This is a genomic window from Flavobacterium xylosi (assembly GCF_042787345.1).
Classification (GTDB): Bacteria; Bacteroidota; Bacteroidia; order Flavobacteriales; family Flavobacteriaceae; genus Flavobacterium; species Flavobacterium xylosi.
This window is the reverse complement of the sequence record NZ_JBHZPZ010000010.1, coordinates 1-115,343: the sequence shown is the minus strand read 5'-3', so window position 1 is coordinate 115,343 and position 115,343 is coordinate 1. Positions and strand designations below refer to the sequence as shown.

The window sequence follows — 115,343 nt, the reverse complement described above, 5'->3', positions numbered from 1 at the left end:
TTTAATTTTAACTTTATCAGAATAGTGCAAAATCAAATTAGAAAACAACAAGGAGTTGTTGTCGTTTTTAATGTTTTTGACAATTGTCTGAATAATTAAACTGTAATTATCAATACTTTTTATGTTTTCAATGACAGAATTTAAGATCAAAATAGCGTTGTTCTCGTCTTTTTCCTTCACATATTTATTGATTTCCTTTTGAGTATTCATCAATAAATTTTCTTCTTTCTTGCCTTTTTCTTCCCATGCATCTTTCAATCCAACGGTTTTATTAAAGACAATTTTGCCTTCAGTTGTATCTTTATCAACATTGAAATAACCCAAACGTTGAAACTGAAATTTCTCATCTGGTTTTACTTCAGCTAAGCTTGGTTCTACAAATCCTTTTACAATTTGCAGTGAATTCGGATTCATAAATTCCAAGAAGTTCTTCTCTTTATGACTGTCCGGCGCTTCATCAATAAACAGACGATCGTACAAACGAACTTCGGCCTCTAAAGCATGTTTGATAGAAACCCAATGCAAGGTTCCGGCCACTTTTCTCTGGCTTGCTTCACTCCCACTTCCGCTTCGGCTGTCTTCATCATAGGTCACATGAATTTCAGTAATATTTCCTGCAGCATCTTTTACAACACTTTCTCCTTTAATGATATAAGCATTTTTAAGTCGTACTTCTCTGCCTATACTTAATCGGAAAAATTTAGCTGGCGCTTCTTCAAGAAAGTCTTCTCTCTCGATGTATAACTCTCTTGAAAAAGGAACTTTTCTAAATCCAGCACTTTCATCTTCCTGATTATTTTCGGCTTCAAGCCATTCTTCTCCCGAGCCGTCGGGATCCGAAGGATAATTAGTGATAATCAATTTTATCGGATCTAAAACAGCCATAACTCTTGGAGCTGTTTTGTTTAAATCTTCGCGTAAACAAAATTCCAAAAGTGAAAAGTCAATAATATTCTCTCTTTTGGCAACACCAATTATTTCACAAAATTTACGAATAGAAGCTGCAGTATATCCACGTCTTCTTAAACCTGAAATGGTAGGCATTCTTGGATCATCCCAACCATTTACTATATTTTCCTGAACCAGTTGTAATAATTTACGTTTGCTCATTACGGTGTAATTCAAGTTCAAACGAGCAAATTCATATTGATGTGGTCTTACTTTTGAGTCATCATAAATTTGGTCTAAAAACCAATCATATAATTCACGGTGCATCACAAATTCAAGTGTACAAATAGAATGCGAAATTTGCTCTATATAATCACTTTCTCCGTGTGCATAATCATACATTGGATAAATATTCCAATCATTTCCTGTTCTATGATGATGACGGTGCAAAATACGGTACATTAATGGATCACGCATCAACATATTGGTAGATTTCATATCAATTTTGGCACGCAAAACATGACTTCCTTCCGGAAAATCACCATTTTTCATTCCTCCGAATAACGTAAGATTTTCTTCAATGGAACGGTTTCTATAAGGTCCATCAACTCCAGGTTGTGTTGGCGTTCCTTTTTGAATAGCCATATTTTCCGAAGATTGACTGTCAACATAGGCTTTACCGTTTTTAATCATCGCAACCGCCCATTCATATAACTGCTGAAAATAATCAGAAGAGTACAATTCTTCGGTCCAATTAAAACCCAACCATTTCAAATCTTCCTTGATAGCGTCTACATATTCCTGTTCTTCTTTGGCTGGATTGGTATCATCAAAACGCAAATTAACTGGCGCATTGTACTTTAATCCTAAACCAAAATTTAAGCAAATAGATTTGGCATGACCAATGTGTAAATACCCATTAGGTTCGGGCGGAAAACGAAAACGTAATTTATCTTGAGGAAAACCGCTTGCTAAACTGTCTTCAATAATTTGTTCTATAAAATGGAGTGATTTTTCTTCGGTTGACATTTTGTAATTTAATTTTAGCAAAGATATAAAAGTTTATAGTTCTTGGTTTATGGTTTGTAGTTAGATTCGCCATTAAGAACACACTATAAACAAAAATTTGTATTTTTGTATAAATATCAAACGTTATGCGACAATTAACAGTTACAATTCCAGACGATTTTTACGAAACTTTTATTAGTTTTTTCAAACATATTCCTGACGTTTCTATAAATGACAACACAGCGAACGAAGTTCCGTTATGGCAACAAGAAATGGTTTTAGAACGAATGAAAAATGCTAAACCAGGGGATTATATTCCTTTAGAAGACGCTTTGAAAGAATTAGACAAAAAATGGCTTTAAAAGAAAATTATAAAATCACTATTCTTCTTAGAGCAAAACAAGAAGTTAATGAAGCAGCCGAATATTATGAATCTATACGAAAAGGATTGGGTAAATTATTTTATAAAGAGTTCAAAAATTATGCTTTAACTTTAAATAATATTCCATTTTTTGAGGTAAAATATAACGAAATCACAATATTGCATTTAAAAAAATTCCCCTATACAATCCATTTTACAGTTGATGAATTAGAGAAAATTGTTTCGATTCAAGCTGTAACCTCCAATTACCAAGATCTAAACACCACAAGATTAAAATTATAAAAATGGGCTTCATAAAATTAAAAAATATCAGAACTTTCTCTTATCACGGTTGCTTAGTTGAAGAGAGTAAAATAGGATCTGATTACAGAGTAGATTTAAAAATAAAAACAGATTTAGGACAGTCGTCACTATCGGATGAATTGAAGGATACCGTTGATTATGTGCATTTAAATCGAATTGTAGAAGAAGAAATGGCTATTCGATCCAACTTATTGGAACATGTGGCACAACGCATAATTACTAGGACATTCAGAGAAATTCCTTCTATTTCCAAGGTAATTTTAGAAGTTTCAAAATTAAATCCTCCCATTGGAGGTGATGTTGAAGCAGTTACTATAGAAATGGATAAAACTAGAAATTAAGTTAATTACCAATCAAGAATTAGTATTTAAGAATTTTTAAAACTTTGTGGTAATTGGCTTTCCTTTTTTAACTTTTTTACTATATTTGCAAACCAATAAATAATTGGCGTCGTGGCCGAGTGGCTAGGCTGGGCTCTGCAAAAGCTCCTACTCCGGTTCGAATCCGGACGATGCCTCTAAAACCTTCAAAGCAATTTGGAGGTTTTTTTCTGTCTAATTTTTAAGAAAAATTAAATAAAGTTATGGTTCGAATCCGGACGATGCCTCTAAAACCTTCAAAGCAATTTGGAGGTTTTTTTCTGTCTAATTTTTAAGAAAAATTAAATAAAGTTATAGTTCGAATCCGGACGATGCCTCTAAAACCTTCAAAGCAATTTGGAGGTTTTTTTATGTCTAATTTTTAAGAAAAATTAAATAAAGTTATAGTTCGAATCCAGACCATGCCTCTAAAACCTTCAAAGCAATTTGGAGGTTTTTTTATGTCTAATTTTTAAGAAAAATTAAATAAAGTTATAGTTCGAATCCGGAAGAAAAGATTATATCTTCAAAGCAATTTGGAGGTTTTTTTATGTGCAATTTTTAGAAAAAATTAAATAGTTATAGCTCGAATCCAGACGATGCCTCTAAAACCTTCAAAGCAATTTGGAGGTTTTTTTATGTCTAATTTTTAAGAAAAATTAAATAAAGTTATAGTTCGAATCCGGACAATACTCAAGAATCATCAAAGAAATTTAGCAGTTTTTTTATGTCTAATTTTAAGAAAAATTAATTAAAGATAAGTTCGAATCCGTCCAGAAGCTTTGGGAGATGATTCTAAAACCTACAAAGCAATTTGGAGGTTTTTTTATGTCTAATTTTAAGGAAAATTAAATATCTTCTATCATTTAAACCATTAAGATATTTAGAAAATTAAGTTTTAAAGTATTTCGCAATGATGCTTAATATCTTAATGGTTTAAAAAATTAAAATATTCATAATATCTTGAAGAAACTCTAAAGATAATAGCAATCAAACATAGAATTTATTACAATGCTTTTTTTAAACTTATATGCCTTATATGGTTTAAAATTCTAAACATATAAGGCATATAAGAAGTAGTGAATATCTGTCATTCCGACGAAGGAGGAATCTCACTTTGTATTAGTTCTCTACTTCTTCGAAATGATAATTTTCAAGATAAAAAGAAGCCTAAATCTGAATATTTATATCCGATTTAGACTTTCTGTATTTTTGAAAGAAAACCTTTTTACTTATTCTCTATTTTTTCAAATGCTTTTTTAACCATTGCTTTTTCTTTTGGAAACCAACCTTGAGTGATTAGAACAACACCGAAAATCATTAAAACAATGCTGATTCCTTTTTTGATTTTAAGAATATTACTAGGTGTCAATTTATTTTTTAACTGTTTGGCTAAGATAATTTTAATGCAATCTATAAATAAATAAGATAAAATTACTGTTGCAAAAAAGGTAATCATTCTGGAAGTTTGCATTTCCAATTTTGGACCCACAGAAATAATAATTGCCAGCCAAAAACCAAGAACACCAATGTTAATGATATTTAAAAAAAATCCTTTTACAAAAAGACTTCCGTAATTCTTCTTTATAATCTCCTTGTCAATTATATCGGTATTTACTTTTTCTTCTTTTTTTAATTGCAAAAAAGAAATAATACCGTAAGCCAACATCAATATTCCACCAAAAATAAAAAGAGCCGGTTTGTCTTTTAAACTTTGAATCAGTCTATAACTGCCTAAATAAGCAATTCCTATAAAAACAATATCACCTAAAATTACACCTAAATCAAAAACTAATGCCGCTCTAAATCCTTTTATAATGCTTGTTTCCAGTAAAATAAAAAAAACAGGACCTATCATAAAACTTAAAAAAATTCCCCACGGAATACCGGATAAAATATCGTTAACCATTAAAATTTAAAATTTATCAAATAAAATTGCAAAACTATTATTTTTCCATGATAGTTCCACCAATGAAAACTTCTTTATTAATTTGCTTCGGTTTTCCGTATATAAAAATAGAACCTCCGGCTTTAACTTTTGCATCAACCAATGTGGTAGCATAGATTTCAGCTTTTCCTCCTGCAGAAACGCTTATTGAAGTTTGTGAAGTGTGTAAATCACTTGCTTTTAGAATTCCGCCCGACGTAATGATAACATCTTGGTTTAAAGCTTTTCCTGATAATTCAATTATTCCTCCGGCATTCGCCTTCACATTCACTTTATCAACATTCACATCAACATTAATTTCAGCACCTGACATTGAATTTAAATTCAATATGGTTTGTTTGAATTCAGCTTCACTTGAGATATAACTTCCCTCACTTGCACTGATACTTTCAATATTTTTGAAATACAATTTTACTACGATGTTATTTCCTGCTAATAATTTTGGAAATGGCATCCTGATTTTTAAATCCCCATTTTTATTAACCGTTTCCACTTCATCAGCTCTGTCCCCGGTAATAATTACTTTATTCTCCGTGGATGAAATTAGTTTGACGTTGATCTTGTCAAATACTCTTACTTCATCAAAATCTCCTAAATTTCTACTTATTTGAGCGTTTGTTAATTGACTTAATAATACAAATGCAATAATGACTAATTTTTTCATTTTTTATTTTATTGGTTCTTCAATTCTTCTTAAAAAATTAAAATCCAGTTGTTTTTTAACCAAATCGGCATTTTTTACTTTAACGTAAATTTCATCTCCTAATTGTAATAATTTTCCAGAAGTTGCGCCGGTTAATGCATATTGCTTTTCGTCGAAAGTGTAATAATCGTCTTTTATATCTCGAATTCTACACATTCCTTCACATTTGTTTTCTATAATTTCAACATAAATTCCCCACTCCGTCACACCAGAAATTACACCCAAAAATTCTTGGTCCTGATGATCTTGCATGTATTTTACCTGCATGTATTTGATAGAATCCCGTTCTGCATTGGTTGCCAAACCTTCCATCGTGGATGAATGCACACATTTGGTTTCATAGGTTTCTTCATCTGCTGATTTTCCTCCATCCAGATAATGCTGTAATAATCGATGCACCATTACATCAGGATAACGACGAATTGGTGATGTAAAATGAGAATAATATTCAAAAGCTAAACCGTAATGTCCTATGTTATCTGTAGAATATTTCGCTTTGCTCATACTTCTAATAGCAAGAGTATCAATTAAATTTTGTTCTTTTTTACCATTCACTTCTTCCATCAAAGCATTCAATGATTTTGAAATATCTCCTTTGTTTCTAAAATCAATTTTATAACCAAACTTTGCAATTAAAGTTTGCATGGCAATCAATTTATCTTCATTTGGTTCATCGTGAATCCTATAAATGAACGTTTTCTTTTGTTTTCCAATGTATTCTGCTACTTTTCTATTGGCCAAAAGCATAAATTCTTCAATCAGATGATTCGCATCTTTTGATACTTTAAAATAAACACCTTGAGGTTCACCGTCAGCATCTAAATTGAATTTTACTTCTACTTTATCAAAAGAAATAGCTCCATCAGCCATTCTTCTTTTTCTGAAAATTTTAGCGAGTTCATCCATTTTTAGCGTCGCAGCGACAATTGCTGATGAAACTTTATACGAACTTCCCGTTATAGAAATTTCTTCCGGAATCACGTCATCTTTTGTCTCTATGATATACTGTGCCTCTTCGTAAGCAAAACGCTGATCCGAATAAATTACAGTTCTACCAAACCATTGATTAACGACTTGCGTTGTTTCTGTTATTTCGAAAATAGAGGAGAATGTATATTTTTCTTCATTTGGTCGTAACGAACAAGCAAAATTTGATAATACTTCTGGTAACATTGGGACTACTCTATCTACTAAATAAACCGAAGTTGCTCTTTGATACGCTTCATCATCAAGGATTGTTCCTTCCTGAAGATAATGCGAAACATCGGCAATATGAATCCCTATTTCATAGTTGCCATTTTCTAATTTTTTGAACGATAAAGCATCATCAAAATCTTTGGCATCTTTTGGATCAATGGTCAAAGTCAACGTGTCGCGCATATCACGACGTTTCGCAATTTCATCTGCTTCTATCGATGTGTCTATTTTTTGTGCAAACGTTTCTACTTCTATAGGAAATTCTGATGGCAATCCGTATTCAGCAAGAATGGCATGAATCTCGGTATCGTGTTCTCCTGGTTTCCCTAATACTTTTATAACTTTTCCAAAAGGACTATCTGCTCTGGCTGGCCAATCTTCGATGTGAACTAAAACCACATCGCCTTGCTCCGCCTCTCCGATTTTATCTTTTGGAATAAAAATATCGGTGTACATTTTTGGATTGGCAGTTGAAACAAAAGAGAAATTTTTTTGAATATCAATAACCCCAACAAAGTCAGTTTTATTTCTTTCAACAACTTCAATAACCTCACCTTCCGGCTTTTTACCTTTTCTTTTATTGTAAACGTATACTTTTACAATGTCTTTGTCTAAAGCGTGATTCAAATTGTTTGTTGGAATAAAAACGTCTTCTTCCAGTTCAGAACAAACAAAATAAGCTGTCTTACGACCAGTCATATCAATTTTACCTTCGTAATAATCTTTACTTACTGCTTTAACTAAATATTTTCCGGGTTCTGATTCTATGATTTTATCTTGGGAGGCCAGAATTTTCAAATCTTTAATAATTTGATTTCGGCTTTGGGTATCGTCAAGTTCTAGCTTTGCTCCTATTTGTTTGTAATTGAATGCTTTATTAGCACTTTGCGATAATATTTTTAAAATTTTATCAGAGAAATCTTTCTCTTTTTTTATCGGCTTTCTTAATCTTTTACTCATACATCTTTTCTTATAAGCTATAAAATTACGAAATAGTTGATGGTTATCAATAAATGGTTAACAATTTAAAGAAAATATAACTTTACAGAATAGTTGTATCTTTATAAAAACGATTCAAATGGAAGACTTTCAAACCATTGCTATTTTCAATTATTCTCATGAAATTATTGTTCTAAAACATATTTTAGATCAAGAGGAAATTCATTATTTTTTTGAAAATGAATCTACACTAGCTGTTGCTCCTTTTTATTCTGCAGCTTTGGGTGGAATTAAACTCAAAGTACATCCAAACGATTTTCAAGCGGTACAAGATATCTTAGACGATCTGAATAACAATCTTAGAATTGTTTAATTAATCATAGCGTTTACATTTATAAAACTTGAATTTAAATTTTTTAAAACTTAAATGTTATCAACATATATTAATATAAACAAAAAGAAAAATTAAATTTAAATTATTTTTTGGTTGTTATTATAGCTTGTTAATAATGGCAATAAATATATTTTAAAATGTATTGAAATGAAGTTTTAGGATGTTATATAGAGTTATCAACATACTTATTTTATAGTAAAGGTTTAGTTTTAAAGAGGTTTTAAATTTTAATTAACAATGGTTAATAATGTAAAATGAATAGTTTTTGTAAATAAGTATTTTTTAAATTTTTGTTAATAAACCACTTTTTTATAATGATAACTATTCTAAAAACTCACCAAACAAAATTTGGATTTCTGATGTGGGTTTTGGATTACTTATTTTTTGGTTACAACCCAAAAAAACTTCTAATATTCTATCTAAAGTTATGAACATGTTATGTTAATTTAAAGTTAACTGAATATCAACCGTTTGCGTTTTGCTATTAACAATGTAAAAAATTAACAATTTTATTATATATTTTATATTGATTTACAATCATTTATAGATTTAATAGAATTGTTAATAAGTGCTAATTTATTAATAGTCGGGTAGTTATATAAGCAAAAATATACTATAGTTTTAATGGTTAATTTGGACTGGATTACTGTATTAAAGAAAGCGAAAATTAAATTCAACAAAACTAAATTTCTTTATTTAAATTTGCAGCACACAACTTAATATAGTAAAAATGAAAATCTCCATCGGAAACGATCACGCTGGTCCAGAATACAAAAAGGCAATTGTAGATATGCTTAAAGCAAAAGGACATGAAGTAACTAATTACGGAACTGATTCTGTAGATAGTGTAGATTATCCTGATTTTGCGCATGCTGTTGCAAATGATATTTCGGAAGCAAAAGCTGATTTTGGAATTATTATTTGCGGAAGCGGAAACGGAATCGCTATGGCAGCCAATAAACACGAGAAAGTTCGTGCCGCTTTATGTTGGATGAAAGAAATCGCAACTTTGGCTCGCCAACACAATAATGCTAATATAATAAGTATTCCGGCTCGTTATACTTCGATTCCACAGGCAGTTGAAATGGTAGATACTTTCTTAAATACTGAATTTGAAGGAGGAAGGCACCAAAATAGAGTGGATAAAATTTCTTGTTAAAAATTTTTTATTGACTGAATTAATGTAAATTCAGTCAGTACGTTGATTGAATTTACATTAATTCAGTCAACGTACTGACTGAATTACTATTTTTTGATTATATTTGGTTTAGATTTTTAAATCAAATAGAATGGAAAATTATTTTAAAAGAGCACTATTTCAAGATTTTGGTAAAAAAGTACTTCCTAACAAAGTATTGATTTTACTGGGCGCTCGTCGTGTCGGGAAAACCGAACTAATAAAATATTACCTTCAAACAATTCCTGACGGAGGTTATTTACAACTGAACGGAGAAGATATCAATGACGCTAATTTACTCAAAGAGCGTTCCGTAGCGAATTACAAACGATTATTACACAATATTGATTTACTGGTTATAGACGAAGCACAAACGATTCCGGATATTGGTTTGATTTTAAAACTAATTGTGGATTCTATTGAGGGAATCAAAATAATTGCCACAGGTTCTTCTGTATTTGATTTAAACAATCATCTTGGCGAACCATTAGTAGGACGAAAAAACACTTTATATCTTTTTCCGTTGGCACAAATGGAATATTCGGCACAAGAAAATTACAAACAAACGACAGAAAATTTAGAACAAAGATTATTGTTTGGTGGTTATCCGGAGCTAATTCAATATCCAGAATGGGAAGATAAAAAAGAGTATTTATTTGAAATTATAAATTCGTATCTACTCAAAGATATTTTAGTATTTGAAGGAATAAAACACGCCGATAAAATTTATGATTTGCTGCGTTTGATAGCGTATCAATTAGGGAAAGAAGTTTCGTTACAGGAATTAGCAAATCAGTTGCAAATGTCTAAAAATACAGTTGCAAATTATTTAGATTTACTTTCTAAAGTGTTTATTATTTTTAAAATAGAAGGATTCAGCCGTAATCTTCGAAAGGAAATTGTGAAATCCAGTCGTTGGTATTTTTACGATAATGGCATTAGAAACGGTATCATCAATAATTTCAATCGATTGGATTCCAGAACAGATGTGGGCGATTTATGGGAAAATTACTTGGCAGTAGAACGTATTAAAAAGCAAAATTACCTAAAAATAAAAACCAATAATTATTTCTGGCGAACCTATGATCAGCAAGAACTGGATTGGCTTGAAGAAAAAGGCGATCAACTGGCCGGATTTGAGTTTAAATGGAATGAAAATAAAAAAACAAAAATTCCAACAGCTTTCGCAAAAGCGTATCCGGAAGCTACTTTTGAAGTAATTAGTAAAAGTAATTATTTAGATTTTATAATGTAATTTTCATTTAAAACACCAAAATAAAACAGGGCTCCAATAATTAAAATTTGGATAAATACAATTCTGTAAAACTTAAAAAGATAGTATTTTTTAGAAGTTTTATGACGGAAAATATACATGGCTAATGCCGAACCAATTGTGCCGCCAACAGCCGCAAATGTTAAAAGGGTTTCTTCGGAAATCCTTTTTTTATTCACAATAGCCAATCGTTTATCATAAGCTGTAATTATAAAAGCTAAAATATTCAAGGTCAAAAAACTATATAATAAAGTCATAATTGATATAAATTTGAAGTGAAAAGCTATTATTTTAGCTGAAAATTAATTAGACAATATCATTTTTTCTAATTAAAACTTTTTCAGATTATTACATTTAAAATTATCTAATTACAGGATGACCAATATACAATTTATAGCTAAATATGTTTCGACGGAAGCAATTAATATTCAAAACACGGTTCAATTATTAAAAGAGGATTGTACGATTCCGTTTATTTCCCGCTATCGAAAAGATACAACCGGAAATTTGGATGAAGTTTTTATTGAACAAATTGCCAAATTCCAAAAGGATTACGAGGTGATTGTAAAAAGAAAAGAGGCAATTTTAAAGTCTATTCAGGAACAAAATGCGCTTAGCCCGGAATTAGAAAAAATAATCCAAAATAGTTTCGACTTACAGGAATTGGAAGATTTTTATCTGCCTTATAAAAAGAAGAAAAAAACCAAAGCCGATGTTGCTCGTGAAAACGGATTAGAACCGTTGGCTAAAATCATTATGGCTCAAAATAATGACGATGTTGATTTTATTTCTACCAAATATTTGAATGAAACTGTAATCAATGAAGATGCGGCGCTGCAAGGTGCGCGCGATATTATTGCGGAATGGATTAATGAAAATATTTATGTTCGAAAACAACTACGACGATTGTACGAACGCAAAGCAACCATTACCACCAAAGTAGTTAAAACGAAGAAAGACGATGAAGCAGCACAAAAATTCAGTCAATATTTCGATTGGGCGGAACCGTTGACTAAGGCGCCATCGCACAGATTACTGGCGATACTGCGAGCTGAAAATGAAGGTTTTATTAAGTTTAAAGTAGAAGTAGATATTGATGAAGCCTATGATATTATTGATGCTTTAATTTTAAAAAGTCAAAATAAAACCACACCACACGTTCAATTAGCGATTGAAGACAGTTACAAACGATTGTTGAATCCGGCGATTTCCAATGAAGCTTTGCAGGAAGCCAAGGTTAAGGCTGATGCCAATTCGATTCAGGTTTTTGCGAATAATTTAGGGCAGTTATTATTGGCGCCGCCTTTGGGTGAAAAAAGAATTCTGGCGATTGATCCAGGATTTAGAAGCGGTTGTAAAATCGTTTGTCTGGATGAAAAAGGCGACTTATTGTACAATGAAACGATTTATCCTCATGCACCTCAAAAAGAGGAAGCGATGGCGATGAAAAAAATTCGTTCGATGGTGAATTCGTATAAAATTGACGCGATTTCCATAGGAAACGGTACCGCTTCGCGTGAGACTGAATTTTTTATTAAGAAAATAGCTTTCGATAAACCGGTTCAGGTTTTCATCGTTTCCGAGGCAGGCGCATCAGTGTATTCCGCATCGAAAATTGCAAGAGAGGAATTTCCTAATTATGATGTAACGGTTCGTGGCTCGATTTCTATCGGGAGACGACTTTCTGATCCTTTGGCAGAATTGGTGAAAATTGACCCGAAAGCCATTGGCGTAGGCCAATACCAGCATGATGTGGATCAAAATAAGTTAAAAGAAGAATTAGATAATACTGTCATTCGTTGCGTGAATTCTGTTGGGATAAATATCAACACGGCGAGTAAACATTTGTTGAGTTATGTGAGTGGAATAGGAGAGAAGCTGGCCGAAAATATTGTTCAATATCGTTCTGAAAACGGTCCTTTCACCGATAGAAAGCAACTTAAAAAAGTGCCAAGATTAGGTGAAAAAGCGTACCAACAAGGAGTTGCTTTTATCCGAATTTCGAATGCCAAAAATCCTTTGGATAATTCAGCGGTGCATCCGGAAGCCTACGGAATTGTGGAAAAAATGGCTAAGGATTTGAAATTGACGGTCAATGATTTGATTGGCAACAAAGAAAAAACGACTTTAATAAAGCCAGAAAATTACATCACGCCTGAGATTGGTTTGTTGGGATTGAAAGACATTATCAAAGAATTGGAGAAGCCAGGATTAGATCCAAGAAAATCAGCTAAAGTATTTGAATTTGATCCGAATGTAAAAACCATAAAAGACGTAAAAACTGGAATGATTTTACCCGGAATTGTCAATAACATTACCAATTTTGGTTGTTTTGTGGATATTGGAATAAAAGAAAGCGGCTTGGTTCACATCTCACAACTCAAAGCGGGTTTTGTGAGCGATGTAAACGAAGTGGTGAAACTGCACCAACACGTTGAGGTAAAAGTCACCGAAGTCGATGAAGACAGAAAACGAATTCAGTTGACGATGGTTATTTAAACATTTAAATTATTATAAATCAGAATTTTATAAAAACAAAAATGATGACAATTGAAAATTTTGAAAATCAAATAGAATCTACAATACTAAAAAGAGGGAAAGAATATTTTCTAAAAGGAAATGTTGAATTCTTTGAAGAAATCAAAAAAAATAATTGGGCTGCAGGTGTTGTTGGTACAGATGATTATCAGATAGAAATTCAATTAGGAAGCAAAGGAGAAATAAAATCCTATGAATGTACTTGTCCTTATGATTATAGTGCAGAATGCAAACATATTGTAGCAGTCTTGTATACTATTCTGAAACAAAAAACCACGGAAGTGATACTTGAAAAAATAGTAGAAAAACCATCGAAAGATAAAAAAATGTCTTTTGAGGCATTGCTTGAAAAAATTAGCCTAAAAGAATATCAAGATTTTATAAAACAGTATTCAAAAAAAGATAGAAATTTCAAGGACACATTTGAACTTCATTTTGCAGAAAAAGACAACACTTTTAATTTTGAAAAAAAATATACTGATTTGATTAAAAAAGCTATCAAAAGTCATACCTCAAGAGGGTTTATTGATTATTATGCTTCTAATAAATTAGGCAAAGAGTTGGGCAAATATGGTGCTACTATCCAACAATACCTTACCAACAAAAACTACCGTGATGCTTTTGTGTTATGTAAAGTGCTCGTTCGCGAAGTATGTCCTGTTTTTGAATATTGTGACGACAGTAATGGTTACGTTGCAGGATGTGCAGAAGAAACTTTTACGTTATTGTCGCAACTTATCGAGGCTACGGTTTCACTGGAATTTAAAGAACAGATAGCCCATTTTGTCAAAGAAGAACTGCAGAATCCCATTTATTTCGATTATGGAGATTTTGGCTATACATTAATTGATATGTATGCGGATCTTTCTATAAATATCTACAAGCCAAATGATTTTATAGAATTTATCGATGCCAAAATCCACAAGGCTAAAAGTTATGATTATGATAGAAACTTTTTCATTAAACAGAAAGTACAATTTTTAAGTAAAATTGGTAGAGAAAACGAATTGCAAGAGTTGATCCATCAAAACATTGAAATTTCAGAAATAAGAGCCATTGAAATCAATAATTGTATAGAAGAGGGAGAATATGATAAAGCCAAACAGCTTTTGTCAGAAGGCATAAAAATTGCCGAGAAAAAGCAACATTCTGGAACAGTATATCAATGGGAAAAAGAATTATTGAAGATTGCTGTCTTGCAGAAAGACCTTCCGATGATTTGCTATTTTTCTAGAAAATTCGCATTTGATGGAGGCTTGAATACCACATATTACAACCAATGGAAAAACACCTTTCATAAAGAAAAATGGAAAAAAGTTATCGAAAAAGAGATAGCAACCATTATTAATAAAGTGAATGAAGCAAGTAAAAAGAGTGTTTTGTGTGATGTTCAGCGACTTAATTCTGCTAAGTTGTATCATCTAGCTCCCATTTATATTCAGGAAAATTATTTTGACCGACTATTTGAATTGGTTCAAATAGAGCAAAATTTAGACAATGTGTTAACCTATTATCCTTACTTGAAAAACCAATATTCAACTGAAATGGTTGAAGTTTTGGTTCCTGCACTCGAAAAAGAAGGAGAGCATTCTGAAGGAAGAAGCCAATATAAAAATTTAGTCAAAAAGATGCAATTTCTCATCAAAGATTTTCCAGAATCGAAACAAAAAATACTTGAAGTGGCAAAAAAACTTAAGGTTAAATATCCACGTCGTCCGGCAATGCTCGAAGAACTTAACAAGTTGTTTTAGGGCTGGATGATATTGTAATGAATTCAGGTAAAAGTAACGGAAGTCGATGAAGACAGAAAACGAATTCAGTTGACGATGGTTATTTAAACCATAAAAAAAGGCTTTTCAAATTATGAAAAGCTTTTTTTTTATTTTGTTTCTTCTTCTTTTTTTACTGCGGGTTGTTCGTCTTTAGCAGCGTTTTTGAATTCTTTTATTCCGCTTCCTAGACCTTTCATTAGTTCCGGAATTTTTTTACCTCCGAAAAGTAATAAAACAACTGCCAATATAATAAGGATTTCTGTAACACCTATACTACTCATAATACGATAATTTATGCCGAAGCAAATTTGTAATAAATCTTAGGGCAAAGGTATATAGAATAAATTAATAGGAACTCATTTAAGGCAATTATTTGGTTACAACAACGTTAAAAAATTATTAAAATATATTTACAATTTCGTAATAGGGGTTGAAAGCATTCAAATACTATCAATAACATTAATTGTTTATATTTGTTCAATAATCAAATTAGATGTCCAAGAAAAGACAAAAGCGTAAAATAATTAAGGAAAATCTATTCAATAAAAGACGTTTAATAATTCTAAACGAAGATACTTTTGAAGAGACATTTTCTTTAAAACTCACATTGATGAATGTTTTTGTATTTGTAACTTTGAGTACGATTATTATTATTACGGTTACCACTTTTATCATTGCTTTTACACCTTTGCGTGAATTTATCCCGGGGTATTCCTCTTCGAAACTAAAAAAAGACGCCACCCAATTGGCTATAAAAGCAGATTCTTTGTCATTTGCATTAAAAAAAAATGAAGCTTATATCAAATCGATTCAGAAAGTACTAACCGGTGAATTAGAATATGCCAAATTCAATAAAGATTCGATACTTGCCGCAACCGAAGAAGCTCTATCTCGCGTTAATCTATCCGCTTCAAAAAAGGAAATGGAATTAAGAGCGCAAGTGGCGAAAGAGGAGAAAAACACAAATCCCCTCCCTGCCTCCCCGAAAGGGAGGAGTCGAAACTCAAAACAGTAAAATCAGTTTTTCAGTTGACAACAAAAAATTCGTGCCTTTGCGTCTTCGCGGCAAAAAATCATTAAACCACCAGTAAAAAATGTCAATAAAATCAATCGCTGCAAAATTATTTGCAAAGAAAATATATAAAGAAACACAGGCTTGGGCCAAAAATCCTGTTGCAACCCAAAACAAAGTTTTACAAAAATTAATCAAAGAAGCTAAGGGAACCCAATTTGGCATTGACCATCATTTTGATACAATAAAATCCAGTGCCGATTTTGCAAAAAATGTTCCGGTTCGGGATTATGAAGGGTTGAAAACGTATGTTGACAGAGTAGTTAAAGGCGAGGAAAATGTACTTTGGAAAGGGAAACCGCTTTATTTTGCCAAAACATCGGGAACGACTTCCGGAGCAAAATATATTCCGCTGACCAAGGAATCGATGCCGTATCATATTGAAGCGGCACGAAATGCGATTTTGCATTATATCCATCAAACGGGAAAAGCAGATTTTATTGACGGGAAAATGATTTTCCTTCAGGGAAGCCCAATTCTAGAGGAAAAGTATGGTATAAAACTTGGTAGATTATCTGGAATTGTTGCCCATTTTGTTCCAAAATATCTGCAAAAAAACAGAATGCCTTCTTGGGAAACGAATTGCATCGAAGATTGGGAAACTAAAGTAAATGCGATTGTTGAAGAAACATTCAAAGAAAATATGACGGTGATTTCCGGGATTCCATCTTGGGTGCAAATGTATTTTGAAAAACTGCAGCAAAAAGGAGGGAAGCCAGTAGGTGAAATCTTCAAAAACTTCAATTTATTTATTTACGGCGGTGTTAATTATGAACCGTATCGCGCTAAATTCGAAAATTTAATAGGTCGGAAAGTGGACAGCATTGAACTTTTCCCTGCTTCGGAAGGATTTTTTGCGTACCAGGATTCTCAAAAAGAAAAGGGAATGCTGTTGCTGTTAAATTCGGGAATTTTTTATGAATTTATAAAAAGTGACGAATTTTATAAGGATAAGCCAAGACGTTATACCATTGGCGAAGTGGAATTGCATGTAAACTATGTTTTGATTATTTCCACTAATGCGGGACTTTGGGGATATAATATCGGTGATACCGTCCAGTTTACCAGTTTAAAACCATATCGAATTATAGTATCCGGAAGAATCAAACATTATATTTCGGCTTTTGGCGAACACGTGATTGGCAAGGAAGTAGAAAGCGCCTTACAGGAAGCAATAATTGGGACCACTGTTCGGATTAACGAATTCACTGTTGCGCCTCAAATTACTCCAACGGAAGGACTGCCTTATCATGAATGGTTCATCGAATTTGAAAACGAACCGGAAGACATTACAGCTTTTGCGGAAGCGATAGACAATGCCATGAGAAAACAGAATATGTATTATGACGATTTGATTGTGGGGAATGTATTGCGAAAAGTGGTTGTAACCAAAGTGGCAAAAAACGGGTTTCAGGACTACATGAAATCAATAGGAAAATTAGGAGGACAAAATAAAATCCCAAGACTCTCTAATGACAGGAGTATTGTAGATTTATTAAAACAATAAATAAAAAAACTACATTTACGGGTTAGAAAATAAAAAAGAATGAAAGAAACTAAAAATATATCAAGATCCAGAGCACAAGAATCATCGGCAGCTATTGAAAAAATGTACATCACGATGCGCCATTTATTCAACAGGGGTTTTTATAAACCGATGGGAATTTCTGGGGACACTTTAAGAGAAGCTTTATTGGCGCTACGCCCAGAAATATATGGAAATATTGGCGAAGAAAAAGTGGAATTAAACGGGCTTTTATATGTTATTGAGCGCCTTCCTTTAGGAATTGAAGAATGTCGTTTTATCAATTTAACTTCGGAAGAAGGATATTCTAAATCCCATTTTAAGGCGATTGTTCCACCAAAAAGGCGACGTAATTGCTATCGTATTGACGAGGAACAAATGAATGTGGAAATTACCCGAGGACGTTCGGATATCTATGATATTTTGACGCATTTGACTTTTATTTTTATCGAATCCCATAAAATTAGAAACAGAGTTTTACTGGATGACGCCGGTGAAGTATCGCGCGATTGGTTTAAACTGGAACAAGCGGTTTCCCAAAATAAAAAACTGACGCTTATAGAAAAAGAGAAAGCGATTTCGCATGCGGCGAACATCCTTGGACGAACATTTGAAGATGTTTTAGACATTTACGATGCATTTGGTTCGGCCGCTTCACCGGATCGCTTTTTACACGTTATCTTTTGGTTGGGAAAATTAGCAATAGAAGAAGTTGTTGACGATAACAAAAGAACGATAACATTCAGCCCTATTTTGAGAGAACGTTTAGGACATCATATTCATGGCGAAATATGGGCAACTAATATCAAGGAAGTTTTGAAAGAAAACAATCTTTTAGGCCGTCCGATTCATGTTATCAGTGCCAATATGCACAGCGTAATGAACTCTATTTTTGCAACAGAGGTTTTAAAAACCAAATTTAAAGGCAAATCAGATTTCTTTATTTATGAAGAATTAAGCAAGTCGGGCGCAAACGAAGTTCGCAATCAGGTGGAAGAAGTCGCTTTGAAATGCGGAATGATTTCGCTGCCGGATACCTCTGGAACTAATATTGACGTTCAAATTTTTGATACAGCCAAAATGGAATGGGCTAAAACTTCGTTTCCAAAAGCAAATACAGGCGATAAACAACCGGTATTAATAGTTATGGATTATGCTTTTGGTGAGCAAGCCTATGAAACCATTGATGAATTATTAAAACCCTATAAAAAAGATACTTTATTGAATGTAGAATCAGTTTCTATAATGGGGAAAGCAGGAATTCTGGAAGGCGGAAAAGGAGACATCATGATTCCGAATGCGCATATCAATGAAGGAACGGCGGATAATTATTTTTTCGAAAATGAATTAACGGCTGATATGTTTGAAGGTAACGGTATCTCAGTTTTTGCAGGACCAATGGTAACTGTACTGGGAACATCATTGCAAAACAGGGATTTATTGAAGTTTTTCCATGAGTCGACTTGGGGAATTATCGGACTGGAAATGGAAGGTTCCTATTATCAAAAAGCGATTCAATCTGCTTCCAAAATCAGAAAAAGTGTTCCTCATGATGTCAAGGTACGGTATGCGTATTATGCTTCTGATAATCCTTTGGAAACCGGAAGTACGTTGGCTTCTGGCGGACTGGGAACAACAGGAGTAAAGCCAACCTATTTGATTACCATTAAGATATTGGAACAAATTTTCAACGTAAAATAAAAATATAACATGATTGCAAACTTACCCCAACATAATACCGAGGATCAAGAAATTGATTTAACGCAAATTTCAAAAAAGATAAAAAGCTTTTTTGAAAGAATCAATACATTGCTATTCAAATGCATTCGGTTTTTTATGAAAAATGCCATTATTATTGCCATTTTATTGATTGTTGGGGTAGGTTTAGGAATGTTTTTAGATGAAAATCAAAAAAGATATGACCATCAAATTATAGTTGCGCCAAATTTTAAATCGACAGATTATCTGTATTCGAGAATTGATTTATTAGCTTCAAAAATTGCCGAAAGAGACACGTTTTTTTTAAAATCCATCGGAATCAAAAAACCTTTAGAGGTAATTAAAATTTCAATAGAACCCATTGTTGATGTTTATAAATTGGTAAGTAATAATGAACAAAATTTTGAACTGCTTGAATTGATGGCGCAAAATGGGGATTTAAAAACAGTAGTTAAAGAAACGACCACAAGCAGGAACTATAACTATCATACCATTGTTATTTCGACAACAGGAATAACGAATCAAAATGATATCGTTAAACCGATACTAGACTATGTAAATACGAGCAGTTATTTTGGCGAAGTCCAAAAAATTTCAGTTAATAATATCCAACAAAAAATAAAAGAAAAAGAAGGTATAATTGTTCAAATTGATGGAATATTGAGTGCTTTTTCAAATAGTAACACAACTAATAAAAGTGACAAGCTGATTTATTACAATGAAAATATTCAGTTAAATAACATCATTAAAACAAAAGACTCAATAGTAAATGTATTGGGAACATTGAAAATTGATTTATTCAATTCCAAAAGAATTATTAATGAAAACGCAATAAGTCTCAATATTAAAAATAACAAATCGATAAATGGTAAACGTAAAGTTATATTGCCAATATTATTTATTTCCCTATTTATTTTTATTCGTTTTTTCATGTCATTTTATAGAAAACAATCTCTGAAAGCACAGTAAAAATAGGTGTTTCTTGAATTTAACCGAAATTAAATAGATTATTAGAAATTTGAAAATAATTACGCGCTATCTTCAGAAAATGGAGCAGAACCCATTTATTCTTCAAAGTTTAATTACTTTAGTTTTGAGGGTTTTAGGTGTCCTCATTTTGTTCGGATTTACTTTATTTCTCACCAAAAATTTCACCCCAAAAACAGTCGGACAATATGATTTTGTTCGTTCATTTCTACTAGTAATAGGTAGTATTTGTTTATTGGGATGCGATCAATCGATTTTATATTTTAAAGGAAGATTAAAAAATTCAACTACACTGTATGAATTAAGAAATATTTACATGAAAATGGTAGGGATTGTTTTTACCATGTCAATTATTTTATTTTTGATCGTTTTATGCGTAAATAAAGATTTTGTAAACAGTTTTTTTTCGGATCAAGGAGTTTATCACGTTCTTTTAAAAACTTCAGGAATTTTATTTTTTTATGCAATAACAACCTTAAACATTGAGGTTTTTAGAGCGTTAGACCAGTTATATGTGGCAGAGTTATTTAGGAATACCATTAAGTATATCCCGGTTATTATTGGAGCCATTTTCCTTTATTATTATTACAACGAAACCTATTTGGTCAATGTTTTTCTCTTTGGGTTTGTTGTACTTTCAATACTGACATCGGCGATTCTATTTTACTATTTTGGCACAATAAAGAGCAACAGTTCAGAAGTATTATTTTCGTACAAGAAAATAGTTATTAAGTCGTATCCTATTGCCATAAGCGGGATGGCTTTATTTTTATTGATGAGTTTCGATATTCTGTTTTTAAAAAAATACAGAGACGACGCAACAGTTGCTTTTTATGCTGTGGCGGTGAAATTAATGACAATTCTTTCAATGGTAATTGTTACCGTTAATATCACTGTTTCCACAAAAATTGCCGAATATTGTTCGACTAAAAACAATTTTGAATTGAATAAAATATTGAGAAATAGTTCTCGGTTAATTTTTATTCTGACATTACCAATTGCACTATTGACCTGTTTTTTCTCAGAATATATTTTGGGTTTTTTTGGCAAAGATTATGTTGCCGCAAAGGATGCATTACTTATTTTAATGATTGGCCAAGGAATTTGTTCCGCTTTTGGATCGGCTCCTGTTTATTTGAATATGACCGGAAGGCAGCATGTTTTTCAAGTAATACTTGTAGTCGCGGTGCTTCTTAATTTTGTTTTAAACAGACTTTTAATACCGGAATACGGAATGACGGGAGCGGCGATTGCCTTTGTTGTAAGTTCGTTTTTTTGGAACTTTATTTCGGCAGTGGTTATTTATAAAAAGGACAAAGTAAAAGTGTTTTTGAATTAATTTAAAAAGGCAGCGGTGAATAATCCAAGTGAAAATGTTTTTTTTAGTATCATAGTTCCTGTTTATAATGTAGAGAATTATCTGGAACAATGTATAGACAGTATTTTGTGTCAAACCTACACTAATTTTGAAATTATTATGGTGAATGACGGATCTACTGATTCTTCTTTAAAAATCTGTTCTTCCTATGAAAAAAAAGACCCCAGAAATATAATTATTAGTAAAGAAAACGGTGGGTTATCTGATGCCAGAAATATTGGATTATTAAAAGCAAAAGGGGATTATGTTATTTTTACTGACAGTGATGATTATTGGAAAGGGAACGCGGTTTTAGATGAATTAAACATCTTAATAAAGGAATCGCATGCGGATTTAATAATTCATGAGGAAAGCCGTTTTTTTTCAAAAAATCACGTCAAATGTAAGTACAACCAACAATATATTAATAATAAAAACGGCGACTTTAAGAAAGAAGCAGAACAATTAGTTTATTATGATTTATTTGCCGCTTGTGCATGGGACAAAATAGTGAGAAGAACGATATTAATTGAAAATCAATTGTTCTTCCCGTTGGGAAGAAAATCGGAAGATATGGAATGGTGCAGTAGAGTAATGAACCATATAGATACCTTTGCGATTTACCCAAAATCGTTTTATATCTACAGGCAAGGAAGACTTGGGTCAATCACGCTCCAGACTAGCGAAAGCCACATCATGGATGTATATGAAATGGTGAAAGACGGTTTAAATGGCATCAAAAATGGTGAAAAAAGCTTAAATAAAGCCTTAGAAAATTATTGGGCGTCAATTTATGTAATACTTTTAAAAGACTTCTATATATTGTCTCCAAGCAACAGAAAAGCTATTTGGGATGATTTAGTTTCCTGGAAATACCTGCTTAAAAAAGGGCGAAATATTAAATTAGACAAAGTCATGAAGTTTTATAATTATTTACCTTTTATGATGTTGCCGGCTTTTCTCTATATTTATAGGATATTTAATGTCTTGCAAAAAAAATATAAAACTTTAAGCTAACGAACCATGAATCAATTCCTTTAATTTTTCAGCATGCAAATTAGAATTAAGAAGAGTACGGCAGCTTTTATGGTGTTATTTATTGCCAATTTATTTGTGGCGGTAACAGCATTTTATATATTGCCCAAACGCTTTTTTTATGATTCAGCTATTATTGCACTCGATAAAGGGAAAGAAATAGGGTTTTTGGGTAGTTATCCGCTTACGATATTATTTTATAAAGTAACCGGATTGCGTTATTTACCATTTCCTTTAATTGGCTTGATACAATTTCCCATTCTGGCTTATGTATTATACAAAATTGGAGTGCCAAATAATTTCCACAAACTAAATGTAAAGAACATCCTTGTTTATTTAGGATTTTTTATGATGGCAATTTTTATGTCAATGCCTTCCAAGGAATTCATAACTTATTTATACGTTGCAATTATTGTATTTCTGTATAGGAATGAAAGAATTTCTTATGGAAAATCAATTGCTTTATCGATGTTTCTTTTATTTCTTTTTGGAGTTTTCTATCGACCGTATTTTCTTCTAATGCCCATTATCGCTTTTGTAATGTTTGGCATCAGTTTCATTAATTTCAAAAATAAAACAATTGTCACCCTTTTCTACGGACTGTTAATTGTGGTTTTTTTGTCATTAGGTTATGGGATGTTGAAAGGGCAGTATTTTTCCGAAAGTAGTAGAGAAATTGTAAATACGACCAGGATAAATATTTCGGATGCCAATTCCATGATTGTTTCTCCTGTTAAACCAGACACTTGGTATGGAGAAACTGTAGCCATTGTTTATGGTTTTTTTACGGTTAATGTCCCGTTAAACGGTCTGAAATATATTTTTTCCCCTCAAATTATTGCTTTTATTATTTGGCAACTTTTTTTATTTTATATACTTCTTGTACGTTTCTCAAAATGTTTAAAAGACAGAGAAAAGTATAAATATGAACTTTGGATATTGCTTATTTTGTTTTCCTATTTTATTGTTCAAGGTGTGTTTGAACCCGATTTAGGAACTGCGATTCGTCATAAAATAGGCGTTTTTCCGCTAATTTATTATGCTTTATATTATGAACATTTCAGAAAAGAACTTCAATAAAATTTTCAATATTTTTTTATTTTTGATTGCCAGTACGATGATTTTTCGAAAACCATGTACTGACCTGATTATACTGTTCGCGGTATTTAATTTATTATTTCTAAAAAAATTAAAATTCACTAAAACATCTTTGTTGCTGTCAGCGGTGATTGCTTCGCCATTATTAGTGGAAGTTTTACTTTTCTGGAATAATGATTCGTATCGAATGGGGTTAAAATCTATCGAAAAAAGTGTTTCCTTACTAATCTTTCCGTTGTTTATTTTGGGTAATTATCAACGAGTACAATTTTATAAATTACTTCTGTTTTATAGCTTCGCAACAACGGGGATTATGTTATTTTTCTTTGTTCGGTTTATCGCTGTAGCTCCGGAGTTAATGAATAAATATCTAAACGGAATTGATTTATGGGAAATGGGGTATCAGTTTTCTAATAGTATCGGGATTCATGCACCAGCACTCAATATGCACCTCGCTTTTGTAGCTATTGTTACTCTTTATTTTGTTTTTAATGCCTTTCGCGAAAGAAAAAGTGCAATAATTAAAATCGCCAATTTTACCATTTTTATAATAGCATTTTTCTTTGTTCTTTTTGTGAATACACGAATGGCTTTATTTAATATGCTGATAGGTTTTATTTTGGTTTTTTTCTACGAAGTGATCCCAAAATATAATTTTAAAAAGGTTGTCGGAATATCGGCTGTCGGATTGGTTTTATTGGGCAGTATTTTTTTGCTGTTTGTCTCAAGAAACCCTTATATGAAAGAGAAATACTCCTCAGTGACATTTGCTTATATGGATAAAGTTGGGAAACTTGACGAGATTGAAAATCCAGAAATCAAAGTATTTAATTCATTTGTTACTCGGGCATCCATATGGAAATCTGCCTGGGAACTTTCGTTAAAAAGCTTGCCTTTTGGTGTTGGAGCCTCTGATGGGAAATCGGAATTAATTAAATATTACAAACAAACCAACCAACATTTTTTGGCAAAATATGAATTCCCTACGCACAATCAGTTTCTTGATTTTTTATTGAAATATGGGTTTTTAGGTCCAGTAGTGGTTTTTCTGTACATTTTCACTGTTGGCTATTTGGGTTTTGACTTAAAAAACGCAATAATTATTTCGTTCTTTTTTGTCTTTTTTACGTCTAATCTTACCGACGATTTCCTGCTTCGTTTTGACGGAATTGCCTTCAGTGGTTTGTGGTTTTCTATTTTTGGAAGTTATTGGCTGCAAGAGAAAATTACTGTTGATAAAGAGAAATTAGTTGTTTAAAATTTTTGTTTTTATCATATAAATTATAGCATCGTTCTAATGCTTTTTCTCCAAATATTTTTCGTGTCTTTTCGTCCTTTAGAATTTCGAAATAATTGTCTAGTTCATCTATTTCATTAAAAAGAAACCCAGTTTCATTATGACATACTACATCTTTATTGCCGATTATATTTGTTGCCAAAACAGGTTTTTTCATTGCCATAGCTTCTAAAACAGCAATGGGTAATCCTTCCCAAAGTGAGGTTTGGATGTATATATCAATAGCATTGAGTTCTGTCAATGCATTATCTCTTTCCAGGAACCATCCGGTAATTCGGATATTTGGGGCCGTTATTTGGTGCCTTAATTCGCCGTCACCAATCCAAACAAAATTAAAATCAGGAAATTTTAGCGCAATGGAATTGAAAAGTTTCGGATTTCTTGCAAAAGTAATTCGGCCCACAATCCCAATTGTTAAGACCTCATTTTTATGCTCTGCAATCTTATTATTGACATATTCAATATCGATTCCGTTTCTGACCAAAAAAGATTTCCCTATTGTTTTTGCAATTTCATATTCGGTGTCGCCACAAGCAATTGTTTCGCCTCCAAATAGTTTTTGGAAGCTTTTTTCAATCATCCAATATACTTTTTTATTCCAATTGGAGATGTCTGTTCGAAGAAAAGAATACCCATGAGGAGTATAAAACAGTTTCTTTTTTTTAAATAATAAAAAACAGACAAACCTTCCCAGAACCCCAGCTTTTGAAGAATGGAAATGAATAACATCCGGTTTTAGTTTTCGGAGCGCTGCAGCTAATTCTAATGTTGATTTTAGATCTTTAATTGGCGAAAAATTCCGAACCATACTTAATTCAATAAGCGAAACCACATTTGAAAATTCCTGCTTTATTTTGTCCGAATCAATTTCTTTTCGATTGCCACTATAAATAATCGTTGTGTCGATGGTCTGCTTTATTTCAGGATCTCCAAAAAAAAAGGATAAATCTTTAAAATAAGTATGAACTCCTCCTGCTACGGCTTCAACAACATGAACAACTTTCAAAATAGAAGATTTTTAGTTGCACAAAAATATATAAAATTGAACTAGTAATACCTCTTTTGTGAAATGAAATCTTCCGATAAAATGAAATCTTCCGAAGAAGATTAACAAATAATAATACGATTTATTACTAAAATTTATTGAATCTAAAGCAAGTAAAACACCATAATTTCCTTGATAATTTATACCTTGCAATCGTAAAATTGATTTATGAAAAGAATACTTATCACCGGAGCAGCAGGATTTTTAGGATCGCATCTTTGTGACCGTTTTATTAAAGAAGGCTATTTTGTCATTGGAATGGATAATCTCATAACTGGAGATTTAAAAAATATAGAACATTTGTTCAAGCTGGAGAATTTTGAATTTTATCATCACGATATTACCAAATTTGTTCATGTTCCGGGTCAACTGGATTATATTTTGCATTTTGCTTCACCGGCAAGTCCAATTGATTATTTGAAAATCCCTATTCAAACCTTAAAAGTGGGTTCTTTAGGAACGCATAATCTTTTAGGTTTGGCTAGAGTAAAAAATGCCAGAATTCTTATTGCATCCACTTCTGAAGTCTATGGAGATCCATTGGTTCATCCTCAAACGGAAGAATACTACGGAAACGTAAACACCATAGGGCCAAGAGGGGTTTATGATGAAGCCAAACGCTTTCAGGAATCAATCACTATGGCATACCATACTTTTCACGGCGTAGAAACCAGAATCGTTCGAATTTTTAACACGTACGGTCCAAGAATGAGACTCAATGACGGCAGGGTAATTCCAGCATTCATCGGTCAGGCGCTTCGTGGTGAAGATTTGACTATTTTTGGAGACGGAATGCAAACGCGTTCTTTTTGTTATGTAGATGATCAGGTGGAAGGTGTTTTTAGATTATTGCATTCTGATTATGTACTTCCCGTAAATATTGGGAATCCGGATGAAATTACCATTAAGGATTTTGCTGAAGAAATTATAAAACTGACAGGGACGAGTCAGAAAGTGGTTTATTTTCCTTTGCCAATAAATGATCCATTGCAACGTCAGCCGGATATTACAAAAGCCAAAAAGTTGTTAGGATGGGAAGCAAAGGTAGATCGTGCCGAGGGAATGAAAATAACGTACGACTATTTTAAATCCTTGTCCAAAGAAGAACTTTCTAAAGAAGAACATAAAGATTTTTCGGGTTATATAAAGTAGAGATATTTATTTTGAGAGGGAATTTACTCCTTTCCAAATTTTTTGGTCGTATAAATTATATATTTGTCTGATAAAGAGGAGAAAATTTAATGGATTAGGGATTAATTTCGAATTTAGAAGGTATTATGTATTTTTAATATACATTGAATCTTTCATTAAACAGAAAAACAGAAATATATTTACGTACTATAATTTTTTGTGGTTCATTCTAAATAGTTAGGTACGATACTCAGGATTTCAATAATAAATCAATTTTGTTATTTTTAATTCTGTAAATTGTTATTAAAATTACTTTTTGCCTGCAAAACAAAGTAAAATTTTATGTTGGAAAGTCAAAGTGAACCGATTATAAATAATGACTATTATCTGCGACAATTTCAAAACATTGTTAATGGAAATTTTATTAAAATAAGAACGAAAACCCAATAGGTTATCCTCGCTCATTATGACTGCATCTCAAACGGGAAGATATTCGAAATATATAAGGCCAATAAGTGTTACAATAGACTTATTGGTTATTTTTGTTATGAGCATATCTTTTTTTAAAGGACTTAATTTAAATACAGAACTTTATTTTGTTTATCAAACAATTGGATGGATTAGCGCGGCTATTTTTATAGAGTTTTATAAAGTATATCGCTTCACTACGCCAATAGAAATTATTTCAAAAATCGTCAAACAGTCCGTCTTGTTTCTATTGATCGTTATCGCCTATTTTCCATTCGAAAAACAAGTTGTTTTCAGCGGTTCTGCTATCGCTTTTTTTATGATTTCCAGTATAATGCTGATCTCTTTATCTAAATTTTTGCTGTTTTATTATCTAAAAGAATACCGAATAATAACGGGAAGCAATTATAGAAGTGCAGTAATCATTGGATATACGGCGGAAGCAATTCGATTAAAAGATCTTTTTGAAACAAGAAATGATTATGGATATCGGTTTTTCGGGTATTTTTCAGACAAAAAATCAAATCAAAATATTAAAGGGAAATTAGCTGATTTGAAACCTTTCGTAATTGAAAATAGTATTGATGAAATTTATTGTTCCTTGAATGAAATTTCCAATCAGCATTTGAAAGATTTAATTGATTTTGCCGATGAAAACAATAGAACAATTAAATTCATACCGGATAGTAAAGAAATTTTTTCAAAGAATTTAAAAATCGATTATTATGATTTTTTCCCGGTGCTGTCATTGAAAAAAACCATTTTGCATGAGCCTGTGATTAAAGTCCTTAAAAGATCATTTGATATTGTTTTTTCATTATTAGTGGTGGTATTTCTTTTGTCCTGGTTAATGCCAATATTAGCAATTTTAATAAAATTAGAATCCAAAGGACCTGTCTTTTTCAAACAAGGAAGACCTGGAATCGATGAAAACGAATTTTTTTGTTATAAATTTCGCTCCATGAGAATCAATGGAACAACGGAAAATGAAGCCTCAAAAAATGATCCGCGCGTAACCAGAATAGGGCGGTTTATGAGAAAAACAAGTATCGATGAAATGCCACAATTCATAAATGTTTTACTGGGTGATATGTCCGTTGTTGGGCCACGTCCGCATCTTTGGGCACAAAATAAATCGTACGGGAAGAAAATTAAAAAATATATGGTACGCCATTGCGTTAAACCAGGCATCACTGGTTTAGCACAAATTAGCGGGTGTCGAGGGGAAATCAAAACCGAAACGGATATGGTTAACCGCATAAAGTTTGATATTTTTTATATCGAAAACTGGTCGCTTATCTTAGATTTAAAAATAATTTCACAAACGGTTGTCAACGTTTTAAAAGGCGAAGAAAAAGCATATTAAATGGAATTAGTATCTATTATAACGCCTTCTTTCAATTCTGAAAAATTTATTGCAGAAACGATTCAATCGGTGCAAAATCAAACTTATCAAAATTGGGAAATGATTATTGTCGATGACTGTTCCACTGATGCGACAGTTAAGATTGTTGAAAAAATGGCACTCTTAGATAATCGAATCCAACTTTTTGAATCGGAAAAAAATTCAGGAACAGGAATTTCCAGGAACAGAGCTTTGCAAAAAGCCAAAGGAAGATATATTTCTTTCTTGGACGCAGATGATTTGTGGAAACCAGAGAAACTGGAAATTCAGATTAATTTTCTTAAAAACAACAATTTGTCATTCACTTTTTCCTTTTACGATTGCATTGATGAACAAGGAATGGAATTGAATAAAAGAGTGGAAGCACCCAGAAATCTTTCTTATATGCAATTATTTTTTTGCAATTATGTTGGGAATCTTACTGGCATTTATGATGTGAATCATTTCGGAAAAATAGCTATTTCTTCAATAAGGAAGCGTCAGGACTGGATGTTATGGCTTACGATTCTAAAGAAGGTAAAAAGTGCGAAACCTATTCCTGAAAGCCTGGCTTTTTACAGAATCAGAGAAAACTCTATATCGGCTTCAAAAGTTAATTTATTAAAGCACAATTTTACCGTTTACAGAACCTTTCACGGGTTTAACCTGTTGCTTTCATTACTTTGTATCATCGGTTTTTTATTCACCCAATTGTTAATTAAACCCCGTTACATAAAAACATTAAAGCATCGATTTAAACTGTTTTAATTTTCCCCGATTGCTTCTTTCCAATACTTCTTTTCTTGTGAATTTAAAATTCAAACCGGGTTCCAGATATAATTCAATAGCTTTTTTAATTTTTTGAATTTGTGCCAAATTTAATTCGGTTTCACTTACATATTCAATTTCAAAAGAATCAATTTTTGTTTGTTTAATAATAAACTCCTTCACGTTTCCATCATCTTCAATAAAGCTTTTAGTCACATAATAAAAGGTCAATCCAGGTGATTTTTTGCCGCTTGGTAAAATAGCAACATCATTTGTTCTCCCAATTAATTTCTGGAGGATTGGTTTTTGTAAGGTGCTTTTTTCGTCTAGAATTCCAATATCACCAGTGTCATATCGAATAAAGGGATGCGCTTTGTTGAACAAGGAAGTAATCACAATTCGGCCGGAAATACCATGTGGAACAACTTGATTATTGTCATCCAAAATCTCTACAAACAAAGTTTCGGAATTTACCCGCCATTCTCCATTTGGGTTTTGAAAAGCTATCAAATCCAATTCCGAAGCTCCGTATTCGTTGACGATAGGAACTCCAAATTGTTTTTCTAAAAGTATTTTATCATCCTCAAAAAGCATTTCAGAAGTTACCATGCAGACTTTTAAAGTTGGGCAAATTGCTGATAATATAATGTTTTTCTTCTGTAAAAATTTGGCAAACAAAACGATCGAACTCGTATATCCGTTGATATAATCGAATTTCTTGGTTCGAAAATGTTTCAAAAAACCTTCCAACACATCATCTGATAAATCAAAAATCGAAAAGCGAAACCGACGGCTCAATAAATCCTTAAAACGTTCTTTTTTGTTTCCAATAAAATCCATGGGAATTCCATAAAACCGGGCTTGATAGGAACTATTGAAATCAATTCCATACCAACCAAAACGATAGATATTAGAAGCCCAAGTCATGGCATGACAGTATTTGTCTTTGGCAAAAATAAACGGATCGCCACTGGAGCCGGAGGTTTTATTGATGTAACTATTTTTAGTGGAATATCCTTTTGAAAGTCTTTCCGATAATGGTTTTTGTAAATTTTGTTTGTTTAAAACTGGTAAATCATTCCAGTTCTTAGAATTTTTTGAACCCACTAATTCTTTATAAAAAGGATTATTTTGCAGATGAAAGGCAACAATTTCTTGTTTTTTATTTTCGATAAAATGAGCGTGTTCTTTTTCTGAAAAAGCGACAATTTTTCGCAATTCGGCTTTAGCTTCCTTCATTGGGAAACCATTTATTTGGAGCGTTAAGTCGAAAATTGGAATCATCTAAGCTACTTTTGGAGTATCAAAACGTTTGATAGATTGCAGTTCTTGCGCCTTATTTTCTTTTTCCTCTTCAATATCAAAATCATCTTGAAGTCCAAGCCAAAATTTAGCGGAGTTACCAAAATATTGACTCAAACGCAAAGCGGTATCAGCCGTAATTCTTCGGTTTCCTTTAGTAATTTCAGAAATTCTGGTTTGCGGAATTTTTAAATCTTTAGATAAACGGTAGGCTGTTATTTCCAAAGGAATTAGAAATTCTTCTAATAAAATTTCACCAGGATGTATGTTTTTTAATTTTTCCATTTCAACTATTTTAATGATAATCTACAATTTCAACAAGGGAAGCATTTCCATTTTCCCAAATGAAAATAATTCGCCATTGACTGTTAATTCGAATGCTGTAATAGTCTTTTAAATTGCCATTTAATCTTTCTAATCGGTTTGATGGAGGAATTCTTAAATCTATCAAATCTAGAGAATTGTTTAGCATTCTTAGTTTTCTTCTACCAATTTGCTGTATTTCTTCCGGAAAAGCAGTTATTTGCCTAGGGTCGTCAGGAGCCCATTTTGTAATCTCATCGGAAGAAAAATATTTTTTCTTGTGGGTTTCAATCGAAGGTTTTTTTACAACAATTCCATTCCATATTTTTTCGGTTTCTTTAGATCCAAATGAAATTATCATATCTTTTACGTTACTAACGTCAAAAGTAAGTAAAAAAAATTATTATTTCAACTTAAAACGAACTATTTTTGCACGACAACTAAAGAAAACCACACCATGACAATTTTACTACTAGGTTCAGGCGGAAGAGAACATGCATTTGCATGGAAAATGATTCAAAGTCCGCTTTGTGATACACTTTTTGTAGCTCCAGGAAACGCAGGAACGGCCGCAATAGCTACCAATATCGATATCAGTCCCACTGATTTTGACGCTATCAAAGTTTTTGTTCTTCAGGAAAAAGTAGAAATGGTTGTTGTAGGTCCGGAAGATCCCTTAGTAAAAGGGATTTATGATTTCTTTTTGAACGACACCGAATTAAAACATATTCCGGTTATCGGGCCATCAAAAATTGGGGCTCAATTAGAAGGAAGTAAAGAATTTGCCAAAGAGTTTTTGATTAAACATAATATCCCAACAGCGGCTTATGATAGTTTCACTGCCGAAACAGTTGAAAAAGGATGTGAATTTCTTGAAACGTTGCAACCGCCGTATGTATTGAAAGCAGATGGATTAGCAGCAGGAAAAGGGGTGTTGATTATTCAGGATTTGGCGGAAGCCAAAGAAGAATTAAGAAACATGTTGGTGCATCAAAAATTTGGCGCAGCGAGTTCAAAAGTAGTTATCGAAGAATTTCTGGATGGTATAGAATTAAGCTGTTTTGTTCTTACTGATGGAAAAAGTTATAAAATTTTGCCAACTGCCAAAGACTACAAACGCATTGGCGAAGGCGATACAGGGTTAAATACAGGTGGAATGGGAGCAGTTTCTCCGGTTCCTTATGTTGACGCTGTTTTGATGGAAAAGATACAAACACGTATCGTAAAACCAACTATTGACGGTTTCCAGAAAGACGGAATTCCGTATAAAGGATTTGTATTTATTGGATTGATAAATGTGAATAACGAACCAATTGTTATTGAATATAACGTGAGAATGGGTGATCCGGAAACAGAAGTGGTTATTCCAAGATTGAAAACGGATTTAGTCGAATTGTTTTTGGCTGTAGCCAATGAAAAACTAGATGAAATTACGCTGGAAGTTGACGAAAGAAGTGCCACAACAATCATGGTCGTTTCTGGCGGATATCCTGAGGATTTCGAAAAAGGAAAAGTGATTTCAGGATTAGAAAACATAACCGATTCGATTGTTTTTCACGCGGGAACAAAATTAGACAACGGAAATGTAGTGTCTAATGGAGGAAGGGTTTTAACCGTAACTTCGTATGGAAATGATTTTGAAGAGGCCATAAAAAAATCTTACCAAAACATAGATAAACTTTGCTTTGATAAGATGTATTTTAGAAAAGATATTGGAAACGATTTGAAATAATTTCCAATAAACGTTCACTTTTTTTTAAAATTATTATTTTAAGAAAGAGTGAGCCGTTGTATCTTGGTTTTCTTCGCCATTATCTTGGTGAAGTTTCAATTGTATAATCCAATACACCATTGCTGCTGCACAAATAATCATAAAAATCCAGTTGATCGTGTTAGCAACAAACCAAGATTTTAGCTCTAATGAGCGTAAAAAGTCTAGAGGAGCAAATAAAATATTTACAAATAAGTATTCTATTCCTTCGAAAAATGATTTCATAATGTATAAAATTAATTTTATTAATTGCTTTAAAGAGTCTCTGTCAGCTAAAAGTTCTTATTTGGAAAGAATATTTTGAACTTAGAGCCGTTCCTTTTAAACAAGTATTATATTTACAACCACAAAAGTATAAAATATCCTTATGATAACAAGTGTTTTTAAGAAATCTACACCATTAAATTTTTCTTTGGTTGTTATATTAATTCTGGTTTTCTTTTTAATGTATCAGTTTCAGGATATTTCTTGGATGAATTCGGGTATTTTAATTTTAAATAAAGCAGTAATTTTAAGTTTTTTATTAGCGTCGGTTTTAATTACAAATTTCGTTGCAAAGAAAAATGGACTTAGTAAAGACAGTACCTACACCATTTTTTTCTATTTTTTATTCCTGCTTTTTTTTCCGTCTTTACTGGATAATATAAATCTGGTGGTGTCAAATTTCTTTGTTTTATTGGCACTTCGACGATTAATTTCTTTACAATCTCTCAAAGCTTCCAATGAAAAAATATTTGATGCCTCATTGTGGATTTTTGTAGCTAGTTTATTTCATTTTTGGAGTATTCTTTTTATTATATTGGTATTTATTTCTGTTCTTTTTCATGTTGCAAGGGAGTTTAAAAATTGGGTGTTACCTTTTATTGCCCTTTTTATCGTTGGAATTATTTCGATTCTTTTATCAATGATTTTCAATGTGAGTATCATTGAATTTATAAATAAAAACGCAACAACTAATTTTGAGATTAATTATTTCACTAATAATTATCAAAATGGGGCTTTATCTATTTACGCAACTGTGGCTCTATTTTTTGTAATATCTATGTTTGCAACATTATCACACCGACCACTCCTTTTACATACCTCATTCAAAAAAATAATTGTCTCCTTTTTTATTGGAGCACTAATTTTTGTGGTTTCTCCAAATAAAAGCAATGATTTACTAGTATTCACTTTTGCCCCGATGGCAATTATGGCTACGAGTCACATTGAAGTTGCGCAATTAAAATTGAAACAGGAAATGGTGTTATTTGTACTTATAGCATGCAGTGTTTTTGCTTTTTTCTCCCAATTATAATTTTTCGCCAAAAGCTAAATCTCCCGCATCGCCCAGGCCTGGCAAAATGTAGCTTTTCTCATCCAATTTCTCGTCTAAAGCGGCGATCCACAGATGACAATTATGAGGTAAATGTTTTTCCAGGTAAGCAATTCCTTCCGGTGCAGCAATAGTTACAGCAATGTGAATTTCTTTTGGGGTGCCTCTTTCCATTAACCTGTTGAAAACTGCAACAATCGATTGTCCTGTTGCAAGCATAGGATCAATCAGTAATAAATTTTTATCATTGATATCAGCAATGGCTTGGTATTCAACTTTAATCTCGAAATAAGAATCGTTGTTTGGATGGTGTCTGTAGGCGGAAACAAAACCATTTTCGGCGTTGTCAAAATAATTTAAGAAGCCCATATGTAAGGGTAGTCCTGCACGCAAAATGGAGCATAAAACTAATTGATCCTTAATTTCAGTCGTTTTTTTAATGCCAAGTGGGGTTTGGATTTCGATAGCTGAATAGTGTAATTCCTTGCTCAATTCATAGGCCATTATTTCACCGATGCGTTCAATATTTCTGCGAAAACGCATGCTGTCATTATGAACATTGACGTTTCTGATTTGTCCTAAAAAATGATTCAGGACACTATTGTTTTCTGATAAAATATGAATTTGCATGATTTGAATTTTGGAATTAAACTTCTAAAAGTTTTTTAATCTATAAAAGTATAAAAAAGTATCTTTGCGTTATAAAATATAAAGATATGTTTTCAAAGTTAGCTTATTCCGTATTCGAACAAAGTATTAAAGATTATCACCAGTTTGATACTGTTGATCAGCCTATAAATAATCCTTTTCCAAAGGATCAATTCGAACATTTATTATATTCTAAAAATTGGGTTGACACCGTACAATGGCATTATGAGGACATTATTCGTGATCCAAATATTGATCCAGTTAAAGCGTTGACTTTGAAACGTAAAATAGATGCTTCCAATCAGGTTCGTACCGATATGGTGGAATATATTGACAGTTATTTTCTTCAAAAATACAGTCATGTAGCCGTAAAAGAAAATGCTAAAATCAATTCTGAAAGTCCTGCTTGGGCATTTGACAGATTGTCAATTTTGGCTTTGAAAATATACCACATGAATGAAGAAGCCACTCGCGCCGAAGCTTCCCAAGAGCACAGAGATAAATGCCAGGAAAAACTGAACGTTTTATTGGAACAAAGATCCGATTTGTCAACTGCAATCGATGACTTGTTGAAAGATATTGAAAACGGTGATAAATTCATGAAAGTGTACAAACAAATGAAAATGTACAACGATGATGAATTGAATCCTGTTTTGTACCAAAGCAAGAAGTAAAAAAGGATATTTTGAACCATTAAGGTATTAAGAAAATTAAGAAAAACTTAATGAATCTTAATACCTTAATGGTATTTAAACATTAATTAATTGTCCAAAAAAATCCAGCATATAGCCGTCATGAGACTTTCCGCAATGGGAGACGTCGCCATGACGGTTCCTGTTTTACGGGCTTTTACATTTCAGTTTCCTGAAGTTAAAATCACGGTCATTTCCAGACCGTTTTTCAAACCTTTTTTTGATGGAATTCCCAACGTTTCTTTTTTTGCTTTCGATGAAAAGGAAAGACACAAGGGTTTTTTAGGATTGTTGCGTTTGTTCCAAGATTTAAAAGGATTGCATATTGACGCTTTCGCCGATTTGCATAATGTTTTGCGCTCTAAAATCGTCCGATCACTTTTTGCTTTAAGCGGAAAAAAAACAGCTTCTGTAAATAAAGGCAGAGCAGAAAAAACAGCATTGACTCAATTAGAAAACAAAGTTTTTAAGCAACTGCCCACCATGTTCGAGAGACACTCCAACGTGTTTAATGAACTTGGTTTTACTGTTGATTTATCCTCCCGAAGTATCGGGACAGTTTTCCCTAAAAAAGCAGTTTTAGATAGTGAAATCATCAGATTAACTGGAGATAAAAACCAAAAATGGATTGGAATCGCTCCTTTTGCACAGTATGATTCTAAAGTTTATCCATTGGATTTAATGCAAAAAGTCATTAATCAATTAGCCAAAAATAAAGATTACAAAATTTTACTTTTTGGTGGCGGAAAAAAAGAAATCGAAATTTTAAATTCTCTTGCAAATAACAAAGAAAACGTCATTAATATGGCGGGGCAACTCAAATTTCAACAGGAACTGCAACTCATCAGTAATCTTGATGTTATGCTTTCCATGGATTCCGGAAATGCACATATTGCGGCTATGCTTGGCGTAAAAGTCATTACGCTTTGGGGCGCGACGCATCCGTTTGCAGGATTTTCGCCTTTTAATCAGCCATTGGAAAATGCTTTGGTTTCGGACAGAAACCTATATCCAAAATTACCCACATCGGTGTATGGAAATAAAAAAGTCGAAGGATATGAAGATGCCATGCGAACCATTTCACCAGATAAAGTGGTTTCTACTATTGAGTCTCAGCTTATCGTTTAGAAGATACGTAGTAGCAGGTTGAAACCAACTATTTAAGTTATGTTTATGCGTCTTTTTTCTTTAGACACCGTCCTCTCGGCTCATCACCCTCATGAAGCACAATTTCGGAATGTAGGAACTGTGCGGCGGCTGCGGAATCTTTCACTTTAGAAGCACTTCGTTCTAACATTTCAGACTCAAACTCAGTTAATACACTGTCTCTTATTCCAGCTTTCCGCCATTGAGATAAAGAGTTACATCCTTTTAAGATTCCGCGAGCTAACAGGAGCGCATCCAGCAGTGCTTGATTCGCTCCCTGTCCTTTGAATGGACTCATTGGGTGAGCCGCGTCCCCTATCAAGGTCACTTGCTCCCCTTTCTCCAATAATTCTGATTGGAGTAATTCTCGGTCATACACGGGATAGCCAGAAATTTGCGTTTCCAGGGTTGCCGCTAAAATTTGAGGAATGGGATCGTGCCACTGAGTTCTACGACATGCTTCTTCCTTGAGTGCTTGAGGTCCTTGAGCACTTAATGCCTTTGCCTCTTTTTCTGGCATTGGGAAGCTAAGTTGCCACATCACTGAGTCTGACGTATAAGGCATTATATAGATTCGTTCGTTGCCATTGGCAGTTTGAAATACAGTTGCCGAGTCCAACAAAGAATTATTCAGTCCTTCGAGAGCGCTCAAAGGACAAATGCCCAATATCACAATGCAACCTAGGTACCGCAAAGGGGTGATTTCTTCACCAATCAGCAACCTTCTAACCGAACTACGGATACCATCGGCTCCGATTACAAGATCCGCCTTGGAGCGCTGAATCTGCCCGTTTACTTCAAAGGTCAGATCAATACCTTCACCCTCGCATTTCTTAATATCTACTAACTGGTATCCCCACTGTACTGCATTATTTCCGCCGAGTTGCTCAAGCAACGCTAAGCGCAAAGATTGCCGTGCGATATGTACATTTGTTCGTTTCAAAAACGTTTTTTCATCAGTCTGCATCCATTTTCTGACACCCCATTCACCAATCACTTTTCCGTCTGTAGTATGCACCACATGTCTGGTTGAAATCACCCCTTCTTCTAAAGAGAAAATTCCCAATCCCCCGATGGCTTTACTGGCTTGCTGCAAAGTGAGTCCGTAGCCCTGAGATCGGGCATCGAAGTTGCTATCACGTTCAAAAAGGGTAAAAGGAATTCCGCGGTGCAAACAAGCCACAGCTAATGCTACACCGCCTATACCACCGCCAATAATAGCAACATGTGGGAAGTTTTCTTTATCTGCTATTGGAGGATCAGCAGAAGGAATTAATCCGGATCCGTTACAATTCAAGCAGGTATATAGGTGACCTTTAGGATGAACTGGTGCGGTTCCTTCGCCTTTCGTTTTTTCAAATTGATCGAATGCCATCTTGTATTGGCGTCGCGCTTTCATGCTGATCCCCCGACTTTTTTTGCCGCGTCCCTGACATTCGGGACAAACAGTCCAGCTTGCAGCTGCATTTTTCACCTTTTTCACTTCCTCTTTTATTTTACTTAATCTTGACTATCCTTTCCAAGAAAAAACTTAGTCGATACAATTGATGATGGCGCTAATATAAAAGTAATGATTATGACTTTCATTACTTTTATATTATTTAACGCGAGAATATTTTTCAGTTTTCAGTCGCAGTTTGTCGTTTAATATTAATAGATAAGTAATGACGAGTAGTCATATATTTCTTTTTTTTAATTTTTAATGGTTCCGGCTTGTAGATGTGGTGAAAATTGTCACCAAGTTAAACAAACACAAAACCAAATTGAGGCTATCATAGTTTTTTCGAAGGAAAAAAGGAATACAGCTATAAATACAAACCGCTATTGTGCGTTCGTTTTTTTATTTATTTTTCCATTTACTAATATCAATTCTGTAAATGTTTACCAACATTTCATTATATTTTATTGTCTTATCTTTTTTCATTCCGTTATTTTTTGCGACTTTTTCAGAATTTATATTTTCAGTATGAATTATTGAAATTAAACTTTCAGAGAATTTATTCTCAAAGGCAAAATTTTTACATTTTTCAGTCGATTTGGTTGCAAATCCTTTTTTTCTGTATTTTGGTAAAATTGAATATGCAATTTCAATTTCTTGTTTTCCCTCAATTTCTCTTATTAAAAGTCCACTTTGTCCAATAATTTCATTTGTACTTTTATCTAACAAAATATTCTGTCCACCTAAATCGTTTTTATATCTTTTAAATGTCATTTCAAACCAAAGTTTGCATCTTTCATTTGGTGTTTCAATTTTGTCAACACCTAAAAATTTACAAACTTCAATGTCTTTAAACAATTCAATACAGTCATCAAAATCCTCGATATTTAATAATCTAAATTTTAATCTTTGGTTTCTTGTCCTTCTAATGTATATTTCATTCTATAATTCTTATTTTATAATTTTTTAAACTGCAAATTTAATCGTTTAAGATTAGTTCTCATTTTTTCCTATTCTGCTCGGCAAAATGACATACAACTTGCCTATATCTAAGATATTAGTCACACAAAGCTACCCAAAATTAGATGTATAAGTATGACCCTATCATAACTATTTACCTAAAAATCGCGTAGATTATAATTGCCCTGTTTTTCTGCTAATATAATCAAATCAAAACCTCCCTAAAATAAAAAAACTTCCCTTTTCAGAGAAGTTTTCGGTATCATTTTGACTATTTCCTAAACGTCATCATAATCTACATAAACAGTCGCAGAAGTTGGATGTGCCTGACAGGTTAAGATTAAACCGTCGGCGATTTCTTTATCAGTAAGAATAGAGTTTTTAGTCATTTCGGCAGTTCCTGATGTAACACGAGCCAGACAACTGCTGCATATTCCGCCTTGACAAGAATAGGGAGCATCTAGACCTTGTTTTAATGCTGCTTCAAGGATAGTTTGTTTTTGTGACATTTCAAAAGTCGTTTCTTCATCATCCACCATAACAGTGATTTTTGAATGTCCTTCCAGATTCTCTTTTATCACATTTTCATGGGAAGAAGTCGTGAACAATTCAAATTTTATTGCCGATTCTTTTACGTTTTTCTCTTTTAAAACATCACTTACCAGATTAATCATTTCTTCTGGACCACATAAATAAAACTTATCAAATTCCAGTTCCTTGTGTTTGTTATTCAACACAAAATTAACCGCTGATTTTTCTATGCGACCAAATAAGGCGTTTTCTGCTTTAGCTTGACTGAAAACGTAATGTACAAAAAAGCGGCCCACATATTGTGATTGTAAATCGTGTAATTCTTGGTAAAAGATAGTTTCTTCGGGAGATTTATTTCCGTAAACCAATACAAAAGAGCTTTTAGGTTCGTTTTTTAAAACCGATTTTAGAATTGACATTACAGGTGTAATTCCGCTTCCGGCTGCAAAAGCAACATAATTTTTTTGTCGGTCCGCTTGAGGATCAAAGGTGAATTTACCTTCTGGTTTTCCTACTTCCAGAACGTCACCCGCTTTTAGTTTTGTATTGGCAAATTGAGAAAAGGCACCATTTTTTACCGCTTTAACGGCAATTCGTAATTCCCCGCTTTCTGGAGAAGAACAAATAGAATAGGCACGACGAATTTCTTTTCCGTCAAGTGTTAATCTTAAATTTACGTATTGACCTGCAATAAATGCATAGTTGGGTTTTAATTCTGCTGGCACATTGAAAAGTATCGAAACCGCTGTTGCAGTTTCGCGTTTTACTTCTTTTATGGTGAGTTTCAAGAATGAAGACATGTGATTATTTTTTTACAAAGATAGTAAACCGATATGTTTTCTAAAAGTGATAAATTTTGAAATTTTAATACCTTTTCATTTTTCCATTGTACCTTTAAACAAAAACTAGAAATTAAAGTCTTTTCTTTTATTTCAGTTTTTGAGGAAGAGTACTTACTAGCCACTTATCCGGAATATAAATTTGAAAAAACGTAACATTTTTCTTATTTCGGCTACTTACTGTAAAACCAAACTACTTTATTATGTTTAAACGTTTTATTTATCTCGAATGGAAGGCTTTTTCAAGATCAGCTTCTTTCGCAACTAATTTGGGATTAAAGATTTTGATGTTCTTTCTTATTGCTTATTTTTCTATTGTTTTCCTGGCGTTAGGAATTGGAGCATTTTATATTCTTAAAAAAATGAATCTCGATCCATTGGTCACAGTAAATAAATTTCTGATTTACTACCTGCTAATGGATTTGATAATTCGACTTTTGTTGCAGGCTATACCAGTGATGAACATCAGGCCGCTACTTATTTTACCAATAAAAAAACCAACAATTGTACATTTCTCTTTAGGGAAAACGGTTTTGTCTTTCTTTAATTTTGTCCATGCTTTTTTCTTCATTCCGTTTACCGTTGTTTTGATTATAGAAGGATATGATGTGGTGAGTGTGATATTTTGGTATCTGGCTATGGTTTCGTTGATTTATATCAATAATTTCCTGAATATATTGTTGAATAACAAAGACAACTTTTTTGCCATATTCGTTGGAATTGTGCTTGTTTTAGCAGGTTTTCAGTATTATAAATTTTTTGACATTACTAATTATACGGCTGTGTTTTTTGACGGATTGTTTCATACAAAATGGATGTTTCTGCTTCCGGTTTTGGTTTTAATGGGATTGTATTATGTTACTTTCCATTATTTCAAAAACAATTTATACCTGGATGCGGGACTTTCGACCAAAAACAAAATCGCCAAAACCGAGGATTTGACTTGGTTAAACCAATTTGGGACTCTTGGAACATTTTTAAAAAATGACATCAAATTAATCAAAAGAAATAAACGTTCAAAAACCACAGTGATCATGAGTGTGGTGTTTTTATTCTACGGTTTCCTGTTCTTTACCAATAAAATTGAGGCTTACAATAATCCCATAATGCACATCTTTGCAGGAATTTTTGTTTCGGGAGGATTTTTATTCACTTTCGGACAATTTGTGCCCAGTTGGGACAGCTCTTATTACCAGTTAATGATGACGCAAAACATTCCTTACAAAGGATATTTGAGTTCTAAATGGTGGCTGATTGTTATCGCCACGGTTGTTTCGACGTTATTGGCTTCGTTTTATTTGTATTTTGGGTGGCAAATATACCTAACTATTGTTGTGGGCGCGATTTATAACATTGGTGTCAATTCGCATTTGGTGCTTCTTGCAGGTGCTTATACAAAAACGCCAATAGATTTAGATTCCACCAAAGGAGCTTTTGGAGATAAAAAAGCTTTTAATGTAAATACCTTGTTGATTTCGCTGCCAAAATTGCTATTGCCTTTGGCGCTTTACTGGATTGGTTCTAAAATAATGAATCCCAATTTAGGATTAGCCATGGTCGCTATTGCCGGACTAATAGGTTTTGCTTTGAGAGACAAGGTTTTTTCCTTAATCGAAAAGGTCTATAAAACCGAAAAATATAAAACCATTGCTGCTTACAAGCAAAAGAGTTAACAGTCAATTTTCATAATTCGATTAACCAAATCAACCAATAACCGATTAAACTTTTTTAAAATGATACAAGTAAACAACCTTTCAAAAACATATAACGGAACCACAGTCCTAAACATTGAAACGCTTGAGATTCCAAAAGGGCAAAGCTTTGGATTAGTAGGCAATAACGGAGCCGGAAAAACTACTTTTTTCAGTTTGTTATTGGATTTAATCCAACCTTCGACCGGAAACATTATCAACAATGACGTTCAGGTAAACACCAGCGAAAACTGGAAACCGTTCACCGCTTCTTTTCTGGACGAAAGTTTTTTAATTGGCTACTTAACTCCTGAAGAATACTTTTATTTCATTGGAGATTTACGCGGTCAAAACAAAGCCGATATTGATGCTTTGCTGGCCAAACACGAAGAGTTTTTTAATGGGGAAATCCTTAAAAACAAAAAATATTTACGCGATTTATCCAAGGGAAACCAAAAGAAAGTTGGAATTATTGCCACGCTTATAGGAAATCCTGAAGTTGTAATTCTAGACGAACCCTTTGCTAATCTAGACCCGACAACGGTTAACCGATTAAAAAAAATAATCAAAGAACTGGCCGAAAAGCCGGCTATTACCGTTCTGGTTTCCAGTCACGATTTAATGCATACCGTTGAGGTTTGTGATAGAATTGTAGCATTAAATAAAGGCGAAATTGTAAAAGATATTCAAACATCCAGAGAGACGCTGCAGGAGTTAGAACTGTTTTTTGCAGTTTAAAATTTAAGTTAGCACTATTTACAAAACAGTTTACCGCTAATTTGCCAATTACAGTTATTAATTTGAGTGTTTAATTAGCGAATTAGCGGTTTATTTTTAGGCTATCAAATCAAAATTTATAGCAGTCAAGCCTGGAAGAATTTAATTTGGGCGTGACCCGGAAAGAAAAATTCCGGGTCGGGCTTTTCGCTCTCAATCTTTTTTATTCTTAAAAAAGAATAAAAAAGGATTTCCGCTTCTATCCCTCACGCGAAGCGCTGAATCAAAAAGAAACCTAATAATTTCCACGATATCAAAAAGAAACGTATTTTTACAAGTCAGTATACGAAAAGCTATTTTTAAAAGTTAATTGATAAAAAACGTTTACCATTGAAAACCAACACATTCAGGCAATTAATTTCCATAGGATTTTTGCTATTTCTGATAGCATGTTCTACCAAAAAGGATACTTTTTTGGCTAGAAAATCCCATGCGTTAAGTACTAAATATAATATTTTATACAACGGTCAAATAGCATTAGACAAGGGTGTTGTAGGAATAAAAGCAAATAACAAAGATAATTTTTGGAAACGTTTGCCTATCGAAAGAATGCAAATGAAAGAGGATTTCATTGTAGGTGAAAAACCAAAAAATGCTGATTTTGAATTAGCGGAAACCAAAGCTACAAAGGCAATTCAGAAACATTCGATGAACATTGGCGGAAGAGAAAAAAACAGCCAGATTGACGAAGCTTATTTATTGCTTGGCAAATCCCGATATTACGATCAAAGATTTGTCCCGGCATTAGACGCTTTCAATTATATTTTATACAAATATCCCAACAGCAGTAATATTTATGAAGCCAAAATTTGGCGCGAAAAAACTAATATGCGTTTAGGCAACGATGCTTTGGTAGTTAAAAATATATCCAAACTTTTAGACGAACAAAAACTAAGCAATCAGGTTGTCGCTAATGCCAATGCGCTTTTATCAGAAGCTTTTCTGAATCTGGAGGAAAAAGACAGTGCTGTAGCAAAATTAAAAATAGCCGAAAAGTACACTAAAATCAAAGCTGAAAAAGCGAGATATCATTTTATACTGGGACAATTGTATGAAGAATTAGGAAAAAATGACAGTGCAATATACAGTTATCAGTCGCTTATTGATATGAAAAGAAAAGCGGCAAGAGAATATGTTATTCAGGCTCAAGCCAAAAAAGCACAATTGTTTGATTATGAAAAAGGAGATACGACGGCTTTTTCAAAAATATTTAAAACGCTTGTTGCTGATCGAGAAAACCGACCTTTTTTAGATGTCATTTACTATCAAATGGGAGTGTTTCACGATAAAAATAACAATCAGAAACAGGCCTTGAAGTATTATAATTCTTCTCTTAAAAAAGTACCAACAGATCAATATTTAATTGCTTCAAATTACCGAAATTTAGGGAATATGTATTTCAAAAATGCAGAATATCCAATCGCGGCAAAGTATTATGACAGTACACTTGTAAAACTGGATACTAAAACCCGAGAATTTCTTTCGATTCAAAAAACCAGAAAAAATTTAGATGAGGTTATACAATATGAAGCTATTGCCAAAAGAAATGATAGTATCATTCATGTCGCATCTTTGTTGGAAACAGATAGAGTTTTATATTTTGAAAATTATATTGATAAGTTAAAAAAGTCAGACGAAACCAAGAAAATTTTAGAAGAAAAAGAAAAAGAGAGACTTGCAAGAATAGAGAGAAATACTAAACCAACCACTATTGACCCGGTCGTTTCCGACCAAGATTTGGGAAAACCAAAAAAAGCATCGTTGGCACCTCCGTCAATTGCAGACGCCAGCTTGAATCAAGCAAGTGTTTTCTATTTTTATAATCCTACAACTGTCGCTTTTGGAAAAGTAGAATTTAAAAAAATATGGGGAGAACGTTTCTTAAGCGGGAATTGGAGATTGTCTGCAGGCAAAACTGATTTAAAAGAAAAGGATACTATAGATGGAAAAATACCAACCGCAGAAAATGCATTGGCAGAAGAAAAAATAATCAAAGAATATACAACTGATTATTATTTGAAACAACTTCCAACATCACAAACAGCACTAGACAGCATTGCAAAAGAACGTAATTTCGTCTATTACCAACTTGGGGTTGTCTATAAAGAAAAATTCAAGGAATACGATTTGGCCAGCAACAAATTAGAACAATTGTTAAAGAATAATCCGGAAGAAAAACTAGTCCTTCCCACGATGTACAACTTGTTTAAAATTTACCAAATTACAGATGCAAACAAAGCCGAAGAGATGAGAAAAAGAATTTCTGCTCAATTCCCGGATTCTCGTTATGCGCAAATAATAAACAATACCAATGCAAATGAGGCTTTGGCCAATGAAACGCCGGAAAGTGAATATAATAAATGGTATAAACTCTATAAGGAAGAGCAATTTTTGGTTGTATTGGAAAAATCTGATGCTTTGATTACTCAGTTTTCCGGCGATGAAATTGTGTCTAAATTTGAACTGCTTAAAGCAAACGCTATTGGAAAATTAAGAGGATTAGCAGCTTATAAAACGGCTTTGCAATATGTTGCGGATAATTATCCAAATAGTGAAGAAGGGAAGAATGCACTAGAAATAGTGACGACTCAGATTCCGTTTTTAGAACAAATGAATTTTAATACTACCGATGCTAAAAACTGGAAAATTCTTTATAAAGTGGGAAGTAGAGAAGATAATAACACAAAAGCAATTGACGAAAAAATAAAGAAATTCATCACCATTGAAAATCATCAAAATATAACTTTTTCCTATGATGTTTACACGGAGAAGGAAAATTTTATAACCATTCACGGCATTAATTCAGAAGTTTATGCAAACGCTATTGTTAAAGCATTAAAAGAAGATAAAAAATATAAAATCGACGAACCTGCAATTGTGATTTCTAATGAAAATTACAAAGTGATCCAAATCAAGAAAAATCTTGATGCGTATTTAGCACCCAAAACTCAATAACGATGTTTGATAAAAAGCCAAAATCATATACGGATCTTCTTGGGAAAACCAACAGAATTGTTGAAGGGACTATTATAAAAGGAGATATTATTTCTCAGGCTGATTTTAGACTGGACGGAGAATTAATTGGTAATTTTCAATCCAGCGGCAAAATAGTTATTGGACCTGCAGGGATTGTTACCGGAGATATTATATGCAAAAATGCGGATATTGAAGGAAAATTTGAGGGTAAGATTCAAGTTGCAGAAGTCCTGAATGTAAAATCAAAATCAAGTATTCATGGAGAAGTCATCTGTGGCAAATTAGCAGTAGAGCCAGGTGCTGATTTTAGTGCTTCATGCATTATGAAAACCAATATTAAGAATCTAATGCCAAATGACGGACAACAAACCCAACAAAAAACAAGCTAATAAATGGCTTGCTTTGATAAATATCCCAATTCAAATGGGGGCAATTATTTTTCTGTTTTCCTATCTTGGAAACTGGTTAGACGAAAATCATCCCAGCCCCAAGGTGTATTACAATAAGATTTTAGTGATGGTAGGAGTCGCATTAGCCTTATACAATGTCATACGACAAGTAAAGGAAATCGACAAATCAGAATAAATTCCAATAAAAACAATACTAAAACCTATAAAATACCTTGAGTTCTTTTGACTTTCGGTAAAAAACAATCTAATGAATTTAAAAAATTACAAACCGCTTTTGAGTTTAGCATTGCTTATAGTAGTATCGTATGTACTACATAAAATTATTTTTTACAGTTTTAATGTAGATGATACCACTTTTCATTATTCGATAGAGGCACTTTATTTACTATTTTCAATTTTGTCCGTAATAGTCCTTGTTGTTTTGTTGAAAGTAAAAGAACAAAGTTTTGACAATGTTGGAATGTCATTTCTACTGAGCACAAGTATTAAAATGGTTGTTTGTTATTTGATTTTAAGGCCTGTATTGCAAGCGTCAGGGGAGAATAGCAGCGTAGAGAAAAAGAATTTTTTCGCGATGTTTATTCTCTTTTTAGCAATGGAAACCATCCTTACGATACGAATATTAAACAAAAATCAATAAACAAGGAGTTTTATAAGCGGAATGCCCGAAAAATAATTTTTTTATATGCTTTTGAATATTAATAAAAAATGTACATTTGCACCAAATTTTAGAAACGTAATAAATTAAGATATTTAACTGTTATGGTGATTTCAAACAAACCACTTAGATTTATAATAGCGACATTAGTAGCGTGTCTTCCTTTAATTAGTTTTGCAAATCCGGAACAGGATACTGTGAAAGTAAAAACGGAAGTTGCCCATGAAGCAGCTGAAGGAGCTCATGCTGAACCAACAGATGTAAAATCTAAAATCAAAGAATTTATCAATCATCACCTTTTGGATTCTCATGATTTTACATTTAATGTAGATGAAGAAACAGGTGCGCATTATGGTTTTTCATTACCAATTATTCTTTGGGATAATGGTGTGCAGGTTTTTTCTTCTTCAAAATTTCATCATGGTGAAGAAACAGCTGAACACAATGGTAATTATTATGTTTTACACCACGAAAAAATATACAAAACCGATGCTTCTGGAGAATTAACAGAAGGAGAAAACGGTTTTCCGACAAATGTTAGACCGATAGATTTCTCCATCACTAAAAGCGTTATTGGTATAATGTTGGTTTCCTTGTTTATGTTTTTATTGTTTGGTGGTTTGGCAAAATCGTATGCTAAAAACAACGGAATCGCTTCAGGAGTAGGGCGTATTTTTGAACCTCTAGTTTTGTATGTACGTGACGAAATTGCAATTCCAAATATTGGAGAAAAAAACTATAAAAAATACATGAGCTACTTGCTTACTATATTTTTCTTTATTCTTTTTCTTAATATTTTAGGATTGATGCCACTTGGATTTAATGTAACTGGAAATATCGCTATTACAGTATCATTAGCAATTTTAACTTATATAATTACAACGCTAACAGCTAATAAAAACTATTGGGGACACATTTTCTGGATGCCAGGTGTGCCAACTCCAATGAAATTTATCTTGGCACCGATAGAATTGTTAGGAACAATCATTAAACCTTTTTCGTTAATGATACGTTTGTATGCTAATATGTTAGCAGGTCACGTTGTTTTGATGAGCATCATTGGTTTAATGTTTATATTTAAAAGCTGGATTGGAAGTACATTATCTTTTGGATTAGCGTTTGCGCTTTCTATCCTTGAAATATTGGTTGCTTTTTTACAAGCGTATATTTTTACCATGTTATCTGCACTTTATTTTGGAGCAGGAAATGAAGAGCATCATCACGACGAAGCTCACTAGATTTCAGATTTTTGAAACTTGATTTTTGATTGCAGATTTTGCAATTCTGAAATCAAAAATCGTTAATCTTCAATCTAAAATCAAATTGAATGTTTAATTTTTAATATATATATTATGGAAATTCCAACTATTGTAGGAGCAGGATTGATTGTTATCGGAGCAGGTTTAGGTATTGGTAGAATTGGTGGTTCAGCAATGGACGCTATTGCTCGTCAGCCAGAAGCTTCTGGAAAAATCCAAACAGCTATGCTTATCGCAGCTGCACTTATTGAAGGTATTGGTTTCGCTGCGTTATTCGCATCTTAATTAAAACTTAAAAAGCAATAGTTACAACGGTTGGTTGTGACTATTGTTTTATTATTAAATTAAATATTTTTATAGATACATAATATGGATAAGTTAATAAATGATTTTTCGTTTGGTTTGTTTATTTGGCAGATAGTAATATTTGTTGGATTGATATTCTTATTAAAAAAATTCGCTTGGAAACCAATTCTTGATGCAGTTAATGATAGAGAAGAAGGAATCAAAAATGCATTACTTTCTGCTGAAAATGCTAGAAAAGAAATGCAAAATCTTCAAGCTGACAATCAACGTATTTTACAAGAAGCAAGATTAGAGCGTGACAACATGCTTAAAGATGCTCGTGAAATGAAAGAGAAAATGGTTGCTGATGCTAAAAATGAAGCGCAAGTTCAAGGTCTGAAAATGATCGAACAAGCTAAATTAGCGATCGAAGGTGAAAAAAATGCAGCTATGGCTGAATTGAAATTACAAGTTTCTACTTTGTCATTGAGTATTGCAGAAAAATTATTGAAAGACGAATTGTCTAACAAAGAAGCTCAAACTAAATTAGTTGAGAAAATGTTAGGTGACGTAAAACTGAACTAATTATGGCAAGTACAAGAGCAGCAATTCGTTATGCAACAGCAATTTTAGATTTAGCAACCTCAAAAGGTGTTGCCGAAGTTGTGAATAACGATATGAAATTGATTGCTTCAACAATCAACGGAAACTTGGAATTAAGTACTTTTATTCAAAATCCGACTTTAAAAGTTGAGGTTAAAGAGAAAGCACTTTTAGAGGTTTTTGCAGGTATTGATGCAGTTACTCAAGGATTATTTCATTTGTTATTTGAAAACAAAAGATTCGAAATTCTTGAAGCGATTGCAGTAGAATACAGTAAATTATCTGATATCTCGAATGGTGTTGAAGTAGCAAAAGTTACTACAGCTATTCCTATGGATGCGGCATTAGAAGCTAAAGTTTTAGCTAAAATCGCAACCCTTTCGGATAAAAAAATCACAATAGAAAATATAGTAGATGCTTCAATCATTGGGGGATTTATTCTAAGAATAGGCGACAAGCAATACAACGCTTCAGTAGCCAACAGATTACAAGTATTAAAAAGAGAGTTAAGTAATTAGTTTTATTACACATTTAAGTGTCTAAATTATAAATTAAGATGGCGGAAATCAAACCTGCTGAAATTTCAGCAATATTAAGAAAGCAAGTAGAAGGTTTTGAATCTGGTGCTACACTAGAAGAAGTAGGAACAGTACTTCAAGTTGGAGATGGTATTGCTCGTGTTTACGGGCTTTCGAATGTTCAATACGGAGAATTAGTTGAATTTGACAATGGATTAGAAGCTATTGTTTTGAATCTTGAAGAAGACAATGTTGGTGTGGTACTTTTAGGACCATCTACTGGAATCAAAGAAGGTTCAACTGCTAAAAGAACACAACGTATTGCTTCTCTTAAAGTAGGAGAACAAATGGTAGGTCGTGTAGTAAATACCCTTGGTTTTCCAATTGATGGAAAAGGGCCAATCGGTGGAGATTTATACGAGATGCCTTTAGAAAGAAAAGCTCCTGGAGTTATCTTCCGTCAACCAGTTACTGAGCCATTGCAAACAGGTATAAAAGCAGTAGATGCTATGATCCCGGTTGGTCGTGGACAACGTGAGCTAGTTATTGGTGACCGTCAAACAGGTAAATCAACTGTTTGTATCGATACTATCTTAAATCAAAAAGAATTTTACGATGCAGGAAAACCTGTATTTTGTATATATGTTGCAATTGGGCAAAAAGCGTCAACTGTAGCAGGAATTGCTAAAATGTTAGAAGAAAAAGGTGCAATGGCTTATACCATTATTGTTGCAGCTAATGCTTCTGATCCAGCTCCTATGCAAGTATATGCTCCTTTCGCAGGTGCTGCAATTGGAGAATATTTTAGAGATTCAGGTCGTCCGGCTTTAATTGTTTATGATGATTTATCGAAACAAGCTGTTGCTTACCGTGAGGTTTCTCTTTTATTGAGAAGACCACCGGGACGTGAAGCATATCCTGGAGACGTTTTCTACCTTCACAGTAGATTATTAGAGCGTGCTTGTAAAGTAATTGCAGATGATGGAATTGCTAAAAACATGAACGATTTACCAGATTCATTGAAATCAATTGTAAAAGGTGGTGGTTCTCTTACTGCTTTACCAATTATTGAAACTCAAGCTGGTGACGTTTCTGCATATATCCCAACAAACGTAATTTCGATTACAGATGGTCAAATTTTCTTGGATGGAGATTTGTTTAACTCTGGGGTTCGTCCGGCAATTAACGTAGGTATCTCGGTATCTCGTGTTGGAGGAAATGCACAAATTAAATCAATGAAAAAAGTGGCGGGTACATTAAAACTAGATCAAGCACAGTTCCGTGAATTGGAAGCGTTTGCTAAATTTGGTTCTGATTTAGATGCTGTTACTTTAAACGTAATTGAAAAAGGAAAAAGAAATGTTGAAATCTTGAAACAAGGTTTGAACGATCCTTATACTGTTGAAGACCAAGTTGCGATTATCTATGCTGGTTCTAAAAACTTATTGAGAAATGTTCCTGTGAACAAAGTGAGAGAATTTGAGAAAGATTTCTTGGAATTCTTGAACAACAAACACAGAGCAACTCTTGATGCTTTGAAAGCAGGAAAATTAACAGACGAAATTACTGATGTAATTGAAACTGTAGCAAAAGAATTATCAGCAAAATATAACTAAAAAGTACTAAGTAAGAAGTATTAAGTATCAAGATTTTCTGGGTACTTAATACTTAATACTTAAGTCTTCATACTTACAAAACAATGGCAAATTTAAAGGAAATCCGTAATAGAATTACTTCCGTTTCATCTACGATGCAAATTACATCGGCAATGAAAATGGTTTCTGCAGCAAAGCTAAAGAAAGCACAAGATGCAATCACTGCGATGCGCCCTTATGCCGAAAAATTAACGGAATTATTGCAAAATCTTTCTGCTACACTTGATGGTGATATAGGAGGAGAATTTACCACACAACGTGAAGTAAAGAAAGTATTACTTGTTGTTGTCACTTCAAACAGAGGTTTAGCTGGTGCTTTTAATACGAATGCAATTAAAGAAGCTAAAAACCGTGCTGCATTTTATGCAGACAAACAAGTGGATGTTTTTGCCATAGGAAAAAAAGGAAACGATGTTTTAAGCAAAACACTTTCAGTAGTTGATAATCAAAGTGCTATTTTTGATAATTTGACTTTTGATAATGTGGCTTTAATTTCGGACCTGTTAACTCAGAAATTTGTTTCAGGTGAATATGACAAAATTGAATTGATTTATAATCAATTTAAAAATGCAGCGACACAAATTATTCAAACGGAACAATTTTTGCCACTTGCACCTATTAAATCGGATAAACCAGTTTCAACAGGAGATTATATTTTTGAACCTTCAAAAGAAGAAATTGTATTGACTTTGATTCCAAAATCATTGAAGACACAACTATACAAAGGTATTCGTGACTCGTTTGCATCGGAGCACGGCGCTCGTATGACTGCCATGCACAAAGCAACTGATAATGCAACTGAATTGAGAAATCAGTTGAAATTAACCTACAATAAAGCACGTCAAGCATCTATTACTAATGAGATCTTAGAGATTGTTGGTGGAGCTGAAGCATTGAACGGATAAGAATATTTATTCTATATATTTTAAAGAGCCACGCTATTGCGTGGCTTTTTTTTTTATTAATTTTATACCTTAAAAAAACAAAAGAGACAATGCCTTTAATAATCAAAGAACTGACCACAATAGAAGAAATGCTTGCTAATATTGAAGTAATGCGTTTTTTATATCCCAAATTCACTTCAGAGAAATATGAATCGTATCTGGTGGAGATGATTCCGCATAATTACAAGCAGGTTGCCGTATTTGAAAATGAGATTTGCGTGGCTGTTTCAGGTTTCTGGTCGGGAACAAAACTCTGGTCGGGAAAATACATAGAGATTGACAACTTTATTGTGCATCCGGATCATCGTTCCAAAGGTTTGGGTAAGATGATGACGGATTATGTTGATGCTTTGGCCAAAGAAACGGGCTGTACGATGATTGTTTTGGACGCTTTTACCGGAAACTTCACTGCACACCGTTTTTATTACAACCAAGGTTTCGTTCCAAAAGGATTTCATTTCTTAAAAATATTAAACGAAGAGGGATTAAGTTAAATCGCTGAAAGATGAAAACTTCTTTACAAATTATGTTCCTATTATTAATTATAGTCAGTCTGGTTTACTGTGCTCCAAAAGAAGACATAAAAATCAGCTTTCCGCAAAAGATAAAATCAGTTTATTATCAGAAATGGATTGACTTAAAAGAATCTAAAGGAAGCGGAACTTTTTTTTATATTGAATTTGAAGCTCCGCTTTCCAAGGATATCCAATTAGTAAAAATCTATTTTCAAAATCAGGAAGCCAATTTTGAACCGGTAACAAAAAACACTTTTGTGGCTCATTTAGCTCCAAATCATACCACTCCAGATTTAATTTTGCACAAGGATAGCCGTAAAGAATATGGCAACCAAGCGCCAGTTATTACCAAACCTAAATTTGTTTTGAAAGCAACCGAAGCACTATTGGAATATAAAAGCAACGGCAAAAGCTATTTTTTCAAAATAAATAACCCCAAAGAAAAACCAATGATTACGTATCCAAGTACGATTAAACCAAAGAAATAGTTATTTTTGTTTTTATAATATTAATTGATGCACCATTTTGGGACTATATAAAAATCTTTTTAAACAGACTGTTATTTATGGATTAGCGACAGTCATTCCGCGAATGTTCAGTTTTTTATTGGTTCCTTTATATACTGATTTATTACCAACAGCAGAGTATGGAAAAGTTTCTATCATTTTTGCGTACATGATTTTCTTTAATGTCATTCTTGCTTACGGAATGGAAACTGCTTTTTTTAGGTTCTATAATAAAGAAACCAATAAAAAAGTGGTTGTTGAAACCACTATGGTTTCTATTTTTTGGACCTCAATTTGTTTTTTATTCCTAGGACTTTTATACCGAAACACACTTTCTCAATGGTCCGGAATAGACTCACAGTACATAACCTATACCATTTGGATCTTAGTATTGGATGCCCTGGTTATTGTTCCGTTTTCAAAATTACGAGCGTATCAAAAACCAATGGTTTACTCCGCGATAAAAATTGGAAATGTTATTGTTAATCTTAGCTTAAGCGTTTTCTTTTTAGTCTATTTACCTCAGATTGCTCAATCACATCCAGACAGTTTTTTAGGTTCCTTATTTATAGATAATTTTCAAATTGGTTATATTTTTTTGGCCAATATCATTGCCAGTTTATTAACATTCATGGTCCTGTCGCCTGATTACTTTTTATTAAAATGGAAATTTGATTTGGAGCTTTGGAAACGAATGATGCGTTACGCCTTGCCCATAATGGTAGCCGGAATTGCTTTTGCCATAAATGAACAATTCGACAAAATCCTTTTAGGAAGATGGTTGCCGGCAAATATTGCCGAAACCGAAGTTGGAGTTTATTCGGCTTGCTATAAATTGGGTTTGTTCATGGTATTGTATAGGACCGCTTACACCCTGGGAATCGAACCGTTCTTCTTTAGCCATTCTTCGGAACCCAATGCACCGCAAACCTATGCCACGGTCACCAAATATTTTGTCATCTTTGGTTCCTTTATTTTATTGTCGGTAATTGTTTTTGCAGATGTTTTAAAATATCTGATGATCCGAGACCCTTCTTATTGGGAAGCCATGAAAGTTGTTCCGTTGATTATTTTGGCTAATTTTTTCTTGGGCATTTATACGAACCTTTCTGTCTGGTACAAACTCATCGACAAAACGTATATCGGGGCTTATATCTCTATCATTGGCGCTATAGTGACATTGGCATTGAATTACCTGCTCATTCCAACTATGAGTTATTATGGGTCTGCAATTGCGACAATTGCGGCCTACGGAAGCATGATGGTTATCTCCTATTATCTAGGAAACAAATACTATCCAATTCCGTATGATGCTAAGAAAATAGGGGGATATCTCAGCTTATCAATTGGGTTTTCGGCGATTTCATTTTATGGTTTTAGAGAAAATTATTATGTTGGTATTTCGTTATTACTTGCATTCATGTATTTCATATATTACAACGAAAAAGAAACATTATCCAGAATTTTAAACGCCAAAAAGAATTAAATTTATCCTACTGAATTTTTAGGAGCTAATTCCTGCTATTCGTTACAATCTTTTATATAATGTCAGGGTTCGAAACCCTGACATTATATAAAAGGATTTTCACTGCTATCAGGGCTAAAAAACAAAACCATGACAATAAACATCATCAATAAATCAATTCATAGTTTACCAAATTATGAAACCAAAGCTTCGGCAGGAATGGACTTAAGAGCCAATTTAACCGATTCTATTATACTAAAACCGTTAGAAAGAGCCATCGTAAAAACCGGTCTTTTTATTGAATTACCTATAGGATACGAAGCGCAAGTGCGCCCAAGAAGTGGATTGGCCGCCAAGAATGGGGTCACAGTGCTTAATTCTCCTGGGACTATTGATGCCGACTATCGTGGTGAAATAGGTGTAATTTTAGTAAATTTATCCAACCAACCATTTGTAATCGAAAATGGGGAACGTATAGCACAACTGATCATAGCCAAACATGAACGTGCCGAATGGATTGAAGTTCAGGAATTAACCGAAACTTCCAGAGGTGAAGGTGGTTTTGGAAGTACGGGAGTGAAGTAGGTTTGAAATTTCAACATTCAAAATTCCAAGTTCGATGTTCTAAGTTCAAAAATTAAAAGAAGGTTGAATATTCAATTTGGAATGTTCAATTTTGAAGTAAAAAATGAAATATGAAAAAATTTGATTTGCACGAAAGGCTAATTGATTTTGCGGTTATCATTATTGAAATTGCAGATAACCTTAAAAATAGTAAAGCGGGAAATCATTTGTCAGGACAAATTGTTCGTTCTGGAACTTCACCTTCTTTAAATTATAGTGAAGCGCAAAGTGCAGAATCAAGAAATGATTTCATTCACAAAATGTCAGTAGTTTTAAAAGAACTTAGAGAGACACATTCGTGTATGAAAATAATTCATAGAGCTAATTTGTTTATAAAAGAAGAACAACATTTAAGTTTAGCAATTAAAGAAAATGATGAATTAATTTCAATATTTGTGAAAAGCTTAGAAACGTCGAGAAGTAAAAATAAGTAATTGAAATAATCAAAATTTAAAAGGTTGAATATTCAACTTGGAATATTGAATTTTGAAGTATTAAGAACAATAATTAAAAATAACATGAAAATAATTGTCCCTATGGCTGGTCGTGGATCACGCCTTCGCCCACATACGTTAACCATTCCTAAACCATTAATTCCTGTTGCTGGAAAACCAATCGTTCACCGTTTGGTAGAAGATATTGCAGGGGTATTGAATCAAGATATTGAAGAAGTAGCTTTTATTATTCACGAAAGTTTTGGCAAAAAAGTAGAAGAGGAATTAATTGCTATCGCACAAAAATTAGGCGCCAAAGGAACGATTTATTACCAAAACGAAGCTTTAGGAACAGGTCACGCTATTATGTGTGCTAAAGATTCTTTGAGCGGACCAGCTGTTATTGCTTACGCCGATACTTTAATTCGAGCCGATTTCGATTTAGATCAAAATGCGGATAGCGTTATTTGGGTAAAACAAGTAGATCATCCGGAAGCTTTTGGTGTAATCAACTTAAACGATGCAAATGAAATAGTTGAACTGGTGGAGAAACCTGCGGAATTTGTTTCGGACCTTGCCGTTATCGGAATTTACTATTTTAAAGATGTTGCCGTTTTAAAAAACGAACTTCAATTAGTTTTGGATAATAACATTATTCACGGTGGAGAATATCAAATTAACGATGGAATAAAACAAATGATGGCAAAAGGCATGGTATTTGTTCCCGGTAAAGTTGATGAGTGGATGGATTGCGGAAATAAGAATGTAACGGTAGAAACAAATTCCAGAATGTTGGGGTTTTTACATAATGATGGGGAACATTTAGTGGACTTTGATGTTAGGTTAGAAAATTCAACGATCATTCCTCCATGTTATATTGGCGAAGATGTTGTTTTGATTAATGCAACCGTTGGACCTAATGTGTCTTTAGGAAATGGATGTCATATAGCAAACAGTACTATAAAAAATAGTTTGGTACAAACGCATTCGCATATAAAAAATGCCAATCTTGATAATGCAATGATAGGGAATCACGCCAGTTTTGATGGTAATTTTACCAGCATTAGTCTCGGAGATTATTCGGTGTTGGAATAGACAGATTGAAGAATGATGATTAACGATTTTTGATTTCCGATTTAACCTATCTTTGAAATCAGCAATCAAGAATCGTTAATCAAAAATCTAAAATAATTTAATAACATTGAGCCATTTGCATTGTGTTTAATTTTATAAAAATGAAAAAATTATCATTCTTATTTATACTTTTCGTTTTGCAATGCAATTCTGCTTTGTTATGGGCACAAACAGAGCCCGAGGAAATCAAACAGGATGCGGATCAGTTTGAAGACTCTTTTTATGAGTCTTTGCTTCAAAAAGGAATTGAAAACTATGATAAAGCGATAGTTTCCTTAGACAAATGTTTAAAGTTACAACCGAACAATGCGACGGTCTATTTTGAATTAGGAAAAAATTATTTAGCATCTAAAGATTATAGAAATGCTTACAGTTCATTTGAACGCGCCACCCAAATAGACCCAGCCAATGAATGGTTCTGGGTTGGGATGTATGATGTGAGTTATGAAACCAAGAATTTCAGTCAGGCGATAATGGTAATCAATAAACTAATCACGTTCAACAGCAAATATAAAGAGGATTTGGCGTCGCTTTATATGGCCACAAGTCAGTTTTACAAAGCGCTGGATCTGATCAATGAGTTGAATGCGACCTCTGGAAAAACGGAAAGAAGGGAATTATACAAAATACAGATTTTGTCGGAGGGAAAATATCAAAACACGGAAATATCCAATTTGATAACCCAAATGGAGAAAGATCCGAAAGAAGAGTCTAATTATATCGCGTTGATAAATTTATATTCGAGAAATAACGAAGAGGAAAAAGCCTTTGAAACCGCCAAAAAATTAGCGGAAGCCATCCCAACATCGGAATGGGCACAGGTGAGTTTATTCAAAAATTATTTGCAGGATAACGAGGCTCAAAAAGCAATAAACGCGATGAATATTACTTTGGCCAGTGCCAAAATAGATTCGAAAATAAAGCACAGAATGTTGAATGAATTTTTGATTTTTACCGATAAAAATCCGCAATATTCCCCCGATTTAGAAAAAGCAATCGGTTATTTTGATTCGGACAAAGAAGTTAATGTAGCCAAAGAAGTAGGAAAGTTTTATCACAATAAAAAGCAATGGGATAAAGCCATTAAATATTATGAACGCGCTTTAAAAAACGGAGATTCTGAAGATGTTGAAACTAATTTACTTTTGCTTCAAGCGTATACTGAAGTGAAACAATTTGAATCGGTCGGTAAAAAAGCCATGACAATGATCGAGTCTTTCCCATCGCAACCGCAATTTTATTATTATTCCGGATTAGCGAATAATCAATTGAAGCAATTTAAAAAAGCCAAGGATATATTGGAAATGGGTTTGGATTATTTGGTAGACGACAAAACAATGGAAATAAATTTTAATATCCAACTTGGAGAAGCGTACAATGGTTTGGGAGATGACAAGAAAAAAGAAATGTATTTTTCCAAAGCTAATCAATTATTAAAAGAAAAAAAATAATGAAAAAGATAACAATACTAGCAGTACTCGTTTTAATGATGTCCTGTAAATCAAAATCGGTAGTGGTTGACGCAAGTACAAATGCAACCCATTTGACCGCAAATAAAATTATAGAAAATCATTACAACAATAAAAACAAATTTTCTACATTATATATTAAGTCAAATGCCCGATATTCAGATGACAAGCAGACACAAAATGTTACGGCAGAAATAAAAATTAAGAAAGACGAACAGATTTTGATAAGCATACGTTTTCTGGGAATTACAATGGCAAAAGCATTGATTACGCCAACATCAGTGAACTATTACGAGAAAATCAATGGCAGTTATTTTGAAGGAGATTTTAGAGGGTTAAGTCAATGGTTGGGAACCGATTTAGATTTTACTAAAATCCAAAATATGTTGTTAGGAGATGCAATAGATGATCTGAATAAAGGAAAATATAAGGAGTCACTGGCGGAACGAACCTACAGATTAGATGATGTTTCGAATAAGAATACTAAGAAATCTTTTTTCTTTGATGCCGATAAATTTTTGGTAAAAAGACAGGAAATAACGCAAACTGCTGAAAACAGAACGATAAAAGTAGCATATTCAGACAGCAAAGTGTACAACGAGGCTACATTGCCTTCTAATGTTTTAATAAACACGTTGCAGACGAAAGGTAAAACCGAAATAAATTTAGATTACAACACCGTAACCTTTGATGAAGAACTTTCTTTTCCTTATAGTGTTCCAAATGGGTATAAAAGAATTATAATTAAGTAAATTTGTAAAAAATATTTTTTTAATATGCCAAAATTTCTCCTTAGCCTAATTTTTATATGTACGACATCACTGATGTGGAGCCAAGAATCACAACAAGAAAAATTAGAAGCACGAAAAGCTCAAATCCAAAAAGAAATTCGCGAAAACGAGAAACTTTTGCAGAGCGTAAAGAAAAAAGAAAAAAGTGCGATAAATATAATTGTTATCCAAAGCAATAAGATAAAGCTGAAAGAAAGATTAATAAACACTACCGAAAAGCAAACCAAGCTTTTGGGGAATGACATGTATGTCAATCAGGTAAAAATCAATAAGCTTAAAAAAGAATTGGAAATCCTCAAAGCAGATTATGCGCAGATGATCGTAAAATCCTATAAAAGCCGTTCTGAGGAAAGCAGAGCCATGTTCTTGTTGTCTTCGGAGAATTTTCTGCAGGCTTATAAAAGAGCGCAATACATGAAGCAGTACACCAATTATCGAAAAATGCAAGGAGAGGAAATAAGTTCAAAATCAAACCAACTCCTTGATTACAACGGTAAATTAAATGTGCAAAAAACAGCCAAGCAAAAACTGATTGCCGAAAAAGAAAAAGAGCGATTGTCATTGGAAAAAGAGAAAAAAGAGCAGGAAAGATTAGTAAGCACTATTAAAAAAGACAAGAATAAGCTTCAGGCGGAAATTAGAAAAAAACAACAAGAGTCCCGTTCTATTGACAAACAAATTAATAGAATAGTAAGAGAAGCTATTGCGGCGGCCAATAGAAAAGCAGCATTAGAAAGAGCCAAAGCGAATCCAAGTGCTCCGGTTTCTAAAGTCGCAGTATCCTCATCAAAAATAGAATTGACCCCGGAATCTAAATTAATTGCGGATAACTTCAAAGCCAATAGAGGAAGATTGCCTTACCCGGTAGAAAAAGGATTTATTTCGTTGGGCTACGGAGACCAACCCCATCCTGTTTTTACTACGTTGACGATTCATAATAGCGGTGTAGAAATCACGACAGAGCAGGGTTCTAATGCCAGAGCAGTATTTGGCGGGGAAGTAACAAGTGTTATTGTTTTGTCGCCGTTAAACAGAGCTGTAATGATTCAGCATGGAGATTTCTTTACTGTTTATCAAAACTTAAGTTCGGTTTCGGTAAGCAAAGGCGATAAGGTGAGCATCAAGCAAAGTTTAGGACGAGTGAGAACGAATAACGAAACCGGAAAAACGGTTATCAAATTTTTAATCCTTCAAAATACGACCTACAACAATCCGCAGAGTTGGTTGTCTCCAAGGTAAATTAGAATAATATAAATCAAGGAAGTGAATTTATTGAATCCACTTCCTTTTTATTTGCAAATAACAAACAGCATTTCAGGATTTATAATTCGGGATGCTGTTTTTTTGTACCCGTAATAGATGGATATTCGATAGTGATTACTGGGTTTCATTTTATAAGTTAAACGAATAAAAAACGCCCTATTCTCATAACAAGAATAGGGCGTTTCTATTTTATAAGTTAGAATAGCTAACTTCTGTATTCTTTACAATTCCTTATTAAAAGAAGATTTTATTGCCTCCATTGTGCTTGGAGTAGACCATTGACCGGCAACAATAATACGTCTGATGGTGTATAAAGGATCAACAGAATCTCTTTTTGTCGCTAGAATATAAGCCATTTGATATCCGCTCTTTTTTAACTCCGGTATTGCTGCTTTATTCCACAAGCCAAATGGATATGCAAAATAAGTCACGGGCTTGCCAATGATTTCTTCCAATTTATTTTTGGGTTTTACCAATTGGGTATTCCAGTCGTCACCAGCATATTTAGTCACCATGTGATGATCCCAAGTATGGGCAGCAACCACGTTTCCACTATCAGATAAACTTTTAATTTGCTCTTTACTCAGATAACCCGGACGACCAATTGAAACGGTCATTACAAAGAACACTCCTGTAAACCCGTATTTTTTCATCACTGAAGCACCAATACTAAATTGTTCACCTCGCGTATCATCAAAGGTGATCATTACCGGATTTGAAGGCAATGGTACGCCATATGCAAGATAATCATACAGTTGGTTGGGTAAAATGCTATGGTAACCGGCATCGGATAAAGCTTTCATTTGCTGAGCAAAATTTGCTGGTGAAACCGTATATGTCTTTGTCATTTCGCCATCAGACGCTTTCAATTCTTTAATGTTATGATAGCATAAAATCGGCACTTCTTTTTTGGAAAGAATTGTCGCGGCGTCAGCCATTGTTTTTTTCGGTGCTATTTTTTTAATAATGGGCGCAACAGATAAAACGACCCCGTTTTTGGTCTTACCGGTTTCAGAGTGACAACCGACTAATAAAAAAAGACCGGCAAAAACTAAAAAAGCACTATTTTTCATAAATCGAAAATTTATTTATAGGAATTATTGGTATTGAATGTAGCTAGGTTTAGGAGTAAATTTCACCAACTCTTCCGGAGTGTACATCACCCAGTTTTTTCTAATATCGTTTTTATAGAATAATTTAAACCCGGTAAACTGAACCGGTTCTCTATAAATATAACTCACATAAGAATCCTTTTTCAGCACTTTATCACCAAAACCATCCATGTCCATTACGATTTGAACTTCTGGCACCTTTTTTATATTTTTATAATTTTTCACCATTCCTTGCGTAAAACGGTGTACAACAAGCACTTTTGGAGTCAGTTTGTTTTTGCGTACAATATTAGCTAAAATGTCAATAGCGTCATTGATGTCATCAGCAGTAAAGTGCCCAATTTTAGATCCGGGAATCTCTCCGTTTTTTAATGAAAATTCAGGGTCAATTCCTAAATGAACATTAGGAAGTGAAAGGTATTGTTCCAGATTAGTAACTTCGTCTTTTACATTACTGTGACCCACTTGTATATCTACAAACACTAAAGCATTAATAGGTTTTGCCCAACTTAAAATGGTGTCGATTTGTTTAAATGGCATTCTCATGCGGTGTTTGTTGTCTTTTCCAGGCGCGCCTTGGGCGGTCACAGCAATGTAATGCAAAGCGGGAATAGCTTTCACAGAAGGATCTGCTGCTTGCCATTTGGCTACTTCACCTTGTAATTTTTTAAGCATCTCCGCTCTTGGTATTTCTCCTAAAATCCCCATTCTTTTCGAATATAGATTTCCGTAATAAGCGATGATTCTGTTGTAGGGCAATAATGCTCCGGCTAAAGGGTAAGGTGTTTTTACCGGCCATCTTCCCGTAGTGTCGTTATTGCTCAATGCCACCATTCTTTTGTTATAATCAACAGTGTCGATGGTTTGGGCTATTGGTTCTTTTACTGAATCAGTTTGAACGGTTAAAGTTTTTTCTTTTCCGGTTTCTATGTCAGCTGCTTTTCCACGATTGCAACTGGATACTAAAAACAATATTGGAAGGATTAGGAATGCAAAAAGTGGCTTTTTCATAAATTAAGGCTAATTATTTTTCAATGCAAATATAAAGTATTTTAAGAACGGCGCGTCCGTTAAAATAGTATTAGAGGGTTTAATTTTTATATAATTCACGTATTAGTCAAGCTATAAGTGCGGGTTTAAGAAAGTACTTTTTATGCCTAATACATAATTAGGTCGGGTTAACCCTAGTAATCTTGTTAATTAGAAAAAGCTTCCTTTTCGGAAGCCCTTTAAATCATTCACTGTCTTTTAAAATAATAGCTTTTTAAAAATTATCGCCGTCAGAAAGGATGCTTATTGTATTATTTTGAATAAAAAGCAAACCATACCAACAATCAATAAGTATAGAATTTTTATCATAATATTTAAATTTATAGTTGTTGCCTTATAATTTATGCAAAAAAACGAGTAATATTTTATTTATGCAATACCCACTTTTAGTGATATTGCTCAAATATAATTATTTTTTTTAGGAATATGGTTAATTGGTATTGATTTCACGTCCTTTTTGTCTTTTCCAATCTTTACCAACAAAAAAGACCATCGTCACCGACAGTCTTTTTTTCGCTTTGCAACACTTGATTAACCAAAACCCCATTATAACATGGAAGTCGCAAAGCAATATTTTTAAAACAAACTTTGGCTGTAAACTTCTTAGGCCTCGATAAGCAAAGTGTTTCAGTCAAGAACAAATCACAAATGGATACGGTAATGAAATTCCCCTATATCAGCATGCTGTTTCCAAAGTTTTAAATGTTTATTTTCTTAATCATTAGTATTTGCATTACAAACATAATTAATGCCATTACAGCTATTTTACGGTTTCCCGTAAACGGTTGATTTTTTTTAAATTAAATACTAATAAGTTTTAGGAAAAGGGTGCTTAGAGAATAAAATCAAGTCTTACATGCAATTTGATGCAGTGATTTTATTTTGGAAGTGTACAGGAAAGACGTTGAATCCGCAAACCGAAATTCGAACTATAAGTTCTTTTATAAGATAAAAGAAAAAGGTAACTTTATAAACGTTTTTATTCATTCAAATACTCAAGCAATTGTTCGAAAATTCTCTTTCTTTCCTTCTTTTTGTATTAAGTACCACTGTTGTTTTTGGACAAATAAAAAAAGACACCATTGCCCTTTCAGAAATCAAATTGAAGGGTTCACCGATTGAAAGTGTGCTTCAAAACACTGCTTTTTCCGTTTCAGTGATTACTACCGCTGACATTAATAAAACCGATGGAATTATACTGACTCCGGTTCTAAATAAAATCCCCGGCGTTACCATGCAACAAGGCGCTTGGAACACCAACAGGATTACGATTCGTGGCATTGGCGCCCGATCTCAATACGGAACCAATAAAATAAAAGCGTATTTTGACGGGATTCCACTAACTTCGGGTGAAGGCGAAACTACGATTGATGATATTGATTTGTCTTCAATCGAAAAAATAGAAATCATAAAAGGACCAAATTCCACTAGTTTTGGTTCTGGTTTAGGTGGTGTAATTCAGCTGTTTTCAAGAGAGACGCCTTTGCTGGAATCGTTTGGAAAATCAACCGTTACTTTTGGTAGTTTTGGTTTGTTGCAGCAACGTCTTTCGGTAGGATACAGCGATTCCAAAACGAATTTATTTACAAGTTTTACGGATTTACAAAGTGACGGATTCAGGGAAAACAGTTCCTATAAAAGAAAATCATTTAACCTGCACGCCAAACAAAAAATAGCTTCCCATGGCTCTTTATCTTTTTTGGGGATTTTCACCCAATTGAAAGCTTTTATTCCCAGTTCTATCAATGAGACGGATATTAATAATAATCCACAGAAGGCTGCCGTTACTTGGGCAGCCGCACAAGGTTTTGAGTCGTACGACAAATACATGCTAGGATTAGGATACGATCATCAATTCTCTCAGAAATGGTTCATACAAACCAGTGTTTTTTCAAATTTCAAAGACGCTTACGAACCCAGACCGTTTGATATTTTAGATGAAAATATAAGTTCGGTAGGTTTTCGTTCCAATGTGAATTATAAAGATCAATTGTTTTCCAGACCTTTCGAACTGAGTTTTGGAAACGAATTATTAACGGAAAAATTTCAATATTCATTATTTAAAAATGGATATCAATCGCAACCCGGACAAGGAAGTATAAAAGGTGACGAGTTCAGCGCCATCAAACAAAACCGAAATTACGTCAACTACTTTTTACAAATGGAACTTTGGATTTCAAAAAAGCTGCATCTGGAAACCGGTCTGGCATTAAACACAACCAAATATTCGTTAGAAGATGTTTTCGAAAATAATTCTGACGGTCAGAAAATGCCATTCACTTTTGAGGATGTTTGGTCGCCAAGGGTTGGTTTGTCCTATAAAGTAAGCAATGGGAAAAATATATTTACATCAGTCAGCAAAGGATTTTCGGTTCCTTCATTTGCTGAAACATTGACACCTGAAGGTCAAATAAACACCGATTTGAAGCCAGAAATAGGTTGGAATTATGAATTGGGTTTCAAAGGGAATTGGCTTAAAAATAAAGTATACACCGAAGTAACTTTTTATACCACACAAATTAAAAATTTATTGGTGGCTCGACGTACTGCCGATGATCAATTTGTAGGGATCAATGCGGGTAGCAGTTCCCATAATGGTTTGGAATTCTTTGTTAATTATAAACTTTTAGAATTAAACCAACTTCAAATTACTTCCTATTTTTCGGGTGCGGTGAATAATTTTAAATTCAATGAATTTTTAGATGGTGAGGCTGATTATTCGGGAAACCAACTTACGGGCGTTCCCGGAAAACAATTCAATTTTGGTGTAGATTTAAACACAAAAAACGGCTTCAATGTCAATACGTCTTTCCGGACGATGGGTAAAATCCCGTTAAACGATTCCAATACAAAATATAGTGATCGGTATTCGTTGCTTGATATTAAAACGATCTATGTTTTTACTATTCTTAAAATCCTAAAAACAGAGTTGAACGCGGGAATTAATAACGCATTGGACACTAACTACGCAGCTAACATTTTGCCGAACGCAGTTGGTTTTGGTACTGCTGCTCCACGCTATTTTTATCCTGGGAATCCTGTGAATTTTTATGGAGGTTTTTCAGTCTCGTATGCTTTTTAGATACCAATCCCAAGTCTGAATTTTATTTTTTAATCGCTGCAACTTCTTTCTCTGTAACAATTTTGGTTTGTTTGTTGCTCCAGGAAGTCATGATGTAATTCATCACATCGGCGACTTCCTGATCCGTAAGTCCCATGGCCGGCATGCTGTTATTGTACTTTGTTTTATTGACAATAATTTCGCCACTTTGTCCAAATTTTACTGCAGCGATACTTTGATTTCTCTTGATTTTTAGCCAGTCAGAACCGTCAAGAGGAGGGAAGTTTTTAGTATCTCCTTTGCCATTTGCTCCATGACATTGCATGCAAAAATCGGCATAAATTTCTTTTCCGGGTGACTGAAGTTTTGAAACAACTGTGGTTTCTGTATTTAAGTCAATATAATTGACTTGGGAAAATTGATTTTCAAAAGAGGAGCTTCCCAATACAAATACTGCAAATCCTAAAAATAATTTCGTTGTCAGCATCGTTTAATTCGGTATGATTTTGATGATTCCTTTTCCTTCTACGCCCATATAAATATATCCGTCCGGACCTTGTGCCACATTACGCACTCGACCAATATCGGTCGCAATTTTTTGTCTGCCGATCACTTCATTGCCTTTCAGCTTTACCAATTCAAGATATTGAAATTTTAAGGAGCCTACCAGTAAATGTCCTTTCCAGTCCGGATATTTGTCACTGGTCACAAAAGTCATTCCGCTTGGAGCGATGGAAGGCAGCCAATAATAAATAGGTTTTTCAATTCCTGGCTTTTCGTTTTGTTTGCTGATGGTTGTTCCGTCATAATCGATGCCATAGGTAACCACCGGCCATCCATAATTAGCCCCTTTTTTTATTATGTTGATTTCATCTCCACCTTGAGGACCGTGTTCATGTGCCCAAATTGCTCCTGTTGCCGGATTTTTTGCCATTCCTTGCGGATTGCGATTCCCGTAGGTGTAAATTGCTTTTTTTGCTCCGGTCTGGCCTACAAATGGATTGTCTTTAGGAATACTTCCATCATCATTTAATCGGTATATTTTTCCGCCATCGCGTCTAATATCTTGCGGATTTACGAAATGCTCGCCACGTTCTCCCACCGAGAAATATAAATAGCCGTCGTTGTCAAATACAATTCGGGAACCAAAATGCTGTCCTTTTGTAGTGTTGGGAGTGGCTTTGTAAAGCGACTCGATTTGTGTCAGACTTCCGTCTAATAATTTTGCTCTAATGAGTTTTGTGTTTCCGCCGGTACCTTCGCCTTCATCGGAAGCATATGTCATGTAGATCCAGCCGTTTTTAGCATAATCAGGATGCAACACGATATCTAACAATCCGCCTTGTCCACGAGAGTATACCTTAGGGACATTTTTTATTTCGGTTTTTGTACCGTTTTTGATATGATAAAGAATACCACTTTTTTCAGTAACTAACATTGATCCATCTGGAAGCAACGTCATCCCCCACGGAATAGCAATATCTGAAGCTACGGTTTCTAAAGTATATGTTTTCACTTCGTCTTTAATGGCAATGTCGTTTGGTTTGACTTGCGATTCGCAACTGAAAGAAAGAAAGGATATAATTGAAAGTGAAACTACTGTGATTTTTTTCATAGGAATAATATTTAAGGTGCGAACCGCATAATAAAGATACTAAAACCGGAGTTAAAAGAATAATAGGCTCAAATGATTAAATTAAAACAATCGATTTAATAGTCAAGAAGTAAATGATTAGAAATAACAATTGTGTGTCAGGAGGTTAAGATGTTGTGCATTTAAATTGCAAATATCGGCATGATCCCACAAACAAAATAAGTCTTACGTTCTTTAGTAAGAAGTAAGACTTATAAATTTTATTTAACTAATAAGCACTTAGTAACCTCCCCCAGTATTGGAAGTCGTTGTAGTTCCCTTAATCAATTGACCTCTTATTTCACCTGCAGTAAATGTAGAAGAGTGCAGATTTACATAATAAAGATTAGCCATAAGGTCTGCCTCTTGTTCTGGAGTTAAGGCAGCACTCGTATAACTAATTGGAGATGCAAGAGAAGTGAATGGAAAAACTACGCTTCCATTTGTTCCAGCAGCTCCTTTATGGATGTGTCCAGCTGAAATAGATGATAAGTTGTGTGTTACTGTGATTGTAAATACTTTTGTCGTGTTGTTAAATTTAAGTGTTGCGGTACCCTTAGCAGTAGAGTTGTTTGCTGGAACCTCGTTTGATCCCATTAACATATCAGCCGAAAAAGTCGTAATATTTGGTCCTGGGGTCGCTTCATCATCATTACAAGATGATAAACTTACCAAAAGAAATAATGCTGTAAATAAACTAATTAATTTTTTCATAGTTATATATTTTTCTGTTTTGTTTAACACATTTATATAAATATTAAACACAAATAAGTATTTAAGAAAATTTTAACTTTTAACAGTGCTTTTTTGGCGCTGCAAGTGTAAGGTGACGCTTGCTTTTTAGTGCAAGTAGTTCATCGTAAATCATTTAGAACTGAATCTAAAATAATATAACAATACATTTATCCATTTTCGAAGAAGCACTTTTTTTACTATCAGTCAAATGCTTTTTTAATTGCATATTTCAAACATGTTTAGAGAAAGTAATCATTTCAAATACGTTATAGCAAATTGTTATTTGATCTGTCATGGTTACTTTCGTGAAATGCAAAAACTTAATTTATACCATTTATTATTCAACTCGTATTGCATTCTATGGGATACCTCTTTTTCTATTGAATAGTTGTAGATAATTTTAGATATTTTTGTTTAACTTTGCGACATAAATTATAAACAAAATAATTATAATATGATTTTGAGAAGTTTGTATTAGTTTTGGCGAATTCCAAAATACTTATATTTATGGCTCATTTTAAAAATCGAATGGTGAGGTGCAATTTTAAAACAAATACATCTGTGCCTGAAATTAAAATAGAATAAGATGGAAAATAAAAAACCAGATAATGTTGTTTATTCTGTTGAAGCGGGATATAATGCAAACGTTTTGCCTTATGCAACGAGTGTAGGAGCTCCCGTGATTCGTGTTGATGATGTGGTTTCTTGGAAAAGTAGGGGCATTGACAATGTAAATAAAGAGCTTGGAAATAAATTCAACGAACTGAAAATGCAATATCAAAAGTTGATGGAGGAATACGAATGGAATGAGTTAGTGTACAGTGCTAAATTTTCATTTGAACCTGTTATTGGAGAAATCTATCATTTATACAGAGATGCTAATGGTGTAAACTTTCTTTCTTTGATAGGACCGCAAGAATGGAATAAAGAACACATTGGTACCTTTAAACTCAATAGTGATAAAAAATGGATTCTTCTTAATGCGAATGATTCTAATATGATGTAAATAAATTGTGAAAGTGTGGTTTCACCAAAGGTCAAGAAGCCCAAAAAAGCAGAACTAATATTTAAAGTAAAAGGGTAGAAAATTTAAATTTTCTACCCTTTTTTTTATTCTGGAAATCCAATTTACAGCATTGTTGTATAAAATAATTCGTGTCCTTTTGTGTTCAATCCAGAATAAGAGTTAAATCTCGATTGCACTCCATTTGACAAGATTGATACCATTTAATTATTTTATTTCCTTATCTAAAATAATGGCAGGAATTTGCTGTTTCATTACAAAAGCATTGAATTCCTTGACATCTTTATCCACGATATCTTTTATTTTCTTGATTTCGGAATCAATTTTCATAGCTAAATCTTCATAAACTACATAAGCATTTCGGGTTGGTTTTGATTCCGATGACGAAATATTGGATCCTAATCCAGCCATTTTATCGTTCAATTGAATTGGGTACGCTAACACATCTTGTGGTGCTTTAGCTTTTGGCTGCATTAATGATGACTCAATTTTATCCAAGTTTTCCAAAGTCGATTTCGTCATTTTTTTCATTTGATTGACAGCCACAGTATCTTTTACAGTAGCCATATATCCATTAATTTGTGTGCGAATTTTTCTCAGTTGGTTAATCGCAATATGAGCTTCATCAACTTTTTTATTTACTTTTTGGTGCAAGTCAAATTGCTCTTTTAAATCAGCATCACTCGTGGTCAATCTTGGATCAAGTTTGATTTCAACAGCTGCTTCTGCAATAATGGTTTTGTCTTCAATTAACCGAACAATATAAAATCCTGGTACTACTTTTGCGCCAACACCAGACCCTGCCCACATTACATTAGTTCCGTCAACTGCAGTTGCATTTGGGTAACGCATATTCCATTCAAATGAATTCATGCCTGCTTTTGCGGTGATGAAACCAGCTTGCTCTTTTTTAGGATCTTGGTAAAATTCTTTGGAAATTTTCATGGGTTCACCCTTCAAGTCTTTGGTTGAAGAGTACGTATTTATCGTATCTCCTTTTGGTGTCAGAAACTGTAATTTTATCTCAGATGAAGGCTTCTTCTTGAAATAGTAACGAACAATTACACCATTTGGCGCATTAGTTCCGGAACTCATGTCATCGCTTTGTCCGCCTTGCATTCTATAAACAGGACGCGGTTTAAAAAGGTGTTTATCTCCTTTTGTTGTTTTGTCTTTTATTTCATAAAGCGGCGTAATATCATCTAAGACCCAAAAAGCACGTCCATGCGTAGCAACAATTAAATCCTTTTCTCTTTTTTGAATTCTTAAATCTCTAATAGGCGTTAGCGGCAGATTCAAGTTTAGTTTTTGCCAAGAATCTCCATCGTTGAAGGAAACATAAACGCCTCGCTCAGTTCCAGCAAACAATAAACCAGGTTTGTTAGGATCTTCACGCAATACTCTGCAATATTCATCAGATGGAATTCCATTGGTTATTTTAGTCCAACTTTTTCCATAATCAACCGTTTTGAACATATACGGTGTACGATCGCCGTACATGTATTTATTGGCTGTTAAATATGCTTTTCCTTTTTCGTGTTCTGAAGTGTGAATCATACTAATCAAAGAAAAGTCAGGCAATAGTGTTGTTGGTAATGAGATATTTTCCCATTTTGCCCCATCGTTTTTAGTGATATGTACCAAACCGTCATCCGATCCGGTCCAGATAACCCCTTTTTCTAGCGGTGATTCTGAGAGGGTGAATATAGTAGCGTATACTTCTGCTCCTGTTTGATCCTTAGTTATTGGTCCGCCCGTTTCTCCTGTAGTTTTTGGATCATTTCGGGATAAATCAGGACTTATAATTTCAAATGAATGACCTTGATCTTCCGTCACGTGTACTACCTGAGAGGTAACATACATTCTTTTTGGGTTGTGAGGCGAAAAAACAATTGGGTACGTCCATTGAAAACGGTATTTTTTGGCACTAGAAGGAGCCCCAATATTCGATTCTGGATACGGAGAGACATCTTTTCCTTGACCTGTTTTTTTGTTGTAAGAACTCAATTGACCGTCGTACTCGCCACCGTATGTAATGTCAGCATTTGTTGGATCAGCTTCGATATATCCAGCTTCGCCACCTGCAACGGCATACCACGATTCAGGACCTATGCTATTGCCACTAGATCGAGAAGCGATACGAATGGAAGAATTATCCTGCTGAGCACCATAAATATTATACGGGAATTCGTTGTCTACGGATACATGATAAAACTGACTCGTAGGAGTGTCTAGTTCCGTGAAGGTTTTCCCACCATTAAAGGTAACTTCGCCACCGCCATCATCGCCTATGATAAAGTTATCTGGGTTTAAAGGATTGATCCATACATCATGTGTATCTCCATGTTGGACATTTATTTTTTTAAAGCTTTTACCGCCATCACTGGTTTTCCAAGCATCTACATTTAATACAATTAAACCATTTTCGTTTTTAGGATCGGTTTGTAAATTCATGTAATACCATGGTCTTTGCCAAAGATTTTTATCTTCATTAATCAACTCCCAGTGCTCGCCTGCATCGTCAGATCGATACAGTCCGCCTTTTGTGTTTTCGATCAAAGCATACAAGCGATTCGAATTTACTGGAGACACAGCGACTCCCATTTTTCCGAGGATTCCAATTGGCATTCCTGGTTTTTCGTTAAGCGATTTCCAAGTATCACCGCCATCAATAGATTTGTACATTCCAGATCCTTTTCCTCCTGATGACATGGAATGACCGTTACGATAACCTTCCCAAAGCGTTGCGTAAACAATTCTAGGATTGGTAGGATCGATACGAACACACATGGCGCCCGTTTTTTCATCTTTAGAAAGAACTAATTGCCATGTATTGCCACCGTCTTTGGAGCGGTAAACACCGCGTTCTAGATTAGATTTAAAAGGGTTACCCATGGCAGCCACAAAAACAATATTAGCATCAGAAGGGTGTACTTCGATATTAGCAATTGCATCCGCTTTATCTAGTCCAGATTTAGACCAAGTTTTTCCGCCGTTTACCGATTTATACATTCCGTCACCAAAAGAGATATTGGATCGCATATCCGCTTCCCCCATTCCCACATATACTACGTTCGCATCAGATGGAGCAACTGTAATGGCACCTACAGCCGATGATTTAAAAATACTATCAGAAATAGGAAACCATTCATTTCCTCCATCAATTGTTTTCCAAACGCCACCTCCTGTTGAACCAAAATAATAAGTCAAAGGGTGGTTGGCATGTCCCGCTACGGCTAACGATCTTCCGGATCGAAAGGGTCCGATATTTCTCCATTTAAGAGCGTTGAAGAGACTATCTGAGACAAAATTTGAAGTTGCTTTGTTTTTTACATTCTTTTTTTGAGCATAGCCTAAGCTAGTGGAAAGTGTTATAAAAAAGACAAGAACGATACTAAAGTTAATTTTTTTAAAATTGGTTTGGTTCATAGATTTTAATATTTTGGTTAGTGGTTATTAAATTTAAGCCTACAATAGGAGTTTGCCATTTCCAGTTTTAAACACCGCATATTGCAAAAACACTACCTAGTTTTTTATCAAATATAAGAATTAATTTAGTAGTAATTGTAGTGGTTAAACTGCGTTGTATGGAAGCAGAGATTTGTAAACAAGTTAAAATTGTTATCAACAAATTTTCCTATTTCTACCATTGAAATAGGTGAGGTCTTAATTTCATTGTGAATTTAAAATTAAAAAGACCTTACATCACTGTAAAGTCTTTTTATAAAAGCTCCCTCTCTTGGGCTTCCCGAAATAAATTCGGGATAAACTTCTCGTCAAAATAGTCCACAAAAAAACCCGATACTTGCGTATCAGGTTTTAAAAAGCTCCCTCTCTTGGGCTCGAACCAAGGACCCTCTGATTAACAGTCAGATGCTCTAACCAACTGAGCTAAGAAGGAAACTGTATATTTTTATTCTGTAATGAATGAACGTTTTTAATTGCTTTATTGTGATGTGCGTTTCAGTTGTAAAGCGGTGCAAAGATAGGCTATCATTTGGTTTGTGCAAATTAAAATCGAATTTTTTTTAATTTTTTTTACTTCCCTACAATTGCCTTGTAAATGTCATTTCCATTAGCAAATAACAACAGTGTTATAAGTAATACGAAACCAACCATTTGCGCATTCTCTAGGAATTTATCACTTGGTTTTTTACCGCTGATGATCTCATATAATAAAAACATTACATGACCTCCATCGAGTGCAGGAATGGGTAATAAGTTCATTACTCCAAGCATTATTGATAAGATTGCCGTAATTGACCAAAAGGTTTCCCAGCTCCAATTACTAGGGAAAATATCAAATATGGCTTTAAAACCACCCACTTGTTTGTAAGCACCGGTACTTGGACTGAAAATCATTTTTAATTGTTTTCCGTAACCGACCAATTGGTTTTTACCTTTTGTAATTCCAAACGGAATAGATTCAAAGAAGCTAAATTCTTGTTTGCTCACTTTATAGTATCCTAATTTTTCAAGTGAAGCCATTCCTAATCCACCTAATTGTACTCCTAGGGTTCCTTCTTTGGAAACTACAACGTTAATGTGCTCTTCCTTTTGATTTCTGATAATAGTGGCTTGAATAGTTTTGTTTTTGTTTTTTTCTAAAACAACTTTTGCCTCATCAAGGTATTTCGTTTTTTCGCCATTAAGGGAAATAAAAATATCTTTCGGTTGCAAAGCAGTGTTTTTAGATTCAGGGGCAACAGCTCCAATAACAAACGGCATTCTAATACCTACGATTGGTGCTTTTTCAACTTTTGACAATTGATCCACGAAATCATTCGGCATTTTTATTTCTTGTTGGACTCCGTTTCTTTCAATAAGAACCTGCTTGCCCATCACGACTTTTGCACTGATATCATTATCAAATTTGGCGATCTTTTCACCATCTACCGCTAAGATTTTATCTCCAGTTTGGAAACCTGCATTTTGCATGGCTTTATTCTCAATCAAAAGACCGTCTTTCAAATCTGCATTGGCAATATAAATATCGCCATAAGCAAATGCCATTCCGATATAAATAATAAAGGCTAAAATGAAATTCACGGTTACACCGCCAAGCATGATAATCAAACGTTGCCAAGCCGGTTTAGAACGAAATTCCCAAGGTTGCGGAGGCAAAGCCATTTGTTCTTTGTCCATGCTTTCGTCGATCATCCCCGAAATTTTCACATAACCGCCCAGAGGCAACCAACCAATACCGTATTCGGTTTCGCCAATTTTCTTTTTTAGAAGGGAATATTTAACGTCAAAAAACAAGTAAAATTTTTCGACTCTGGTTTTGAATAATTTTGCAGGAATAAAATGTCCTAATTCGTGAAGTATGATAAGTAATGATAAGCTCAATAAAAATTGAGAAAGCTTTATAAATATATCCATTTTTTAATTTTAGTTCTTTTACAACGTACAAAAGTAAGGTTTTCTATTTGTTTAATTTACAATAATTGTTCCATAGCGTTTTAAATGTTTGTTAATTAATAGAATTTCAATTTTTACTTTCTTCCGTGTACCTTAACTTTACTTTTTTGAAACGAATATTTTTCGTTATCCTCACTTTAAAAACAACTTTATGTCCTCAAAATTATTTTCCCCTCTTCAAATAAAAAACATTACACTTAAAAATAGAATTGTTATTTCTCCAATGTGCCAATATTCAGCAACAGATGGTTTTGCCAATGACTGGCATCTGGTACACTTAGGCAGCCGTGCCAGTGGTGGTGCGGGATTGATAATTCAGGAAGCGACTTCAGTTTCTCCTGAAGGCAGAATTTCTCCCGGAGATTTAGGGCTTTGGAAAGACGAACAGATGGATAAGATGAAAATTATCAATCATTTTATTCTCAGTCAAAATGCAGTTCCCGGAATACAATTGGCGCATGCCGGAAGAAAAGCCAGTTCAGCGTCGCCATGGGAAGGCGGTAGAAAAATAGATGCAGCTCTAGGAGGATGGGACACCGTTGCTCCAAGTGCTGTAGGGTATTATGAAAATGAAAAACCACCCATAGCACTTGATAAATCTGGAATCCAAAAAGTAGTTTCTGATTTTTCATCGGCTACCAAAAGAGCGGTGCAAGCGGGTTTTCAGGTTATGGAAATTCATGCGGCTCACGGTTATTTATTACATCAGTTTCTTTCGCCTTTGTCCAATTTTAGAACCGATGAATACGGAGGGAGTTTCGAGAACCGAATCCGATTGACTCTGGAAGTGGTGGAAGCCGTACAATCGGAGTGGACAAAAGAGTTGCCTTTATTTATCAGAATTTCAGCTACAGACTGGGCTGAAGGCGGATGGAATATTGAAGAATCAGTACAGCTTTCGAAAATACTAAAAGAAAAAGGGGTGGATTTAATCGATGTTTCTTCAGGCGGAGCAGTATCGTATCAACAAATTCCGTTGGGACCAAATTACCAAGTGCCTTTTGCAGAACAAATTAAAAAAGAAGTTGGAATCAGTACTGGCGCAGTAGGGTTAATCACCGAAGCCACTCAGGCAGAAGAAATCATTGCTTCAGGTAAAGCGGATTTGGTCTTGTTTGCCAGAGAATCGCTAAGAAATCCGAATTTAGGGTTGACATTTGCCCATGATTTAGACGCAGAAATTCAATGGCCAAAACAATATGAAAGAGCTAAAAAGTAAGATTTTGATTTTTAAACATATAAGTCATATAAGTTTTACTTTTAAGGAGATAAATTTTTGAAACCGCATAAGGTCATACTAATTTTACTTTTGGATAATTTAAAACAGTATTAAGTAAGTATGTCAGATTTCTTATATGACTTATATGTTTAAAAGAACAAGTATCATTCTGTGTTTTGAAAAGAAAGAGGTGAGTAGAACTTCTAAAGTCTATTCCTTTTAAAAGCTTATATGACTTATATGTTTAAAAAGAACACGCCAATAATCTGAAAACAATACCATGCAAAAAATAAGAACGGCTTTACTTTCCTACGGAATGTCCGGAAAAGTATTCCACGCTCCGTTTATATCGTTTCACCCCGGATTTGAACTGGTAGGTTCCTGGGAAAGGACTAAAAAACTGATACGTGAGGATTATCCATCCGTTAAAAGTTATTTCGCAATGGAGGCGCTGCTTGAGGACGATGTAGATTTGGTCATCGTAAATACGCCTGTGGAAACCCATTATGAATATGCTAAAAAAGTATTGCTTGCCGGAAAACATGCCATTGTCGAAAAAGCATTTACCACAACCGTTGCCCAAGCGCAGGAATTAGCGGCATTGGCAAAAGAAAGAGGAGTGAAACTGGCCGTTTTCCAAAATAGGAGATGGGACAGTGATTTCAAAACTGTTCAGAAAATAGTTTCAGACAAAGTCCTAGGGGACATCGTGGAAGCCGAATTTCATTTTGACCGTTACAATCCGCTTTTAAGCCCAAAAGCACACAAAGAAACCGCTAATTCCGGAGCTGGAATCCTGAAGGATTTAGGCCCACATTTAATTGATCAGGCATTGTTTTTGTTTGGTTTGCCACAAGCTGTTTTTGCCGATATCAGAATTACTAGAGAACATTCTTTAGTAGACGATTGGATCGATATTTTATTGTATTATCCTGATTTTAGGGTCCGATTGAAAGCGGGATTTTTTATCAGAGAAGCAAATCCGGCGTATGTGATTCACGGCAAAAAAGGATCTTTCCTCAAATCACGTGGCGATGTGCAGGAAGATGATTTAAAATTGGGAAAAAAACCTAATTTAGAGGATTGGGGAACAGAAGCTAAGAGTAAAGAAGGCTTGCTTCATACGGAGTTTGATACAGATATGTTAAAGGAAAATGTACTAACACTTCAAGGGAACTACTACGATTTTTTTGACGGAGTTTACAATTCCATTTCGAATAATCAGCCGGAACCTGTAACAGCACAAGATGGAATTCATGTCATGCAAATTATTGAAGCCGCGATTCAAAGTAGTGCACAGAAGAAAGTGATTGACTTATAAAATTAACCGCAAATTCGCTAATTTTTTTTAGTATTCATGCAATTGGCGAATTCGCGGTGATTACTTTTTATAAACAATAACGATGTAATTGTGGACAATTAGTTTCTTTAGACAATATGAACAGTTGCTTTTTGTAATTTTGAAAAATTAATTTCAAAACGAACTTCACTTGATTGATTTAAATTTTATATCTCGCTTTAAGACCAAAGCAAAATACAAGAAAACCTATAAAAATGCGAAGCTTTCTTATTTGAACCGAATTCGTTGGGCCGTTTCGATGTTTTATTTTGGTATGGGATTGTGTTTTGCCACTTGGGCTAGCAGGATTCCAGACATTAAAACCGAATTGCATTTAGGATCAGGCGAATTAGGGACTATTTTATTCGCAATTCCGCTGGGACAATTGATTATTATGCCTTTTTCAGGAAAATTAGTGACCCGTTTTGGGAGCCACCGCATCCTTATTTTTTCCTTGTTATTTTATGTTTTTAGTTTGGCAAATTTAGGTTTGGCTGCGGCTTCCTGGCAGCTTTCCCTTGGATTATTATTTTTCGGAATCTTTGGTAACTTGGCCAATATTGCCGTAAATACACAAGGCGTTTACACCGAAGAGCTTTTTAAAAAAACAATTATGTCTTCTTTTCACGGGATGTGGAGTTTAGCTGGTTTTATAGGTGCTTTGGTGGGCATAGGAATGTTGGCATTAAAACTAACACCCTTAGTTCATTTTGTGACTGTTGGCGGAATCGTTCTTTTGTTGATGGTTTTTAATTTTAAATTTTTGATAAAAGCTAAGGAAACAATCAAAACCGAAAAGAAAAAATTATTCTCAAAACCCGACAGTGCTTTGATTTGGTTAGGTATAATTGGTTTTTGCTGTATGGCAAGCGAGGGCGTGATGTTTGATTGGAGCGGTGTTTATTTCAAAGATGTTGTCAAAGCACCGGGACCATTAGTGATTTTAGGATATACCTCGTTCATGATTATGATGGCTGGAGGACGATTTTTTGGCGATGGTTTGATTCATAAATTTGGAAGAAAAACGGTAATGCAAATCAGCGGAATTATGATTTCAACGGGACTTTTTACCTCGGTATTTTTTCCGTTTTTAATTCCGTCTACTATTGCATTCATGTTTGTCGGACTGGGAGTTTCCACCATTGTTCCTACGATTTACAGTATTGCGGGTAAAAACCCAACAGTTCCTCCCGGAGAAGCGTTAACCATAGTTTCAAGCGTAAGTTTTCTTGGATTTTTGATGGGACCACCTGTAATTGGATACATTGCTGAATTATTTGGTCTGCGATTTTCATTTGCTTTCATAGGTGTTTTTGGAGTTTTGATTGCATTTATGGTTTCCAGAATCAAGGCCATTCAATAAATTGTACCTGTTTTTTAGACTATATTTTAAAAAAACCGAATCGTTTTTAACCGAATCGGTTTTTTTTATGAGAATTATTTTACTAAAAATATATATGCTTATAGTTTTTTTCTTATTTTTATCCCTAGAATCCAAATAATCAGCTATTTGATGTTTGTTTAGGATTTTAAATACCACACTTTTCCAAAAATCATTTTCCATTAACTTTTACCCTTTATCTCCTATTTGGAAAGCTATTACTATGGTTTTTATTCAAAAAAATAAACCAATATTTTCATTTAAAGGGAAATTTCAATTGCATTTATATCAACAAGATACTATTTATGAGCAAATTTTACCTCGTGCTTTTCTTTATAATACAGATGAAATTTGCTTTTGCTCAGCAGCAAACGGGACTTTTCGGTAAGGTTATCGATGCTAAAACCCAAAACCCATTGGGTTTAGTTGTTGTTACCATTCAAAACACCAATTTGATGGAACTCACAAATACGGCAGGGACTTTCAAATTTGATACTGTACCCGCCGGCAATTTTTTAATCCTCATTCATAGCCAAGGTTTTAAAGATGCTTTGTATCCGGTGGATTTACTTGCGGGACAAATGTTGGATCTGGGAACAATAGCTTTAGAGGAAGACCAATCGATAGAACAACAAGGCAGTTTAATTGCACTTACTGAAAGTGACTTTAGTGATGACAATAGCGGTTCCGAAAATACGTCCGGACTTTTGCAATCCTCTAGAGATGCTTTTCAACAAGCAGCCGCTTTCAATTGGGGTCAGGCCCGATTCAGGATTCGGGGATTAGACAGCGAGCATTCTAAGATGATGATTAATGGCGTTGTGATGAATAAATTATATGATGGACGGCCGCAGTGGGGCGACTGGGGCGGACTCAACGATGCAACACGAAATCAGGAATTTTCCGTAGGTACGGCTCCTTCCGATTATACTTTTGGCGGAATATTAGGCACTCAGGAAATCAATACCCGCGCTTCCATTTACAGACCCGGTTCCCGTATTTCATTTTCGGGTACCAATACTAATTACAGTTGGCGCATGATGGGAACCTATGCTTCGGGAATGAATAATAAAGGTTGGGCATTTGTTATTTCGGCAGGAAAACGTCTGGCGACCGAAGGCTATTTTGAAGGAACAAATTACGATGCCAATTCCGCTTTTTTAAGTCTCGAAAAAAAATTAAACGATTCCCATTCCCTAAATATAACGGCTTTTTACACGCCGAATTCGAGAGGGAAAAACTCTCCCAATACTGCCGAAATCACGGAATTAACAAGCGAAATATACAATTCATATTGGGGTTTCCAAGATGGAAAAAAGAGAAATGCCAGAATGAAAACCATCGAAGAACCGATTGTGATGTTAAATCATTATTTTAAAATAAATGATCATACTAATTTGAACTCCAGTTTAATGTATCAATTTGGAAAAATAGGAAACTCAAACTTGGATTACCAAAACGCCAATAGTCCGGACCCAACATATTATAGAAAAATGCCGAGTTATTACAGTTCGTTATTTGCGAAAGATAATGGCGAGTTTTCAGGAGAATTCACGCCGGATTTAGAGAATGCCGAGAAAAGCAAAGTGTTGTTTTTAGCCAATCAGCAAATCGATTGGAATGCGATGTACCAAGCCAATCAAAACCCGATTGCAGATGCGAATGGAATAATTTCAGGATACGAACCCGCCAAAAGCAAGTATGTTTTGTACGAAGACCGCAACGATGATAAAACTATTGTTGCAACTTCTATATTCAACACCCAGTTGAATGAGACTGTTTTCTTGAATGCGGGAGCCTCTTTTAGAAAGTTGAAATCACGCAATTACCAAAAGGTTTTGGATTTATTGGGAGGTTTGTATTTTGATGATATTGACGGGTTTTATACTGGAAACCAGTCCCAGTCGGATTTGAATAATCCAAACAGGCAAGTGGTTGTGGGGGATGAATACGGTTATAACTATAATTATCTGGCCAATACACTCGATGCGTTTACTCAATTTAAATTTTCGTACAACAAAGTAGAATTTTATCTGGCACAAAATTTCTCCAGTACCAATTACCAAAGAGAAGGCTTGTTTAAGAATGGAATTTATGAAACTAATTCTCTTGGTAAAAGCAAAAAAGTATTATTTGAAAATTTTGGTTTCAAGGGAGGAATTACCTTTAAAATATCTGGTAAAAAGCTATTGATTTTTAATGGAGCGCATTTGACCAAAGCCCCAACAATCCGGAACACTTTTCCTAATGCGAGATTGAATAACTTGATCATAGATGGACTGGAAAGTGAAAACATCAGCAGTTTAGACGCCAGTTATATTTTTCATTCTCCCATTTTCAAAGCTCGTCTTACCGCTTATTACACCTTGATAAAAAATGCTACACAAACTTCTTTCTTTTATGCTGAAGGAATTTTTGATGATGGTGCGGGATACAATAATACCAGCGCATTTGTGAGTCAGACACTGATGCATTTGAACAAGAAGAATTTTGGTGCCGAACTGAGTCTGGAATATCAGATAAACCCGACGTTGAAAACTACTTTTTCTGCTGCTTTTGGAGAATATACGTATGACAGTAATCCAGATGTAATGGTGACCAATGATGCCGAAGCTTCAATAGAAAACACGAATCCTGTTTTTGATTTTGGAACGGCATTATTGAAAAATTACAAACAGGCAGGAATGCCACAACAAGCCTTTGCTTTAGGAATTGAATATCGGGATCCGAAATTTTGGTGGATTGGAGCAAATATAAATTATTTAGCAAACAGTTATATTGATGTTTCTCCCATTGCCAGAACGGATTATTTTTACACCAACCCCGCCAGTGGATTTCCTTTTCCTGAAGCTACAGAAGAACGAGCTAAGGAATTATTGCAACAGGAAAAATTTGATCCCACGACTTTGCTGAATCTTACGGGCGGGAAATCGTGGAGAATCTATGGAAAGAATGTTGGGCTTTTTGTCAGCATCAATAATGTGCTTGATGTTACTTACAAAACAGGTGGTTACGAACAAGCAAGAAATGCCAATTTCAGGCAACGGAATCAGGATGTTTCCAGTGGAACACCATCATTTGGAAACAAATATTTTTACGGGTACGGAAGAACCTATTTCGTTAATCTCGCAATCAATTTTTAGATAAAAACGTATTACGCTATGAATACAAACAATTAATATATTCTGAAATTTATAGGACCTAATACGGTTCAAAAAACGACTAAAATAGTTTAACCATACAAGAAATATAAGGTCATATAAGCCGCCAATTATACAAATCATTTTTAACAATAAATAGTCATCTATGAAACTAATTTTCACTTCCTTGTTCTTTTCTATAGCAATTGCCATCCTTTTTGCAAGTTGTGTAAATGATGCCTTTGATGTTCCTAAACTAAGCTGTACGCAACCGGATTTGACCGTAAACCAAACCGTTGCCGAAGTTCGAACCAATGCTAATGCAATCGTAAACCAATACAAGTATGACGATATTATTGAAGCTTATGTGGTTTCCAGTGATGAATCGGGGAACTTTTTCAAGTCGATTTCTTTTCAGACTTTGGCAACAGCCACAAAACCTGCCATAGGTTTTAGTGTTCCTGTGGATGCTACAAACTTGTATATTGATTACAGATTAGGCAACAAAGTGTATGTAAAACTAAAAGACCAATACACCGATATTTCGTTTGGAGGGATGCGAATAGGCAGCATTTTTGTCAATTCTTACAATGAAGGTGGAGTGGGACGACTTTCCCAAAATGACTATAAAAAAGTATTGAATGCTTCTTGCACAAACTTAAAGGAGGAGCTTCTTGTACGATTAATCTCGATGGAAGAATTATTGAACGATTCTAATTTGAATACGTTGGTTGAATTGTCTGATGTTCAGTTTACGGCGGATGCTGTTGGTCGCCATTATTTTGAGGAAACGAATAATGTAGGTGGCGCAACCAATTGGGGTTTGATGGACAAATTAGGTAATCAGGTGTATTTTAGAACCAGTAGTTTTGCTGATTTTTCGAGTAGTTTAGTTCCAAATGGAAGCGGAAAAGTAAGAGGGATCCTAACAAAATATGGAACTGATTATCAACTATTACCGCGCTCCGAGAAAGATGTGGTTATGACTGGAACCAGAGCAGTTCCTTTTTTCTCTCAAGATTTTGAAACAGTGGTCGATAAATCAAACCTGAGTCTTCCGGGCTGGGCAAATATTGTTCAAAAGGGAGCGCTTTCTTGGAAAGGCACCGTATATTCCGGAAACGGGTATGCCGAATTTAATATTTCAGGCGCAAAAGTAGTTTCAAATGAGGCTTGGTTAATATCTCCAAAAATAGATATGGACAAACAAACTAATGAAATGTTAACTTTCAGAGCTGCACAACATCATTTAGACGTTGACTCTGCACTAAATTCTTTAGAAGTTTATGTTTCGACCAATTTTGACGGATTGAATGTGGCAACCGCAACTTGGGTTCGCGTTTTGGCAAAATTACCTAAACAAGCCACGCCTTGGTATCAATTTGTAGGTAGTGGCGCAGTAGATTTATCTTCTTATAAAGGTAAAATTAATATTGCTTTTAAATATATAGGTTCCGGGAGGAACCTGGCTTTGGACGGTGCTTTTCAAGTAGATGATGTTCAGGTTTTTGGAAATTAATGTTGACCACATAACAGAAAAAAATAGAATTTATGTAGCGTGTATTTTATATATTTGCACCCTTACAAATTAAATTAAAATTTATGAAATCTATTTTACTAGCATTAGTTTCTATACTATTTGTTTCTTGCTTATCAGATGGTGGAACATCTAAACCGGTTGATTACACCGTTCAAAATGAAAAAGAAATTGTTGATTATATTGCCAAAAATAAATTAACCGCTCAAAAAAGCGATTCAGGTTTGTATTATGTGGTTAATGAAGCCGGTACAGGAGCACAACCTACAGCAACGTCTAACGTAACAGTGGCTTACAAAGGTTATTTTACTAACGGAAATGTTTTTGACCAAAGCAAAGCGGAAGGAATTTCTTTCGGTTTGAATCAAGTGATAAAAGGTTGGACAGAAGGAATTCCTTATTTTAAAGCAGGAGGAAGTGGTATTCTTTTAATTCCGGCTCGCTTAGGTTATGGAAGTAATGACAGTGGCCCTATTCCTGGAGGTTCAGTACTTGTTTTTGACGTTAATTTGATCAAAGTAAACTAGTTCTTGACTTTTATAAAAACAAAAAAGGCTGTCTTTCGGACAGCCTTTTTCTATTTCTAGAATCAATTATTTTTTAATTTCAATTATGCTGATCGCATAACCTCCGCCCGGAGCACTCAACTGTGCCAGTTTTGATTTGTTGGTTACCGTCATTTTACGAATTGTATAGGCTTGCGGATTGGTTTTATAATGTGCATCCTTGGCATCTGCATAAATCGTAGCAATATATTTTTTTCCTTTTTCCAAGAAATCAAATTTGATCGTTGAGGTACGAGAATTGTCTCCATTTACATTACCAATAAACCAATTGTTAGTCACTTTTGCTTTACGCGCAACGGTAACATATTGTCCTGGTTCTGCTTCAAGGTATTTACTGTCAGTCCAATCTATGGCTACATCTTTGATAAACTGAAATGCATCTGCAAAACGGTCATAATTTTCGGGTAAATCGGCTGCCATTTGTAACGGACTGTACATTGTAACATATAAAGCCAGTTGATTCGCTAGCGTGCTATTTACGTGTGAATGATTATCAGGCTTCAATTTTGATAAATCCATTTCAAAAATACCAGGAGTATAATCCATCGGTCCTCCCACTAAACGGGTAAATGGCAATACCGTTACATGATTGGGTTTAGATCCGCCAAAGGACTGATATTCTGTTCCTCTTGCGGCTTCGTTACCAATTAAATTTGGATACGTTCTGCAAATTCCCGTTGGGCGAACAGCTTCATGCGCATTGACCATAATTTTATAGTCGGCAGCTTTTTCGATGGCATATTGATAATGGTTATTCATAAATTGGTTATAATGATTTCCTCCATTTTCAATGATAGAACCAACATATCCACTTTTTACGGCATCGTATCCATTGTCTTTCATGAATTGGTACGCTTTATCCAAATGACGTTCGTAATTACGGACAGAACCTGAAGTTTCATGGTGCATAATCATTTTAATTCCTTTTGATTTGGCATATTCATGCAATCCTTTGACATCAAAATCCGGATACGGAGTCAGGAAATCAAAAACATAATCTTTGGAGTGACCAAACCAGTCTTCCCAGCCTTCATTCCAGCCTTCGACCAAAACCGCATCAAAACCGTTTTTGGCTGCAAAATCAATATATTTCTTCACGTTGGCGGTGGTAGCACCGTGTTTTCCATTTGGTTTTGCTTTCGAAAAATCACTAATTCCAAGTTGTACCGTAGGAAAGTCATCGGTGTACGCCCATGAGCTTTTTCCTGTAATCATTTCCCACCAAACACCTACATATTTAACTGGTTTTATCCATGACGTATCTTCAATTTTGCTAGGGTCATTCAAGTTTAGTGTCATTTTTGAAGCCAAAATTTCTCTTGCGTCATCACTAATAATAATCGTACGCCAAGGCGAATGACTTGGAGCCTGCATATATCCTTTGTCACCTTTTGCATCTGGTGTCAACCAGGATTCGAATATCATATTCTTGTCATCCAGATTCAAATGCATACAAGAGTAATTAATCAAAGCCGCTTCATGCAAATTGATATACAATCCGTCCGTTGTTTTTAGCATAAGCGCTGTTTGAACTCCTGTTGTAGAAAAAGAAGTTTGGGATACATTGGCTGTTTTTGCTTTTTCACTCAGTCCTCTGATTTCAGATAATTTTGAGGTGGTATAGTCATATTCTTGCGTATCATAATCTCCAGGAATCCAAAATGCGGTATGATCTCCTGTCATTGCAAACTGCGTTCTCTCTTCTTTGATGACAAAATAAGTAAGGTTTTTTTGCGAAGGAAATTCGTAACGGAATCCAAGACCGTCGTCAAACAAACGAAAACGAATAACGATTTGTCTGTCGGTTTCTTTTTGATTTAAAGTAACTGCCAATTCATTATAATGATTGCGAATTGAAGCTACTTCTCCCCAAACTGGTTTCCAGTTTTCATCAAAAGTCGCTGTTTTTGTAGCAACAACAGTGAAATCGTTTAACAACGATTTTTTGTCATCTTTTAATTCAAGACCCAATTTACTTGGTTTTACAACTGCTTTGCTTTTGTAATTTAAATTATAACTGGGAGTTCCGTCATTTTGTAAGGAGAACTCCATTACAAATTTTCCATTGGGTGATTTTAACTGCTGCGATTTTGCAGGGCTAAAAAAAGCGAGCCAAAGTAAGGCTGTGAAAAGAAATTGCTTCATTTTTTAAATAGAATTTAATAAATTAGTTTTTCAGGTTTGGTAATAAATGGTGGTTTCCACGAAATCGATTTATTGAAAAATCCAAAGTTCTAATCCAAACTTCGAATTTCGAGAAAGTAAAAGTAAACGGTTTGAACGCTACATATTTTTATGATTCTAAAAAAGTAGATTTTGTTTTTGTCTTTAATACATAACTAAATGATTAACTGATTATTATGTAAGTTTATTGCTTAAAAAAAGTGGTAGATTTATAATAAAAAAGAGGCTTTTGTAATTGTTTTAATACCGAAGACCTCCTTGAAAAACAGATTTTTTCTATTTTAAAACAGATAGCCTTAATTATTTAAAATTAAGAATTTCGAAATAAATAAATAAATAAATAAAAACAAACGCACTTCGGCTTCGCTCAATGCAGGCTCAAAACATAGAAAAAAAGTTTTGGAAAGCCCAATTATTGGGTGCAAAAAGCTATGATTTACTATAATAAAGTGAAACGCCTTGGTAGAAACATATAAAAATTATGTTTCTATGTGTTTAAAAAAAGAAGCTTGAATTTCACCCAATGGGTTATTTTAAACTAGTTCCTATTCGCATAACTTTTGCTTCAAATTCTTCCCGTGGACCTGCTGCTTTGTTTTTGAGTTGCGAACGGTAATTGTAAATCGTGGATACCGAATACCGAAGGAAAATTGAAATTTTTGCGCTATCTTTTATACCCAAACGAATCAGTGCAAAGATTCTTAATTCGGTATTCAGCAGTTCACCTTCTTTCAATTGTATGGCTTCGTCATCAATCAATAAAGCGCTGAATTCTTCGATAAAATCAGGAAAGAGTTGCAGGAAGGTTTTGTCAAAAGTAGTGTGAAATTCCTTAAGCTCATTTTCGATAAACTGTTTCGATTTTACGGCACTAATCAAATCATTCATTTTTCCTGTCGTTGCCATAACATTCAATTTTCGGCGGTATTCGTCTAATTTGCCTATGTAATCGGAACACTGATCCATGTAGCGGCCAATGTATATTTCCTTCAAAAGATTGGCTTCGGTAAGCGTATAATTCGTATCGTTCAATTTTTCATTGAAAGTATTTAATTCCGTATTCAATTCCGAAAGCTTGGTGTTGGCCAAACTTAAATCCTGCTTTGCTTTGGAAAGTTTTTTCATTTGCTTAAAAAGCAAAAAAAGTACCGCCAATAAGAATATAGATAATATACTGGCACTTAGTAGAAATAGCACCAACTGAAATCGATTGGTTTCATTTTGTTTTTGATAGGCCTCGTTGATAATGGGCAGCATCTTGGATATTTCATAGGTTCGTAAACGTGCATTACAAAAAAGAGCATCTTCGAGTGAGCGTTTAATGTATTTATAGGCGCGGTCAATATCCCCGTTTTCATACATTATAAAAGCCAACGAGCGCAACGAGATATATTCTTTCTTGGCCAACTGCAAATCCGATATAGCCGAAATAGTCAACCATTTTTTCTCCTGCTGAGGTTCTTTTTTTTGGTGATATGCCTGCGAAATAATATAGGCAATAACTGCTCGGTCATTGCTGTTGTGGGCTATAGTTGGGAAATAGTTCAACAATAAAGCCAGTGTTTCATCATGTTTTCCTGCGTCAAGAAGCGTACTGGATTGCGCCATAATGTAAGCACTTGATCGCGGTTTGTAATAATTCAAGGAGGAATCACGGTACTTCTTGGTTAACAGAATATATTTTTCTTTTTCCTGAAGCGAAGCTGCATAATCAGACATGTAGCCATAAACCACGCTGTTCACAGTAAAAAAATAACCTTTCAGATTGGGAGTTGTATTGATGTCGATTGCAGTAAGGATGTCGGTTGCTTCCTTGTACATTCCTAATGTTCCCATTATGGAAGCCAGATTTAATCGGGCAGTATTACTCTTTTGAATGTCATTTAGTTTTTCGGCAATTTGAAAACTCTTTCGAGCATGAATCAAGGCCGAATCCGACTGATACGATTTATATTCCGAAAACAATTTTCCGTAAATGGCATATTTCTGAAGATCGGTAGAAGTATGTTTGAGCAGTCCTTTGAGTTGGTTAATCTCAATCTCTTTTTTATTCGAATACAATTGGTAATCAGCGACTGTTTTATCCAATTCATTTAATAAGGGATCAAAATTATTTTGCCCAAAAAGAAAAATGGGGAATAGTAAGGCAAAAAGTAGGGTCAAAAACCGATGCATTCAAATTGGATTTAATTCTTGTAAAAATAATTAAAAATCAATGTTAATAGCTAAAATGAAAATCTAAATCACCAAATGTAAATTTTATTTAAAATTATGGATAAATCTGTCTCTGGATGGAGCTTTTCAAGCAGATGATTTATAGATAAGTAAGATTTTTAGTTCTATAAAAACATTTTTAAAACATAGTTAAACACTTGTTAATCAAATCATAATTTCCAAATCGTAAGAGAGTTTATTTGCAGTAGTTAGTTTTAGGGAGCAAAAATTCTGCTTTTTGGTTGATTTTTGTATTTTGGTCTTCCCAAATTGATATAAATACCATATGAAAACCTACATTATTGCCCTATTTATGCTGGCCTTCCCCTGTTTGGTACAAAGCCAAATTCAGGAAAATTCCGTTAAGTTGAAGCAGATTAACATTGTGAAAACAAATTTCCGCAATTTAAAAAGCGGTGAAATTGTAAACAAAACCATTCTGATTAAAGAAGGCAAACTTGTATCCATTAAAACATCTGATGTCACTCAAAGTTTTTTTTATAATCAAAAAGGATTATTGGACATGAGCGTCAAAGAAAGACAAGGAAGTAACTGGAAAGAGGTCATAAATTATGTTTATGATAAGGAACAACAATTGATAAAGTTCATTAAAAAATATGAAGAAGGCGGGGAACTTGTTGCCAAAACGGTAACTATAAGTTATGAGGGAGCACGAGTAAAAGTAGCCACAAAAAAAAGTACCAGCCACGAAACTTTGGTTGAAGATATTGAATATATTGTAGAGAATGGTCTTATCGTGAGACGTTCTTCAAGAGATCGAAACCAACAAATTGTCAGTAAAACAGAATACGCGTATGGCAAAGATAATATTGTCAGACACAAAGGACTTCTGGGTGATAAATCAATAAAGAGTTACTCCTTTGATGATAAAAATTCAGCAGATTTATTAATAGTGAAGAACATATTTGGTCCAAACTATAAAATTATTGTGCCACTGATTTCTTTCCATGAAGAAGAATTTGATTTTCAATCCATATCAAATAATAATGAATTGAGTTTTACATCTACTTCAGCAAATCATATGGGCAGAAATGTAAAATACAAATACAACAATTTAAATTATCCTGTATCCTATTTTCTTTCCCAAGAAAACGGAATACTTAAAACCGAAAAAACGTATTTCTACGAGTAAGAACAGCTTTTTTAAGAATTAAGATTCAGTGTGAAATTTATTTATTAATTTTTTAACTTTAATTTAAAAACCTTGAATAAACGTTAGTACCTTACAAATCATTAAATTTGTAGCTTATTTAAAATCATGTTAGAAAAAGAAGTAATAAATTTCGAAAAAACAGCTATTGTTGGTATTGTAACTCAAAACCAAAGTGAAGAGAAACTGCGCGAATATCTTGACGAATTAGAGTTTTTAACTTTTACCGCAGGCGGGAAAGTGGTAAAACGTTTTTCACAAAAAATGGAACGCCCAAATCCCAAGACTTTTGTGGGAACCGGGAAAATTGAAGAAATTCATCAATTTGTAAAAGAAAATGATATTTCTACCTTGATATTTGATGATGAATTATCGCCTTCACAGCAAAAAAATATTTCTAAACTAATTGAGGAATGTAAAATTCTGGACAGAACACACCTTATACTTGACATTTTTGCACAGCGCGCCGAAACCTCTTACGCAAGAACGCAGGTAGAATTAGCACAATGCCAATATTTATTACCAAGACTTTCCGGAATGTGGACGCACCTTGAGCGTCAAAAAGGGGGAATTGGAATGCGTGGACCTGGGGAAACGGAGATTGAAACAGACAGACGTATTGTTCGCGATAGAATCGCGTTATTGAAAGAAAAAATAAAAAGCATCGACAAGCAAATGGGAACACAGCGCGGCAATCGTGGCGCTATGGTTCGTGTGGCTTTGGTGGGATATACTAATGTTGGTAAATCAACCTTGATGAATGCCGTAGGGAAAAGTGACGTTTTTGTAGAGAACAAACTTTTTGCAACCTTAGACACTACCGTTCGTAAAGTGGTTATTAAAAACCTGCCTTTCTTGCTTTCGGATACCGTAGGATTTATCAGGAAATTGCCAACACAATTGGTAGATTCGTTCAAAAGCACGCTCGATGAGGTTCGTGAAGCTGATTTGCTACTTCATGTAGTTGATATTTCGCATCCTGAATTTGAAGATCAGATCGAGTCGGTAAATAAGACCTTATTGGATATTAAATGCAATGACAAACCAGTCATTATGGTTTTTAATAAAATAGATGCTTACAAACCGCTGACCATTGATGAAGATGATTTAATGACCGAAAAAACGCCAAGACATTTTACGCTCGAAGAATGGAAAGCGACGTGGATGAATAAGGTTGGAGAACAAAATGCTTTATTTATTTCGGCAACAAATAAACAAAATTTCGAAGAATTCAGAGAACGTGTTTACGAAGCGGTAAGACACATTCACATAACCCGTTTTCCGTACAATAAGTTTTTGTACCCGGATTATAAAGATGCTGTGGAGAAAGAAGACAAAGACGAGGAAGAAACTGAATAATTTCCCCTAAAACATAAAATACACCGATCCCTTTTGAAATTTCAAGAGGGATTTTTTTGGGCATGTCCCAGCTTTCCCTGCGTTACAGCTGCGTCAGGATCCCGAGACTTCGGGACGCTATAATCTTTTATGTAATCTCGTGACGAAAGTTCGGGATAGGGAATACATAAAAGGATTTCCGCTGCCATCCTTCATGCAAATAAACGATAACCTACAAACAAAAAACATATTTGATCATTTGTAAGAAAAATTGAATATATTTGAATTTAAGTAAAGCTAAACAAACCTTCGCCAATCTACCCATATTTGGGTGTATGTACGAAGGTTTGTTTCGCCTATAGGCAAGTTAGATGACATTCTGAAAGACCCCACACAAACAACAGACGAACAATGAAAATTAGATTTTTATTTTTTATCGTTTTAATTTCTTTACAAGCATTTTCACAAAACGACAGTTTGAAAAAATTGAATTTTAGTGCCTATGGAGAATTTTATTATAGCTATGATTTTTCAAATCCTCAAAACCACGAAAAGTCAAATTTCATTTACAATCATAAACGACACAATGAATTAAATGCAAATTTACTTTTGCTAAAAGCGAACTATTTAGATAAAAATTACAGAGCAAACCTTGGACTAATGGCAGGAAATTATGCTCAGTATAACCTAAGTTCTGAACCAAATTGGGCACAATTTATTTATGAAGCAAATGTTGGTATCAAAATCTCAAAAAAGTATAACCTATGGTTAGACGCAGGAATTTTTCCTTCTCATATTGGCTTTGAAAGTGCTATTAGTGCAGACTGTTGGACACTAACGAGAAGTTTGCTTGCTGAAAACTCACCTTACTATGAAACAGGCATTAAATTGGGTTACACTTCGAAAAATGAAAAATTAAACATTTCTGCGTTATATCTAAATGGTTGGCAAAAAATTAGCAAACCAAATTATATTCAAAGACCGTCATTTGGAACACAACTAAACTATAAACTATCTAATAAATTGCTTCTAAATTATAGTACATTTTTGGGTACTGATAAACCTGATAGTAATAAATCTTTCAGGCACTTTCATAATGTATATTTTCAATACGAACCGACAAACAAGTTTGGAATTATTGCAGGTTTTGACATTGGAATGGATAAATTTAATTCCACAACAGACGGGACTTGGTATTCGCCAGTTTTAATCATCAAAAAAAGTATAAACGAAAAAACAAAAATTGCAATTCGTGGAGAATATTATAGCGACCCAAAACAAATTATTATTACAACGGGTACAACAAATGGCTTTCAAACTTATGGACTTTCTTCAAACTTTGACTATGATATAAACGACAAAATAAAATTTAGAATTGAAGGAAAAATGTTTCACTCGAAAGACAAAATATTCGCAAATGAAAACAATAATTATTCGCTAACAACAAATGTGACAATCAAACTTTGAAAAAGAACGAACAGCTAACATTTAGCAAACTAGGCGAAAAAAGCCCTTAAAAGCCCCTGAACCACGAATGTTGAGGGGCGTTAGCGGATATTTTGCCCAAGATACAACAGAAATAAAACAAAAACCAAAATGAAAAAAAAATTAGTAAAATTTATAACTTGTACGTTAATTGCAACGCTATTTAGTTGCACTTCAGATGAAAAAAAAAGTTCGGAAAATGTCTCATTGGATGATGAAAATATACTATACTTAAAATCGTACAAACAAGATGTTGCTCCTTCACCGGGCTATTATGATTCATTTTTTGAATACAATAATGGATTTTTATTAAGTGGAACTGGATACAATTTTTTAGGTGGAACTTTTAAATATGATAATTCGGGAAAATTAATAAGTAGACAAATTAATAATCAAATTTATTCTTATACTTATGATAGTCAAAATAGATTATTAAAGGAAATAAAGGACGGAAGTAATGATAATATAACAATTTCGTATATCGGAAATAAAATAACTTTTCTAAACTCACATGGTGATACATATCCATATCCATATAATGAAATTTCAGAAATTTATCTCGATGATTTACAGAGAATTATAAAAACTAAAAGAGTAACTGAAACCTCTACGATTGGATACACGGTACGAGAATATTCATACGATAGCAGAAATAACATTACTCAACTAGTCTATAAAGAAAGTAATTCAAGCGAAACTGTACCAGATAAATATGTGAATTATCAATATGATGATAAAAAAAATCCTTTCTATTATGCATACAAAAAATTATATAAAAGTATCTATTATCTTGAGTGCAGAAACGGAATTGCAAATTATAAACAAACTGGAGTTACTCCAAATAACTTGACTGCTCTTGGAAGTTCTGAAACTTTTATACATACTTATAATAATTATGACTTTCCTGTAAAATATATTCAAAAATATGACAATGGCGGCCAAACTCCAGCGACATTAGAAAGAACAATGGAATATTACTAAAAAACAGCCCGACCGCGCTGATATGCAGTAATCGTTAGCGCAGTTTTGCAAACTGTGCCCACAATAATGAACAAATAATACAACAACACAAAAAGTCCCATTGGCGATCGTTTGTTAATGTTCTGTATTCTCGTATACTTAAATTAAGAGATAAATTATAGCATTGGCAACGCAAATCAGTGAAACACGTACTAAATGAAAACGGCATCCTAAAAGAGTGCCGTTTTTTTATGAGATAAATTCTGAGTTCTGCAAACGGGGAGTTAAAAAACTATTTCTTTGGTGGCATTGCTTCCATGATAGGCACTCGATCCAAATATTGGTTTACCATATCAATTTTATCCTCTGAATTAAAATGATACGTAGAATGAATCCATTGTGTCATGCTGCTGCCGCCTTTATATTTTGCGGTGGTTCTGTACCAGCTAAGAAGCCAGATACCATCCATTGGAATATTACCTTTCTCATTTACTTTGACCGGCAACCAAATTTCTTTTTCAAAAGTGATGGTTTCAATAATGTTACCTCTTCGGTCTCTCCAGTATTTTTCTATGGCTGGTTTTCCCACCAGACTGTCTCCGCTGTTCCAGTAATACTTGGCATCCTCGGCGAAGGTGGCTGTCCATGAATCCATGTCGTTTTTGGATAAATCCGCTAACATTTTTTTCCCGATATCAGAATATTTGTTGTCGGCAAATTCTGTGGGAGGTGTTGGTGTGTCAGGTGTTTCAGAAGTTGACGATGCTTTCGGTGTAGCTTCTTTTTTGCATGCTACAAAAAGGGTGGCACACAGGACGATTAAAATTAATTTTTTCATAAGGTGAAGTTTTAAAATAATAGTGTTAGTTTAAAATGCTTACCATTATGTCTTAGTAGGTTAAATAGGAGAATAAATGTAATAAAAAAGATAGTATGTTTGTAATTTTTGTTAATAAATATTTTTCACAAGTATTTGATTATCAGTAAAAAGCGATTGAGAATGTGTTTTCTAGAAACCGTAATTAGCACTTAAACCAAAAACTTCGCGTACTTGTAACGCTTTAATCGTATTGTCATCATATATTCCCTGTAACGCTAAATTTGCCGAAACGTATTTGTTGATTCTCATGAGAATGTTCATTTGGTAATCGATATCAACATTTTGTGGTTGGTCTAAATAATTAGAATATAAATTCAATCGGTTTTCAATGGAAATATTTGCCATTACGATGAGTTTATAATACCCTGAAATGCTGGCGCCAAATTCGAAACGGGAGCTGTCTCCTTGCAATACACCAAAAGAAGTGCCGAAATCAGTAAAATGTGGATGAACAATAATTAATTTTGCAGTCGCGGCAGAAAAATTGACACTTAAGTTATTGCTTTTTTTCCATAACATTCCTGGTCCCAACTGAAAATAAGCAGGAGAAAAGAAATGAGAAATAGTATTCCAATCTTTATCATAACCCAGATCCATTTGTGTTTTGAAATTGAAAAACAGCGAGTAATACCAATCTCCTTTGGCTTTTTTACCCCAAAGAGAATTCAATTCCAAGCGGTCATCTGTTTTTAGAATTTTTGAACCTTTTACTTTGGTTATTCCATAAGCGGCTATGAATTTATTATCCCAAATTACATCTCCTTTTTTATAATTGAAATCATAATTCAGGCCAAAATTTCCGGCAAGGTTAGAAGTTCCACCGCCCAGCCATTTATCGTTAAAAGCAGTCTGATTAAAAAGCAAAGAAATACTTCCTTTTTTTGTCCAAAATTTTATAGTATCATTTGAAGTTTCCTGTGCATTTACAGAAACTATGACCAAGAGAAAAACGAATAAAAGTATAGTTTTTTTCATGACTTCTATTTTTTAATTAAAAGTAAGAAAAAAAAACGTAAGTTACTCGTTTTTAGGCGCTTTGTACAAAGGAACGGCAGAACAAGCCTCTCCGTACATGATGCTTCTGGCGAAAGGTTGTAAATAGTGTGCGGCTAATATATAAGCGCGCATTGGTACTGGTTTTCTGGAACATCCTTTTATAATAACGGGCTTGTTCTCATAGATGGAATAATCAATTTTAGGTAGCAATTCTTCATAAAGGGAAGCGTCCAGATCTTCTAAAGTTCCATTGATGATTTTCTTTGCAAAAGGCGCTATTTGAATAGCGACTAAAATCGAAGCCCAAGCCGGAATAATAGCATCGGTACTGCAATGAATAGCAATATACTGATCTTGGTATTGTGACCAGTCGTGATTTTTTAAATGTTCTCTAAAGTCTTTTTCCTTTAATAAAAATCCTTCCAAAAGCCATTGTGAGATGTCGATTTGCGCACGAATTCCTTTTGGATAATAATCTTCGAGATCGAAAACTTCCAAAACACTATTCGCAACTTTGTTTATTATTTCTTCCATTTTTTTTAGTTTACAGTCGCAGTTTGCAGTCGCAGTTGTAAAACTGAAAACTGCAACTGCAAACTGAATACTCTTTATAGCATTCCTAATTCTAATTTTGCTTCTTCGCTCATTAAATCTTTGCTCCAAGGCGGATCAAAAGTAATTTCTACTTCGGCATCTTTTACATTCTCTATTGATTTTACTTTTTCTTCTACTTCTCTTGGCAAACTTTCCGCAACAGGGCAGTTTGGAGAGGTAAGTGTCATCAGGATTTTCACTTCATAATCGGTATTGACCATTACGTCATAAATTAATCCTAATTCGTAAATATCTACAGGAATCTCCGGATCGTAAATAGTCTTTAATATTTTTACGATTGATTCTCCTAATTCAGTTGTGTCTATTTCTTGTTCCATTTTTCAACAATTTATTTTTTATTATTTTTTTGAACCATATAAGGTCATTTAAGTTATTCGTTTAATCTTCTACATATCTATATCTTTAATTGACATAGGTTTTTTGTCCCTCTTTAAAAATATGAGTTACATTAAAATTTAGTATTAACCCTATCGGAACTTCCAATAGTTTCATATAGGTTAAAATTTGAGCTTCGTGAATGGGTAGAACTTTTTCTATTGCTTTCAGTTCGACAACTAAACTTTTTTCAACCAATAAGTCACATCTTAAACCTGTTTCAAGTTCTAAACCTTTATAATTGACAGGTATTGTAAGTTCAGTTTGGAATTCAAAACCTCTAATTGTCAATTCCTTTTTCAATCAAGTATAATAAACACTTTCTAAAAGACCAGAACCAAGATGCTTATGTACTTCTATAGCACAACCATTAACCTGATAAATTAAATCTTTTAGATATGTTTTTGTCATAAATTTTCGGTTTATATTCTGACTTATATGACCTTAAATATCTTATATGTTTTAAAAAATTCGGTTTAGAGGTCAGTTCTGTGAGTTGAATGCCAAAGCATACATTTTAATATTTTTTATCATCGAAACCAATCCATTGGCGCGGGTAGGAGATAAATGTTCTTTCAGACCAATTTTGTCAATAAAATCCATATCGGCATCCAAAATATCTTTCGCACTTTGATTTGAAAAAGTACGAATCAATATGGCAATAATCCCTTTGGTTAAAATGGCATCGCTATCAGCGGTGAAAATAACTGTATCGTCATTTTGTTCGCCTTGCAACCACACTTTCGATTGGCAGCCTTTAATCAGATTATTCTCTGTTTTGAATTCTTCTTTGATCAAAGGAAGATTTTTTCCTAATTCGATGATGTATTCATAGCGTTGCATCCAGTCATCAAACATTGAAAATTCGTCAACTATTTCTTCTTGTATGTCTTTAATTTTCATTATTCTTTTTTAGCTAATGATGTTATTTTATTTACGAATTTCTTAATTTCTTTTGGTGGGAAACCATCATCAAAACTGGCAGATTCATAGGCTTTGTCCTTGTAAGTGATTTTCAAGTTAGCGATGGGAGCACCGTCATAAAAACGTTTTTCAGTAGGTGCTTTCAATTTTGCCAAACTATCCAATTTTACTTCTTTAAAATAACTTACCAATTCTTTCCAATCGGCGTCCGATATTTTTGTAGCCACCGGTTTGTCGGTCCCATTTCTGTCTTTTGAAACAGTCAACATTTGGTTTTTGACGGTAATTTTTTGATAGAAACCTCTGGTATTGGCGGTGTATTCAATAACAGCAGTTTGAATATCTTGAGCTTTGGCGCTATCGCAACCTTTTCCAAGAAAAAGAGTAAGGAATAATAAAGAAAGTATTTTCATGTGTAGATGATATTTGTTTGTTAATAGGAACATGCTATCGCCATTCCTCCTTATTGTTTTTGTCCCGAAGCTTCGGGATTGAATCATGGCGATTTTATAATTTTAAGATAACATGAGTTGTGCTTTTTTCACTGCTTCGACCATAACATCAATTTCTTCTTTGGTATTATAAAAAGCAAATGATGCTCTTATGGTTCCCGGAATATTAAAGAAATTCATAATCGGTTGTGCACAATGGTGTCCAGTTCTAACGGCTATTCCTAATTTGTCAATTATCGTACCAATATCATAGGGATGAATTCCTTCAATATTAAACGAAATTACGGAAGTCTTTTCTTTGGCAGTACCAAAAATCTTCAAACCTTCAATTTCCAATAATCGTTTTGTACCATATTCCAATAATTCCAGTTCTTGTTTTTGAATGTTGTCAAAACCAACTTCATTCATATAATCAACGGCAGTTCCCAGAACTATTCCTCCGGCAATATTTGGGGTTCCGGCTTCAAATTTATGAGGCAGTTCCGCATAAGTTGTTTTCTCGAAAGTGACTTCCTTAATCATTTCGCCTCCACCTTGATACGGCGGTAATTTATTCAACCATTCTTCCTTACCGTATAAAATTCCGGTTCCGGTTGGACCACATATTTTATGTCCTGAAAAAGCATAAAAATCACAGTCTAATTCCTGAACATCCGGTTTCAAATGCGGAACGGCTTGCGCTCCATCAATCAAAATCGCTGCTCCAACTTCATGCGCTTTGTCAATCATGTATTTAATAGGATTGACTGTTCCAAGGGCATTCGAAATATGATTTACAGTAACAACTTTAGTTTTATCCGAAAGTAATTTGTCATATTCTGACATAATCAATTCGCCATCTAGATTCATTGGAATTACACGCAAAGTGGCACCCGTTTTCTCACATAACATCTGCCAAGGCACAATATTGCTGTGGTGTTCCAATGCCGAAACTAAAACTTCATCGCCCGGTTTTAAAATCGAAGCAAATCCATTGGTCACTAAATTAATTCCATGCGTTGTTCCCGAAGTAAAAAGCACTTCGTGAGCGAATTTGGCATTGATATGATTTTGAATTTTCCCTCGTGAATTTTCATAGGCATCGGTTGCTAATTGACTCAATGTATGAACGCCGCGATGAATATTGGCATTAATCTCCTCATAATATTTGGAAATTGCATCAATAACAACTTGTGGTTTTTGCGAAGTGGCTCCGTTATCGAAATAAACTAACGGTTTTCCGTTTACTTTCTGGGAAAGAATAGGGAAGTCGGCTCTAATTTTATTTATGTCTAACATTTATCTGGTTGTTTTTATTGTTTTTTATTGGTCAGATAGAACGCAATAATTAACATTTTTTAGATAAACCAATTTTTGTTGGCTTTTCATTATTTAGAATTTTTCTAAATACAAAAGTAGTGAAATAGGAATCAAATTTTGGCAAACACTTGTTAATAAAACTTAATTTTCTTAATCTGGTAATGGTTGAAAAAGCTGGTTCTTTTTTATTAAATTGCTGCAAATTAATTGGCTATGAAAAAATACTTCAAGTTCGGTGGTTTTGTTTGTTTTATCGGAATCTTTTATTTTGGATACATCACCTATCCAAAACTGGATTTAATTTCTGGCTTTTCAGCCAAAAGTATCGCTTCAGGGCATTTTATTGATAACCGTTCGCAAGAAGTGATTGAGAAAGGGGACAATGATATCGATATGATTGATTTGGCCAAAAACAATATTGAAGCCATGGGCAAATTTGCCGTTGCTTCGGTTTATGGTTTGAAAGAACGAAAAGCAATATACCGTGAAGGTTTGGGAGCCACTTTAATTAACGATGATTTTGATGTGACGAAACCGTATGAAGTTCCTAAAAGAGCAAAAGGGAACAATATTTTGCCTTTCCCTTATGGAAATAAGGAACCCAAAGACACGATTTTCAGCAATGTTGATTATTCCAAATTGAATGCGGCTGTCGCCAATGCTTTTGATGAAAAGGACGAAATCAAAAAAAGAACACGTTCCCTTTTAGTGATTTATAAAGACAAAATCATTGCCGAAAAGTACGATACCGGTTTCGACAAAAACAGTAAATTATTGGGTTGGTCGATGACCAAAAGTATCACAAGCGCCATGTTTGGAGTTTTGGAGAAACGAGGAAAATTTGATATTGATAACCCTGCGCCAATTCCAGAATGGGCGAATGACGAGCGCAAAATCATCACCACAAGTGATTTACTTCACATGAATTCGGGTTTGGAATGGGGAGAGCAGTACGATAGAATTTGCGACGCGACCCAAATGCTTTTTGAGGCCGAAGATATGTCACGAGGACAACTGGAGAAACCAGCGGCATTCAAACCAAATACACATTGGAATTATTCGTCCGGAACGACGAATTTACTTTCCGGAATTTTGCGAAAGCAGTTCAAAACGCATCAGGAATATTTAGATTTCTGGTACAGTGATTTGATTGATAAAATAGGAATGAACTCGATGGTAGTCGAAACGGATATGGCGGGGAATTATGTAGGTTCTTCCTACGGTTGGGCAACAACACGCGATTGGTCAAAATTTGGGTTGTTGTATTTGCACAAAGGGAACTGGAACGGCGAACAAATTTTTAACGAAAGTTGGGTGAAATATACCGCAACGCCCACAAATACTTCCAACGGAAGATATGGCGGACATTTTTGGCTCAATGCTAGCGGGCACTTTCCCGATGTTCCAAAAGATATGTATTACTGCAGCGGTTTTCAAGGTCAAATGGTGGCGATTATCCCGTCTCTTGATTTAGTGATTGTACGAATGGGTTTGAAAGAAGATCCCGAATTTGATTTTAATGGAATGTTGAAAGGGATAATTGGGAGTTTGGGGAAATAATCGTATCAAAAAACCCTTTCAGAATTTAAAACTCAGAAAGGGTTGCTATGACAACTTATTATGTATATTATAAATCAAATCCTATTTTCACACCTAATTTCGTGGCGATAATTTTGGTGATTCGTTGCTTTAATTCTGGTATTTTGATGCTTTCGATAACGGCATTCGAGAACGCATACATCAATAACGCTTTGGCTTCTTTTTTAGGGATTCCACGTTGTTGCATGTAGAACATTGCTGTTTCGTCTAATTGTCCAACGGTACAACCGTGAGAACATTTTACGTCATCAGCAAAAATCTCTAGTTTTTGTTTAAGATCCATGCTTGCTTATTAAAGCTTTAAATAATTATTATTTTTTAGGACTTATTTTTTCTGCTAAATCTTTGACATTTCCTTTGTTAATATTTAAACCCATCATATCATAATCGAAATACAGTACTTCACCTGTTGCAGGATCAAAAACAAACATTGATTTGTTTAAGGTAATTCCAGGTTGAAAATAATAATATTCGGTACTTTTATCTTTAATTGCTTTGGCTATTTTATCCTTAGAACAAATTTCAAATTTGTACGGATAAATTCCACTAATATCCGCTTGAGTTAGTTTTCCTCCAAATGAATTATCACAAAAAAGCAAAGTTCGTTCTTTAATTTTTTGTGCGTTTTCATTATACACTTCTTGCAATCCTTGTACAATGTTTTTCGAACTGCCCTTAATATCATTTTTTTGTACTAGATCCATCCCCAAAATCATGGATTGAATCATGTTTTTTAATCTGTAAGAACAGTCAAACATATTATTTTCATCCTTATAATAATTAATCGGACAATACGCTACTAAATCGTCATAATTATATCGATTAAGTTTTTTTTGTCCGCCATTTACTACCGCTAGATAATGATATGATTGTTGAGGTTTAGATGTCCCTATTTTTAACATAACCATAAATGACGATTCTTTTTCAGGAAGTTTGTTTTCAACTTCATTCGGATTAATAAAATCAAAAGGCGTGACTTTCCAAAACTCATTCATTACTTTTTTAATTTCTTCATCATATTTTTTATCACCAGATAAAACAACATTCATTTTCGAGGCTTTGAATTGACTAAATTCTTTGCTTTTATAATCAACTGCTGATAGCTGTGCCGAAGTAATTGTTGAATAAACTACTGCTAATAGAAATAATATTTTATTTTTCATTTGTTTTGTTTTATGTTTACCAATTTAATTGGTAATCAAAAGTAAGTTTTTTAATATACAATTCATCAATTATGAAAATATTATATGGTAAATCAACTACGTTTTTTCTTGTTCTACTATTTTTATTCTCAATTTCTAAATTGTATTCCCAACAAAATTCTAGATTAATAAAAACAAATCCGTCTGGTACTGATGTTTTAGATGATAAAAATGAAAAAATCGGGACGACTCCTTTTGATCTAGATAAACTTGACAAAAAAAATTCTTCTATTAAACTTGTTAAGGATAATTATTATCCAATCGAAATAAAACTGTTTGAAAAAAGAAATAAAAATAGTTCTTTTTTTCAGTTAATTTCTGATTGTAGTACTTGTTTAATTGGAATAGAAGAAAACGATTATGTATTAAAATTAACTAAAATTTTTAAAGAATACGATGCTACAATTTTAGTCGGAATTGAAGATCCTATTCTTGAAATTGATGAAAATACTGTAATTGGAGAGATTAATGGCAGTAAGAAAAAGCTAAAAGATAAAGACATTTATCGGTATTTGGGATATCCCCAAAATATGCAGTTTATGGTTTTAAACTCTTTTAAAGATTCATATATAACCGCTCAATATTTTTCTGATAAAATTTCTGAAAAAGATGTGTCTAACCTTCAAAATCCGAAAGTAATTTTCAAGCCAATTGTAAAAAAACTCAGTTTCAATCTTGAAGGTAGATTGCTTCGAGATTATTCTGGAAAATGTTCGATTGATTGTGAATGGCAATTATATGATTTGTCGGACTTAAAAACACCAATTTCAAGTTTTTTAGTTACGGTTGACTATTACAGAACTGGAAATAATTATGAACTTATACTGCATGAAATGATTGCATTGTCAGAAATCAAACTATTAGAAACAGAATCTTTATATGATTTATTAGTATTGACAGAAAAAAAACATTTGGAACAATCTAAAGGCGAAAAAATAAATATTGCACTTTCTACACAAAAAAAATATCAAAACATAACGGATATGTTAAAGGAAACTTCGAGTTCTGTGGTAACTGTTGAAACAGAAAAAAAGTTTGGTAGTGGTGTTTTCATTTCAGATAATGGATACATTATCACTAACTATCATGTAATTGAAGGTGAAAAAACAGTATTTGTAAGAATTGATAAAGAGAAAAAAATAAAAGCAGAAATAATAAAAAGCAATAAAGATTTTGATTTGGCAATATTAAAAGTAGATGTAAACAGTAAAGGATTGTCTTTTAATAAAAATAGCACTAATTTGGGCGAAGATGTTTATGCTATTGGAACTCCATTAGATAAAAAACTGCAACAATCTGTAAGCAAAGGAATAATTAGTGGTTATAGAGAGTTTAATGGTGTTAATTTTATTCAAATGGACACCAATATAAACTCTGGAAATAGTGGAGGACCATTATTAAATTTAAAAGGAGAAATAATAGGCATTAATACTTTAAAAGCAACAGGAGAAAATGTAGCTGGAATAGGTTTTTCGATTCCTTCATCATTAGTTCTAAAAATGCTAAATATTGTAGATTAATTTATCTTGTTTCTTTACAACAAGAAAAGATTGCAACGAATAGCTCCATAAAAAACCCGACAAATTTTAAAAATTCGTCGGGTTTACAATTATATTTTGACAATCAACTATAAATCAAATCCTATTTTCACACCTAATTTCGTGGCGATAATTTTGGTGATTCGTTGCTTTAATTCTGGTATTTTGATGCTTTCGATAACGGCATTCGAGAACGCATACATCAATAACGCTTTGGCTTCTTTTTTAGGGATTCCACGTTGTTGCATGTAGAACATTGCCGTTTCGTCCAATTGTCCAACGGTACAACCGTGAGAACATTTTACGTCATCAGCAAAAATTTCCAATTGCGGTTTTGCGTTTATTGTCGCTTTGTCGCTCAATATAATGTTGTTGCTTTTCTGGAACGCATTCGTTTTTTGTGCTTCTTTTTCTACATACACTTTTCCGTTGAAAACGCCCGTAGAACGATCAGAATAGATTCCTTTGTAATCCTGGAAACTTTCGCAATTTGGAGCCGAATGTTTCACTAGAGTATAATGATCTACGTGTTGTTTTTCACCAATAATTGTTATTCCGTTTAACGTACTGGTCAAGCGTTCGCCAAAGTGATAAAAATTCAAGTTGTTTCTAGTTAAATTTCCTCCAAAAGAGAAGGTATGAACAGAAACGTGACTTTCTTGTTTCTGAGAAACGTAAGTATTGTCGATTAAATTTGCTTCAAGCGTATCGTTTTGAATTTTGTAATAATCAACGATAGCACGTTTTTGAGCAAAAATCTCTGTAACCGAATTCGTTAACACGGGATTTTCGGTTAAACTTTGATGGCGCTCGATAATTTGAACATGTGAATTTTCACCTACTACCACCAAGTTTCTTGGTTGAACCAAAAGTGCCGCTTCGTTTCCTGTTGAGAAATACATAATCTCGATTGGTTTATCCGCCACCTTACTTTTGGGAATGTGGATATATGCTCCTTCATTGGCGAAAGCCGTATTCAAAGAAGTCAAACTTTCATCTTTGCTGGCAATTTGATTAAAATACGTATCAATATTCATTTTGTATTTTGGTTTATTCAATGCCGATGACATCAAGCAAACATCAATTCCTTCGTGTGTTGTTGACGATAAATGCGAATTGAAAACACCATCAATAAACACTACTTTATAGGTGTCTACTTCGTGTAAAAAGTATTTTTTTACGTGGTTGAATTCAACTGTATTTTCTTCTTTTGGAAAAACGGTAAAGTCATTTTTTAAGATGGCGTTTAGCGAAGTGTATTTCCAAGCTTCATCTTTTTTGGTTGGGAAACCTTTATCTTCAAAGTTTTTTATGGCTGAAGTTCTCACATCATGAAGTTCAGAGTGAACATCGATGCGCTCTTCAAAAGCCATAAAAGACGATAGTAATTTTTCTTTTAAATCCATTTTTGGTAGTTATGAGTTATGAGTTATAAGTTATGAGTTTTGCAAACTGCAAACTGTAAACTGCAAACTAATTTTACGCTTCTTGTTCTTGTTTAATCCAGTCGTATCCTTTTTCTTCCAGTTCGTGTGCTAATTCTTTTCCTCCGGATTTTACAATTTTTCCATTGTATAAAACGTGAACGAAATCAGGAACGATATAATCTAATAATCTTTGGTAGTGTGTGATCACTACGATTGCATTTTTGTCGCTTTTTAGTTTGTTAACACCATTGGCAACTATACGTAAAGCATCAATATCAAGTCCAGAATCGGTTTCATCAAGAATTGCCAATTTTGGTTCTAGCATTGCCATTTGGAAAATTTCGTTACGTTTTTTCTCTCCACCAGAAAAACCTTCGTTTAGAGAACGAGACAAAAATTTTCTGTCGATTTCTAATAATTCTGATTTTTCACGAATTACTTTAAGCATGTCTTTGGCCGGCATTTCTTCCAGACCGTTTGCTTTACGTGTTTCGTTGATGGCTGTTCTCATGAAGTTCGTTACCGAAACTCCAGGAATCTCCACAGGATATTGAAATGACAAGAACACTCCTTTGTGTGCTCTTTCTTCTGGAGCTAATTCAGCAAGGTCTTCTCCGTCTAAAGAGATTTCACCTGCGGTTACTTCGTAGTTTTCGTTTCCTGCAATGATGGAAGCCAATGTGCTTTTTCCGGCACCGTTTGGTCCCATTATCGCGTGAATCTCTCCCGCTTTTACCTCAAGGTTGATTCCTTTTAATATTTCTTTGTCCCCAATTGAGGCGTGTAAATTTTTTATACTTAACATTTGTTTCTTTAATTTTAAAAGGATTTAAATTCTCTTTTATTCTAAAATACTATTTATATGTTCTTGGTCTTTTATTGTTTGATAGGATAAATGCTTTTCTCCTAAATATTTCATTCCTAAATATTTTGCTGATAATCGAAAGGGTAAATGAAAATCATAATCTAATGTATCATCATCAGAATTTGAAATCACAAACATATTTGTACCTCTTAATTTTCGACCTAATTCTTTTTCGATTCTGATTAAATCAGAAAAGCGATCCAAAAATACTTTCATTATTCCGCTCATGGTATACCAGTAAACGGGTGTCGCAAAAACCAGCGTGTCATATTTTTCAATAATTGAAGCTATTAAAGGCAAAAAATCATCGGCTCTATTTTTACTTTCATAATCATAATAGGAAATAGAATAATCTCTTAAATCAATAATATCAGCATTTATTTGTGTGGAAATTTTATCAACTATTTTTGAAGTATTTCCATTACTTCTGGAAGAACCGACAATAATAACTTTCTTGTTTCCCATATTCAAATTATCCAACGCTTCCCTCAAGAGAAATTTCCAGTAATTTTTGTGCTTCTACGGCAAATTCCATTGGTAACTTATTCAATACATCTTTACTGAAACCGTTCACGATTAAAGCAATAGCTTTTTCAGTTGGAATTCCACGTTGGTTGCAATAGAAAACTTGGTCTTCGCCAATTTTACTTGTCGTAGCCTCATGTTCAATTTTTGCTGATGGATTTTTACTTTCGATATAAGGAAAAGTATGTGCTCCACAATTGTTCCCCATTAACAGTGAGTCACATTGTGAAAAGTTACGGGCGTTGTCTGCGTTTGGTGAAATTCGGACCAAACCTCTATAACTATTTTGTGATTTACCAGCCGAAATACCTTTCGAAATAATAGTCGATTTAGTGTTTTTACCTAAATGGATCATTTTTGTTCCTGTATCGGCTTGTTGGAAATTATTGGTTACGGCAATCGAATAAAATTCTCCTGTTGAATTGTCTCCTTTTAAAATAACGGAAGGATATTTCCAGGTTATGGCAGAACCGGTTTCTACTTGTGTCCAAGAAATTTTTGCGTTTTTCTCGCAAATTCCTCTTTTAGTCACAAAATTGAAAACCCCACCTTTTCCTTCTTTGTTTCCAGGATACCAGTTTTGTACGGTTGAATATTTGATTTCGGCATCGTCTAAAGCGATTAGTTCCACTACAGCTGCGTGCAATTGATTTTCATCTCGACTTGGAGCAGTACAACCTTCTAAGTAGGAAACATAACTGCCTTCATCGGCAATTAATAATGTTCTTTCGAATTGTCCGGTTCCGGCTTGATTGATTCTAAAATAAGTCGAAAGTTCCATTGGACAACGAACGCCTTTTGGAATATAGCAGAAAGATCCATCAGAGAAAACTGCCGAATTTAGCGCCGCATAAAAGTTATCTTTTTGTGGCACAACTGTTCCTAAATATTTACGAACTAATTCCGGATGCTCTTTGATGGCTTCGGAAATACTCATAAAGATAATTCCTTTTTCGCCTAATGTTTTCTTGAAAGTAGTCGCTACTGAAACCGAATCGACTACAATATCCATGGCGACATTATTCATCATCTTTTGCTCATCGACAGAGATGCCTAACTTTTTGTACATTTCTAAAAGTTCAGGATCTACATCGTCCAATGTTTTATTAGGATCTACCGCTTTTGGTGCTGAATAATAGGAAATCGCCTGAAAATCAGGTTTGGTGTAATGTACATTAGCCCATTCTGGCTCTGTCATTTGTTCCCAAGCACGAAAAGCCTCCAGACGCCAATCAGTCATCCATTGCGGTTCTCCTTTTTTTTGTGAAATAGCGCGAACGATATCTTCATTTAAACCAATAGGAAACGTTTCCGATTCTAATTCGGTGTAAAATCCGTACTCATATTCTTTAGTTTCGAGTTCGATTTTTAAGTCGTCTTCTGTATATTTTGACATATTTTTATTTTTTAAAACCATTAAGAAATTAAGATTTATTAAGGCTTAGTCAACTTAATTCCTTAATGTTTAAATCTTTTATTTTCTTTTCTTATTGACTTATAATGAAAATGATTCTCCGCAACCACAAGTTCTATTGGCGTTTGGATTATTAAAAATGAACCCTTTCCCATTAATTCCTCCTGAGAATTCTAATATTGTTCCGGCTAAATAAAGGAAAGATTTTTTTTCAACAGCAATCGTTATATCGTTGTCAACGAAGATTTTATCGTCTTCGCTCTTTGTTTTATCAAATTTTAAATCATAAGACAATCCAGAACATCCGCCGCTTTTCACGCCGACTCTAACATAGTCGACCGAGGCATCAAAACCATCATCTTTCATTAGATCGATGATTTTCTTTTTTGCAGTATCAGAAACTTTTATCATATCGTTATTTTGATTTTGTCTAAATTAACGACAAAGATACTATATAAAAACCTTTTTCCATAATTGATAACATTTATATAACTAATCTTAAAATAGAAAAAACCTATATTGAGTCATTGTATTTCCTAACTTTGTTACATCTTGAAAAAAAAGTAAAAAATGAAACTATATCCTATTGAAACCGGAAATTTTAAACTTGATGGTGGTGCTATGTTTGGTGTTGTGCCAAAAACTATTTGGAATAAAACCAACCCAGCCGATGAAAATAATCTGATTGACATTGCTGCCCGCTGTTTATTAATCGAAGATGGCGATAAATTAATTTTGATTGATACCGGAATGGGAAATAAACAATCTGAGAAATTTTTTGGCTATTATTCGCTTTGGGGAACGCATTCCATCGATAAATCTTTGACTAAATTTGGCTTTCATCGCGATGACATCACTGATATTTTTATGACGCATTTGCATTTTGACCATTGCGGTGGAAGCATACAATGGAACAAGGACAAAACAGGTTACGAACCGGCATTTAAAAATGCAAAATTCTGGAGTAATGACAGCCATTGGGAATGGGCTACAAAACCCAATCCAAGGGAAAAAGCATCCTTTCTGTCAGAGAATATTTTGCCGATGCAGGAAAGCGGCCAGCTGAATTTCATCAAAAGACCCGAAGGCGATTTTTTGGAGAAATCAGAGTTGGGTTTTGGTATTTTCTTTGCCGATGGGCATACCGAAAAGCAAATGATTCCGCATATTCAATACAAAGATAAAACGATTGTTTTTTGCGCCGATTTATTGGCAACAGCCGGGCACGTTCCTATTCCTTACGTGATGGGTTATGACACCAGACCGTTATTGACTATGCCAGAAAAAGCAAAATTTCTAAATGCCGCTGCCGAAAACAATCACTATTTGTTTTTGGAGCACGATGCCCACAACGAAATTATTACCGTAGAGAAAACAGAAAAAGGAGTTCGTTTGAAAGAGCGATTTACGTGTGATGAGATTCTTTAAAATTGTGTTAAACCTAAATATTTTGTAACAAAATAAATTATTTTAGACAAATATTTCAAAACTTTATATAATAATCAATGAATACCATTAAACCTATTTACATTTCTGCTTTTGCTTTTTTAGCGTTAGTAGGATGTAGCGCTTCAAAACAAGTTTCCAGTTCTAATGCAGGACTTATTGCCATTAATGCACCTTTAAACGTTAAAAAAGTTGCGCCTATAAATGAAACCGACTTGCAACGTTGGAGTCATTTAGATATCGTAAAAGATACTATTCCGGGAATGAGCGTTGACAGAGCTTACACCGAATTATTGAAAAATAAAACAGGAGTAAAAGTTATCGTGGGAATTGTAGATTCAGGAGTAGATATCGAACATCAAGATTTGAAATCGGTGGTTTGGACCAATAAAAAAGAAATCGCAGGAAACGGAATTGACGATGACAAAAACGGATATATCGATGACATTCACGGTTGGAATTTCCTTGGAGATATCACCAAAGAGAATTTGGAATATGAAAGAATCATCAAAAATAAAAACCTAGTTGACGAAGTAACGTATCAAGCTGCAAAAGCGCTAAATGATAAAAAGATTGCTGATGCTACAACAGGGAAATCTCGTACGGAACAAATGATTGCAACCTTAAATGAAGGTGATGCCACTTTGGTAAAACATTTTGGGAAATCAGTTTATACAATTGATGAGGTAAAGGCAATTGTTTCACAAGAGCCAGAAATGCAAAAAAGCAAAGCTGCGATGCAACAAATGCTTTCTTATAATTTGCCTATTGCAGACCTGAAAGTCGCGGTACAAAAACAATTGGATGGTTTTAATGCGCTTTTAAAAGGAGACAACCTAAAAACCGATTATAGAAAAATTGTGGGTGATAATCCAGAAGATATAACAGACACAAAATACGGAAATAACAATGTTATGGGACCAGACAAGAATGAAATTCTTCATGGAACACACGTTGCCGGGATTGTCGCTCAAACTAGAAATAACACATTAGGTGGAGACGGAGTAGCAAATAATGTTGAAATCTTAACCGTTCGCGCAGTGCCAGACGGAGATGAATACGATAAAGATATCGCACTAGGGATTCGTTATGCAGTTGATAATGGTGCTAAAGTAATCAACGGAAGTTTTGGAAAAAGCTTTTCACCACATAAACAATGGGTTTATGATGCGATCAAATACGCAGAGAAAAAGGATGTGTTGATTGTTCATGCAGCCGGGAATGACGCAAAAGATATCGATACGGAAAATAATTTCCCTAACGATTCTGATGATAAAGTAACGGAGTTTGCTGATAATGTAATTACTATTGGCGCATTAAACTTTGAATACGGAAACAAAGTCGTTGCACGATTTTCTAATATTGGAAAAGTCAATGTTGACGTTTTTGCACCGGGAGTAAAAATTTATGCCACTACTCCAAATGATTCTTATAAATACTTGCAAGGAACATCTATGGCTGCGCCTAACGCTGCCGGAGTTGCGGCATTAATTCGTTCGTATTATCCAAAATTATCTGCTCAACAAGTAAAACACATTTTGATGGATTCAGGAGTAGCAATTACAACAGATGTGATTGTTGGAGGAAAAGCTGCTGACACGCGTTCTTTTACTACTTTATCTAAATCAGGAAAAATAGTTAATGCTTACAATGCTTTACTGATGGCAGAAAAAATGTCTAAATAATAGTTTCAAATATTTATAAATGGAAGGGCAATTTGTCCTTCCATTTTTATTTTAACCAATTTGTAAAACGCTTTCATTTATTTTTTTACATTCGTCAAATCTTAACGGAGTGTTAATCCATCTATATTCTGTTGCAAAAAGATATAATTTAGGCCCACATTTAATTTTAAAAATTTATAAATGAACACGATTAAACCGATATATTATTCTGCCGTTGCTTTTTTTGCATTAGCGGCATGTAGCGCTCAAAAACAAGTTTCTAAAACTACTGCGCCTATAACAGTAAGTTCTCCTGTAATTATTAAGAAAGTTGCTCCTATTAGTGATGCTGATTTAAAACGTTGGAGTCATTTAGATTTAGTGAAAGATACCATTCCGGGAATGAGCGTTGATAAAGCGTATGCTGAATTGTTGAAAAACAAAAAAGGGGTAAAAGTTATCGTGGGAATTGTAGATTCAGGAGTTGATATTGATCACGAAGATTTAAAATCAGTGATTTGGACCAATTCCAAAGAAATCCCAGGAAACGGAATTGACGATGACAAAAACGGATTTGTCGATGATATTCACGGTTGGAATTTCCTTGGTGATTCAGGATTTGAAAATTTAGAGATGACCCGTATTCTGAAAAAAGCGGATGACGGATCGGTAGCATATAAAAATGCGAAAGCGGATTATGAAAAAAAGTATCAAGAAGCATTGGAAGGGAAACAACAAGTAGATTTTCTTTTGAATACCAATAAAACAATTCAAACCTATTTAAAGAAAGATGATTACACGCTTGAAGAATTGAATGCAATTGTAACTACTAATGAAGAGCTGAATAAAAGCAAAATGATTATGACTCGTGTTATTGGGCAGTCAGGTCCAAAATTCAGTGCCGATATCGAAGAATACAGAAAGTACGTTTACGACCAATTAAATTACAATTTAAATAAAGAATTTAACGGAAGAAAATCAGTTGGTGATAATCCGGATGATATAAATGACACCAAATATGGTAACAATATAGTTTACGGACCGGATAAAGAAGAAGCTTTGCACGGAACTCACGTTGCGGGGATCATTGCTCAGGTTAGAAATAACAATGTTGGAGGTGACGGAATTGCAAACAATGTTGAAATTATGGCAGTAAGAGCCGTTCCTAATGGTGATGAATACGATAAAGACATTGCTTTAGCGATTCGTTATGCCGTTGATAACGGTGCGAAAGTAATCAACGGAAGTTTTGGTAAAAGCTATTCTCCAAACAAGCGATGGGTTTTTGACGCTATAAAATATGCGGAGAAGAAAGATGTTTTGTTTGTACATGCAGCAGGAAACGATGGAAGTGATATTGATTTAGAAAAAAATATCAACTTCCCAAACGATTCAGAAGACAACAAAATAGAGTTTGCCAGTAATGTTCTTACTATTGGAGCGTTAAATATTGTTTATGGATCGACTGTAGTAGCGCCATTTTCTAATTACGGTACTATCAATGTAGATGTATATGCTCCAGGAATGGAAATTTATGCTTCAGTTCCCAATAACAAATATAAATACGAGCAGGGAACATCTATGGCTTCGCCAAATGCGGCTGGTGTTGCGGCATTAGTTCGTTCTTATTATCCGAAATTATCGGCTAAGCAAGTAAAACAAATCCTTATGGATTCTGGAACACCGTTGCCAGCGTCAGTAGAATTAGGCGAAAATAATGATAAAAAATCAGCAGCTGACACGTCGAAATCAGGAAAAATGATTAATGCATATAATGCATTGATTCTTGCAGATGCTTTATCCAAAAAAAGTTAAAATAATAAATTTACTAATCCAATGGAAGGACAGCTGTTCTTCCATTTTTTATTGCAAAAATGATGAGAAAACTCTTTTTACTATCTTTTATCACGCTTAATTTTTGTGCTGTATCTGCCCAAAGCACGGGGTATTGGCAACAACACGTTGATTATAAAATGGACGTTACTATGAACGTTAAAAATTACCAATACAAAGGAAAACAGGAATTGGTTTATACCAATAATTCCAATGATACTTTGAAAAAAGTATTTTATCATTTGTATCCAAATGCGTTCCAACCCGGAAGCGAAATGGATGCCAGAATCCAGACGATAAAAGATCCGGACGCAAGAATGGTCAACAAAATAAAACTAGATGGTAAAGACGTAAAGGAAAGCCGAATCAAAAATTTGAAACCCAACGAAATTGGTTTTTTGAATATCACTAATTTCAAACAAGACGGAGTTAATACTGATGCAAAAACAGTAGGGACGATTCTCGAAGTGACTTTGGCAAAGCCAATATTACCCAATTCAAAAACCACTTTTAGTTTAGATTTTGACGGTCAAGTACCAGTGCAAATCCGTCGATCTGGCCGAAACAACGCTGAGGGAGTTGCATTATCAATGGCGCAATGGTACCCAAAAATGGCCGAATTTGATTTTGAAGGTTGGCATGCCGACCCTTACATCGCCAGAGAATTTCATGGAGTTTGGTCTAACTTTGACGTAAAAATTACAATTGACAAAGATTTTATTTTAGGAGGTACTGGCTATTTGCAAAATAAAAATGAAATAGGGCACGGTTATCAAGACTCTGGAGTACTTGTAAGTATTCCAAAGAAATCTAAAACGTTGACCTGGCATTTTACTGCGCCTCTGGTTCATGATTTTACTTGGGCGGCTGATAAAGAATATATCCACGATGTAGTTAAAGGACCTAATGACGTTGACTTGCATTTCCTATACAAGAATAATCCAAAATTTATAGAAAACTGGAAAAATTTACAGCCAAAAACGGTGGCGTTGATGAAAATTTATAATGAAACAGTGGGAGATTATCCATACAAGCAATACTCTGTAATTCAAGGAGGCGATGGCGGAATGGAATATGCAATGTGTACTTTAATTTTGGGTCAAGGAAGTTTTGATGGATTGGTAGGAGTTACGGCTCATGAACTAGCGCACTCTTGGTTCCAGCATGTGTTAGCTTCAAATGAATCAAAACATGGCTGGATGGACGAAGGATTCACCTCTTTTTTAGATGACTACGGTACGAATGAAATTTTGGAGACAAAGCTGGAAAATCCTTTTATCAATGCATACAAAGGATATTTCTCAATGGTAAATTCAGGCAAAGAATTGCCTCAAGCCACGCATGCTGACCGTTTTGATGAAAACAGAGTTTATAGTATAACTTCCTACAGTAAAGGCGAGCTTTTCTTGACGCAATTGATTTATTTGATTGGTAAAGAAAATCTTTTAAAAACTTTAAAGAAATATTACAAAGATTTTCAATTTAAGCATCCTACGCCAAATGACATTAAACGATCCGCGGAAAGAGTTTCTGGTGCAAACTTAGATTGGTATCTAACAGATTGGACAAAAACCACAAATACTATTGATTACGGAATTAAAGAAGTGAAAGAAAATACAAATCAAACAACAGTGACTTTAGAAAGAATAGGCAGAATGCCAATGCCAATTGATTTGTTAGTTGAATATAATGATGGAACAATGGAAAGTTTTTATATTCCGTTGCGAATGATGAGTTTTGAAAAAGAAAATCCTAATTCAGCTGTAAAGAGAACAGTTTTGAATGATTGGGCTTGGGCATTTCCTACAACAGAATTTTCAATTGCAAAACCTAAAAATACGATCAAGAAAATCACCATAGATCCGAGTGGATTGATGGCGGATGTAAAACCGGAGAATAATGTTTATAAACAATAAGGCGATCGTAAATTCAAGTGTTTATTTATGAAAATTTCCTATAATGAGTCTGATAGAGCTATTGAAATAAGAGATGGACTCAAAACGCATGTTCTGCTGATTAAAGTGTTGCTGTTTTTAAATTTGGCAAACTCACTTTTAAATTTGGTTGATTTAAGCACTTCTAACTTTGGATTTATAAAGTTGATTTGGATATTTTTGGGAATGATTTCTGTGATTGTTCTCTACAGATTTACTTTTAAAAAGTCAACCATGGAGAAAATACCACTTAATCAAATAAAGGGATTGAGCGAACGCATTTTCTTAGGTCGAAAAAAATACTTTTTAGAATTACAAAATGGGAAGAGTAGAGACTTATTGGAAATCAAAACTGATGCTGAGTTCAAAGAACTAAAAAAAATGTTTACTAAAATTGGAATAAAGCTTTGAATAAAAAAAGCCGCAAAACATCAATTTTGCGGCATTTTTTGATGAAGTAATTATTATTTCAAATGGGTCAGCATATCTACAGACATACTCTCCAAATCAAACTCATGTTTCCATCCCCAGTCCTTTCTTGCCTCGGCGTCATCAATACTTGCTGGCCAGCTGTTAGAAATTTTCAAATATAAATGATTAAATTATCATCAATCATTTTCTTATCTAACATCGTAATTACTAATAAATTCATTATTTTGGTTGCAAAAATGATGAATATCTTGATATAAAATATCATTAAAAGTGGGTATATGTTTGATGGTTTTATTTTTATACTTTTGGTTATCTGTAGTTAAGAAAGACTCATTTTAAAGCTAAATCATGAAAACCACAAATCAAAAACCACAAACCACTTACAAAAAATATTTAGTACAATGTTTTAGAATATTGCTTTTAATTTTTATCCCGCTGCTATTAACAAAATGTCAGCAAGATGACGAGGTTTATGATCAACAAAATCAAATACCCAGAATTTATAAAAAAGCAGTTCTAATTTACTTGAATGATTTTAAAATCAATTCAAGCAAAGAACAAATTAGTACGATTGACCAAATCACGGTTGCAATAGATACCACTAGTTTAAAAAAGTATGATTTAAGAACTACTGAAAAACTACTTGTTGCTGATCTTAGAACAG

Annotated in this window: 101 protein-coding genes, 2 tRNA genes and 3 pseudogenes (1 of these 106 running past the window's edge); 65 read left to right on the top strand and 41 right to left on the bottom strand. The window is 34.0% G+C overall.

Annotated elements, in window-relative coordinates; all coding sequences use genetic code 11:
• Positions 1-1,917, bottom strand: the 5' portion of a protein-coding gene (locus ACFX5E_RS09995) for a glutamine--tRNA ligase/YqeY domain fusion protein (RefSeq protein WP_379855053.1). 198 nt of this gene lie to the left of the window's left edge; only the first 1,917 of its 2,115 coding nucleotides appear in the window; the start codon lies at positions 1,915-1,917; its stop codon lies beyond the left edge, outside the window.
• 125 nt (positions 1,918-2,042) lie between these two features.
• Here ACFX5E_RS09995 and ACFX5E_RS09990 point away from each other — a divergent pair, with 125 nt between their 5' ends.
• From ACFX5E_RS09990 to ACFX5E_RS09975, 4 genes are all read left to right on the top strand, one after another.
• Entirely contained in the window at positions 2,043-2,258 is a 216-nt protein-coding gene (locus ACFX5E_RS09990) for a hypothetical protein (protein WP_379855052.1), read from the top strand.
• Entirely contained in the window at positions 2,249-2,560 is a 312-nt protein-coding gene (locus ACFX5E_RS09985; RefSeq protein WP_379855051.1) for a hypothetical protein, read from the top strand. The genes ACFX5E_RS09990 and ACFX5E_RS09985 overlap by 10 nt, the downstream gene beginning before the upstream one ends.
• A 2-nt stretch (positions 2,561-2,562) precedes the next feature.
• Positions 2,563-2,922 (top strand): dihydroneopterin aldolase, encoded by a 360-nt coding sequence (gene folB, locus ACFX5E_RS09980; RefSeq protein WP_379855050.1) that lies wholly within the window; start codon positions 2,563-2,565, stop codon positions 2,920-2,922.
• Between the two features lie 105 nt (positions 2,923-3,027).
• A tRNA-Cys gene (locus tag ACFX5E_RS09975) sits at positions 3,028-3,098 on the top strand.
• 1,070 nt (positions 3,099-4,168) lie between these two features.
• Here ACFX5E_RS09975 and ACFX5E_RS09970 read toward each other — a convergent pair.
• From ACFX5E_RS09970 to rnr, 3 genes are read right to left on the bottom strand one after another with little or no spacing between them, the layout of a single operon-like run.
• Complete coding sequence (locus ACFX5E_RS09970; protein WP_379855049.1) at positions 4,169-4,849, bottom strand: LysE family translocator; 681 nt, start codon at positions 4,847-4,849, stop codon at positions 4,169-4,171.
• 37 nt (positions 4,850-4,886) lie between these two features.
• A complete protein-coding gene (locus tag ACFX5E_RS09965) occupies positions 4,887-5,552 on the bottom strand; it encodes a head GIN domain-containing protein (RefSeq protein ID WP_379855048.1) in 666 nt (221 codons plus the stop codon).
• Between the two features lie 3 nt (positions 5,553-5,555).
• Positions 5,556-7,748 (bottom strand): ribonuclease R, encoded by a 2,193-nt coding sequence (gene rnr, locus ACFX5E_RS09960; RefSeq protein WP_379855047.1) that lies wholly within the window; start codon positions 7,746-7,748, stop codon positions 5,556-5,558.
• A 118-nt stretch (positions 7,749-7,866) separates the two neighbouring features.
• Between rnr and ACFX5E_RS09955 the strand changes: the two genes are divergently transcribed.
• The 3 genes from ACFX5E_RS09955 to ACFX5E_RS09945 all read left to right on the top strand — a co-directional run bounded on the left by ACFX5E_RS09955 (position 7,867) and on the right by ACFX5E_RS09945 (position 10,553).
• Positions 7,867-8,100 carry a DUF2007 domain-containing protein gene (locus ACFX5E_RS09955; protein WP_379855046.1) on the top strand — a complete coding sequence of 78 codons (234 nt, stop codon included), beginning with the start codon at positions 7,867-7,869 and terminating at the stop codon, positions 8,098-8,100.
• Between the two features lie 751 nt (positions 8,101-8,851).
• Positions 8,852-9,280, top strand: coding sequence for a ribose 5-phosphate isomerase B (rpiB, locus tag ACFX5E_RS09950; RefSeq protein ID WP_379855045.1), 429 nt, complete (start codon positions 8,852-8,854; stop codon positions 9,278-9,280).
• 130 nt (positions 9,281-9,410) lie between these two features.
• Positions 9,411-10,553, top strand: coding sequence for an ATP-binding protein (locus ACFX5E_RS09945; protein ID WP_379855044.1), 1,143 nt, complete (start codon positions 9,411-9,413; stop codon positions 10,551-10,553).
• On the opposite strand, the gene ACFX5E_RS09940 is transcribed toward ACFX5E_RS09945, so the two are convergent.
• Positions 10,532-10,828 (bottom strand): DUF1294 domain-containing protein, encoded by a 297-nt coding sequence (locus ACFX5E_RS09940; RefSeq protein ID WP_379855043.1) that lies wholly within the window; start codon positions 10,826-10,828, stop codon positions 10,532-10,534. The genes ACFX5E_RS09945 and ACFX5E_RS09940 overlap by 22 nt on opposite strands.
• A 118-nt stretch (positions 10,829-10,946) precedes the next feature.
• Here ACFX5E_RS09940 and ACFX5E_RS09935 point away from each other — a divergent pair, with 118 nt between their 5' ends.
• On the top strand, positions 10,947-13,070 hold the full coding sequence (locus ACFX5E_RS09935; protein WP_379855042.1) for a Tex family protein: 2,124 nt from the start codon (positions 10,947-10,949) through the stop codon (positions 13,068-13,070).
• A gap of 41 nt (positions 13,071-13,111) precedes the next feature.
• Complete coding sequence (locus tag ACFX5E_RS09930; protein WP_379855041.1) at positions 13,112-14,860, top strand: SWIM zinc finger family protein; 1,749 nt, start codon at positions 13,112-13,114, stop codon at positions 14,858-14,860.
• Between the two features lie 128 nt (positions 14,861-14,988).
• Here the strand turns inward: ACFX5E_RS09930 and ACFX5E_RS09925 are convergent, their stop codons facing one another.
• Entirely contained in the window at positions 14,989-15,162 is a 174-nt protein-coding gene (locus ACFX5E_RS09925; protein ID WP_379855040.1) for a Sec-independent protein translocase subunit TatA/TatB, read from the bottom strand.
• A gap of 212 nt (positions 15,163-15,374) precedes the next feature.
• Between ACFX5E_RS09925 and ACFX5E_RS09920 the strand changes: the two genes are divergently transcribed.
• From ACFX5E_RS09920 to ACFX5E_RS09885, 8 genes are all read left to right on the top strand, one after another.
• Entirely contained in the window at positions 15,375-15,896 is a 522-nt protein-coding gene (locus tag ACFX5E_RS09920; RefSeq protein WP_379855039.1) for a peptidase, read from the top strand.
• 79 nt (positions 15,897-15,975) lie between these two features.
• Positions 15,976-17,460 carry a GH3 family acyl-acid amido synthetase gene (locus ACFX5E_RS09915; RefSeq protein WP_379855038.1) on the top strand — a complete coding sequence of 495 codons (1,485 nt, stop codon included), beginning with the start codon at positions 15,976-15,978 and terminating at the stop codon, positions 17,458-17,460.
• A gap of 39 nt (positions 17,461-17,499) precedes the next feature.
• Positions 17,500-19,179: a DUF6909 family protein gene (locus tag ACFX5E_RS09910; protein WP_379855037.1), complete on the top strand. Its 1,680-nt coding sequence runs from the start codon at positions 17,500-17,502 to the stop codon at positions 19,177-19,179.
• A 9-nt stretch (positions 19,180-19,188) separates the two neighbouring features.
• Positions 19,189-20,166: a hypothetical protein gene (locus tag ACFX5E_RS09905; protein ID WP_379855036.1), complete on the top strand. Its 978-nt coding sequence runs from the start codon at positions 19,189-19,191 to the stop codon at positions 20,164-20,166.
• Positions 20,167-20,245: 79 nt separating this feature from the next.
• Entirely contained in the window at positions 20,246-21,523 is a 1,278-nt protein-coding gene (locus ACFX5E_RS09900) for an MATE family efflux transporter (RefSeq protein ID WP_379855081.1), read from the top strand.
• A 15-nt stretch (positions 21,524-21,538) separates the two neighbouring features.
• Entirely contained in the window at positions 21,539-22,558 is a 1,020-nt protein-coding gene (locus ACFX5E_RS09895) for a glycosyltransferase family 2 protein (protein WP_379855035.1), read from the top strand.
• Between the two features lie 33 nt (positions 22,559-22,591).
• Positions 22,592-23,656, top strand: a complete 1,065-nt coding sequence (locus ACFX5E_RS09890) for a hypothetical protein (protein WP_379855034.1) — start codon at positions 22,592-22,594, stop codon at positions 23,654-23,656.
• Positions 23,628-24,932 (top strand): O-antigen ligase family protein, encoded by a 1,305-nt coding sequence (locus ACFX5E_RS09885; protein ID WP_379855033.1) that lies wholly within the window; start codon positions 23,628-23,630, stop codon positions 24,930-24,932. The genes ACFX5E_RS09890 and ACFX5E_RS09885 overlap by 29 nt, the downstream gene beginning before the upstream one ends.
• On the opposite strand, the gene ACFX5E_RS09880 is transcribed toward ACFX5E_RS09885, so the two are convergent.
• A complete protein-coding gene (locus ACFX5E_RS09880; RefSeq protein ID WP_379855032.1) occupies positions 24,901-25,977 on the bottom strand; it encodes a glycosyltransferase in 1,077 nt (358 codons plus the stop codon). The genes ACFX5E_RS09885 and ACFX5E_RS09880 overlap by 32 nt on opposite strands.
• Before the next feature lie 207 nt (positions 25,978-26,184).
• Here ACFX5E_RS09880 and ACFX5E_RS09875 point away from each other — a divergent pair, with 207 nt between their 5' ends.
• From ACFX5E_RS09875 to ACFX5E_RS09865, 3 genes are all read left to right on the top strand, one after another.
• Complete coding sequence (locus tag ACFX5E_RS09875; protein WP_379855031.1) at positions 26,185-27,168, top strand: UDP-glucuronic acid decarboxylase family protein; 984 nt, start codon at positions 26,185-26,187, stop codon at positions 27,166-27,168.
• A gap of 445 nt (positions 27,169-27,613) precedes the next feature.
• Positions 27,614-28,981: an undecaprenyl-phosphate glucose phosphotransferase gene (locus tag ACFX5E_RS09870; protein ID WP_379855030.1), complete on the top strand. Its 1,368-nt coding sequence runs from the start codon at positions 27,614-27,616 to the stop codon at positions 28,979-28,981.
• Positions 28,982-29,767: a glycosyltransferase family 2 protein gene (locus ACFX5E_RS09865; protein ID WP_379855029.1), complete on the top strand. Its 786-nt coding sequence runs from the start codon at positions 28,982-28,984 to the stop codon at positions 29,765-29,767. It abuts the gene before it with no gap.
• Here ACFX5E_RS09865 and ACFX5E_RS09860 read toward each other — a convergent pair.
• The 3 genes from ACFX5E_RS09860 to ACFX5E_RS09850 are packed head-to-tail and all read right to left on the bottom strand — an operon-like array spanning position 29,741 to position 31,733.
• The gene (locus ACFX5E_RS09860) at positions 29,741-31,051 is read right to left on the bottom strand and encodes a phenylacetate--CoA ligase family protein (RefSeq protein WP_379855028.1); all 1,311 of its coding nucleotides are present in this window, start codon (positions 31,049-31,051) and stop codon (positions 29,741-29,743) included. The two genes, ACFX5E_RS09865 and ACFX5E_RS09860, sit on opposite strands and share 27 nt — an antisense overlap.
• Entirely contained in the window at positions 31,052-31,354 is a 303-nt protein-coding gene (locus ACFX5E_RS09855; protein WP_379852613.1) for a HigA family addiction module antitoxin, read from the bottom strand. It abuts the gene before it with no gap.
• Between the two features lie 10 nt (positions 31,355-31,364).
• On the bottom strand, positions 31,365-31,733 hold the full coding sequence (locus ACFX5E_RS09850) for a type II toxin-antitoxin system RelE/ParE family toxin (RefSeq protein WP_379855027.1): 369 nt from the start codon (positions 31,731-31,733) through the stop codon (positions 31,365-31,367).
• A 96-nt stretch (positions 31,734-31,829) separates the two neighbouring features.
• Here ACFX5E_RS09850 and purD point away from each other — a divergent pair, with 96 nt between their 5' ends.
• Positions 31,830-33,104, top strand: a complete 1,275-nt coding sequence (purD, locus tag ACFX5E_RS09845) for a phosphoribosylamine--glycine ligase (protein ID WP_379855026.1) — start codon at positions 31,830-31,832, stop codon at positions 33,102-33,104.
• A gap of 33 nt (positions 33,105-33,137) precedes the next feature.
• Here purD and ACFX5E_RS09840 read toward each other — a convergent pair whose 3' ends face one another.
• On the bottom strand, positions 33,138-33,368 hold the full coding sequence (locus ACFX5E_RS09840; RefSeq protein WP_379855025.1) for a DUF6341 family protein: 231 nt from the start codon (positions 33,366-33,368) through the stop codon (positions 33,138-33,140).
• 142 nt (positions 33,369-33,510) lie between these two features.
• Between ACFX5E_RS09840 and ACFX5E_RS09835 the strand changes: the two genes are divergently transcribed.
• Complete coding sequence (locus ACFX5E_RS09835) at positions 33,511-34,440, top strand: DUF6427 family protein (protein WP_379855024.1); 930 nt, start codon at positions 33,511-33,513, stop codon at positions 34,438-34,440.
• On the opposite strand, the gene upp is transcribed toward ACFX5E_RS09835, so the two are convergent.
• The gene (upp, locus tag ACFX5E_RS09830) at positions 34,435-35,088 is read right to left on the bottom strand and encodes a uracil phosphoribosyltransferase (protein ID WP_379855023.1); all 654 of its coding nucleotides are present in this window, start codon (positions 35,086-35,088) and stop codon (positions 34,435-34,437) included. The genes ACFX5E_RS09835 and upp overlap by 6 nt on opposite strands.
• 86 nt (positions 35,089-35,174) lie before the next feature.
• Here upp and ACFX5E_RS09825 point away from each other — a divergent pair, with 86 nt between their 5' ends.
• Both ACFX5E_RS09825 and ACFX5E_RS09820 read left to right on the top strand, forming a co-directional pair.
• Positions 35,175-35,780: a DUF4254 domain-containing protein gene (locus ACFX5E_RS09825; RefSeq protein ID WP_379855022.1), complete on the top strand. Its 606-nt coding sequence runs from the start codon at positions 35,175-35,177 to the stop codon at positions 35,778-35,780.
• Between the two features lie 120 nt (positions 35,781-35,900).
• On the top strand, positions 35,901-36,926 hold the full coding sequence (locus tag ACFX5E_RS09820) for a glycosyltransferase family 9 protein (protein WP_379855080.1): 1,026 nt from the start codon (positions 35,901-35,903) through the stop codon (positions 36,924-36,926).
• A gap of 43 nt (positions 36,927-36,969) precedes the next feature.
• Here ACFX5E_RS09820 and ACFX5E_RS09815 read toward each other — a convergent pair whose 3' ends face one another.
• From ACFX5E_RS09815 to ACFX5E_RS09805, 3 genes are all read right to left on the bottom strand, one after another.
• Positions 36,970-38,319 (bottom strand): FAD-dependent oxidoreductase, encoded by a 1,350-nt coding sequence (locus ACFX5E_RS09815; RefSeq protein ID WP_379855021.1) that lies wholly within the window; start codon positions 38,317-38,319, stop codon positions 36,970-36,972.
• Positions 38,320-38,784: 465 nt separating this feature from the next.
• On the bottom strand, positions 38,785-39,312 hold the full coding sequence (locus ACFX5E_RS09810; protein WP_379855079.1) for a GNAT family N-acetyltransferase: 528 nt from the start codon (positions 39,310-39,312) through the stop codon (positions 38,785-38,787).
• A gap of 308 nt (positions 39,313-39,620) precedes the next feature.
• Positions 39,621-40,673: a 2Fe-2S iron-sulfur cluster-binding protein gene (locus tag ACFX5E_RS09805; RefSeq protein WP_379855020.1), complete on the bottom strand. Its 1,053-nt coding sequence runs from the start codon at positions 40,671-40,673 to the stop codon at positions 39,621-39,623.
• 242 nt (positions 40,674-40,915) lie between these two features.
• On the opposite strand from ACFX5E_RS09805, the gene ACFX5E_RS09800 reads away from it, so the two are divergent.
• The 21 genes from ACFX5E_RS09800 (at position 40,916) to ACFX5E_RS09700 (ending at position 60,665) form a co-directional block, all read left to right on the top strand.
• Complete coding sequence (locus ACFX5E_RS09800; RefSeq protein ID WP_379855019.1) at positions 40,916-42,385, top strand: DUF5687 family protein; 1,470 nt, start codon at positions 40,916-40,918, stop codon at positions 42,383-42,385.
• 60 nt (positions 42,386-42,445) lie between these two features.
• Positions 42,446-43,141, top strand: a complete 696-nt coding sequence (locus tag ACFX5E_RS09795) for an ABC transporter ATP-binding protein (RefSeq protein WP_379855018.1) — start codon at positions 42,446-42,448, stop codon at positions 43,139-43,141.
• A 369-nt stretch (positions 43,142-43,510) separates the two neighbouring features.
• On the top strand, positions 43,511-46,135 hold the full coding sequence (porW, locus tag ACFX5E_RS09790; RefSeq protein WP_379855017.1) for a type IX secretion system periplasmic lipoprotein PorW/SprE: 2,625 nt from the start codon (positions 43,511-43,513) through the stop codon (positions 46,133-46,135).
• A 2-nt stretch (positions 46,136-46,137) separates the two neighbouring features.
• Positions 46,138-46,545, top strand: a complete 408-nt coding sequence (locus ACFX5E_RS09785; RefSeq protein WP_379855016.1) for a bactofilin family protein — start codon at positions 46,138-46,140, stop codon at positions 46,543-46,545.
• Positions 46,511-46,741 carry an AtpZ/AtpI family protein gene (locus ACFX5E_RS09780; protein ID WP_379855015.1) on the top strand — a complete coding sequence of 77 codons (231 nt, stop codon included), beginning with the start codon at positions 46,511-46,513 and terminating at the stop codon, positions 46,739-46,741. The genes ACFX5E_RS09785 and ACFX5E_RS09780 overlap by 35 nt, the downstream gene beginning before the upstream one ends.
• 72 nt (positions 46,742-46,813) lie before the next feature.
• Complete coding sequence (locus tag ACFX5E_RS09775) at positions 46,814-47,206, top strand: hypothetical protein (RefSeq protein ID WP_379855014.1); 393 nt, start codon at positions 46,814-46,816, stop codon at positions 47,204-47,206.
• A 122-nt stretch (positions 47,207-47,328) separates the two neighbouring features.
• Positions 47,329-48,462, top strand: a complete 1,134-nt coding sequence (atpB, locus tag ACFX5E_RS09770) for a F0F1 ATP synthase subunit A (protein WP_379855013.1) — start codon at positions 47,329-47,331, stop codon at positions 48,460-48,462.
• A 114-nt stretch (positions 48,463-48,576) separates the two neighbouring features.
• The gene (gene atpE, locus ACFX5E_RS09765) at positions 48,577-48,768 is read left to right on the top strand and encodes an ATP synthase F0 subunit C (protein WP_073353856.1); all 192 of its coding nucleotides are present in this window, start codon (positions 48,577-48,579) and stop codon (positions 48,766-48,768) included.
• A gap of 84 nt (positions 48,769-48,852) precedes the next feature.
• A complete protein-coding gene (locus ACFX5E_RS09760) occupies positions 48,853-49,353 on the top strand; it encodes a F0F1 ATP synthase subunit B (protein ID WP_379855012.1) in 501 nt (166 codons plus the stop codon).
• Between the two features lie 2 nt (positions 49,354-49,355).
• Positions 49,356-49,889, top strand: a complete 534-nt coding sequence (gene atpH / locus ACFX5E_RS09755; protein WP_379855011.1) for an ATP synthase F1 subunit delta — start codon at positions 49,356-49,358, stop codon at positions 49,887-49,889.
• 38 nt (positions 49,890-49,927) lie between these two features.
• Complete coding sequence (atpA, locus tag ACFX5E_RS09750) at positions 49,928-51,505, top strand: F0F1 ATP synthase subunit alpha (RefSeq protein WP_073209437.1); 1,578 nt, start codon at positions 49,928-49,930, stop codon at positions 51,503-51,505.
• A gap of 83 nt (positions 51,506-51,588) precedes the next feature.
• Positions 51,589-52,449, top strand: a complete 861-nt coding sequence (gene atpG / locus ACFX5E_RS09745; protein ID WP_379855010.1) for an ATP synthase F1 subunit gamma — start codon at positions 51,589-51,591, stop codon at positions 52,447-52,449.
• Positions 52,450-52,538: 89 nt separating this feature from the next.
• On the top strand, positions 52,539-52,982 hold the full coding sequence (locus ACFX5E_RS09740) for a GNAT family N-acetyltransferase (RefSeq protein ID WP_379855009.1): 444 nt from the start codon (positions 52,539-52,541) through the stop codon (positions 52,980-52,982).
• Positions 52,983-52,993: 11 nt separating this feature from the next.
• Positions 52,994-53,491: a hypothetical protein gene (locus ACFX5E_RS09735; protein ID WP_379855008.1), complete on the top strand. Its 498-nt coding sequence runs from the start codon at positions 52,994-52,996 to the stop codon at positions 53,489-53,491.
• Positions 53,492-53,528: 37 nt separating this feature from the next.
• A complete protein-coding gene (locus ACFX5E_RS09730; protein WP_379855007.1) occupies positions 53,529-54,995 on the top strand; it encodes a lipopolysaccharide biosynthesis protein in 1,467 nt (488 codons plus the stop codon).
• A gap of 129 nt (positions 54,996-55,124) precedes the next feature.
• Entirely contained in the window at positions 55,125-55,559 is a 435-nt protein-coding gene (gene dut / locus ACFX5E_RS09725) for a dUTP diphosphatase (RefSeq protein ID WP_379855006.1), read from the top strand.
• A 110-nt stretch (positions 55,560-55,669) separates the two neighbouring features.
• The gene (locus tag ACFX5E_RS09720; RefSeq protein ID WP_379855005.1) at positions 55,670-56,032 is read left to right on the top strand and encodes a four helix bundle protein; all 363 of its coding nucleotides are present in this window, start codon (positions 55,670-55,672) and stop codon (positions 56,030-56,032) included.
• 84 nt (positions 56,033-56,116) lie between these two features.
• The gene (locus tag ACFX5E_RS09715; RefSeq protein WP_379855004.1) at positions 56,117-57,127 is read left to right on the top strand and encodes a sugar phosphate nucleotidyltransferase; all 1,011 of its coding nucleotides are present in this window, start codon (positions 56,117-56,119) and stop codon (positions 57,125-57,127) included.
• Positions 57,128-57,267: 140 nt separating this feature from the next.
• On the top strand, positions 57,268-58,617 hold the full coding sequence (locus ACFX5E_RS09710; protein WP_379855003.1) for a tetratricopeptide repeat protein: 1,350 nt from the start codon (positions 57,268-57,270) through the stop codon (positions 58,615-58,617).
• Positions 58,617-59,387: a lipoprotein insertase outer membrane protein LolB1 gene (gene lolB1, locus ACFX5E_RS09705; RefSeq protein WP_379855002.1), complete on the top strand. Its 771-nt coding sequence runs from the start codon at positions 58,617-58,619 to the stop codon at positions 59,385-59,387. The genes ACFX5E_RS09710 and lolB1 overlap by 1 nt, the downstream gene beginning before the upstream one ends.
• A gap of 24 nt (positions 59,388-59,411) precedes the next feature.
• On the top strand, positions 59,412-60,665 hold the full coding sequence (locus ACFX5E_RS09700; protein ID WP_379855001.1) for a murein hydrolase activator EnvC family protein: 1,254 nt from the start codon (positions 59,412-59,414) through the stop codon (positions 60,663-60,665).
• Positions 60,666-60,910: 245 nt separating this feature from the next.
• Here ACFX5E_RS09700 and ACFX5E_RS09695 read toward each other — a convergent pair whose 3' ends face one another.
• Together ACFX5E_RS09695 and ACFX5E_RS09690 are read right to left on the bottom strand one after the other, a co-directional pair.
• A complete protein-coding gene (locus tag ACFX5E_RS09695; RefSeq protein WP_379855000.1) occupies positions 60,911-61,762 on the bottom strand; it encodes a polysaccharide deacetylase family protein in 852 nt (283 codons plus the stop codon).
• Positions 61,763-61,786: 24 nt separating this feature from the next.
• Positions 61,787-62,812 (bottom strand): hypothetical protein, encoded by a 1,026-nt coding sequence (locus ACFX5E_RS09690; RefSeq protein ID WP_379854999.1) that lies wholly within the window; start codon positions 62,810-62,812, stop codon positions 61,787-61,789.
• A gap of 1,042 nt (positions 62,813-63,854) precedes the next feature.
• On the opposite strand from ACFX5E_RS09690, the gene ACFX5E_RS09685 reads away from it, so the two are divergent.
• Complete coding sequence (locus tag ACFX5E_RS09685) at positions 63,855-65,933, top strand: TonB-dependent receptor family protein (RefSeq protein WP_379854998.1); 2,079 nt, start codon at positions 63,855-63,857, stop codon at positions 65,931-65,933.
• A 22-nt stretch (positions 65,934-65,955) separates the two neighbouring features.
• Here ACFX5E_RS09685 and ACFX5E_RS09680 read toward each other — a convergent pair whose 3' ends face one another.
• The 3 genes from ACFX5E_RS09680 to ACFX5E_RS09670 all read right to left on the bottom strand — a co-directional run bounded on the left by ACFX5E_RS09680 (position 65,956) and on the right by ACFX5E_RS09670 (position 68,259).
• A complete protein-coding gene (locus tag ACFX5E_RS09680) occupies positions 65,956-66,399 on the bottom strand; it encodes a c-type cytochrome (protein ID WP_379854997.1) in 444 nt (147 codons plus the stop codon).
• 3 nt (positions 66,400-66,402) lie between these two features.
• Entirely contained in the window at positions 66,403-67,527 is a 1,125-nt protein-coding gene (locus ACFX5E_RS09675) for a PQQ-dependent sugar dehydrogenase (protein ID WP_379854996.1), read from the bottom strand.
• 258 nt (positions 67,528-67,785) lie between these two features.
• Complete coding sequence (locus ACFX5E_RS09670) at positions 67,786-68,259, bottom strand: CHRD domain-containing protein (RefSeq protein ID WP_379854995.1); 474 nt, start codon at positions 68,257-68,259, stop codon at positions 67,786-67,788.
• 607 nt (positions 68,260-68,866) lie between these two features.
• Here ACFX5E_RS09670 and ACFX5E_RS09665 point away from each other — a divergent pair.
• Positions 68,867-69,286, top strand: coding sequence for a DUF2452 domain-containing protein (locus tag ACFX5E_RS09665; protein WP_379854994.1), 420 nt, complete (start codon positions 68,867-68,869; stop codon positions 69,284-69,286).
• A gap of 225 nt (positions 69,287-69,511) precedes the next feature.
• Here the strand turns inward: ACFX5E_RS09665 and ACFX5E_RS09660 are convergent, their stop codons facing one another.
• The 3 genes from ACFX5E_RS09660 to rseP form a co-directional block, all read right to left on the bottom strand.
• On the bottom strand, positions 69,512-72,733 hold the full coding sequence (locus tag ACFX5E_RS09660) for a WD40/YVTN/BNR-like repeat-containing protein (RefSeq protein ID WP_379854993.1): 3,222 nt from the start codon (positions 72,731-72,733) through the stop codon (positions 69,512-69,514).
• A 398-nt stretch (positions 72,734-73,131) separates the two neighbouring features.
• Positions 73,132-73,205 (bottom strand) — tRNA-Asn (locus ACFX5E_RS09655).
• Between the two features lie 137 nt (positions 73,206-73,342).
• Positions 73,343-74,686, bottom strand: coding sequence for an RIP metalloprotease RseP (gene rseP / locus ACFX5E_RS09650; RefSeq protein ID WP_379854992.1), 1,344 nt, complete (start codon positions 74,684-74,686; stop codon positions 73,343-73,345).
• A gap of 190 nt (positions 74,687-74,876) precedes the next feature.
• Here rseP and ACFX5E_RS09645 point away from each other — a divergent pair, with 190 nt between their 5' ends.
• The 6 genes from ACFX5E_RS09645 (at position 74,877) to ACFX5E_RS09620 (ending at position 83,868) form a co-directional block, all read left to right on the top strand.
• Positions 74,877-75,944, top strand: coding sequence for an NADH:flavin oxidoreductase/NADH oxidase (locus ACFX5E_RS09645; protein WP_379854991.1), 1,068 nt, complete (start codon positions 74,877-74,879; stop codon positions 75,942-75,944).
• A 280-nt stretch (positions 75,945-76,224) separates the two neighbouring features.
• The gene (locus tag ACFX5E_RS09640) at positions 76,225-77,265 is read left to right on the top strand and encodes a Gfo/Idh/MocA family oxidoreductase (protein WP_379854990.1); all 1,041 of its coding nucleotides are present in this window, start codon (positions 76,225-76,227) and stop codon (positions 77,263-77,265) included.
• 169 nt (positions 77,266-77,434) lie between these two features.
• Positions 77,435-78,646: an MFS transporter gene (locus ACFX5E_RS09635; RefSeq protein ID WP_379854989.1), complete on the top strand. Its 1,212-nt coding sequence runs from the start codon at positions 77,435-77,437 to the stop codon at positions 78,644-78,646.
• A gap of 323 nt (positions 78,647-78,969) precedes the next feature.
• Positions 78,970-81,807 carry a carboxypeptidase-like regulatory domain-containing protein gene (locus ACFX5E_RS09630; RefSeq protein ID WP_379854988.1) on the top strand — a complete coding sequence of 946 codons (2,838 nt, stop codon included), beginning with the start codon at positions 78,970-78,972 and terminating at the stop codon, positions 81,805-81,807.
• 163 nt (positions 81,808-81,970) lie between these two features.
• Positions 81,971-83,323, top strand: a complete 1,353-nt coding sequence (locus tag ACFX5E_RS09625) for a DUF5689 domain-containing protein (protein WP_379854987.1) — start codon at positions 81,971-81,973, stop codon at positions 83,321-83,323.
• Between the two features lie 83 nt (positions 83,324-83,406).
• Entirely contained in the window at positions 83,407-83,868 is a 462-nt protein-coding gene (locus ACFX5E_RS09620; protein WP_379854986.1) for an FKBP-type peptidyl-prolyl cis-trans isomerase, read from the top strand.
• Positions 83,869-83,934: 66 nt separating this feature from the next.
• Here ACFX5E_RS09620 and ACFX5E_RS09615 read toward each other — a convergent pair whose 3' ends face one another.
• Both ACFX5E_RS09615 and ACFX5E_RS09610 read right to left on the bottom strand, forming a co-directional pair.
• Positions 83,935-86,052 carry a glycoside hydrolase family 97 protein gene (locus ACFX5E_RS09615; protein WP_379854985.1) on the bottom strand — a complete coding sequence of 706 codons (2,118 nt, stop codon included), beginning with the start codon at positions 86,050-86,052 and terminating at the stop codon, positions 83,935-83,937.
• Positions 86,053-86,619: 567 nt separating this feature from the next.
• Positions 86,620-88,266 (bottom strand): DUF6377 domain-containing protein, encoded by a 1,647-nt coding sequence (locus ACFX5E_RS09610; protein WP_379854984.1) that lies wholly within the window; start codon positions 88,264-88,266, stop codon positions 86,620-86,622.
• Between the two features lie 325 nt (positions 88,267-88,591).
• Between ACFX5E_RS09610 and ACFX5E_RS09605 the strand changes: the two genes are divergently transcribed.
• The 4 genes from ACFX5E_RS09605 to ACFX5E_RS09590 all read left to right on the top strand — a co-directional run bounded on the left by ACFX5E_RS09605 (position 88,592) and on the right by ACFX5E_RS09590 (position 93,280).
• A complete protein-coding gene (locus ACFX5E_RS09605) occupies positions 88,592-89,458 on the top strand; it encodes a hypothetical protein (RefSeq protein WP_379854983.1) in 867 nt (288 codons plus the stop codon).
• 126 nt (positions 89,459-89,584) lie between these two features.
• The gene (gene hflX, locus ACFX5E_RS09600) at positions 89,585-90,835 is read left to right on the top strand and encodes a GTPase HflX (protein ID WP_379854982.1); all 1,251 of its coding nucleotides are present in this window, start codon (positions 89,585-89,587) and stop codon (positions 90,833-90,835) included.
• Between the two features lie 390 nt (positions 90,836-91,225).
• Positions 91,226-92,281 carry a porin gene (locus ACFX5E_RS09595; RefSeq protein WP_379854981.1) on the top strand — a complete coding sequence of 352 codons (1,056 nt, stop codon included), beginning with the start codon at positions 91,226-91,228 and terminating at the stop codon, positions 92,279-92,281.
• A gap of 129 nt (positions 92,282-92,410) precedes the next feature.
• Positions 92,411-93,280 (top strand): hypothetical protein, encoded by an 870-nt coding sequence (locus tag ACFX5E_RS09590; protein WP_379854980.1) that lies wholly within the window; start codon positions 92,411-92,413, stop codon positions 93,278-93,280.
• A 271-nt stretch (positions 93,281-93,551) separates the two neighbouring features.
• Here ACFX5E_RS09590 and ACFX5E_RS09585 read toward each other — a convergent pair whose 3' ends face one another.
• The 8 genes and pseudogenes from ACFX5E_RS09585 to ACFX5E_RS09550 all read right to left on the bottom strand — a co-directional run bounded on the left by ACFX5E_RS09585 (position 93,552) and on the right by ACFX5E_RS09550 (position 98,779).
• Positions 93,552-94,097 carry a nuclear transport factor 2 family protein gene (locus ACFX5E_RS09585; RefSeq protein WP_379854979.1) on the bottom strand — a complete coding sequence of 182 codons (546 nt, stop codon included), beginning with the start codon at positions 94,095-94,097 and terminating at the stop codon, positions 93,552-93,554.
• Positions 94,098-94,268: 171 nt separating this feature from the next.
• Positions 94,269-95,114: a DUF3078 domain-containing protein gene (locus tag ACFX5E_RS09580; RefSeq protein ID WP_379854978.1), complete on the bottom strand. Its 846-nt coding sequence runs from the start codon at positions 95,112-95,114 to the stop codon at positions 94,269-94,271.
• A 42-nt stretch (positions 95,115-95,156) separates the two neighbouring features.
• Entirely contained in the window at positions 95,157-95,669 is a 513-nt protein-coding gene (locus tag ACFX5E_RS09575) for a DUF2480 family protein (RefSeq protein WP_379854977.1), read from the bottom strand.
• Between the two features lie 74 nt (positions 95,670-95,743).
• A complete protein-coding gene (locus ACFX5E_RS09570) occupies positions 95,744-96,067 on the bottom strand; it encodes an SUF system Fe-S cluster assembly protein (protein ID WP_073209240.1) in 324 nt (107 codons plus the stop codon).
• An 85-nt stretch (positions 96,068-96,152) separates the two neighbouring features.
• A pseudogene (locus ACFX5E_RS09565) lies at positions 96,153-96,536 on the bottom strand (GxxExxY protein).
• A 72-nt stretch (positions 96,537-96,608) separates the two neighbouring features.
• Positions 96,609-97,028: a SufE family protein gene (locus tag ACFX5E_RS09560; protein ID WP_379854976.1), complete on the bottom strand. Its 420-nt coding sequence runs from the start codon at positions 97,026-97,028 to the stop codon at positions 96,609-96,611.
• Entirely contained in the window at positions 97,028-97,462 is a 435-nt protein-coding gene (locus ACFX5E_RS09555) for a hypothetical protein (RefSeq protein ID WP_379854975.1), read from the bottom strand. Before ACFX5E_RS09555 ends, ACFX5E_RS09560 begins: the two co-directional genes overlap by 1 nt.
• A 102-nt stretch (positions 97,463-97,564) precedes the next feature.
• On the bottom strand, positions 97,565-98,779 hold the full coding sequence (locus ACFX5E_RS09550; protein WP_379854974.1) for an aminotransferase class V-fold PLP-dependent enzyme: 1,215 nt from the start codon (positions 98,777-98,779) through the stop codon (positions 97,565-97,567).
• A 234-nt stretch (positions 98,780-99,013) separates the two neighbouring features.
• Here ACFX5E_RS09550 and ACFX5E_RS09545 point away from each other — a divergent pair, with 234 nt between their 5' ends.
• Complete coding sequence (locus tag ACFX5E_RS09545; protein ID WP_379854973.1) at positions 99,014-100,360, top strand: serine hydrolase domain-containing protein; 1,347 nt, start codon at positions 99,014-99,016, stop codon at positions 100,358-100,360.
• A gap of 67 nt (positions 100,361-100,427) precedes the next feature.
• On the opposite strand, the pseudogene ACFX5E_RS09540 reads toward ACFX5E_RS09545, so the two are convergent.
• Together ACFX5E_RS09540 and ACFX5E_RS09535 are read right to left on the bottom strand one after the other, a co-directional pair.
• Positions 100,428-100,673 (bottom strand): annotated as a pseudogene (locus ACFX5E_RS09540) (SufD family Fe-S cluster assembly protein); the annotation flags it as partial.
• A 37-nt stretch (positions 100,674-100,710) separates the two neighbouring features.
• Positions 100,711-101,562: a hypothetical protein gene (locus tag ACFX5E_RS09535; protein WP_379854972.1), complete on the bottom strand. Its 852-nt coding sequence runs from the start codon at positions 101,560-101,562 to the stop codon at positions 100,711-100,713.
• A 71-nt stretch (positions 101,563-101,633) separates the two neighbouring features.
• Between ACFX5E_RS09535 and ACFX5E_RS09530 the strand changes: the two genes are divergently transcribed.
• A complete protein-coding gene (locus tag ACFX5E_RS09530; RefSeq protein ID WP_379854971.1) occupies positions 101,634-103,121 on the top strand; it encodes a S1C family serine protease in 1,488 nt (495 codons plus the stop codon).
• A 107-nt stretch (positions 103,122-103,228) separates the two neighbouring features.
• Here ACFX5E_RS09530 and sufD read toward each other — a convergent pair whose 3' ends face one another.
• From sufD to ACFX5E_RS09505, 5 genes are all read right to left on the bottom strand, one after another.
• Positions 103,229-104,545, bottom strand: coding sequence for a Fe-S cluster assembly protein SufD (sufD, locus tag ACFX5E_RS09525; protein ID WP_379854970.1), 1,317 nt, complete (start codon positions 104,543-104,545; stop codon positions 103,229-103,231).
• A 73-nt stretch (positions 104,546-104,618) separates the two neighbouring features.
• Positions 104,619-105,371, bottom strand: coding sequence for a Fe-S cluster assembly ATPase SufC (gene sufC / locus ACFX5E_RS09520; protein WP_379854969.1), 753 nt, complete (start codon positions 105,369-105,371; stop codon positions 104,619-104,621).
• 36 nt (positions 105,372-105,407) lie between these two features.
• The gene (locus ACFX5E_RS09515) at positions 105,408-105,896 is read right to left on the bottom strand and encodes a flavodoxin family protein (RefSeq protein WP_379854968.1); all 489 of its coding nucleotides are present in this window, start codon (positions 105,894-105,896) and stop codon (positions 105,408-105,410) included.
• Positions 105,897-105,903: 7 nt separating this feature from the next.
• The gene (gene sufB, locus ACFX5E_RS09510) at positions 105,904-107,352 is read right to left on the bottom strand and encodes a Fe-S cluster assembly protein SufB (protein WP_196850392.1); all 1,449 of its coding nucleotides are present in this window, start codon (positions 107,350-107,352) and stop codon (positions 105,904-105,906) included.
• Between the two features lie 99 nt (positions 107,353-107,451).
• The gene (locus ACFX5E_RS09505) at positions 107,452-107,781 is read right to left on the bottom strand and encodes a HesB/IscA family protein (protein ID WP_379854967.1); all 330 of its coding nucleotides are present in this window, start codon (positions 107,779-107,781) and stop codon (positions 107,452-107,454) included.
• A 159-nt stretch (positions 107,782-107,940) separates the two neighbouring features.
• Here ACFX5E_RS09505 and ACFX5E_RS09500 point away from each other — a divergent pair, with 159 nt between their 5' ends.
• The 5 genes from ACFX5E_RS09500 (at position 107,941) to ACFX5E_RS09480 (ending at position 114,658) form a co-directional block, all read left to right on the top strand.
• Complete coding sequence (locus ACFX5E_RS09500; RefSeq protein ID WP_379854966.1) at positions 107,941-108,798, top strand: MBL fold metallo-hydrolase; 858 nt, start codon at positions 107,941-107,943, stop codon at positions 108,796-108,798.
• A gap of 77 nt (positions 108,799-108,875) precedes the next feature.
• A complete protein-coding gene (locus tag ACFX5E_RS09495) occupies positions 108,876-110,501 on the top strand; it encodes a S8 family peptidase (RefSeq protein ID WP_379854965.1) in 1,626 nt (541 codons plus the stop codon).
• Positions 110,502-110,681: 180 nt separating this feature from the next.
• Positions 110,682-112,295, top strand: coding sequence for a S8 family peptidase (locus tag ACFX5E_RS09490; protein WP_379854964.1), 1,614 nt, complete (start codon positions 110,682-110,684; stop codon positions 112,293-112,295).
• Positions 112,296-112,357: 62 nt separating this feature from the next.
• Positions 112,358-114,229, top strand: coding sequence for a M1 family metallopeptidase (locus tag ACFX5E_RS09485; protein ID WP_379855078.1), 1,872 nt, complete (start codon positions 112,358-112,360; stop codon positions 114,227-114,229).
• A 27-nt stretch (positions 114,230-114,256) separates the two neighbouring features.
• Positions 114,257-114,658, top strand: coding sequence for a hypothetical protein (locus tag ACFX5E_RS09480; RefSeq protein ID WP_379854963.1), 402 nt, complete (start codon positions 114,257-114,259; stop codon positions 114,656-114,658).
• A gap of 53 nt (positions 114,659-114,711) precedes the next feature.
• On the opposite strand, the pseudogene ACFX5E_RS16225 reads toward ACFX5E_RS09480, so the two are convergent.
• Positions 114,712-114,831, bottom strand: a pseudogene (locus ACFX5E_RS16225) (NAD-dependent epimerase); the annotation flags it as partial.
• Between the two features lie 196 nt (positions 114,832-115,027).
• On the opposite strand from ACFX5E_RS16225, the gene ACFX5E_RS09475 reads away from it, so the two are divergent.
• On the top strand, positions 115,028-115,343 hold a 316-nt coding region (locus tag ACFX5E_RS09475), incomplete at its 3' end, for a hypothetical protein (protein ID WP_379854962.1).

Coding starts and splice junctions, on each gene's coding strand:
- ACFX5E_RS09990 (WP_379855052.1), top strand. CDS start 2,043: ATGCGACAATTAACAGTTACAATTCCAGACGATTTTTACGAAACTTTT.
- ACFX5E_RS09985 (WP_379855051.1), top strand. CDS start 2,249: ATGGCTTTAAAAGAAAATTATAAAATCACTATTCTTCTTAGAGCAAAA.
- folB (WP_379855050.1), top strand. CDS start 2,563: ATGGGCTTCATAAAATTAAAAAATATCAGAACTTTCTCTTATCACGGT.
- ACFX5E_RS09970 (WP_379855049.1), bottom strand. CDS start 4,849: ATGGTTAACGATATTTTATCCGGTATTCCGTGGGGAATTTTTTTAAGT.
- ACFX5E_RS09965 (WP_379855048.1), bottom strand. CDS start 5,552: ATGAAAAAATTAGTCATTATTGCATTTGTATTATTAAGTCAATTAACA.
- rnr (WP_379855047.1), bottom strand. CDS start 7,748: ATGAGTAAAAGATTAAGAAAGCCGATAAAAAAAGAGAAAGATTTCTCT.
- ACFX5E_RS09955 (WP_379855046.1), top strand. CDS start 7,867: ATGGAAGACTTTCAAACCATTGCTATTTTCAATTATTCTCATGAAATT.
- rpiB (WP_379855045.1), top strand. CDS start 8,852: ATGAAAATCTCCATCGGAAACGATCACGCTGGTCCAGAATACAAAAAG.
- ACFX5E_RS09945 (WP_379855044.1), top strand. CDS start 9,411: ATGGAAAATTATTTTAAAAGAGCACTATTTCAAGATTTTGGTAAAAAA.
- ACFX5E_RS09940 (WP_379855043.1), bottom strand. CDS start 10,828: ATGACTTTATTATATAGTTTTTTGACCTTGAATATTTTAGCTTTTATA.
- ACFX5E_RS09935 (WP_379855042.1), top strand. CDS start 10,947: ATGACCAATATACAATTTATAGCTAAATATGTTTCGACGGAAGCAATT.
- ACFX5E_RS09930 (WP_379855041.1), top strand. CDS start 13,112: ATGATGACAATTGAAAATTTTGAAAATCAAATAGAATCTACAATACTA.
- ACFX5E_RS09925 (WP_379855040.1), bottom strand. CDS start 15,162: ATGAGTAGTATAGGTGTTACAGAAATCCTTATTATATTGGCAGTTGTT.
- ACFX5E_RS09920 (WP_379855039.1), top strand. CDS start 15,375: ATGTCCAAGAAAAGACAAAAGCGTAAAATAATTAAGGAAAATCTATTC.
- ACFX5E_RS09915 (WP_379855038.1), top strand. CDS start 15,976: ATGTCAATAAAATCAATCGCTGCAAAATTATTTGCAAAGAAAATATAT.
- ACFX5E_RS09910 (WP_379855037.1), top strand. CDS start 17,500: ATGAAAGAAACTAAAAATATATCAAGATCCAGAGCACAAGAATCATCG.
- ACFX5E_RS09905 (WP_379855036.1), top strand. CDS start 19,189: ATGATTGCAAACTTACCCCAACATAATACCGAGGATCAAGAAATTGAT.
- ACFX5E_RS09900 (WP_379855081.1), top strand. CDS start 20,246: ATGGAGCAGAACCCATTTATTCTTCAAAGTTTAATTACTTTAGTTTTG.
- ACFX5E_RS09890 (WP_379855034.1), top strand. CDS start 22,592: ATGCAAATTAGAATTAAGAAGAGTACGGCAGCTTTTATGGTGTTATTT.
- ACFX5E_RS09885 (WP_379855033.1), top strand. CDS start 23,628: ATGAACATTTCAGAAAAGAACTTCAATAAAATTTTCAATATTTTTTTA.
- ACFX5E_RS09875 (WP_379855031.1), top strand. CDS start 26,185: ATGAAAAGAATACTTATCACCGGAGCAGCAGGATTTTTAGGATCGCAT.
- ACFX5E_RS09870 (WP_379855030.1), top strand. CDS start 27,614: ATGACTGCATCTCAAACGGGAAGATATTCGAAATATATAAGGCCAATA.
- ACFX5E_RS09865 (WP_379855029.1), top strand. CDS start 28,982: ATGGAATTAGTATCTATTATAACGCCTTCTTTCAATTCTGAAAAATTT.
- ACFX5E_RS09860 (WP_379855028.1), bottom strand. CDS start 31,051: ATGATTCCAATTTTCGACTTAACGCTCCAAATAAATGGTTTCCCAATG.
- ACFX5E_RS09855 (WP_379852613.1), bottom strand. CDS start 31,354: ATGGAAAAATTAAAAAACATACATCCTGGTGAAATTTTATTAGAAGAA.
- ACFX5E_RS09850 (WP_379855027.1), bottom strand. CDS start 31,733: ATGATAATTTCATTTGGATCTAAAGAAACCGAAAAAATATGGAATGGA.
- purD (WP_379855026.1), top strand. CDS start 31,830: ATGACAATTTTACTACTAGGTTCAGGCGGAAGAGAACATGCATTTGCA.
- ACFX5E_RS09840 (WP_379855025.1), bottom strand. CDS start 33,368: ATGAAATCATTTTTCGAAGGAATAGAATACTTATTTGTAAATATTTTA.
- ACFX5E_RS09835 (WP_379855024.1), top strand. CDS start 33,511: ATGATAACAAGTGTTTTTAAGAAATCTACACCATTAAATTTTTCTTTG.
- upp (WP_379855023.1), bottom strand. CDS start 35,088: ATGCAAATTCATATTTTATCAGAAAACAATAGTGTCCTGAATCATTTT.
- ACFX5E_RS09825 (WP_379855022.1), top strand. CDS start 35,175: ATGTTTTCAAAGTTAGCTTATTCCGTATTCGAACAAAGTATTAAAGAT.
- ACFX5E_RS09820 (WP_379855080.1), top strand. CDS start 35,901: ATGAGACTTTCCGCAATGGGAGACGTCGCCATGACGGTTCCTGTTTTA.
- ACFX5E_RS09815 (WP_379855021.1), bottom strand. CDS start 38,319: ATGGCATTCGATCAATTTGAAAAAACGAAAGGCGAAGGAACCGCACCA.
- ACFX5E_RS09805 (WP_379855020.1), bottom strand. CDS start 40,673: ATGTCTTCATTCTTGAAACTCACCATAAAAGAAGTAAAACGCGAAACT.
- ACFX5E_RS09800 (WP_379855019.1), top strand. CDS start 40,916: ATGTTTAAACGTTTTATTTATCTCGAATGGAAGGCTTTTTCAAGATCA.
- ACFX5E_RS09795 (WP_379855018.1), top strand. CDS start 42,446: ATGATACAAGTAAACAACCTTTCAAAAACATATAACGGAACCACAGTC.
- ACFX5E_RS09785 (WP_379855016.1), top strand. CDS start 46,138: ATGTTTGATAAAAAGCCAAAATCATATACGGATCTTCTTGGGAAAACC.
- ACFX5E_RS09780 (WP_379855015.1), top strand. CDS start 46,511: ATGACGGACAACAAACCCAACAAAAAACAAGCTAATAAATGGCTTGCT.
- ACFX5E_RS09775 (WP_379855014.1), top strand. CDS start 46,814: ATGAATTTAAAAAATTACAAACCGCTTTTGAGTTTAGCATTGCTTATA.
- atpB (WP_379855013.1), top strand. CDS start 47,329: ATGGTGATTTCAAACAAACCACTTAGATTTATAATAGCGACATTAGTA.
- atpE (WP_073353856.1), top strand. CDS start 48,577: ATGGAAATTCCAACTATTGTAGGAGCAGGATTGATTGTTATCGGAGCA.
- ACFX5E_RS09760 (WP_379855012.1), top strand. CDS start 48,853: ATGGATAAGTTAATAAATGATTTTTCGTTTGGTTTGTTTATTTGGCAG.
- atpH (WP_379855011.1), top strand. CDS start 49,356: ATGGCAAGTACAAGAGCAGCAATTCGTTATGCAACAGCAATTTTAGAT.
- atpA (WP_073209437.1), top strand. CDS start 49,928: ATGGCGGAAATCAAACCTGCTGAAATTTCAGCAATATTAAGAAAGCAA.
- atpG (WP_379855010.1), top strand. CDS start 51,589: ATGGCAAATTTAAAGGAAATCCGTAATAGAATTACTTCCGTTTCATCT.
- ACFX5E_RS09740 (WP_379855009.1), top strand. CDS start 52,539: ATGCCTTTAATAATCAAAGAACTGACCACAATAGAAGAAATGCTTGCT.
- ACFX5E_RS09735 (WP_379855008.1), top strand. CDS start 52,994: ATGAAAACTTCTTTACAAATTATGTTCCTATTATTAATTATAGTCAGT.
- dut (WP_379855006.1), top strand. CDS start 55,125: ATGACAATAAACATCATCAATAAATCAATTCATAGTTTACCAAATTAT.
- ACFX5E_RS09720 (WP_379855005.1), top strand. CDS start 55,670: ATGAAAAAATTTGATTTGCACGAAAGGCTAATTGATTTTGCGGTTATC.
- ACFX5E_RS09715 (WP_379855004.1), top strand. CDS start 56,117: ATGAAAATAATTGTCCCTATGGCTGGTCGTGGATCACGCCTTCGCCCA.
- ACFX5E_RS09710 (WP_379855003.1), top strand. CDS start 57,268: ATGAAAAAATTATCATTCTTATTTATACTTTTCGTTTTGCAATGCAAT.
- lolB1 (WP_379855002.1), top strand. CDS start 58,617: ATGAAAAAGATAACAATACTAGCAGTACTCGTTTTAATGATGTCCTGT.
- ACFX5E_RS09700 (WP_379855001.1), top strand. CDS start 59,412: ATGCCAAAATTTCTCCTTAGCCTAATTTTTATATGTACGACATCACTG.
- ACFX5E_RS09695 (WP_379855000.1), bottom strand. CDS start 61,762: ATGAAAAATAGTGCTTTTTTAGTTTTTGCCGGTCTTTTTTTATTAGTC.
- ACFX5E_RS09690 (WP_379854999.1), bottom strand. CDS start 62,812: ATGAAAAAGCCACTTTTTGCATTCCTAATCCTTCCAATATTGTTTTTA.
- ACFX5E_RS09680 (WP_379854997.1), bottom strand. CDS start 66,399: ATGCTGACAACGAAATTATTTTTAGGATTTGCAGTATTTGTATTGGGA.
- ACFX5E_RS09675 (WP_379854996.1), bottom strand. CDS start 67,527: ATGAAAAAAATCACAGTAGTTTCACTTTCAATTATATCCTTTCTTTCT.
- ACFX5E_RS09670 (WP_379854995.1), bottom strand. CDS start 68,259: ATGAAAAAATTAATTAGTTTATTTACAGCATTATTTCTTTTGGTAAGT.
- ACFX5E_RS09665 (WP_379854994.1), top strand. CDS start 68,867: ATGGAAAATAAAAAACCAGATAATGTTGTTTATTCTGTTGAAGCGGGA.
- ACFX5E_RS09660 (WP_379854993.1), bottom strand. CDS start 72,733: ATGAACCAAACCAATTTTAAAAAAATTAACTTTAGTATCGTTCTTGTC.
- rseP (WP_379854992.1), bottom strand. CDS start 74,686: ATGGATATATTTATAAAGCTTTCTCAATTTTTATTGAGCTTATCATTA.
- ACFX5E_RS09645 (WP_379854991.1), top strand. CDS start 74,877: ATGTCCTCAAAATTATTTTCCCCTCTTCAAATAAAAAACATTACACTT.
- ACFX5E_RS09640 (WP_379854990.1), top strand. CDS start 76,225: ATGCAAAAAATAAGAACGGCTTTACTTTCCTACGGAATGTCCGGAAAA.
- ACFX5E_RS09630 (WP_379854988.1), top strand. CDS start 78,970: ATGAGCAAATTTTACCTCGTGCTTTTCTTTATAATACAGATGAAATTT.
- ACFX5E_RS09625 (WP_379854987.1), top strand. CDS start 81,971: ATGAAACTAATTTTCACTTCCTTGTTCTTTTCTATAGCAATTGCCATC.
- ACFX5E_RS09620 (WP_379854986.1), top strand. CDS start 83,407: ATGAAATCTATTTTACTAGCATTAGTTTCTATACTATTTGTTTCTTGC.
- ACFX5E_RS09615 (WP_379854985.1), bottom strand. CDS start 86,052: ATGAAGCAATTTCTTTTCACAGCCTTACTTTGGCTCGCTTTTTTTAGC.
- ACFX5E_RS09610 (WP_379854984.1), bottom strand. CDS start 88,266: ATGCATCGGTTTTTGACCCTACTTTTTGCCTTACTATTCCCCATTTTT.
- ACFX5E_RS09605 (WP_379854983.1), top strand. CDS start 88,592: ATGAAAACCTACATTATTGCCCTATTTATGCTGGCCTTCCCCTGTTTG.
- hflX (WP_379854982.1), top strand. CDS start 89,585: ATGTTAGAAAAAGAAGTAATAAATTTCGAAAAAACAGCTATTGTTGGT.
- ACFX5E_RS09595 (WP_379854981.1), top strand. CDS start 91,226: ATGAAAATTAGATTTTTATTTTTTATCGTTTTAATTTCTTTACAAGCA.
- ACFX5E_RS09590 (WP_379854980.1), top strand. CDS start 92,411: ATGAAAAAAAAATTAGTAAAATTTATAACTTGTACGTTAATTGCAACG.
- ACFX5E_RS09585 (WP_379854979.1), bottom strand. CDS start 94,097: ATGAAAAAATTAATTTTAATCGTCCTGTGTGCCACCCTTTTTGTAGCA.
- ACFX5E_RS09580 (WP_379854978.1), bottom strand. CDS start 95,114: ATGAAAAAAACTATACTTTTATTCGTTTTTCTCTTGGTCATAGTTTCT.
- ACFX5E_RS09575 (WP_379854977.1), bottom strand. CDS start 95,669: ATGGAAGAAATAATAAACAAAGTTGCGAATAGTGTTTTGGAAGTTTTC.
- ACFX5E_RS09570 (WP_073209240.1), bottom strand. CDS start 96,067: ATGGAACAAGAAATAGACACAACTGAATTAGGAGAATCAATCGTAAAA.
- ACFX5E_RS09560 (WP_379854976.1), bottom strand. CDS start 97,028: ATGAAAATTAAAGACATACAAGAAGAAATAGTTGACGAATTTTCAATG.
- ACFX5E_RS09555 (WP_379854975.1), bottom strand. CDS start 97,462: ATGAAAATACTTTCTTTATTATTCCTTACTCTTTTTCTTGGAAAAGGT.
- ACFX5E_RS09550 (WP_379854974.1), bottom strand. CDS start 98,779: ATGTTAGACATAAATAAAATTAGAGCCGACTTCCCTATTCTTTCCCAG.
- ACFX5E_RS09545 (WP_379854973.1), top strand. CDS start 99,014: ATGAAAAAATACTTCAAGTTCGGTGGTTTTGTTTGTTTTATCGGAATC.
- ACFX5E_RS09535 (WP_379854972.1), bottom strand. CDS start 101,562: ATGAAAAATAAAATATTATTTCTATTAGCAGTAGTTTATTCAACAATT.
- ACFX5E_RS09530 (WP_379854971.1), top strand. CDS start 101,634: ATGAAAATATTATATGGTAAATCAACTACGTTTTTTCTTGTTCTACTA.
- sufD (WP_379854970.1), bottom strand. CDS start 104,545: ATGGATTTAAAAGAAAAATTACTATCGTCTTTTATGGCTTTTGAAGAG.
- sufC (WP_379854969.1), bottom strand. CDS start 105,371: ATGTTAAGTATAAAAAATTTACACGCCTCAATTGGGGACAAAGAAATA.
- ACFX5E_RS09515 (WP_379854968.1), bottom strand. CDS start 105,896: ATGGGAAACAAGAAAGTTATTATTGTCGGTTCTTCCAGAAGTAATGGA.
- sufB (WP_196850392.1), bottom strand. CDS start 107,352: ATGTCAAAATATACAGAAGACGACTTAAAAATCGAACTCGAAACTAAA.
- ACFX5E_RS09505 (WP_379854967.1), bottom strand. CDS start 107,781: ATGATAAAAGTTTCTGATACTGCAAAAAAGAAAATCATCGATCTAATG.
- ACFX5E_RS09500 (WP_379854966.1), top strand. CDS start 107,941: ATGAAACTATATCCTATTGAAACCGGAAATTTTAAACTTGATGGTGGT.
- ACFX5E_RS09495 (WP_379854965.1), top strand. CDS start 108,876: ATGAATACCATTAAACCTATTTACATTTCTGCTTTTGCTTTTTTAGCG.
- ACFX5E_RS09490 (WP_379854964.1), top strand. CDS start 110,682: ATGAACACGATTAAACCGATATATTATTCTGCCGTTGCTTTTTTTGCA.
- ACFX5E_RS09485 (WP_379855078.1), top strand. CDS start 112,358: ATGAGAAAACTCTTTTTACTATCTTTTATCACGCTTAATTTTTGTGCT.
- ACFX5E_RS09480 (WP_379854963.1), top strand. CDS start 114,257: ATGAAAATTTCCTATAATGAGTCTGATAGAGCTATTGAAATAAGAGAT.